We start from the raw sequence: 115,343 nt of genomic DNA, 5'->3' as shown, positions 1-115,343 counted from the left end.
TGCGATCCGGCCGCGGCCAGCGACCGGTGCGCCGTGGCCAACAGGTCCGCTCGTGTCGTGGGCATATGGATGCCTACCACCTCGGGCTGGCGACAGTCGACTAGTTCTGGCGACGCAGGCACACTGGTGGGTATCCGCCGTGCTGCGGGCACGGCCTGAGGAGGTACCACCATGAGCAATTCTTCCGGGCGACCGTTCGGCTTCGACCCCGAGGATCTGGACCGCGTCGTCCGCGAGGCGGGCGAGGGACTGCGTGATGCGCTGGACGGGGTCGGTAGGTTCGTGAACTCCTCGGGCGAGCGCGCGGGCTGGTCGATGCTGTTCGACGAGTTCACCCGCGGCACCCGGCCCCGCACCCAGCCCGAGACCACCGGGGAGACCGGCGACGGCGTGTGGGCCATCTACACGGTCGACGAGGGCGGCGGCGCCCAGATCGATCAGGTGTTTCCCACCGAACTGGATGCGCTGCGGGCGAACAAGACCAACACCGACCCCGCCCGACGGGTCCGGTTCCTGCCCTACGGGATGGCGGTCAGCGTGCTCGATGCGCCGGAGGCGACCGAGGGCACCGGGTCCTAGACCAGGGTCAGCCGACCAGGACCCGCAGATACTCCCAGCCGCGAACCGTCGACGTCGGCGCCAACCGTGCGGTGTCGCGCTCGATGTCCCACTCCGGCCAGCGGGTGAGCAGTTCGTCGAGGGCCACCCGACCCTCGAGGCGTGCCAGATTCGCACCCAGGCAGTAGTGCACGCCCTTGCCGAAGGTGAGGTGGCTGATGTTGTCGCGGTGGATGTCGAACGTGTCGGGTCGCTCGTAGCGGCGCTCGTCTCGGTTGGCCGCGCCGAACAACAGCAGCATCGGCGCGCCGGCCGGGACGGTCGTCCCGTGGCAGTCGAAGTCGCCGGCCATGTATCGGGCCACGTGCGGCCCGGTGGGTTCGAACCGCAGCGTCTCGTCGACGGCCCGCAGCAGTAGCGACCGGTCCTCGACGATCTCGCGGCGCTGGTCCGGATGTTCGGCCAGCACTTTCGCGAGCCATCCGATCAGTCGGCCGGTGGTCTCGTTTCCCGCTCCCGCGACCACCTGGGTGTAGTGCAGCACCTCTTTGCGGGTCAGCTTGCGCACAACACCGTGTTCGTCCTCGAACTCGACGTTGAGCAGCGCAGTCATCAGATCGTCGGACGGGTTGGCCGATCGCCAGTCGACATAGTCGGCATAGATGCTGCCGTCGGCGATCTTGTCGGGGTTCATCACCTTCATCGGAGCGCCCGGCCTGGTCCGCAGGTTGGCATCGTTGGCATCGCGTACCGACACCTGTTCTGACTCCGGGATGCCCAGCAGCATGCCGATGACCCGCATCGGCATCATCGAGGCCAACTCGCCGATGATGTCGAATCCGTCCGAGCCCACCAGCGGATCCAGACAGTTGACGCAGTACCGCCGGATCTGGTCTTCGATCTCGGCCATCCGCCTGGGTGTGAACACCCGCGACATCAGCCCGCGCAACATCGTGTGGACGGGGGGATCGGTGAACATCATCACGCCGCGGGGCATGTCGAAGTCCGAGGTGACCAGTTCCAAGATGTCGCTGCGGCTGTTGGAGAACACTTCCCAGTTCGACAGCGCATTCTCGACGTCCGCGTGCCGCGACAGTGCCCAGAAGCCGTACCGGTCGTTGTAGTACAGCGGCGCTTCGTCGCGAAGTCGCGCGTACGTGGGATACGGATCTGCGGTGATCGTCACGTCGTAGGGGTCGTAGTACACCGACACCGTGTCCGCTCCTCGCCGGCGGCGAGCGCCGCCGGCACTGTGTTGGGCGGTCGCTCAGCATTCACCTGGTGCCATGTCTAGCAGCGGGCTCGATCGACGGTCAAGGGAAGGCCCTCCGGGAGCCCGACAGTGACCTGGCCCGCACTGGCGACAAAGGAGTTAGCAGCGACACAGTTACTTGGCTAATCTGTGGACTGAGTGAGAACTTATACGGGCTAAGTTACGATTCGGCAGTACATCGATACGGAACCAGAGGTTCGACATTGGTCGACAAGAGTCGGGGGCGACACTCGTGATCGGGCTCGCCAAAAAGGTGTGGCTGCCGCTGCTCATCGTATTCGTGGTGGTGGTGGCGGGGATGACGGTGTCGCGGATCCGGACGTTCTTCGGTTCCGAGGGCATCATCGAGACGCCGCGCAATTTCGCCGACCTGCCTGAACCGTACGACCCGAAGGAGGTCCGCTACGAGATCTCCGGCAGTGGGTCCTACGCCGACATCAACTACCTCGACCTGGACGCCAAGCCCCAGCGCGTCGACGGTGCGGCGTTGCCGTGGTCGCTGCTGCTGAGCACCACCGAACCGTCGGCCGCCCCGAACATCGTCGCGCAAGGTGACGGCGGAACCATCACCTGCCGGATCTTCGTCGACGACGAACTGAAGGACGAGAGAACCACCGACGGCTTGAACGCCCAGACCTTCTGTTTTGTGAAGTCCGCATGAGCACACCGGTCAGCGACGCCCCCACAGACGCCTTCCCCCCGGCGCGGAAACCGCACCGCCCATTCATCCCGCGAATGATCCGCACCTTTGCGGTCCCCATCATCCTCGGCTGGGTCGCACTCGTCGTTGTGCTCAACCTCGTTGTGCCGCAACTGGAGACCGTCGGGCAGATGCAGGCCGTCTCGATGAGTCCCGACGATGCGCCGTCGATGATCTCGATGAAGAAGGTCGGTGAGCTTTTCGAGGAAGGCGACTCGGACAGCTCCGTGATGGTCGTGTTCGAGGGCGAAGAACCTCTCGGCGACGAGGCGCACGCCTGGTACGACGACATGGTCGACCGACTCGAGGCCGACACCGCCCACGTCCAGTCGGTGCAGGACTTCTGGAGCGACCCCCTGACTGCGTCGGGCTCGCAGAGCACCGACGGCAAGGCCGCCTACGTCCAGGTCAAGCTGGCCGGTAACCAGGGCGAGGCGCTGGCCAACGAGTCGGTGGAATCAGTGCAGAGCATCGTCGGCAGCCTGGAACCGCCACCCGGGGTGAAGGCGTATGTCACCGGGCCCGCGGCGCTGGCCGCCGACCAGCACATCGCCGGCGACCGCAGCATGCGGACGATCGAAGCGACGACCTTCATCGTCATCATCATCATGCTGCTGCTCGTCTACCGGTCGCTCGTCACGGTGCTCATCACGCTGGTGATGGTCGTGCTGTCGCTGACCACCGCGCGCGGAGTGGTGGCATTCCTCGGCTATCACGAGATCATCGGGCTGTCGACGTTCGCGACGAACCTGCTGGTGACTCTCGCGATAGCCGCGGCGACGGACTACGCCATCTTCCTGACCGGTCGATATCAGGAAGCGCGTGCTGCAGGTGAGGACAAGGAGACGGCGTTCTACACGATGTTCGAGACCACGGCGCACGTGGTGCTCGGCTCGGGGTTGACGATCGCCGGCGCGACGTTCTGCCTGAGCTTCACCCGGCTGCCGTATTTCCAGACCATGGGTGTGCCGCTGGCCATCGGCATGTTCGTCGTGGTGTTGGCCGGCGTCGTCCTGATGGCCGCGATGATCAGCTTCGTCACCCGGTTCGGCAAGATCCTGGAGCCCAAGCGGACGATGCGGGTTCGGGGCTGGCGCAAGATCGGTGCCGCGGTGGTGCGCTGGCCCGGCCCCATCCTCGTCGCGACCATCGCGCTGTCACTGATCGGTTTGCTCGCCCTGCCCGGCTATCAGACCAACTACAACGACCGCAATTACCTGCCGACCGATCTGCCCGCCAATGAGGGGTATGCGGCCGCGGACCGGCACTTCTCGCAGGCGCGGATGAACCCGGAACTTCTGATGGTCGAGAGCGACCACGACATGCGCAACTCGGCGGACTTCCTGGTGATCGACAAAATCGCCAAGGCGCTCTTCCGGGTCGAGGGCATCGCCCGGGTGCAGGCCATCACCCGGCCCGACGGGAAACCCATCAAGCACACGTCGATCCCGTTCCAGATGAGCATGCAGGGCACCACCCAGCGGCTCAACGAGAAGTACATGCAGGACCGGATGGCCGACATGCTCGTTCAGGCTGACGAGATGGCCAACACCATCACCACGATGGAGAAGATGTCGAGTCTGACCGCCCAGATGTCGGAGATCACCTCCAGCATGGTGGCTCAGATGGAGAACATGGTCGTCGACATCGAAGAACTCCGCGACAACATCGCGAACTTCGATGACTTCTTCCGGCCGATCCGCAACTACTTCTACTGGGAACCCAAGTGCTACAACATCCCGGTCTGCTGGGCGATGCGATCGGTGTTCGACACCCTCGACGGCATCAACGTGATGACCGACGACATCAAGGCGATCCTGCCGGACATGCAGCGGTTGGACACGCTGATGCCCCAGATGGTCGCGCTGATGCCCGAGATGATCACGACGATGAAGACCATGCGCACGATGATGCTGACCATGTACCAGAGCCAGAAGGGTCAGCAGGATCAGATGGCCGCGATGTCCGAGGACTCGGACGCAATGGGCGAGGCCTTCGACGACTCGATGAACGACGACTCGTTCTACCTGCCGCCGGAGATCTTCGAGAACAAGGACTTCCAACGCGGCCTGGAACAGTTCCTCTCCCCCGACGGCCATGCGGTGCGATTCATCATCGCCCATGAGGGCGACCCACTCACCCCTGAGGGCATCGAGAAGATCGACGCGATCAAGACCGCTGCGAAGGAGGCCATCAAGGGCACTCCGCTGGAGGGGTCCAAGGTCTACCTCGGCGGAACGGCAGCCACCTTCAAAGACATGCAGGACGGCAACAACTGGGACCTGTTGATCGCCGGCATCTCGGCGCTGTGCCTGATCTTCATCATCATGCTGATCATCACCCGCGCAGTGGTCGCCGCCGCAGTCATCGTCGGCACGGTGGTGATCTCGCTCGGTGCCTCGTTCGGTCTGTCGATTCTGATCTGGCAGCACATCCTCGGCATCGAACTGCACTGGATGGTGTTCGCGATGGCGGTGATCATCCTGCTGGGTGTGGGCGCCGACTACAACCTGCTGCTGGTCTCCCGGCTCAAAGAGGAGATCCATGCCGGGGTCGGCACCGGCATCATCCGCGCGATGGGCGGCAGCGGCACGGTGGTAACCGCCGCCGGGCTGGTCTTCGCCTTTACCATGATGTCGATGGCGGTCAGCGAGCTGACCGTGATCGCACAGGTCGGTACGACGATCGGCCTGGGTCTGTTGTTCGACACGCTCGTGATCCGTGCGTTCATGACCCCGGCCATCGCCGCGCTGATGGGACCGTGGTTCTGGTGGCCGCAACGCGTGCGCACCCGACCCGTCCCCTCACCGTGGCCGAAACCTGACCGGCTGCAAGAAGAACCGTCCGAAGGAGTGCGTCCATGAAACGGGCACTGGTAGGAGTCGCCGCACTGGCGATGGGATTGGCGCTCGCGGCCCCGGCCGCGGCCGACCCCGACACGGCGTTCGCCGAGGAGTTGCACACCTACGGCATCTACGGCCAGAAGGACTACAACGCCTGGATCGGCAAGATCACGTGCAAGCGCCTGACCCGAGGCGTCGACCACAATGCCTTCGACTCGGCTGATTTTGTGCACACCAACCTGCAGAAGGGCAGTACCACCGAACAGGCGTGGCAGTTCCTGGCCGCGGGACTGCGGACGTACTGCCCCGACAAACTGCCGCTGCTGGACGTGGCGCGACAATGAGCACGAGGAGCGAGATGATTTCGGCAATGGTGCGTAAAGCGAGTGCCGCGGTCGCGGTCTTGGGTGCGATCACGATGGCGCTTCCCGCGGTGGCCTCCGCCGACGCGACCGACGACTACCCGATTCCCAATCGGATGTTGAAGACGACCTGTACCGCCGAGCAGATCATGGCGGCAGCAAGGGATGTCGAGCCCGTCTACTACGAGCGCTACATGATCGACTACAACAACAAGTCGCCCGAGGTTCACCGGGCGGTGCAGGACCGGATCCACTGGTTCTACTCGATGGACTACGCCGGCCGCCGCGCATACTCGGAGGAAACGGCGACCAACGCGTTCTACGAGCAGTTGGCGTGGAACTGGCCGAACTGGGCGAAGCTGTTCTTCAACAACAAGGGTGTGGCGGCCCGCACCACCGACATCTGCAACCAGTACCCGCCCGACGACATGTCGGTCTGGGTCTGGTAGCCGTCCTTGGCCATCCGCCGACAGTTCAACGAGGCGATCACCCGTTTCTGGAGCATCGCCGCGCCGGTGTACGACACAGAAATCGTCCAGCAGTGGGTGTACCGGCCGCCGCAGGACGAAATGATCGCACTGCTGACCGCCCACGAATCTCGTCGGGTGGCCGATATCGGTTGTGGCACAGGCATTCTTGCTGACCGCATCACGCGGGAGGCCCAGGCCGATCAGATCTTCGGCATCGACCTGTCCGAGGGCATGCTGGCGCAGGCTGCCGCGCGGTCGGCGACGGTGCAGTGGCGGATCGCACCCGCCGAGCAGTTGCCGTTCGACGACGGCAGCCTCGATGCAGTGGTGTCGACATCGGCCTTCCACTTCTTCAACCAGCCTGCCGCACTGCGTGAGTTCCACCGGGTCCTCGCGCCGGGAGGTTTCGCCGCGGTGGCGACGCTGAGCCCCCGTCAACAACTTCCGTTGCAGTGGCTGACCGCCAACCGCCTCAATCCCGCGCACGCCCCCACTCCGGAGGAGATGCGCGTGCTGTTCACCGACGCCGGCTTCAGCGTCGACGACCAGCACCGGGTGCGTCGCCCGGCGTGGACGTACCTGCTCTCCGACCTGATCACCGTGGGTCGCAGAGACTGAGCGCCGACGTCCGCACCGCCGTCGGCTGAGTAGGGCACCGCGACAGGCGTGTCACTATCCTCGCGGATATTGGCGTCGCCGCCACTGGAGTGTGTGCATCGTGTGCGCAACACTGGGAGTGAACCTGCTGGGGGTGTCGCGCACCCAGAACCACGTCGCGCACCAGAACCACGTCGCGCACCAGAACCAGAATGAGGAACACCGTTATGACTGACGTGATGAAGGCCGTTGTGCTCACCCGTTTCGGAGGGGCCGATGCTTTCGAGTTGCAGGATGTCTCAGTTCCGTACGTCGGACCCCGTCAGGTGCGGGTGCGTGTCCATGCGACCGCTGTCAACCCGCTCGACTATCAGATCCGTCGCGGCGACTACACCGATCTTGTGCCGCTGCCGGCGATCATCGGGCATGACATCTCCGGTGTGATCGAGGAAGTCGGATCGCACGTCAGCGAATTCCGCGCCGGCGACGAGGTGTACTACACGCCAAGGATATTCGGCGGCCCCGGCTCCTATGCCGAGCAGCACGTCGCCGACGTCGAGCTCGTCGGTCGCAAGCCGGCCAACGTCGGTCACCTGGAGGCGGCGAGCCTGACGCTCGTCGGCGGAACGGTGTGGGAGTCCCTGGTGACGCGAGCTCAGCTCACCGTCGGCGAGACGATCCTCATCCATGGCGGTACGGGCGGTGTCGGCACCATCGCGATCCAGGTCGCGAACGCGATCGGCGCACGCGTGATCACCACCGCCAAAGCCGCCGACCATGAGTTCGTGCGATCGCTCGGTGCGGATGCGGCGATCGACTACACCACGACGGACTACGTCGATGCCGTGGCCGAGCTGACCGCAGGCAATGGTGTCGACGTCGTGTTCGACACCATCGGCGGCGACGCGCTCACCCAAAGCCCGATGACCCTCGCCGACTCCGGACGCGTCGTCAGCATCGTCGACATCGCGCAGCCGCAGAACCTCATCGAGGCGTGGGGTAAGAACGCCGCCTATCACTTCGTCTTCACACGACAGAACCGAGGCAAGCTGGACGCGCTCACCACGCTGGTCGAGCGCGGTCTGGTGAAGCCGGTCATCGGCGCGACACTTCCGCTCGCCCGGACGGGCGAGGCTCACGAACTCCTGGAGAACCGGCGGTCGTATGCACTGCGCGGCAAGGTCGCGATCGACGTGGCCGGCGACACCGTTACGCTTCCCTCTCGCGTCTCGTAGGTATCAGCTGCGCCCGGAGAAGGTGGCGCGGTACTCCGAGGGAGACACATCCAGAACCCGGCGGAAATGCAGTCGCAGGTTCGATCCGGTGCCCAGGCCGACCTGTTCCGCGATGCGCTCGACCGACAGCCTGGTGCTCTCCAGCAGCTCGCGGGCGGTGTCGACCCGCGCCTGGAGGATCCACTGCAGCGGGGTGCTGCCCGTCTCTTCGGCGAAGCGGCGCAGGAACGTGCGGGGCGACATCTGCGCGTGTGCGGCCAGTCCGGCGATCGTGAGCTGCTGGTCGAGCCGCGTCAGGGCCCATTCGCGCGTCGCGGCCAGGGTGTCGCCATGGGCTGCCGCGCTGGTCTTCGGTAGGTACTGCGCCTGACCCCCGCGCCGGTAGGGCGCGGTGACGAGTCCTCGTGCGATCTCGCTCGCCGCGCTCACCCCGAGGTCGCGACGAACGATGTGCAGGCACAGGTCCAGACCGGCGGCCGCCCCCGCCGAGGTCAGGATGGATCCCTCGTCGACGAAGAGCACATTCGGCTCGACCGCGATCTGCGGATGCCGCGCCGCGAGCTTCTCGGCCGCATCCCAGTGCGTCGTCGCCCGCAGACCGTCGAGCAGGCCCGCATCCGCGAGAGCGAATGCGCCGTAGCAGATCGACGCGATGCGTGCCCCGCGGGACGCGGCGCCACGGAGCGCTTCGCACACCTCCACCGGTATCGGCCGACCCGCCGGCGCGTACCCCGGAACCACGACCGTGTCCGCGCCGGCCAGCGCGTCCAGGCCACTTGGCACTGCGTAGCCGAAGCCGCCATGCGACGGCACCATTCCGGCGGTGACCCCGCAGGCCGACACCTCGTAGGGAAACCCCGTCTCCGGATGGAACACCTCCGCCGGGATCCCGACGTCCAGCGGGCGTGCCCCATCGAGTACCAGGACCGCCACCTGATGCGTTTGCTGCATCACCCGACTCCGATCCGGTCGCCGCGTGCCGACCGCATCGTCATCCTCGCACGTATGGGCAACACCGCCATCCGTCCGCATCCGCCCCGGGCGAATCCCAAGCCGCACAAGGAGGTTGACCGGTCAGAGACCGAACTGGTCCTCGACGATCCCCAGCCACACCTGTGCCGCATCGATCGCCACCTTCTCGCTGATGAAGGCGTGCTGCGTGCCCGTGTAGACGTCGCGAAACGCCCGCTCGAGGCGAGTGCCCTCGCGAATGGCGCTGGTTCCAGCCACGAGGTGAGCCCATTCGGCGCAGCCCCTGGCGGTGTCGGTGGCGAACACCGCGGCGACCCGCATGTCGGCGCGAAGCGTCGGCGTGAGCTCTCCGCCGTCAGCCACGGCGGCCTCGGCTGTGGTGAACGCATCGAGTACCAGCAGCCGGGCGGCCCGCCAGGCCGCCACGTGGTGGGCCAGGCCCTTCTGGAATGTGGGACGGCTGGCCAGTGCCGCCATGTCGCTCATCCGGAACTTCGTCTCCGCCATCTCCGCGACGTCGTCGAGCATGCTCTTGGCGACCCCGAGCACCCACGCGGCATGGCCTGCTGCGGTCACCGGCATCATGCCCATCCGGGTGGCAGGTGAACTCCCCCGTTTCGGTTCACGGGTGAACAGCGCGAACGTGCGACCGTGCGGGACGAACACGTCGTTGATGGCGTAGTCGTACGACCCGGTGCCCTTGAGTCCCTGCACATGCCAGCCGTCCTTGAACTCCACCTGGTCACGCGGGACCACGGCGACCTGCATGTCGGGCACGCCCTCGCTGACCCACTGCATCTCGCCGTCGACCATCGGCATGAATCCGGCCGCGACGTACTCGGCGTGACCGGTTCCCGACCCGAAGCTCCAGGACCCGGTCAGCCGGTAGCCGCCCTCGACGGCGACACCCTGACCGTTGGGGAAGAACTGACCGCCCATGGTGACGTGGTTGTTGTTGGCGGTGAACACCTCGGCGAAACCATCGTCGGGCAGATACGTCGCCGCGGCGAACGCCGACGGCAGGTTGGCGATCCCGGTCCAGCCGAATGATCCGTCCTGCCAGGCCATTTCGATCCAGGTCTCGATCATCTCGGCGAACGACGGCTCGAAGCCACCCGCGTCGACGGGGTTGAAGGCCGACATCAGACCGGTGGACCACATCGTCTCGACCACGGGCGCTGTCAGCGTGCGGTTCTGCTCGCACGCAGCGGCCTCGGCGGACACCAGATCGCGCATCTCGCGGGCGAGCCCGACGATGTGGTCAGGGGCGTGGGCAACCTCGGATACCTGCGTCACGAGTCGACCGTACGCGTTCAGGGCAAGGCAGTGAACACATTGGTCAATTCTGTCATCTCCGGCGCGGCCGGCGGGTCGGCAACCGGGCCGGGAGCCTCCGGGGCGGGGCCCATCACGTGCTGTGCATCGGAGAGGTGCGGCAGTTCGGTGGGCGCGGCAGCGGGTTCGGTGGCCGGTTCGGGCGCCACCGTAGCGGGTTCGGCGGCCGGTTCGGGCGCGACGGCAACGGGCGCGGTGGCGGGTTCCGGCGCGACGGCAATGGGCGCCTCCGGCACGGAGGTCTGCTCGGGGACGTACGCCTGCTCCGGCACGGAGGTCTGCTCGGGGACGTACGCCTGCTCCGGCACGTAGGTCTGCGCCGGCACGGCGGCCGCTCGCCGGACCGGGGTCGGCGTGGTGACCACTCTGCGCACCGTGTTGGCGGCAGCGTCGGACGGTGCGGGAACCGCCGCCCAGCCGGCATCGGCAGATCCGGGTTGCACGACCGCCGCCGAACCGGGTTCAGCCTGCGGGGCCGCACCGGCGGAGAGGCAGAGCACCCCCAGGACCGCCGCTGCGGCCACGCCGAGCGCCGTCGACACGATGCGCCGCCGACGGATCCGGCGACGTGGCGGGATCTGCTGCACGACAGGGACCGTGATGGCTTCGCCGACGGGGACGACGGCGCGTGCGGCACCGTATGCCGATGCCGACCGAGGCGCGAGCTCGCAGGCGCGCGGATCGACCGAGGCTGCCATCGCACGTGCCATCGGTACGGCTTCGACGTGGTCGAAGCCGTGGGATGCGAGCCGGGTCCGCAATCGAAGGCCGTCATCGACGACGTCGTCGCTCCAGGTCAGACGGACTCGGTCGACCTCGAATCCGCAGGCTCTGGCGATGGCGTGCGCGCCGCGCGCGGCTGCACCGGCGATCTCGGCGTCGTGCTGCAGGTCGAATGCGTCGTGGTCGAGAACGGTGCCGTCACCAGCGTCCACCAGAACCCAGGCGACGTCATCGGAGTTCAGTGACAGTCCCAGCACCGACCGCACGTGATCCCCTTCCCGCCGCCGAACCGGTATGTGAGCGATTTATCGGACACCTCGAGCGCGCTGTTACAGCAGCGCAGGGGTGGACAACGTCCAGACGAGCCAATAGGCTCCTGATCTAAAGGTTGCCAGAACGACCTTTAGACCTCTCGCCCGGATGCTCGGCTGATTCGGCTGGAGCGTAACGCCGGTGCGCGAGGCACGCGCGCCGCCGGGTGCGACGACGTCGTCGCCGTTGGCTGTCCTGCTCGTGTGATCCCAGTTATTTCATTGCCTCCCAACGAAATTCAAGCCAGAATGCAACGCAATTGGAGTCCCGTGGTGCATAGTGTGATGGCTCACACCTTCGAACGGAGTCCCATGTCATGAGTAGCGACAGTCGTCCCAGGCACAACCCACGCGGTGTCGAAGAATATCGGGAGTCGGATGCCTACCTGCAGAAGCGCCAGCTGAAATCGGGCACCGCGGGATGGCTGCTGCTGGCCAGCCTCGGTGTCGGTTACGTCATCTCCGGTGACTATTCGGGCTGGAACTTCGGCTTGGCCGAGGGCGGATTCGGCGGCCTGGCGATCGCTGCGGTCATCATCGCGGGCATGTACCTGGCCCTGGTGCTCGGTATGGCCGAGATGTCGTCCGCACTCCCTGCCGCCGGCGGCGGCTATACCTTCGCGCGTCGAGCACTCGGTCCCTGGGGCGGATTCGCCACCGGCACCGCGATCCTGATCGAGTACGCGATCGCACCCGCCGCCATCGCCACCTTCATCGGTGCGTATGTGGAATCGCTGAACCTGTTCGGCATCACCGACGGGTGGTGGGTCTATCTCGCCGTGTACGCCATCTTCATCGGCATCCACCTGGCCGGCGTGGGTGAGGCGCTCAAGGTGATGTTCGTGATCACCGGCATCGCGCTGGTCGGCCTGGTCGTCTTCGCCGTCTCGGCGATCGGTCAGTTCGACTCAGCGAATCTCACCGACATCGCAGTAGACGCAGGCGCCACCGGGTCTTCTGAGTGGCTGCCGTTCGGCCTGTTGGGCATCTGGGCGGCGATTCCGTTCGCGATCTGGTTCTTCCTGGCTATCGAGGGTGTTCCGCTCGCCGCCGAGGAGGCGGCCAATCCGGAGCGCAACGTGCCGCGGGGCATCATCGCCGCGATGGGCGTCCTGCTCGTCACCTGCGTGACCGTGCTGATCCTCACCACCGGTGCGGGCGGAGCGGCCGCGATGTCGGAATCGGGCAACCCGCTCGTCGAAGCACTGGGCGACGGCACGATGGCCAAGGTCGTGAACTACATCGGTCTGGCAGGTCTGATCGCGAGCTTCTTCTCGATCATCTACGCCTACTCGCGCCAGTTGTTCGCACTGTCGCGGGCCGGTTATCTGCCGAAGGTGCTTTCGGTGACGAACTCCCGCAAGGCACCGACACTGGCGCTCGTGGTGCCCGGCATCATCGGGTTCGTGCTGTCGCTGACCGGCCAGGGTGCCCTTCTGCTGAACATGGCGGTCTTCGGCGCGGCCTTGAGCTACGTGCTGATGATGGTCAGCCACATCGTGCTGCGCAAGCGCGCACCCGAGATGCACCGGCCCTACCGGACCCCCGGCGGTGTCGTCACGACCGGGTTCGCCCTCGTGATCGCCGTCCTGGCAGTCATCGCGACGTTCCTCGTGGACAGCACCGCCGCGTTCGGTTGTGTGATCGTGTTCCTGGCGTTCATGGCCTACTTCGGGTTCTACAGCCGGCACCATCTGGTCGCCAACTCCCCCGACGAGGAGTTCGCGGCGCTGTCAGCCGCCGAGGACGAATTGAAGTGACCTACCGTCAGCAGATCTCAGGCCGCACCTATCAGTTCGACGGACTCGTCGACGTGATGGCCAAGGCCACTCCGCTGCGCTCCGGCGACGAACTCGCCGGTTGCGCAGCGGAGTCGGACGCCGAAAGAGCCGCGGCGGCCTGGGTTCTCGCTGACCTCCCTCTGTCGACCTTCCTCAACGAGCAGGTCGTGCCGTACGAGACCGATGACGTCACCCGGTTGATCATCGACACCCATGACCGTGAGGCGTACTCCCCCGTCTCCCACCTCACGGTCGGCGGGTTCCGCGACTGGCTGCTGCACACCGCTTCGGACCCGCACAGCGCGCAGCAACTCGCTGCTGTCGGCGCGGGCCTGACGCCGGAGATGGTGGCGGCGGTGTCGAAGATCATGCGCAACCAGGACCTGATCGCCGTCGCCGCAGCGTGCACGGTCAGCGCGGCGTTCCGGACCTCGATCGGAGTGCCGGGCACGCTGACCACACGCCTGCAGCCCAATCACCCGACCGACGATCCGCGCGGCATCGCCGCGGCCACCCTCGACGGACTGCTGATGGGCTGTGGGGATGCGGTGATCGGCATCAACCCGGCGACCGACTCGCCGCAGGCGACCTCTGATCTGCTGCATCTCCTCGACGACATCAGGCAGCGCTTCGAGATCCCGATGCAGTCGTGCGTACTCACCCATGTCACCACCACCGTGGAACTCATCGAGCGGGGCGCACCGGTCGATCTGGTATTCCAGTCGATCGCCGGAACCCAGGGCGCCAACACGAGTTTCGGCATCACGCTGCCGATGTTGGCCGAAGCCAACGAGGCCGGGCGTTCGTTGAAGCGCGGCACCGTCGGCGACAACGTGATGTACCTCGAGACCGGGCAGGGCTCGGCCCTGTCGGCGCACGCCCATCTGGGTGTCGGGGGTCATCCGGTGGATCAGCAGACCCTGGAGACCCGCGCCTACGCGGTGGCCCGGGCCCTGGACCCGTTGCTGGTCAACACCGTCGTCGGGTTCATCGGTCCCGAGTACCTCTACGACGGTAAGCAGATCGTGCGCGCGGGTCTGGAAGATCACTTCTGCGGCAAGCTGCTCGGGCTGCCGATGGGGGTCGACGTCTGCTACACCAACCATGCCGAGGCCGATCAGGACGACATGGACACGCTGCTGACACTGCTCGGTGTCGCGGGGGTGGCGTTTGTCATCACGGTGCCCGGCGCCGACGACGTCATGCTCGGCTATCAGAGCCTGTCGTTCCACGACGCGCTGTACGTCCGCAAGGCTCTCGGCCTGAGGCCCGCGCCGGAGTTCGAGGCGTGGTTGGCCCGACTGGGCATGGCCGACAGTGACGGACGGGTGCTGCCGGTCGACCCGGCCGGTTCCCCGCTGCTCGGGTTGGCGGCGGGCTGATGTCCGCCGAGGAGGACCGCTCACCCGCCGAGGACGTGTGGGCACCGCTGCGCCGCACCACCCAGGCGCGCATCGGTTTGGGACGCACCGGCAATTCGCTTCCGTCACACCGGGTCCTGGAGTTCAAGGCCGCCCATTCGGCTGCCCGCGACGCAGTGCACGAGCCGCTGGACGTCCACGGACTCAGTGGCGCTGTCGAATCTCTGGGCATCGGCGCGCCGGTGCATGTGCACAGCCGCGCGTCCAGTCGGGGTGAGTACCTGCGACGGCCCGACCTGGGCCGGGTGCCTGCCGACTGGACCGAACTGCCCGCTCCCGATTCGGGACAGAAGGCCGACGTCGCATTCGTGCTGGCCGACGGGCTGTCGCCACGGGCGCTGACCGATCACGCGACGGGATTGCTGGCTGCTTTGATCGCCGAATTCGACGGCCTTTACCGCCTGGCTCCGCCGGTGATCGCCACTCAGGCGCGGGTGGCGCTCGGGGATCACATCGGCGCAGCGCTCGACGCCTCCAATCTCATCGTGATCATCGGCGAACGGCCGGGGTTGTCGGTAGCCGACAGTCTCGGCATCTATCTGACCCACCTGCCGCGCCCGGGTCGCTCCGACGCCGACCGCAACTGCATCTCCAACATCCACCCACCCGACGGTCTGGGTTACCAGAGCGCCGCGCGGACCACCGCTGCGCTGGTGGCCGGGGCCCGTCGGCTCGGGAGATCCGGCGTCGACCTGAAGGACACCAGCCGCGCGGCGCTGTCCGGCGGGACCGGGCAGGTCACCGCTTAGCGGCCGTTGTCATGTCGTGGTGTTGGCCAGCAGGTCGATCCGGGCCAGCGCATCCTCGGCGAGTGCGACCACGTCGAAACCGCCGGCGGCTCCGCAGGCGGTGATCTCGATCGCCGCGTTGTGTGCGGCGACAAAGGTGTTGTCACAGTTCCAGTCGGCGGCCCGCAGCGCCCACACGACACTGGCCTGCGGGCTTTCGCCCGCATCTCCGACGTCGAAGCGATACGTGCGGTCCTGCATCGTGGTGACGGTCAGCGGTGTGCCGCGGCAGGTATCGATCGTCCGACGGGCATCGGCGAGGGCTGCGGCGGGGTCGAAGTCGAAGCGATACACCGCGACCATCTCCTCGACGAACACCGCACCGTCCTCGGTGGTCCAGTGACCGCCGTCGGTGGCCAGCGGCCGGTGCGCGTCGAGGAACGGCGGGTCCACCTCCTGCGCGAGCCCGCTGCACCGTTCGGGTTCGGCGGTGACGAACAGATTGCCGTCCTCGCCGAGGACTTCGGGGCTGAGCAGATCGACGACCTGCAATGCCGTGATGGGGGCGGCGAGCGCAGCCGGCGTCGGCGTCGCGTCATCGATGTGCCGGGTACAGCCGCCGACCAGTGCGACGGCCAGCACCGCCACGGCCACAGCGGTGACCGGGAGGCGGCGCACAGGGGGATTCACCGCCCGAAACCCGCGTCCCGCAGCGCCTGGGCCATCGAGCCGCTCGACGTAGCCGTCTCCCGGCGACCGGAGTCGTTGGGGCGTTTGGGCTTTCGGCCCTTGCCGAGGGCCTCCCGAGGTGCCGGCGCACGCTTGGGGCGCTCGCCGGTCGCCGCCCGCTGTGGCGGCGCGTCGTTCAGGCGCAGGCTCAGCCCGATCCGTTGCCGCTCGACATCGACGTCGAGCACCTTCACCTTCACGACCTGACCGGAGCGGACCACCTCGTGCGGGTCGGAGACGAAACGATCCGCCATCGCCGAGACATGGACCAGGCCGTCCTGGTGCACGCCGACGTCGACAAACGCCCCGAAGGCCGCGACGTTGGTGACCACACCCTCGAGGACCATGCCCGCCTTGAGGTCGCCGACCTTCTCGACACCGGAAGCGAACGTCGCGGTCGTGAAGGCCGGGCGCGGATCGCGTCCGGGCTTCTCCAGTTCGGCCAGGATGTCGGTGACGGTCGGGATCCCGAAGCGGTCGTCGGCGAACTCGGCCGGTCGCAGAGACCGCAGCGCCCGTTCGTCACCGATGATCTCGGCGAGGGTGACCCCCGAGCGGTCCAGGATCCGGCGCACCACCGGATAGGCCTCGGGGTGCACACCTGACGCGTCGAGCGGATCCTCCCCGTCGCGGATCCGGAGGAACCCGGCGCACTGTTCGAAAGCTTTGGGGCCCAGCCTCGGAACCTTCAGCAACGCGCGCCGATTCTGGAATCGACCGGTCTGGTCGCGGTGCGCGACGATCGCTTCGGCCAGGGTCTCGGTGATCCCCGAGACGCGGGCCAGCAGCGGCGCCGAGGCGGTGTTCAGATCCACACCCACGGCATTGACCGCGTCCTCGACCACTGCGCCCAGACTGCGGGCGAGGATTCCCGGTGTCACGTCGTGCTGGTACTGCCCCACGCCGATCGACTTGGGCTCGATCTTGACCAGCTCGGCCAGCGGATCCTGTAGCCGCCGGGCGATCGACACCGCTCCTCGCAGCGTGACGTCGAGTTCAGGCAGTTCGTGCGCCGCGTAGGCCGAGGCGGAGTACACCGATGCCCCGGCCTCACTCACCATGGCCTTCGCCGGTGCGGACGCTCCGGCGCCGCGGATGTCGTTGATGAGTTCGGCTGCCAGGGCGTCGGTCTCGCGTGAGGCCGTGCCGTTTCCGACCGCGATCAACTCGACCCCGTGCCGGGCGACGAGCGCAGCCAGAGTCGCCTTCGCCGCATCCCACTGCTTCTGCGGCTGGTGCGGGAAGATCGCGCAGGTGTCCACCACCTTGCCGGTGCCGTCGACGACAGCGACCTTGACGCCGGTCCGGAAGCCCGGATCCAGACCGAGGGTGGCACGGTTGCCGGCGGGGGCCGCGAGCAGAAGGTCCTTGAGGTTCTTGGCGAACACCGCCACGGCGTCCTCCTCGGCGCGCAGTCGCAGCCGCACCCGGGCATCCACCGACGCGGAGACGGACAGCCTGGTGCGCCACGCGAAGCCGACGGTGTTCACCAGCCACGGTGTCGCCGCCGCGGCCGCGGTCATGTTGATGCCGAGGGCCCTGGCGATCATCGCCTGGTACACGTCATCGTCATCGCCGCCGTCGAGAGTCAGCCCGAGTACCTGTTCCTTCTCACCACGCAACACCGCGAGCACCCGGTGCGACGGCATCGTCGACAGCGATTCGGAGAACTCGAAGTAGTCCCGGAACTTCTGCGCCTTCTGATCGGCCGCGCTGCCGGTGACCACCTCGGAGGACTGTCGGGACCGCAACGAGCCCTTCTCCCAGAACCGTTCGCGCAGCGCGCCGACGAGCTCGGCATCCTCGGCGGCCCGTTCGACGATGATGTGGCGGGCGCCCTCCAACGCCGCGGCGGTGTCGGCCACGGCCTCGCCGAGGAAACCGCCGGCCGCGACCTCCGGAACCGTCGCCGGGTCGGAGAGCAATTGGTCGGCAAGCGGCTCGAGTCCGGCTTCCCGGGCGATCTGCGCTCTGGTCCGCCGCTTCGGCTTGTAGGGCAGGTAGATGTCCTCCACCCGGGCCTTGGTGTCCGCAGCCATCAGCGAGCGTCTCAGCTCGTCGGTGAGCTTGCCCTGCTCGGTGATCGAGGCCAGCACGGCGTTGCGCCGGTCGTCGAGCTCGCGCAGATACCCGAGCCGCTCCTCGAGCGAACGCAACTGCCCGTCGTCGAGACTGCCGGTGACCTCTTTGCGATACCTCGCGATGAACGGAACCGTCGCACCCTCGTCGAGCAACCGCACCGCGGCGACGACCTGACCCTCCCCGACAGCGAGTTCCTCAGCGAAACGGGCGTTGACCGATTTCACGGGCAGAACCCTACCGAAGGCCACCGACGACGAGGCGGGCGCCGAGGTCGGTCCCGCCTCGTCGTCGTGCAGAAGTGTGCCCGGGGATTCAGCGATCCCGGTTGCGGCTCAACGCAGATCGAAGCGGTCGTTGTTCATCACCTTGGCCCAGGCGGTGACAAAATCCGCGACGAACTTGTCCGTGTTGTCGGCCTGCGCGTAGACCTCGGACAGCGCCCTGAGCACCGAGTTGGATCCGAACACCAGATCGTTGGCGGTCGCTGTCCACTTGGTCTGCCCGGTGGCGCGGTCAAAGCCCTCGTAGACGTTCTCCGACGATTTCGACGGCTTCCACTCCGTGCCCATGTCGAGCAGGTTCACGAAGAAGTCGTTGGTCAGCGTGCCGGGCGCGTCGGTGAACACGCCGTGCTTGGAGCCACCGTGGTTGGCGCCCAGCGCACGCAGGCCGCCGACGAGCACCGTCAACTCCGGTGCGGTGAGGTCGAGCATGTAGGCCTTCTCCACCAGAAGCTGTTCCAGCGGTGCCTTCTCGCCGGGCCGGACGAAGTTGCGGAAACCGTCGGCTCGCGGTTCGAGCACCGCGAACGACTCCGCATCCGTGTCCTCCTGTGAGGTGTCGGTGCGCCCGGGTGCGAAGGGCACCTGGATGTCGTGCCCGGCGTCCTTGGCGGCCTTCTCCACCGCCGCTGATCCGGCCAGGACGATCAGATCGGCCAGAGACACCTTCTTGGCGCCTGCAGAACCATTGAAGTCCTGCTGGATGCGCTCGAGGACCGGCAACACCTCGGACAGCTCGGAGGGTTCGTTGGCCTCCCAGTCACGCTGCGGTTCCAGCCGCAGCCGCGCGCCGTTCGCGCCGCCACGCTTGTCTGTCCCCCGGAAGCTCGACGCTGCCGACCACGCCGTCTTGACCAGTTGAGGTACGGACAGGCCGGCGTCGAGCACTGTGGCCTTCAGCGAGGCGACGTCCGTGTCGTCGACGAGTTCGTGGTCGACGGCGGGAACCGGGTCCTGCCACAGTTGCGGCTCGGGAACCCACGGTCCCAGGTAGCGGCTGACCGGACCCATATCGCGGTGCAGCAGCTTGTACCAGGCCCTGGCGAACGCGTCGTTCATCTCTTCGGGATGGTCGAGCCAGCGTCGGGTGATCTCACCGTAGATCGGGTCGACCCGCATCGAGACGTCGGTGACGAGCATCGTCGGCTTGCGCGGAGGACCGCCGAACGGATCCGGGATGGTCGCCTCCGCATCCTTCGCCTCGAACTGCCAGGCGCCGGCGGGGCTCTTGGTCAGCTCCCACTCGTTGCCGTAGAGGATCTCGAGGTATCCGTTGCTCCACTGCGTCGGCGTCCCGGTCCAGACGACCTCGAGGCCGCTGGTGATGGTGTCGCCGGCGTTGCCCGAACCGAACGGACACTTCCAGCCCAGGCCCTGCTGCTCGATCGGCGCGCCTTCGGGCTCGACACCCACCAGGTCGCCGTCGCCGGCGCCGTGGGTCTTGCCCAGGGTGTGGCCGCCGACGATCAGCGCGGCGGTCTCCTCGTCGTTCATCGCCATCCGACCGAAGGTCTCGCGGATGTCGTGGGCGGCGGCCAGCGGATCCGGTTTGCCCTCGGGGCCTTCGGGATTGACGTAGATCAGTCCCATGGTGGTGGCGCCGTACGGCTCGGCCAGCTCGCGTTCGCCGGAGTAGCGCTTGTCGGTGCCCAGCCAGGTGTCCTCCTGGCCGAACAGGATCTCCTCGGGCTCGTAGATGTCCTCGCGGCCGAACGCGAAGCCGAAGGTCTTGAAGCCCGCGGACTCCAGTGCGGCGTTTCCTGCATACGTGATCAGATCGGCCCAGGAGATCTTGTTGCCGTACTTCTGCTTGATCGGCCACAGCAGCCGGCGGGCCTTGTCCAGGTTCGCATTGTCGGGCCAACTGTTGAGCGGGGCGAAGCGCTGGCTGCCCTGGCCGGCGCCGCCGCGACCGTCGAAGATGCGGTAGGTGCCCGCAGCGTGCCAGCTCATCCGGATGAACAGGCCGGCGTAGCTACCGTAGTCGGCAGGCCACCAGTCCTGCGACACGGTCATCAGCGTGAGCATGTCGGACTTGAACGCCTCGACGTCGAGCTTGGCGAACTCCGCGGGGTAGTCGAAGCTCTCCCCGAACGGGTTGCCCTTCGAGGACTGCCGGTGCAGCACCGAGACATCGACCTGCTCAGGCCACCAGTCTTGATTCCTCAGTGGTGCATGCGATTTCGGCTTCGGCGACTCGATCACCGGGTTCTCGGACTCGCTGTTGCTCGCGGTCTCGCTGTCGGAGTGGGGCGGGCGGGCGTCGGAGGTATCGGATGACACGGTGTTTCCCTTCATTTCCAATTCATCAGGCCAGCAGGGCCCGCGGGTTGAATCCGACGGATCAGTCCGGCGGCGGTGAGCGCGTTCAACGCGTCATAGACGGTTTGGCGGGAAATGTCCGGAATCCGTTGGCGTGCAGCATCGATGATCAGCGCGTGCGCAGAATCCGGGTCATCGGCCATCGCTTGTCATACTGGTCCCTTTTCTGGACGGGATCAAGACTTCTGGCGTGTGGCTTTCCGGCCGCGCCGACGCACCCGCGAAGAACCTCGCGGCGGCCGCAGCGGTGACGAAGCCGGCGAGCGCGGCCCACCCCGAGGGTCCACTCAGCCCGAACTTCGCCATCAGCACCAGCGCGACACCGGCGGTGCAGATCAGCGCGCCGGCGGCAGTGGCGCGGGCGCCGGTGGCCCCGACCGGTGCGTCCCACCAGGGCAGCGGGCGGTGCTCCAGAGGCGAGAGAGCCTGGAACAGCACTGCCATCACCACGGCGAACACCACGGCCCGCAGCGCCAGCAGGGCCCAGAAGTCGGCGGCGTTCACGTCGTAGGCGTCCAGACCGAGTGCGTGCAGGCTGAATGCTGCGATCGCGATGGCCGGGATGTGCCAGAGGTACAGCGTCATCGCTCCCCCGTTGCCGATCGCGACGACGCGCCACACGCGAGGGCGTTCGGCCCAGCGTCGGATCGCGCCGGCGAACAGCACGAAGACACACGACATCCACGTGCAGTGCAACGCCAGCACCAGCGTGGGCGGGGCGGTATTGGAGAACTGCTCGACCCCGGTGACGACGAGCGACGTTTCGTAGGGCCCGGCTGCGACGAGCGCGACCTGGGCGGCGAACGCCGCCACCGCGACCGCGAATGCGACCCGGGTGGTGATCAGATGACGCGCGTAGGCCACGCCGATGGCGACGGGGATGAGCCAGACGATCACGAAGTTGGCGACGCCGGCCGCGGGCGTGCCCGCAGCGGCCCGGATCCCGTCCATTGCGCCGGCGGCTACCAGCAGCGCCGCCAGCATGACCGCGACGGCGCGGCCGGTGGTGACGCGTGTCAGGGCAGGAACGAAGGCCAGCACCACGAGGTAGACGCCGAGGAACCACAGCAGCGCCACGCTCTCGGCACCCAGGTCGGCCGCCGACTCGGCGCCCAGCGTGAACCGGACGACCAGCAGGCCCACCGACCACGCTGCGAGATACCAGAACACGGGCCGGCACAATCGCTGCGCGCGGGCGAACAGCCAGGATCCCCAGGGCGTCCCGGCGTGGTAGCCGTAAGCCCCCGCGGCACCTCCGGCGAGGAAGAACAACGGCATCACCTGCACGATCCAGGTGACCGGAGCGACGGCGGGCACCTCGCCGATCAGGTTCCCGATGCGGACACCATTGCTGTCGATGGTGGCCAGCAGCAACGCGCAGTGGCCGAACATCACGATCACGAGTGCGGCGAGGCGCACGACGTCGACGGCGCGGTCGCGTCCCGGCGGGGTTATAGCCATGCCGCCAGCATGCCCCGTCCCGGGTCGGCACGGATGAGTAGAACTACCACATTCGCCGGGGCCGTTCGGTCAGGGCAGGGCGCTGAAGAGAGTCGACAACACCGGTGGAAGCGGTGGCGGCAGGATGTTCTGGGGAGCGCCCGCCAACGGCTGGGCAGGGACCACGGCCGGCTGAGCCGGTGAGGCGATCGGCGGGGCCGCCGCAGGCAGAACAGGAACCGCGATCGGCGGCACGGGCACCGCGATCGGCGGCACGGCAGCCGGTAGATGCGGTATCTCGACACTGACCGGAATGGCCTCCGACTCGGTCGAGTCGAGCTGGATCTCGGTGACGACTTCGGGTACCGACACGGTCTGCGGCTGCGCCGTTGTCGTGTCCGGTCGCCAGACCGCGATCTGCTCGGGCGCGTCGGCCGGGGTCGGGGCGGCGGCGGGGGCCGCGACCGGCGTGGCGGCCGGTGGTGCGGGCACGGCGGACGGCACCGCGGCGGGTGCCGGACCCACCGCCGGCGCCGACGGTGGCGCGGCGGCCTCGGCGGAGGTGATCGCGGGCGTCTCCGCGGGCGACGGGGCCAGCAGCGCGATCAAGCCGATCCCGAGCACCGCGGCCGCACCTCCGGCCGCAGCGACCCGCATCGGCACGTGTGAGGCCAGGCGCTGGAAAACGTTCCTGCTCTCGTCGGCGTTGACGGCCGAACGCGCCGCACCGTAGGCGAGCGTGAGGTGGGGGGCGAGGTGACGTGCCGTCTTGTTGCGGCCTTCGCGGGCCGCCTCCTGCGTGACGGTCTCCACGGTCTCGAACCCGAACAGCCGCAGTTTGGTCCTCAGCCGGACACCGTGGTGGCGTGCGTCGTCGCTCCACGTGAGCCGAACACCCTCGATATCGTGCTCGGTTTGCACGTCAAAGGCTTGAACGCTGCGCGCCGCCGCCCTGGCAATCTCCTGAAGCGAGTCGAGCGCGACCACCTCGTCGGCCAAGATCTTGCCGTTGACGGTGTCGACGAGCACCCAGACCGCGCTCGAGGCGGTGAGGGACATACCAAGTACCAGACGCATAGCTACTCCCAGACGACGACTGCCGGTGTTTGCTCTGTATCGGCAGGTCTCCGTGAGATGTTACGCACGTCACAGAGCGATTTCGGCCCTGTGTCCCAAACATGGGAATAGCTGGCGAGTGGGGCTCAGCCCTGCGAGCTCGTCAGCGCCTCGTTGAGCGTCTTGCTGGGGCGCATCACCGAGGTGGTCTTCTCACGGTCCGGGTAGTAGTAGCCCCCGATGTCGGCGGGCTTGCCCTGGGCCTCGTTGAGCTCGGTGACGATGGTGTCCTCGTTGTCGGCGAGCGCCTTGGCGAGCGGGGCGAAGTGTTCGGCCAGCTCTTTGTTCTCGGTCTGTTCTGCCAGTTCCTGCGCCCAGTACAGCGCCAGGTAGAACTGGCTGCCCCGGTTGTCGAGCTCTCCGGTCTTCCGCGATGGGTTCTTGTTGTTGTCCAACAGCTTTCCGGTCGCAGCGTCCAGCGTCTTGGCGAGCAGGGTGGCCTTCTCGTTGTCGAACTTGTTGCCCAGATCCTCGAGGCTCGCGCCGAGAGCGAGGAACTCCCCGAGCGAGTCCCACCGCAGGTGGTTCTCCTCCTGCAGCTGGTGAACGTGCTTGGGCGCCGACCCCCCGGCCCCGGTCTCGTAGAGCCCGCCGCCGGCCATCAGCGGCACGATGGACAGCATCTTGGCGCTGGTGCCCAACTCCAGAATCGGGAACAGGTCGGTGAGGTAGTCGCGCAGGATGTTGCCGGTCGCGGCGATGGTGTCCTCGCCCCGCATCACCCGCTCGATCGTGTACCGCATCGCCCACACCTGCGGCATGATCTGAATCGTCAGGCCCTCGGTGTCGTGGTCCTTGAGGTAGGTCTTGACCTTCTTGCGCAGCTCGGCCTCGTGCGGCCGCTCGGTGTCGAGCCAGAACACCACCGGCATGCCCGACAGGCGGGCCCGGGTGACGGCCAGCTTGACCCAGTCCCGGATCGGGGCGTCCTTGACGACGGGCATCCGCCAGATGTCGCCCTCTTCGACGTTCTGCGTCAGCAGCACCTCGTCGGTGTCGACGTCGACGATGTTGGCCACACCCGCTTCGGGGATCTCGAAGGTCTTGTCGTGGGAGCCGTACTCCTCGGCCTTCTGCGCCATCAGTCCGACGTTGGGCACGGTGCCCATCGTCGTCGGGTCGAACTGGCCGTGGGTCTTACAGAAGTTGATGATCTCCTGGTAGATGCGGGAGAACGTGGACTCGGGGTTGACGGCCTTGGTGTCCTTGGTGCGGCCGTCGGCGCCGTACATCTTGCCGCCGAGGCGGATCATCGCGGGCATGGAGGCGTCGACGATGACGTCGCTGGGTGAATGGAAATTCGAGATGCCGCGCGCGGAGTCCACCATGGCCAGTTCAGGCCGGTGCTCGTGGCAGGCGTGCAGGTCGCGGATGATCTCTTCGCGCTGCGAGGCCGGCAGCGTTTCGATCTTGTCGTACAGATCCGACAACCCGTTGTTGACGTTGACGCCGAGTTCGTCGAAGAGCGTCTGATGTTTGGCGAACGCATCCTTGTAGAAGATCTTGACCGCGTGCCCGAACACGATGGGGTGCGACACCTTCATCATCGTCGCTTTGACGTGCAGCGAGAACATCACGCCCGTCTTGTAGGCGTCTTCCATCTCTTCTTCGTAGAACTCGCAGAGCGCCTTCTTGCTCATGAACATGCTGTCGATGACGTCGCCGTCGTCCAGCTTCACCTCGGGCTTGAGCACGAGCGTCTGGCCGCTGTCGGTCTCCAGCACCATCTTCACCGTGCGTGCCTTGTCCAGCGTCATCGACTTCTCGCCGTGGTAGAAGTCGCCGTGCTTCATAGTCGCGACGTGAGTGCGCGACGCCTGGGACCAGGGACTCATGCTGTGCGGGTGCTTGCGGGCGTACTCTTTGACCGCCTTGGGCGCGCGGCGATCTGAATTGCCTTCGCGCAGAACAGGGTTGACAGCGCTGCCCAGGATCTTGGAGTAGCGCTCCTTGACGGCCTTCTCCTCGTCGTTCTTGGGCTCGCCGGGATAGTCCGGCAGGTCGTAGCCCTTGCCCTTGAGCTCTTTGATGGCGGCCAGGAGCTGCGGCACCGACGCGCTGATGTTGGGCAGCTTGATGATGTTCGTGTCCGGCTGCTGCGTCAGCTCACCCAGTACGGAGAGGTTGTCGGGGACCCTCTGTTCTTCTGTCAGGCGGTCGCTGAACTCTGCCAGGATGCGCGCCGCGACCGAGATGTCGCTGGTCTTCACGTCGATACCGGCGGCATCGGCGAACGTCCGGAGGATGGGCAGGAAGCCGTAGGTCGCAAGCAACGGCGCCTCATCGGTCAGCGTGTAGATGATGGTCGGCTGCTCGGCGCTCATGTCTGGTTCTCCCGCGTCAGTTTCGGTCATGTTCGAAGGCGTGTCGCGTCAGTATCGCGCTCCCCGCACCTTCAGGCGCAGCCTACCCAACTACCTGACGCCGTCGAGGGGTCAGTGGGTCACGCTCGTCGCGGCGATGCTCTCAGCCGTCGGCGGGCCTGCGGACCGGCGGGCGCCGAGTCGCGCCCCACAGGCCGACACCGATCCCGACCACGGCGCCGCCGAGGCCGATGATCTGCTGAGGCCGGGTCAAGCCGTCGTGGACCCGCGATCCGCCGAGCAGGTCTGCAGCGTCGGCGCCACCGGAGGCCAGGAACCAGCCGCGGGTGTCCTTGCCGCGCAAGGCCGCCGCGGTGAGCAAGCCACCGATGAGAGCATCGCGGTATCCCATCGAATGCAGCAGGAGATGGCCTGACGGTGACGGTTCCCGCGAATCGCCCCAGAGTTTGTTCGCGCGCAACGGATCGACGAGAAACGACACGCCCGAGGCAAGACGGATACTGCCCGCAACGAGTGCGGCACGGTCGATCGGCATGAATGCCAGCCTAGATTTCCGCGGGCTCCAGAGGGTCGGAATCGGTTGATGTGCACCTGCTCGACACGACGTCAGTCGTTCGGTGTGATGACGGCCCGCCCCTGGATCCTGCCGTCGTGCAGCAGCTCGTAGGCGTGTGCCGCGTCATCGAGGGTGAAGTGCTCGACCAGCATCTTGATCTTTCCGGCTCGGGCGAGGCTGATCACCTCGATCAGCTCGGGAATGGTGCCCCAGAAGGGCGCTGCGACGGAGCACTCCTGGGCGGGGTTGTGGAAGTTCACCGGGAGTGCGGCGTCGCCGAGGCCGACGATGGTGAGGTGACCGAGCACCCGTGAGACCGCTGCCGCCATGCTGAGTGTCGGATGGACACCCACCAGGTCGAGGACCAGCTCGGCGCCCTGCCCTGCGGTGATGTCCTTGATGCGCGTCACGGCGTCGTCGCCGGAGATCAGTGCCTCGTCGGCGCCCATCGTCGTGGCAATCTTCAGCTTGTCAGGCGACGCATCCACCGCCACAACGGTTGTCGCCGAGTTGAGCGCTTTGAGCATCTGAATTGCCATCTGCCCCAGACCGCCTGCGCCGATGACGACCGCGGTGGAGCCGGGTCCCAGTAGATGTGCTGAGCGCTTCACCGCGTGATAGCTGGTGAGCCCGGCGTCGGTGAGCGGCGCCGCCTCACGTGGGTCCAGGTCACCGAGCGGGATCAGGTAGCGGGTGGCCGGGACGAGGAGAAATTCGGCCATTCCACCATCGGTGCCACCGAGTCCGCCCGGGCTGGGCTTCCCGGGCGTCTGGCAATAGTTCTCCATGCCCTGGCGGCAGTTCATGCACAGCCCGCACCCCCACGGGCCGTAGACGACCACCGGGTCGCCGGGCGCGAAGCCCGTCGCTCCAGGGCCCAGCGTCTCCACCCAGCCGGCGTTCTCATGGCCGAGCGTGAACGGCAGCGTCATCGACGTCGAGCCTGCCGGAGCCTCCAGCAGGTGAAGATCCGAATGGCAGGCGCCGGCACCGCCCACCTTGACCAGGACCTCCCCGGGGCCCGGTTCGGGTACCGGCACGTCGCGCAATTGCCCCGGCCGCTGCCATTCGACGAACTGAAATGCCTTGATGGCGCGCCTCAATCCGTGATCTGGTCGAACTCGATCTCGAGGTGCAGCGGACCGCGGAACACCTGGTTCACCCGGTACGGCGGCGGGTCGACGACCAGGCGCGGGTTCTCGACCCGCCGCAGGAAGGTCTCCAACGCGATGTTGACCTCCAAACGAGCCAGGGGACCGCCCACACAACTGTGAACTCCCCGCCCCCAGCCCACGTGCTGGTTGTCCGGTCGCCGGATGTCGAACTTGTCGGGTTCGGGGAACCGCTTCGGGTCGCGGTTGGCCGCGCCGTAGAGCAGGTGCACCGCCGACCCGGCCGGGATGACGGTTCCTCCGACCTCGATGTCGGCGGTCACGCTGCGGCTGGGGAAGAACTGCACGGCCGACTGCAACCGCAGCACTTCTTCGATCGCCTTGGGGATCAGTTCCGGTTTGTCATGGAGCAGGTCGATCGATTCGGGATGGCGGAGCAGCGTCAGCACGCAGTGCGCGATGGTGTTGACCGTGGAGTCGTGGCCTGCGATCAGCAGCAGCATCGCGTTGGCCGCAGCCTCCTGCGGTGTCATCGGCCCGTCCGGGCCGTCCTTGTCGTTGACCAACTTGGACAGCACGTTGTCCTGCGGTTCGGTGAGGAATCCCTGGATCAGGTCGGCCATGTACGCGGTCAGCGCGGCGGTGCTCTGCTGCCCCTTCTGCTTGCGGGCCTGCCCTTCCTCGGTGGCGGCGTCCGGGCCCATGTCGGCACCGGCCATGAAGTCGAAGATCCAGCCGTGGAAAGTGGGTTCGTCTTTGAGTGGTACCCCCAGAATCTGACAGATCACGGCGACGGGAACTGGATAGGCATAGTCGTCGACGACGTCAAACGTGGTGCCGCCCTGGGCTTTTATCCTGCTCAGCGAGTCGTCGCAGAGCGTCTGGATGCCTGCCGCCATGTTGGGGATGACGTCAGGCGAATGTGGTGGTGCGAAGTGCCGCATCACCTGGCGGCGTTGCCTGTCGTGCTTGGCGGGGTCGGACACGATCAGACTCGCTTCGCGGCCGTAGGCCTGCATGTGTTCGGCCCCGACATCGGGTGCGGTGTCGCCGGCGGGCTGGGCCGAGATGGGACTTGGCGAGATGTCGGAGCTGACGTGTGGGTCGTGCGCGAGTTGCAGCAGCTCGCGGTAGCCGCTGACGACGTAGACCCTGTCGGACACCTGGACGACCGGGGTCTTGCGGAGTTCGTCGAAGAAGCGGTAGGGATCGTGGCGGTTCTCGTAGCGCATCGCCTCGGTCCAGGCGGTTTCTGCGGTGGTCATCGGCGCTCTTTCCTCGGGTGCGGCTGGCTAGCGGCTCTTGGCGCGGAACTCGGCGCCTCGGGATGTCGGGTCGTGGCCGGTGAGTACCACGTCGGGGATTCCGGTGGGGGCACGCGGATCGCCGAAACGTGCGGACATCACTTCCGAGTTCGCGGGTACGTCGTAGCCGGGCGGCGGGGGCGGGAACGGCGCCGACTTTTCGATGAGCCTGGCGTAGTACTCCAGCCACTTGCCGTGGTTGAAGGTGATCGCGCCGACGATGCGGCCGTTCTTGCCGAAGGCCGCGGCGAAGCGCAGGTCCTCGACCGAGCCCTGGGTGAAGACGATCTCGTCGCCGAAGGAGCAGACGCCGACGCCTTTGATGTTGACGCCGAACTGACCGGACCAGAACTGCGGCAACGGCAGGTGCGGACGCCGGCCTTTCTCGAGGTGGACCATGTTGTGCGCCGCGGTCTGGGCGCCCAACACCGCGGCGTCGACGTGCTCGATCGCCATGAACTGGTACTCGTAGAGCACATGCGGCGCGCGGGCGATGTCGCCGGCGACGAAGATGTTGTCGGTGACCACGCCGTTGATGTCGAAGGCCCGGCACCCGGCATCACAGGCCACTCCCCAGAAACCCGAGGCCAGTTCAGCGCCTTCGAGCCATTCGATGTTGCGGACCGACCCCAGCGATGCCACCACCACATCGACATCGAGGGTGGTGCCGTCGGAGAGCTTGGCGCGCCGGACATGTCCGTCGGCGTCGCCCTCGAGAGCTTCGACGGCGACACCGGTGCGCAGGTCGACCCCGGCGTCGCGCTGCATCTTGGCCGCGATGTCGCCGATGACCCCGCCGAGCGGACCGACGAGGGGCGCACTGGAGCGCTCGGCGACGGTGACGTCGAGTCCGAGATCGCGGCAGACCGAGGCCATTTCAGAGCCGATGAAACCCGCGCCGACGATCAGCACCCGTTTCGGGCGGGCCCTGAACGCTTCCTGGATCTTCGCGGCGTCATCACTGGTGCGCAGCGTGAAAAGGCCCTTCAGCTTGGCCTCTTCGGGGTTGAACCACGCGCGGGACCGGACACCGGTCGCGATCAGCAGCCGGTCGTAGGGCACCTTGTCGCCGTTGGCCAGCAACACTTCCCGGTTGTCACGATCGAGTCCGGTGGCTGCCACTCCCAGTCGCCAGTCGGCGTCGACCGCCCGCAGCCGAGGCAACTTGGTGTTACCGGCGGGCACCCACCCTTTGAGCACCTGCTTGGACAGCGGCGGACGGTCGTACGGCTCGTGGACCTCGTCGCCGATGATGGTCAGCGAACCGGCGAAACCCTCATCCCGCAACGCCTCTGCGGCACGCAGACCGGCCAGCGAAGCGCCGACGATCACGATCCGACCTTCGGCCTTGAACGCGCGGACGATCTCGTCGATCATCGGGTAGGTCGTCACTTCGTCGTCCTGTCCGACGGCGGGTCCATCTCGGCGATGATGGCCTGCACCGGGCAGGACGCGACGGCACGCGCCACCTGTTGCCGCTGCGAGTCGTCGGGGTTGGGGTCGTAGGCGAGGGCCTCCTCGCCGTTGAGCTGGAGCACCTCCGGCGCGAGCGGCACGCACTGGGCGTAACCCAGACAGCGGTTGAGATCGACGACGATACGCATGCTGATCCGGCTCCTTGTCAACCGACGCTGAGGGCTGGTCAGCGCGAAACCCGATTCGGGAGGAGCCTTACGCTACGGTAAATGCGGCCCGTTGGCCCGACTATCGACGGACCTTCGCAGGCTTCTGAATTCCGGGTGAACCCGGTGCGAAATCGGCTGATCGGTCACTGAATCGGGGGAAAAGTCCAGCATGGTCGATCGGCTTCGGATTCTGCCCGCCGCCCCGCGCCGCGATCGACTCGAGAGGGGACCACGATCCCGGTGACCGGCGTGATAGCAGCGCGTCTCGAAAAGGCGGACCCCGGCTTCGTCCGGACCCGGCGCGGTGTACGAGCGGTGTTCGCCACCGTCTTCGCGTGGGCCACGATGGTCACGGTCATGGCGGCGTTCGATGTCGACGAGCGGCTGCGAATCACGCTGTTCGCCGCCGGTGCCGCGTTCGAAGGAGCCCTGCTGGCGCCCGACCCGCAACCCAGGGATCGACTGCGCACCATCGGCTGGGCGGCGATCGTCTGTGCCGTCGCGGTTGTCGCCACAGTGCACCTGACCCTGCTGGCACCCTTGCTCGCCGCGGGACTGCTTGTGCTGCTGATGTTTTTGTCGTTCGCACTTCGATCCTGGAATCTGCGGGTGGCGAGTCTGGCCCTGATCGGTGCGATCACGGTGTACATCACCGGCGGCGGGCACATCACGACGGATCGGCTCGGGTGGTTCGCCGTCTCCGCCGCCGTCGGCTTCGGGTGGCTCGCTCTCTGGGAACACCTGATCCTGCCCGACGATCCGATTGGCTCGCTACAACTTTCGATTCAGGCGTTCGCGCGACGCAGCGCGGACACGGTCGCCGGTGTCGTCGATCTGACCGACGCTGCCCGGGACGGCACACCGTCACCTGGAAAGATGTTACGCGCCCGCCTCGAACAGGTGCGGAACTGCCGCAGCGCCATCGAGCGGCAGATACCCGGCGCGGTCGTCCACGGCCTCAGCGAAGTCGACGCGCAGCAGTTGAAGGTGGCGGTGCACTCGGCACACAAGGCGCTCGAAGACATGATCACCCTTGTCGACCAACCAGATTGGATGCGATCTCTACCCGAGGCGTTTGCCGGATCGATCATCACCAGCCTGGAGGCGCTGGTGGTTGCGCTGCGCGGCGACCTCGACGACGAGTCCAGAGACATCGCCGCCCAGGAGGCGCAGACACTGCGCGGTCATATCCATGACGCATTGGCGCAGACCGAGGAAACCGGCGCCGCCCCCTTCGAACCCACCACGCTCCTGGCGGCGGCGACACTCCTCGGCGACGGGGAAACGGTCGCCGAATCGATCACGCGGACAATGGCATTGGCGTCTAGCCTAGCCAAGAACGGTGGTCGTCCGCAGGCGAAATCGGCCGATGCGACACCGGCAGCACCAGATGCCCACGCCGTCCGACGCCACCTGTCCCCCACCATGGCGCTTGCGATCCAAGGAGTCGTGGCAGCGGTGGCCGCCGGCGGGGTTGCTGCCCTGGTAGGCAACGATCAGCGCCTGGTGGTGGCGTGGACGGCCTTCGTCATCATCGCCGGTTCCGCAGGGATGTCGACACGGCGGGCGATGGTGCGGATACCGGCGACCGTCCTGGGGGCGGTCAGCGGTGTGCTGATCGCTGCGACCGTCCCGGAAACGGTTGGCTGGACCGTCGCCGTTGTCGCTGTGGGTGTCTTCTTCACGATCGTCACCGCGCCCGTCTCATACCCGGCAATGGTGTTCTGGATGGGCATCGCGTTCGTTCCACTGTTCGCGACCGAAGGCCGCTACCTCGACCTTGTCATCGACAAAGGGGTAGCGGCGCTCATCGGCGGGTGCGTGGCCGCGGTCGTGGCGCTCACTGTCGCGCCGATACGCGCGTCTCACGAAGTTCGCCCCGCCGTCGTCGAGTACCTCAGCGCACTCGATGCCGCGCTCGCCTCACACCTTCCCGGTGACGACCACGGCACAGCCCCGGCCGAAGCGCGACTTGATTCCACCCATACCGCTCTGACCGCGGAGGCCGCCGCTGCTGCGAGCGAGATCAACGTCTTCTCTCAGCCCGAGAATGTCGCCAACGACGTGGCCGACCGCGTGAGTGCCGTGCACGACGCCTACCTGCGACTGTCACCGCTGCTGTCCGCCCCGTCGCGGTTGCTGCACGGCTGGTCGGACGAACAGGTTCTCAGGGGCCTTCGGCGACTCCGCGCAGCCATCGAGCGCACGCAGTCGACCGCCCGCGGGGAAGCGGTGGGCACCCCGGAGTCACCCGAGCGAAACGGTCCGGCCGCGAGGGCGGCGGAAAGCCTGGGTTTGTCTGACTCGGTTCGTCGGGTGGAGAACCTGCACGCCCGATTGACCGACCTCGCATCGGTACTCGACTCACCTGGGTCTTCGCCCGCGACCCCTTCGGGCGTGCGCTCCCGCATCAGCTGAAATCTTTGGATTGCAACCACTTCGGGTGCGGGTGTTCGCCACCGACGTTTCGGATCGAGTCGAGCGGGGTAAACAGCCGTGTTGGTTCAGTTCCGAGCCGAGGTCATCAGCACAGCGGACTACGGATAAAAGAGGTGGACCTATGTCCAAACCAGCATCAGATTACTCGGATGTGACGGAAATGATCCGTCATCTCCGATCCCTGAACGAAGAATCCGCAGCATACCGGCGTCAGCGCGACGCCGTCATCGAGCGTTGCCTGCCACTTGCCGACCACATCGCGCGACGGTACGGCGGCCGGGGTGAGCCGTTTGACGACCTCGTCCAGGCTGCGCGGGTGGGACTGGTCAACGCCGTCAACCGCTTCGACACCGACAACGGCGCCGACTTCCTGTCCTTCGCAGTGCCCACCATGATGGGCGAGGTGCGCCGCCACTTCCGCGACCACGGCTGGGCCGTCAAGGTGCCGCGCCGCGTCAAAGAGCTTCAACCGCAACTGATCAGGGCCCGCGCGGAGTTGTCGCAGACGCTCAGCCGAGCGCCGAACGCGACGGAGATCGCCGAACACCTCGGCGTCGACCGGCAACTCGTCGTCGAGGCCACCATCGGCGGCGGCAACTATTCGACTGTCTCCACCGACCGATTCGTCGGCACCGGCGACGACGACAGGCCGTTCGGCGACACCCACGGCGATATCGATCGCAACCTCGACAAAGTGCTCGACGTCGAAACGGTGCGCCCGCTGATCGCCGCGCTTCCGGAGCGTCAGCGAACGGTGCTGACCCTGCGGTTCTTCGAGAACATGACGCAGACGCAGATCGCCCAGAACGTCGGTTGCTCGCAGATGCACGTGTCGCGCCTGCTGGCCAAGGCACTCGAAACGCTGCGCAGCCATGCCAGCGAACCGGAGTACGCGGTCACCGCCTAGGTCGCGGCGGCTATGTCGATCCCGTGACATCGACATGGCGAAGATTGCCCCATGCGTCGCACGCGCCACTAAGGTGCAGTCCGTGGGCAGAAACGTGTTAGCCAACGGCCGTGGCCGCTGGCTGGCGGTCGTGGTTTCGCTCGTTGTCTCAGGCGCGATGCTGCACGCCCAGGGTGCCGAGCCGGCACGCGTCGCCGACACGCCCGCAGAGGCGCCCGTGAGTCAGGATCCGGTGCCTGCCGGGACGCCGAATGCGGCCACGCCCTCGCAGGCCGAACTGCTGGCGGCGAGTGCGCCCGTGGATGCCCGGGTGTTCGACCTGGCGCTGCCCGAAGGCGTCGCGCCGGAGTCGGGTCTGCAGGTCAGGACAATCTGGGCGGCGCGGGCGATCAGCATGATGTTTCCCGAGATCACCACTATCGGTGGCTACCGGCAAGACGCCTTGCGATGGCACCCCAACGGTTTGGCGATCGACGTGATGATCCCGAACTACGGCACCGAAGAAGGAATCGAGCTGGGCAACCAGATCGCCGGTTTGGCGCTGGCCAATGCGCGGCGCTGGGGTGTACTCCACGTGATCTGGCGCCAGGGCTACTACCCCGGTATCGGCGCGCCGAGTTGGACGGCCGACTACGGCTCGGAGACCCTCAACCACTTCGACCACGTGCACATCGCCACCAACGGCGGCGGATACCCGACCGGCAGCGAAAAGTACTACATCGGGTCGATGCAGCCCTAGGGGTCTCAGACCGCGATGTCGCCGTCGCCGCAGAACATCGCCGCACCCACGCCGCGCGTGTCTCCACAGGCCAGCAGGGCTTCCAGCGTCGTCGCCTCTTCGGGTGTGGTCGGGAACGACGGAGCAGCCGGGGGCCACAACGGGAAGATGCTGGCACCGGTCACGCCGGTCAGTCCGGCGACGATCTGGGCCGCGAAGTTCGTCGCCACGTACGCGAGATCGCCGATGAACTGGACCGGCAGAATGGCCAGCCGCGCCAGGAAGCTGATCAGGAAGATGTCCTGCTCAGCGATCCCCTGCAGTGCCGAGGTGAGCTCATTGGTGATGCCGAAGACGAAGTACGGCACCGACGTGACGATCGTGCGCAGCCCCAACGCGAGCTGGGTGCCGATATCGGGATAGCCGTACATGCCGATCGCGTCTTGAAGCGCGACGCGCAGCGCCTCGTCGTCGTTGATCGGGAAGACGGTGCTGTCACCGAGTTCGGTCAGGGACACACCGTCGGCATCAACAGGAGGCGGGCCGCCGAAAATGTCGAGCACGGTCGGGGTGACGTCGACGATCTGGTACTGCAGGTTGATTCCGCCCTCGGCGAAGATCAGCGGGTTGTTGGCGATGACAAAAGTTGATGTCTCATCTGGTGACTGGAATCCGTGGCCGAGACCCTGCTGGGGCTGATGGCCGTGGTCGGTGACCATGATGATGGTCCACTGCTCCCCGGTCAGCGTTTCCCATGCGTTCACCGCGTCCAGGATCTCCCCGAGATTCCTGTCGAAGTTGTTCAGCGCCGCCGCGTACTCCTCCGATGCGCCGCCGTACATGTGCCCGTTCTCGTCGACGCCGACGAAGTAGCTGAAGACGAAGTTCGGGACCGCGGCGCTGGCTGCCGCGATCGCGGCCTCCGTCGCGTCACCGACCGCGTCGTCGGTGAGCAACCAGTTGGTGTCACCCTCGATCTGGTAGATGTTCCGCACGATGTCGGCGGGATCGGCGCCGGCGGCCGCGATCGCCGAGATGACGTCCCAGTTGGCAATCGATGTCGTCTGGATATCCGAATTGGCGGCCTCGAGTTGGTTGAACACGGTGGGCCAGTTGTCGTAGGTCCACGGCGTGAAGACGTTGTTGATCACGCCCGTCGTCTCGCCCCACGCGCCGGTGAGGATGGAAGACCACGACGGGTTGGAGATCGTGGTGTGGCCGGCGATGCTGGCCGCGGCAGTGGTTCCGCCCTGCATCAACTCGAAGAAATTGACATTGGCTGGATCTGCCAGCACCCTGCTGAGGTTCGTTCCGTCGACACCGATCACCAGCACGTTCGGTGAGGGATCCGCAGGCAGCGCTGCGGCTTGCGGAACGGCGGTCGCGTTGCGGCGCAGGGTGTTCCGCTCGAGTTCATCTCGCACTGCGGCCAGTGCCGCCAACATCACCGGCGCCTGGATCGGAGGTGTCTGCGGAGCCGGATCCGCCAGCGGCGGCAGCACTGCGGACTCGGCGATGGGAACCACGCTCACTACCGTGGGGCGCTTCGCGGACACCGGAGGCGTCAGTGCCGAGACGGCAGGAATGGTGGGCGCGTCGGCGGTGTCCACCGCGGTCGTCGTCAGCGCGGTGGTCGTGGCTTCGGCGGAGTCGGGGGTATCGACGGTCACCGGGGCGTCCGCCGCACCAAAGTCATCGTGGGCATCGGAGTCATCCGGCGCATCCGCGTCCAGCGTGACCGTGGACCGCTTTGTTGTCCGTCGACCGTCTCCGCGGTCCGCCTCGTCCTCCGCCGCCGACAGGTTCTCGTCGTCCTCGCTCCCGGTGTCGGTCGTGGCGCCGTCGTCGGAGTCGCTATCGTCACCGCCGTCTGTGGTGGTATCCCGCGGTTTCGACGAATCCCGTTTCTCGGTGCGCTCTTTCGCTGCCGAATCGCGGCTCGGAGAGGTCGACGAGGTCGAGGCGCTCGACGTCGATGTGTCGCTGGTCGACGATGTGCTCGACGGTTCGGCGGACGCGACGCCCGGTGCGGACGCCAGGGCCACTCCCACCCCCAGCGTCACTGCTAGCGCTCCGACGCGACCGATGTGCCTGGCGTACCCCATGGATGTTCCTTTCGATGCCACGCGCACAGCAGCGAGGCGTGTGGGAGTGAACTTAGGTGTCTCCGGATGCGGTGAGCGGGATGTCGTCACCGAACCGTGCAGAGGGGTCGGACACAACGGAGACACGAGATCGTCGTATGACCGTCGGTGGCCGCATAGCTGTCTCACTTCTCGGTGAACTGGCTGCACCGTAAATTACGCCCTCAACGCACTCCGGCCACCAGGAATCGCCGAGTTGCCCGACTGCTGTCGCCGCCGCACTGCCGGGAGGAAGTCGCGCCGTGTGAGCGCCGCCGTGACAGGCGCCACAAAGTTAGCCGTAGTAGGTAGCTCTTGTGGGGTAGGTAAGCCTCAACTAACCTGCGCTTGGCCCGTAGTGGCCACCCGTCCCCACTGTGACTACAGGAGAACCATGCAGTTAGCTCTAAGCGGCGGTGCAGACCGCAGTTTTTGGTCTATCCCCGGACCTTCCGCCCCTCGTGACAAGAAATTGCTGATTGCTGGTGTCGCGCTCGCGGGCGCCTCCGTCATCGCGATTAATCCCGTCGCCCCGGCCGTGCCTGCCCTGCAGGACCGCGCTGTCGAGCTCTCGGCGTGGGTCGATCCGTTCGCCACATGGGGCGAAACGATCACCGGCACGGTCGCGAACCTGGGCACCCAGGGCAATGCCATCGTGACCGAGGGCCTGCCCGCTGCGTGGGAGGTCATCACCACCGGTTCGCTCTACTCCGAGATCGCCCAAGCGGTGTTCAACCCGGCTCCCGGCCTCGAGCAGTTCTTCAACAATCTGCCGACGTACCTGGAGACCCTCAACGCCGGGTTCGCCGAGTCCAACGCCGGATTGACCGAGCACTTCGCCGAACTCCCGGTCGCGCTGGAAGAAGCGTGGGACTTCGTCATGCAGGGCCAGTTCACCCAGGCGTTCGCCAACGTTGTCAGCTGGGGGCTCTTCGGTCTGGGCGAAGCGGGCTGGCCGCTGTACCCCTCCTTCGAGATTCCCGGGCAGATCGCGCGGGACTTCGGCGCACCGACCATCGGTGCGGTCCTCGACGCGCTGTTCGTCGGCGACACCACCACCACCGGCTACGCCTACTCACTGCTCGGCCCGCCGATCACCGCGATCTACCAGCTCACCGATATCCTCAACGTGGTGTCGGGCTCGCTGTACGAGGGTGACTGGGTGACCGCCGTCAGCGAAGTCATCAATGCGCCGGCCAAGGTCCTCAACGCCTTCTTCAACGGCTACCAGGCCAGCATCTCCCCCGAGTGGGAGACGTTCCCGGGCATCTTCACCGAGGGTGGCCCGATCGATGCGTTCTTCGTCCAGCTCCCCAAGACGATCGCCGCGGCCATCGCAGCGCTGTCCGAGGAGTCGGAGGGTGACGGCGCCGAGACGGCCGATGCGCTGCTGGCGAAGGTGTCGTCGACCGATCTCGCCTCGGACGCAGATCTGGTGGCGCTCAACGTCAGTGCTGAAACCACCGACGAGGAGACGGCAACGGCCGTCGACGGCGAGGCCGAGTCGACCGAACCGGCCCCCGCCGGTGAGGACGTGGCGCCAGTAGCCGACGAGGTCGAGGAGGAAACCACGACCGAGGAGGAGACCGCGACCGACGAGGAGACCGCGACCGACGAGGAGACCGCGACCGACGAGGAGACGGCGACCGATGAGGATGCCGTCACCGAGGAGGATGCCGACAACACCGAGACGGTTGCCGACGAGGACGCCGACGATGCGGATTCATCGGCAGGCGAAGCTGAGTCGGACAGTGACACCGGCAAGGATGCCGACGCTGAGAAGCCGAAGCGTGGCGCCGACAGCAGCAAGTCGGACAGTGAAAAGTCCGAGAGCAGCAAGTCGGACAGCAGCAGTTCGGGCAGCGACGACTGACTCGCAGTTGCATTGAAAGGCGGCCCCCTCGGCGACGAGGGGGCCGTCCGTCATCCGGGCGAATGAAACAGCCGTCGACTCGGCTCTAGTCCTTGGCCAGGAACGAGTGGAGCTTCTCAACCGCCTGATCGACGCTGAAACTGGCTGGAGCGTGCCGCGGTTGGAAGTCCTTGAACGTCTCCAAGAATTTCGTCGCCATCGCGGTGGCGTAGAAGACGAAATAGTCGTGGCGCAACAGCCACTCGTAGTAGGTGTTCGAGGTGATATCGGCGTACTCATAGGGATCGGTGCGCAGGTTGAACAGCTTGGGCACCCGAAGTGGTGTGAACGGCTCCGCCCAGATGCGCAGCGTGCCCTGGCAGCGCTGCTCCATGAACACGATCTTCCAGTTCTCGAAGCGCATCGCGACCAGGTCGCCGTCGTCGGAGAAATAGAAGAAGCCGCGCCGGGGGCTCTCCTCAACCTCGCCTGTCAGATACGGCAGCAGGTTGTAACCATCGATATGCACCTTGTAGTCGGCATCACCGACGGTGTGCCCCGTGCGCAGTTTGTCGCTGATCTCAGGTTCACCCGCGGCGGCGAGGAGGGTCGGCAGCCAGTCGTGGTGCTGGATGATCTCATTGGAAACCGCACCGGCCTCGATCTTGCCCGGCCACCGGACGAGTTCCGGAACCCGGAACGCCCCTTCCCAGTTGGTGTCCTTCTCGCTGCGGAACGGTGTGGTGCCCGCGTCCGGCCACGTGTTGCGGTGCGGTCCGTTGTCCGTGGAGTAGATGACGATGGTGTCGTCGGCGATGCCGAGTTCGTCGAGGACATCGAGGACCGTCCCGACGTTGCGGTCGTGGTCGATCATCGCATCGTGGTACTCGGACTGCCACAGTCCCGCCTGCCCCCGACTCTCCGGCTTGAGATGGGTGTACAGGTGCATATGCGTGAAGTTGCACCAGACGAAGAACGGGTTGGCGGCATCATGCTGGCGTTTGATGTAGTCGACCGTCGCGTCGGCGATGTCGTCGTCGATGGTCTCCATCCGCTTCGTGGTCAGTGGGCCGGTGTCCTCGATGATCTGCTTGCCGACCGGGCCGTACTTCGGATCGTCGGCCTCGGTCGATACCTCGTCGATGGCCTTGCACTTCATCACGCCACGGGGCTTGGCGAGGTTGTACAGCCTCGGGTAGCGGTCCTCGTGGGGGTAGTCGTAACTCTCCGGCTCCTCCTCGGCGTTGAGGTGGTAGAGGTTGCCGTAGAACTCGTCGAAGCCATGCACCGTCGGGAGGTACTTGTTCAAGTCTCCGAAGTGGTTCTTGCCGAACTGGCCCGTCGCGTAGCCGAGCGGCTTCAGCAACTCGGCAATCGTGGGATCCTCAGCGGCCCAGCCGATGTCGGCACCGGGTATGCCCACCTTGCTCATTCCGGTCCGGTACACGCTTTGTCCACTGATGAAGGCCGCCCTGCCTGCAGTGCAGCTTTGCTCACCGTACGAATCGGTGAACCGCATACCCTCCTTGGCGATCCGATCGATGTTCGGGGTCCGGTAACCCATCACGCCGTCGCTGTAACAGCTCAGATTCGAGATGCCGATGTCGTCTCCCCAGATGACCACGATATTCGGCTTTCCGTTGGGCATCGCGCCCTCACTTTCGTTTATGGCACTGCATATGTGCTTCACACAGTAGGACTGTGATCTTGTTCGGGTACCGGGTTTCTCATCGAGAATTCGCCAGGGGCTCGCGGTTTCAAGATCGCGGCCGCGCAGCATGATCCGCATCCGATCCTCGCGGCGCCAGGGCGCGAGGCATCACCCGAAACAGATGAGGCGCCCGGCACCGTGGTTGTGAATCTGTTGCGCTGCAACGCTATCGGTGAGCGTCGATGGTGCCGACCAGGATCCGTAGACCGTGTCGGGCTTCGTGCCGCGCTGCGGCGGTTGCGTTGTGGAGATCGGGAACAACGAACACGTGATGCCGAAGACCGATTGGTGGCAGGGTGGACGTCGTGAGCCTGTCGGCGCGCGTCCTCCATTTGTCGGCAGCACACACGCTGGCCACGCGCTTTGTATTATCTGGCCGGGTATTCGCAACAAGCTCTGTGCGGAGGAACGGAAAACTATGAACGCGCATGTCGAACAGATGGAGTTTCAGGCCGAGGCGCGCCAACTGCTCGATCTGATGGTCCATTCGATCTACTCCAACAAGGACTCGTTCCTGCGGGAGCTGATCTCCAACGCGTCCGACGCCCTGGACAAGTTGCGCATCGAAGCGTTCCGGAACAAGGACCTCGAGGTCGACACGTCCGACCTACACATCGAGATCGAGGTGGACAAGGCTGCACGCACGCTGACTGTTCGCGACAACGGAATCGGCATGACGCGGGACGAGGTTGTGGGGCTCATCGGCACGCTGGCCAAATCGGGCACCGCTGAACTGCGCGAACAGTTGCGCGAGGCACAGAACGCGGACGCGTCCCAGGAACTGATCGGCCAATTCGGCATCGGCTTCTACTCGACGTTCATGGCGGCCGACACCGTCGAATTGCTCACCCGAAAAGCCGGCGAGAGCGAGGCGACGCGCTGGGAATCCAGCGGACAGGGCACCTACACGATCGAAACCGTCGATTCGACCGTTGGTGAATCCCCGCAAGGCACAGCGGTCACGCTGCACCTCAAGCCTGAAGACGCCGAGGACGAGCTACACGACTACACCTCGGAGGCGAAGATCAGGGAGCTGGTCAAGAAGTACTCCGACTTCATCGCCTGGCCTATCCGGATGAACGTCGAGCGACGCACACCGCCCGAAGAGGACGGCGGTGAGGTGGTCGTGACCACCGAAACCGAGACGCTGAATTCGATGAAGGCGCTGTGGGCCAGATCCCGAGACGACGTCTCCGACGAGGAATACCACGAGTTCTACAAGCACATCGCCCATGCGTGGGACGAGCCGCTCGAGATCATCCCGATGAAGGCCGAGGGAACCTTCGAATACCAGGCCCTGCTCTTCATCCCGTCGCACGCCCCGTTCGACCTGTTCAACCGCGACAGCATCGGGATTCAGCTGTACGTCAAACGCGTCTTCATCATGGACGACTGCGACCAGTTGATGCCCGAGTACCTGCGTTTCGTCAAGGGTGTGGTCGACGCGCAGGACATGTCACTCAACGTTTCCCGCGAAATCCTGCAACAAGACCGGCAGGTCAAGGCGATCCGTCGTCGTCTCACCAAGAAGGTGCTTTCCACGATCAAGGATCTGCAGTCCGAGCGCCCGGAGGACTACCTGACCTTCTGGACCCAGTTCGGACGGGTGCTCAAAGAGGGTCTGCTGTCGGACCTCGACAACCAGGACACCCTGCTGCACATCTCGTCGTTCGCCTCGACACACAGCGAGGACGAACCCACCACCCTCGCCGACTACGTCTCCCGAATGAAGGACGGACAGGCGCAGATCTACTACGCAACTGGGGAAACGCGTCAGCAACTGCTGAAATCACCGCACCTGGAGGCGTTCAAGGCAAAGGGCTACGAAGTGCTACTGCTCACCGACCCCGTCGACGAGGTCTGGGTGGAAACGATCACCGAATTCGACGGCAAGCCGCTTCAGTCGGTAGCCCGCGGGGAAGTCGACCTCGATTCCGACGGGGACACCACCAACGCCGAACGCGAGGAGCAGGAGAAAGAGTTCGCTGATCTGCTGAACTGGTTGCAACAGAGCTTGGCTGATCACGTCAAAGAAGTGCGACTGTCCACCCGACTGACCGAGTCGCCGGCATGTCTGATCACCGATACCTTCGGCATCACGCCGGCACTCGCGCGGATCTACCAAGCCTCCGGACAGGAGGTTCCGGTCGGGAAGCGCATTCTGGAACTCAATGCGAATCACCCTCTGGTCACCGGATTGCGGGAAGCCGTCAAAGACCGCGGTGACGACCAATCTTTGGGGGAAACCGCAGAATTGCTCTACGGCACAGCCCTTCTCGCCGAAGGAGGCACTCCCGACGATCCAGCAAAGTTCGCCGCCCTGCTCGCAGACCGGCTGGCCCGCACAGTCTGAGAACCAGATCAGCCGGTAGCCGGTCCAGTACGGTCCGCAGAACTAGGCTGAGGTGATGACCGATCAGGATCAGACGGCGGCCCGTCGTGAAATCGCCGATGCTCTGCTGTCCGCGCTGAATCGTCGCCATGAGGTTCTCGACCTGATCGTGGAATCCGACGACAGGACCACCGCGGTCGCGGCTATCGCTGCACTGTTGAATACCTCGACGCGAGGTGCGGAGGCGGTGATGAGCATGGCGTTCGATCAGCTGACCAAGGACTCGCGCCGCAGGATCGCCGCAGAGCTCGACGACCTCAACAGTCAGCTGACATTCACACTGAACGAGCGCCCGGCGAGTTCGGATGACAGCGTGACTCTGCGCCCGTTCGCCGGTGATCCAGACCGGGACATCTTTGCCGCCAGGTTGGAAGAAGTGGGTGCCGCCGGCGATGGATCCGGTCAGCCCGCGCAACCGATCGACGACGAAATGCGATTCGCGCAGCGCCGCATCAGCCAGGAGGATGCCGCGTGGTTCGTCGCGGTGGTGGAGACGGTGAAGGTCGGGATGGTGTTCGGCGAACTCGAGCGCGGCGAGGTGAACGTCAGGGTGTGGATCCACCCCGAACACCGGAAGAAGGGCTACGGAACGGCCGCGCTCCGGCGGTCGCGCTCAGAGATGGCGAGGTATTTTCCCGCCGTGCCGATGGTCGTCCGGGCGCCTGGGTCCGAGCTGACGTAGCGCCCGCTATCCCTCTCACGACTCGACTGAGGCTGACATGACCGACGTGCAGAATTTTCTCCACCGGTTCGCCGATTTCGGTGCTGCACCGGATCCGGACAAGTACGAAGATCTCTTCGATCCCGTCGACGGCACCGTGCTGCACCCCGGCATGACGGCGCCGCTAGGGCACAACCAGGTCCGGGCCTATATGGCCACCTACCTTGCCGGGGTGCCGGAGTTCCGCTTCGAGATCGCCGAGTGGGCCGAACGTGACGGCACGGTGTTCGTCGAAGCGCGCAACAGCGGCCGACCCGGCGGCGGCGAGCGACTCGAGTGGGGCACGGTCTACTGCGTCACCCTGCGCGGCGACCGCGTCCTACGTGGCCGCGCATATGGCGATCGGGTGCCCCTGCTGGCCCGGTTGATGCCGGACGTAACACTGGCCCAGGCGGCGGCACTCGGTGCGCCGGCGCCGGGTCTGGATGTGGGCGACGAACGATGAAGAGGTCGGTGACCGAGGCATCCACTCCGGCGGTGGTCACCGAGGTTTGATGAAGCGTCCCAACCGTTTTGAGCGTGCCGAAGCCCCGATAAGGTGTCCCTTCACGAACCACGAACGCGGCCGGGGCAGATCGACCGTATTCCGCTCGTTAGCGTGGCTTCGGTGTCAACCCGTAGACGTAATAGCACGGCCACGATTGTTGCCCCGGAGGGGTTGATAATCCCGGTGACCACATGGTCGGAACGCCGTTGACGACCCAGCAATCCGTATCTGCGAGGTCGACGCCGTTGGGGTTGTTGCTTTCGGGCGGCGCCGGCGGAGCCTGTTGCGGATTGTTGTCAGGAAGGTCAGGAAGCTCGGGCATACCGGGCTGCTGCTGTTGCTGATCGCAAGCCTGCTGGTGTTCGGCGGTCCGCGGCAGGTCTTCCGGCGCCAGCGGCCCACAATTCCAGAAAGGCTGCGCGCTCGCCGTCGGCACGTACGCCAGGATGGCGCCTGCGATGGTTACCCCCACTGTGAAACAGTGCGCTGATCGTCGTGACATTGCTGGCATGCGGCCCCCGTTTCAGAAATCCCTGCTCCCCCGAACGGCGCAAACATAACACCGTTCGCCAACTCTGACACTGCCCCGCACTTCGCTATCCACCACAGCAGCACCCGAACATGGGAATTACGTGACGGTCACCTCTGAGGAATTACGTGACGGTCACCTCTGAGGAATTACGTGACGGCGCATACCTGCCGGGGATACTGGCCGCGAACGCGACATGCGGCCGGAGAATTCTGGACCCGGGTCACCGGCTCGGAGGGTTGAGGTCAAGGGAATTCCCTGATTGCTCCGGGTTGTGTCCGCCGGTACTTTCCAGTGGTCGGGACGCGTCGCTGTGGCGCCGCCGAGAGGAGGGTCGCGTGTTCACAGGTGTACGACCGTGTCTGAGCGCGGGTGTCGCACTGGTGGGGGCAAGCGTCATCGCCGTCACACCCATCAGCCCCCCGCCCGCGGTGTCGGTGGTGGCGAGCCCAGCGGTGCAGCTCGCCGCGATCCCGAGCCCGCTACAGCTCTACCCGCAGGTTCTTGTGAAATCGCTGACGAACGTGGGCGGCTTGTTTGAGCAATACTTCGCCGATCCCTTCCCGATCATCAGAGCGACCCTCGCCAACCAGGCGGTGGCGTTCGAGGACGCACTCACCTCATTGCAGTTCGGCAGGTTGGACGAATTTTTCGTCGCCGTGGCCGATTTCGTCCTGCAACCGTTGAAGAGCATCGGGCAGGGCATCGGAACGGTCTTTTCATATTTTGATCTTCTCGTTAGCCAGCCGGGCGGCCGCGAGTATCTGTTCAACGTCGCATTCAGCCCACTGTTGAACGGCATCGCCGCAACGGGTCTCGCGATCGCCGACGTATTCGAGGCGATCACCACCTTCGACGTGATCGGGCTCGTCAACGCCGTCATCAACATCCCGGCCCGCATCATCGACGGCGTACTCAACGGTGTGCCGGGGGCTGAGTTCGACCATTACCCCATACCCGGGCTGTTGACTACGGAGGAGACTTCCCCTGCCCCCGGGCTCATTTCCTTCGCGATTTTTCTGGACCAGTCTGCGGGCGAGGCGATCGCGCCAGAAGCTCCGGCGGCGATCGACGAGTGGCCCGGTCCCGAGGTGCAAGCCACGATGCTCACCACCGAGCCGGAGACGGAACCTGTTGCGGTGCAAGAGCAGTTGCCAACTGAGGACGAGGCCGTGCTGGAGGAGCAGGACCCACTGACGGAGGAACTCGACCTGCCGACGTCCGATGTGCTCGGGCAGGACGTGCCCGAAGAAGAAGTGCTCGGAGAAGACGTCCCCGGGGACGAACTGCCCGGGGAAGAAGTCGACGATCTCGTCGAGGAAGAAGAACCCGCACCCGCGCAGGAACAGAGTCCTCCGGATCCGGACCTCGCAGACGACGACGAACAGTCGTCACCCGCTCCGACCGATGAGGCGAACGATCCCGGCACCGAGGCCAACGACTAGAGGGTTGGCGTCAGCTCGACGAGCCCTCCGTGTCGCCGAAGAACGCCCAGTCGCCGTCGTCGTGGCTGAATGTTCCCTTCTATCGATCCGGCCAATTTCTTCGCTCCACAGTCTGCTGGTGGGACCGTAATCGACTGTCTTGGAACGACTTGCGCCCGCGCAGGCGGTCGGGACTCGTCGCGTAGCGGAGCCCACCGCCCAGTCGCAAAGGTCAGGGCTGATTGTTCGTCGACCGGCTGGACCGAACACAGGGGCGAAACCCTCGCCGGCGATCAGTGGACGGACACCGGGATGATGTTCTGCACGGAGCTGGGGATAACTGGCTGACCCCCGCAACGTGCTGCGTGCCGTCGAGCTGGCTGCGAAGAAGTCTGGCCTGGATAAGGTGGGCGCCCACACCAAGCGACATTCAGAGGCGGTGGCCTGGCTGGAATCGGGCGTCCACATCAAGGCCGCTGCCGACCTTCTGGGCCACTCGTCGATCAGCGTTACCGGCGACCCGTACGGCCACACCTCCGACGACACCGCACGAGCGGCGATCGATGGTCTGGGTACGGTGCTTGGCTTGTGCGCCGGTTTGGGTATGCCGTTTAAGTACGAGCAAGAAAAAGGCACCTTCTCGGAACGAGAAAGTGCCTTTGACCTGTGTCGGGCTGACAGGATTTGAACCTGCGACCACTTGACCCCCAGTCAAGTGCGCTACCAAGCTGCGCCACAGCCCGCGGTGCCGCCGGGATCGCCGGCGGGCGGTCGAAAGCCTACCTCAGGGCGACCCTCCAATCCCAACCGCCAGGAGCCGTGTCAGGCCGCGCGCCTACTGTCGATCTCATGAGCGGCGCTCGCGATGAGACTCCCCTGTGGCTGTTCGCCGACCAACTCGGTCCGGCCGTCTACGGCGGCGAGCACGCTCACCGCGAGGTGCTGCTCGTCGAGGCGACCTCAGCGCTGTCGAAACGTCGCTACCACCGGCAGAAACTGCACCTGGTGCTCTCCGCGCTCCGGCACGCCGAGCAGGATCTGGGTGAGCGTGCGACCTTGCTGAAGGCCGACACCTACACCGACGCGCTGCGACGTTTCAAGCGTCCCGTCCTGGTCCACGAACCGACGTCGCACGCCGCCGAGAAGTTCGTCCACCGCCTCCGCAAGGACGGCCTCGTCGCCGACGTGCTGCCCACCCCGACATTCGCGCTACCCCGCAAGGACTTCCAGGAGTGGGCCGGTGAGCGAACCCGGTTCCGGATGGAGGATTTCTACCGCGGCCAGCGCCGCCGGTTCGATGTGCTGATGAACGGGGCGGACCCCGTCGGCAACCGGTGGAACTACGACGAGGACAACCGCGAGCCTCCGCCGAAGAAGCAGTCGACACTCGAGCTCCCGGCGCCCTACCGGCCGCGCGAAGACGACATCGACGAGCAGGTCCGCCGCGACCTGGACCGGATGAAACTCGACACCGTCGGTGTCGACGGTCCACGCCTGTTCGCCGTCACGCCCACCGAGGCCACACGCGCACTGACCCGCTTCATCGAGCAGCGACTGCCCAGCTTCGGGCTCTACGAGGACGCCATCATGAGCGACGACTGGGCGATGTCGCACTCACTGCTGTCGGTCCCTCTCAACCTCGGGGTGCTGCATCCCCTCGACGCGGTGGAGGCCGCAGAGAAGGCCTACCGCGACGGCAACGCCCCGCTGGCCGCCGTCGAGGGCTTCATCCGGCAGATCCTCGGATGGCGCGAGTACATGTGGCACCTGTATTGGCACTTCGGCCCGGACTACACCAAGAAGAACGAACTCGCGGCCCGCACCCGGCTACCGGACTGGTGGGCTGACCTCGACGCTGACGCGGTGACGGCCCAGTGCCTGCACCACGCTATGGCCGGTGTCCGGGACCGCGGCTGGACCCACCACATCCAACGCCTGATGGTCCTGGGTAGCCACGCGCTGCAGCGCGGCTACCGTCCCGACGAGCTCACCGAATGGTTCGCCACGACGTTCGTCGACGGATTCCGCTGGGTGATGCCCACAAACGTCGTCGGCATGAGCCAGCACGCCGATGGCGGTCTGCTCGCCACCAAGCCGTACACCTCCGGCGGCGCCTACATCAACAAGATGAGCGACCACTGCAAGGACTGCGCGTTCGACCCGAAGAAGCGCCTCGGCGACGACGCCTGCCCGTTCACGGCGGGCTACTGGGCCTTCACCCACCGCCATCGCGAGATGCTGGCCAAGAACAACCGCACCCGCCGGACGGTGTCGTCAATGGAACGGCTCAACGACCTGGATGCGGTGTTGGAGCAGGAATCAGCGCGTGATCGATTTTGATTCGGTCTCGTCTTCGCCCGCGGCGACGGCGCCCGTCTCCGGCGCGAAGCGCGGCGCGCGCGACACCCGCCACGCATAGATCACCAACGACACCCAAACCACAACGATCAGCGAGTAGATCGCCGTCGACCACGGCCACTGGACGTCGAAGAAATGCACCAGCTTCTGACTGTTGGTCAGCACGATCACACCGCCGACCGCGGTGCCCAGCAGTGCCGGACTGATCCGGGTCACCAACCAGGCGGCGAACGGCGCCGCGATCACGCCGCCGACCATCAGGCCCACGACCACCGGCCAGTTCTGCAGGAACTCCTCGCGCAACCCGATCAGGAACCCGACCGACGCCGACACCGACACCAGGAACTCCGACGCGCTCACCGATCCGATGACGGTGCGCGGCGCCGTCTTGCCCTGCGACAGCAGCGTGCTCGTCGTCACCGGTCCCCAGCCGCCACCCCCGGAGGCATCGATGAAACCGCCGAACAGGCCCAGCGGGGCCAGGAACTTGGTGCTGTGGCTGGTTCCGCGGGTGCCGAACGTCAGCGGGGTTCGCAGCGAGAACCGCAGCAGCACATAAAGACCGATGGCCATCAGGATCGCGGCCATCAGTGGCGCGGCGTGCTCGGTGGACAGCGATGACAGGACGGTGGCTCCGAGGAAGGCGCCGATCGCTCCCGGTACGCCCAACTTGGCGACCAGCCGCCAGTCGATGTTCTTGAACTTCCAGTGCGACAACCCTGACGCGAAGGTGGTGCCGACCTCGGCGAGGTGTACCGCGGCGCTGGCCTGGGCGGCGCCGACGCTGGAGAGCACCAGCAGCGTCGTCGCGGTGATGCCGAAGGCCATGCCGAGGGCGCCGTCGACGAGCTGGGCACCCGCTCCGACGAGCGTGAAGATGATGAGCGAACGCATGGCTGCCTTCGGAGAATGTGATCACCGCATGGTGATCGCAATGGACGGGTGGGTGCGCGTCAGGGACGCGGACAACACCACTCGTCGAAGGCCATCAACCGACGTGACGGCCAGAACGGCTCGAGCGCGGACACGTCAGACGGCGACGGCGTGATCTGCACGCATATCGCCATCAACATTCCTCACTACTGAGCGCAACTAAAAACCTTCGCAAGACTACACGGTCAACAACCGATAGAGCCCAATCAGTCCCACTACGACGATCACAGCTCGCAGCACATTGGGCGAAAGCCGCCGGCCGTAGTGCGCGCCGAGGAATCCGCCGATGAGCGACCCGGCCGCGATCAGCCCCGCCGCGAGCCAACTGATCCGGTCGAACGCCACCACCGTGTAGGCCACCGCGGCCACCACGTTGACGACCAGCGACAGCAGGTTCTTGGCTGCGTTCATCCGCTGCATGTCCTCGGGCAGCAGCGCCCCCATCGCGGCGATCAGCATGATCCCCTGCGCGGCGGTGAAGTATCCGCCGTACACCCCGACGGCGAACGTCGCGGCCACGAGCGCAGTCATCCGGCCCGCCGACACATGGTCGACCGATCGTCCGGAGGCTTCGGCCCGGTTGCGCGCCCAGGTCTGGATCCGGGGGCCGACGACCACCAAGGCCAGTGCGAGCACCAGAAGCACCGGCACCACCTGGGTGAAGACCTTCTCCGGCAGATGCAGCAGCAGCCAGGCACCCGTGCCCGCCCCGAGGAACGACGCCGGGATCTGCCATTTCAGCCGGTGCCACTGTCCGCGCAGTTCGCGACGGTAACCCCACGTCCCTGCGCTGCTACCGGCCACCAGGCCCACCGCGTTGGACATCGTCGCGGTCACCGGCGGGAAGCCGAGCGCCACCAGGGTCGGAAAGGTGATCAGGGTGCCGGAGCCGACGACGGCGTTGATGGCACCGGCTCCGACGCCCGCCAGGGCGATCAGGATCATGTCGACGACGGGCACTCAGAACACCCTAGATGTTGGGTTCAGCGGGTACGGGACTGCGCGCCCCTCTTCTCACGGACCCTGACGTTGATGCGGATCGGGCTGCCTTCGAAGCCGAACGTCTCGCGCAGCTTGCGCTCCAGGAACCGCCGGTAACCGGCCTCCAGGAAACCCGAGGTGAACAGCACGAAGGTCGGCGGTCGCGCGGTGGCCTGGGTGGCGAACAGGATGCGCGGCTGCTTGCCCCCGCGCACCGGCGGAGGCGTCGCGGCCACGATCTCCTTGAAGAAGGTGTTCAGTCTGCCGGTGGACACCCGGGTGTCCCACGACGCCAACGAGGTTTCCAGCGCGGGCACCAGCTTCTGCACCGCACGCCCGGTCTTGGCCGAGATGTTCACTCTCGGCGCCCACTGCAGTTGCTGCAGTTGCAGATCGATCTCGCGGTCGAGCAGGAAGCGGCGGTCCTCGTCGACCAGATCCCACTTGTTGAACGCCAACACCAGCGCCCGACCCGCCTCGATGACCATCGTCAGGATCCGTTGGTCCTGCTCGGTCAGCGGCTGCGACGCGTCGATGAGCACGACCGCCACTTCGGCGGTGTCGATCGCGCCGTGGGTGCGCACCGACGCGTAGAACTCATGGCCGCTGGCCTGCCCGACCTTGCGGCGCAACCCCGCCGTGTCGACGAATCGCCAGATCTTGCCGTCCATTTCGATCAGCGAGTCGACGGGGTCGACCGTGGTGCCCGCGACATCGTGCACCACCGACCGCTCATCGCCGGACAGCCGATTCAGCAGCGAGGACTTGCCGACATTGGGCTTACCGACCAGGGCCACCCGGCGGGGACCGCCGCCGCCGCTGCCGACCTCGGAAATCGTCGGCAACGCCTCGACGACGTAGTCGAGCAGATCGGCGACACCCCGCCCGTGCATCGCGCTGACCGAATGCGGCTGCCCCAACCCCAGTGACCACAGCGCGGCGGCATCGGCTTCACCCCGCTCGGTGTCGACCTTGTTGGCCGCCAGGAACACCGGCTTGCCGGAGCGCTGCAGCAGCTTGGCCGCGGCCTCGTCGGCGGAGGTCGCCCCGACGATGGAGTCGACGACGAAGATCACCGCATCCGCTGTGCGCATCGCCACCGATGCCTGATCGGCGACGAGCTGCTGCAGTCCCTTCGCGTCGGGCTCCCAGCCCCCGGTGTCCTGCACGACGAACCGCTGGCCCGACCACAGCGCGTCGTAGGACACCCGATCCCGGGTCACCCCCGGAACGTCCTGCACCACGGCCTCGCGGCGCCCCAGAATGCGGTTGACCAGCGTGGACTTCCCGACATTGGGCCGGCCGACAACGGCGACCACGGGCGGCGGGGCGGTCGCCTCCTCGAGCGCTTCGGCGAGCTCTTCGGCGCCGACCTCCCAATCGCGTTCGTCGACCCAACTGCCGTCGGATTCGTCGGTCATCGGGAGACCCCGGCTTTCTGCTCGACCAACTCCACGAGGTGAGCGATCACCTGGGACTGGTTCATGTCACTGGTGTCCACGACGATGGCGTCCTCGGCTGCCCGCAGCGGCGACACCGCCCGGGTGGAGTCCAGGTGATCGCGGCGTTTGACGTCGGCGAGCACCCGGGCGTAGTCATCGGCTGCCCCCGCGGCGACATTCTGGTCGTTGCGCCGCCGGGCGCGTTCCTCAGCCGAGGCGGTCAGGAAGATCTTGACGTCGGCATCGGGCAGCACGACGGTGCCGATGTCACGGCCCTCGACCACCACGTTTCCCGGCCCCGCCGCCAGCGCGCGCTGCAGATCGACCAGCCGAGTCCGCACCGCGGGAACCGCCGACACCGCCGATACCGCCTTGGTGACTGCGTCACCGCGGATCTCGGCCGAGACATCTTCGCCCGCCAGATACGACCGGTCCTCGCCGGGGTCGTGGCCCACCGCCAGCTCGATGTCTCCGGCGATGCCCGCGATCGCCGCGGCGTCACCGAGATCGATACCGCTGCGCAGCACACTGAGCGTGACGATGCGGTACATCGCGCCGGTATCTAGGTATCGCGCACTCAGGGAGGTTGCGAGACCTCTTGCGACAGAGGACTTTCCGGTTCCCGCCGGTCCGTCGATCGATATCACCAACGACCGGTTCACATGCCCACCGCCTTGTACAGTTCGCCGATCTCCTTCTGGGTCAGCACCCGGATGCTTCCCGGCCGCTGATCGCCGAGGGTCAACGTGCCGATGTCGGTGCGGACCAGTTCCTGCACGGGATAACCCACTTCGGCCAGCAGCCGACGCACGATGCGCTTACGGCCCTCGTGCAGCGTCACCCGGAGCAGCGACTTGCCGGGCACCGCATCCACCACGGCGAAATCGTCGAGGCGCACCGGTCCGTCGCTCAGTTCGACCCCGTCTCGCAGCTTGCGTCCCAACCCACGGGGCACCGTGCCGACGACCGTCGCCAGATAGGTCTTGGGCACCTCGTAGGACGGGTGCATCAACCGGTGTGCCAGCTCGCCGTCATTGGTCAGCAGCAGCAGGCCTTCGGTGTCGGCATCCAGACGTCCGACGTGGAACAGCTTCTTGTTGCCGCGGACCCGGTGCTCCACCAGATCGCCGACACAGGGCCGGCCGCGGTCGTCGGACATCGTGGAGTGCATCCCCACCGGCTTGTTGATCGCCAGATGTACCAGCGTGTCGTCGTGGGCGACCCTGACGCCGTCGACGCGGATCACCGACACTGACGGATCCACCCGGGTGCCCATCTCCGTGACGATCATGTCGTCCACCTCGACCCGGCCGTCGCGAATCATCTTCTCCGCGACACGTCGAGAGGCAATTCCGGCCTGCGACAACACCTTCTGCAGCCGCACACCCTCGTCGTCAGTCATTTTCACTCCGGTCCACATCGAAGGACACCGCCGCCTGTGGGTTGGGAGCGCCATTGAGCTTCATGAAACGCGGCTCTTCGCTGAGGGTTTCACTGAGGTCGTCGATCACGTCGATATCGGGCAGCAGGGGCGCGATGTCGGGCAGATCGGTCAGAGATGTCAGGCCGAGTCGCTCCAGGAACAACTCCGTGGTCGCGAACGCGACCGCCCCCGAGTCGCTGTCGGTTCCGGCCTCGGTGATCAGCCCGCGGGCCAGCAGCGTACGCATCACCGCGTCGACGTTGACACCGCGGACGGCGCTGACGCGTGCCCGGGTCACCGGCTGCCGGTAGGCGACCACGGCGAGCGTCTCCAGCGCCGCCCGGGTCAGCTTCGAGCGCGCACCGTCGAGCAGAAGCTTCTCCACGTACGGCGCGAACTTCGCGCGGGTGTACATCCGCCACCCGCCGCCCGCTTCACGAAGGTCGATGCCGCTGTCCCTGGCGGCGAACTCGGCGGCCATCGAGCGCAGTGTCTCTTCCACCCGAACGACCGCCTGGTCGGTGGCGTTGGCCAGGGCGTCGACGGTCACCGGGGTGTCGACGACGAGCAGCAGCGCCTCGAGCGCGGCGCGCAGTTCGGCATCGTCCAGTTCGACGGCGTCCAGTTCGGCGGCGTCTAGTTCCGAAGCGTCCAGATCGGCGGCGTCCAACCCGGCCGCAGGAGCGTTCTCGGTGTCGGGGTTGATCCCCGACCCGAGGTCGATGGAGTTCTCCGTCACATCGTGTGAAATGTCGTCAGTCATCTGTCTTGTCTATTCCGCGTCGGCGGTCGCCAGTTGTTGGCTGTTCGGCCGCTCTCCGGTCCACGAAATCTGGAGCACACCAAGCGGTTCTGATTGCTCGAATGCTACCGCCCGGGATCGGTACAGTTCGAGCAGCGCCAGGAACCGTCCCACGATCTCCATGGGCAGCGTGCAGTCGGCGACCAGGTCGGAGAACGATGCCCACTCCCCGACTCCGCGGCCTTCGAGCAACGACATCAGGTTGGCGGCCTGCTCGGGCACCGACACCGACACCTGGTGCAGATGGTCGGTACCCACCCTCGGCACCGGCCGGGGCGTGAACGTCGCCGCCGCGATCTGCGCGAACCGTTCGGCGTCCACGCCGAGCATCACCTCGGGCAGCAGATCCTCGTAGCGGTCCTCCAGCGCCACCGCCCGGGGGTAGCTGCGCAGCGCCGCGGACTCCAACTCGGCGAACATCCCGGCGACATGCTTGAACGCCCGGTACTGCAGCAACCGGGCGAACAACAGGTCCCGCACCTCGAGCAGCGCGAGGTCCTCTTCGTCGTGCACCTCGCCGGCGGGCAGCAGGCGAGCAGCTTTGAGGTCCAGCAGCGTCGCGGCGACCACGAGGAAGGACGTGGTCTCGTCGAGCCCGAGCTGTGGGCCGATCGCCTTGGTGTAGGCGATGAACTCGTCGGTGACCTGGTGCAGCGCTACCTCGGTGACGTCGAGTCGGTGCCCGAAGATCAGCTGCAGCAGCAGATCGAACGGGCCCTCGAAATTGCTCAGTCGAACCTGGAAGCCTGCCTTGGGCGCGTCTTCCTCTTCCGTCGACGGCGTCCCGCTCACGCGCCGAACCGGTCGATGACCTCACGTGCCAACGCCCGATACGCTTCGGCACCAGCCGATTTCGGCGCCCAGGTGGTGATCGGTTCACCGGCGACGCTGGTCTCGGGGAACCGCACGGTGCGGGTGATGACGGTGTCGAACACCAGATCGCCGAACCGCTCGACCACCCGGGCCATCACCTCGCGGGAGTTCACGGTGCGGGGGTCGTAGCGGGTGATCAGGATCCCGCTGATCGACAGTTTCGGGTTCAGGCGGTCGTGCACTTTTTCGACGGTGTCGGTCAGCAGTGCCAGCCCGCGCAGCGAGAAGTACTCGCACTCGGTCGGGATGATGACCCCGTCACTGCAGGCCAACCCGTTCACGGTGAGCAGACCCAGCGACGGTTGGCAGTCGATGAGCACGTAGTCGTACCGGTCCAGAACCGGATAGAGCGCGCGCGCCAGCGACTGCTCGCGGCCGACCTCGTTGACAAGCTGGATCTCGGCGGCGGACAGGTCGATGTTGCTGGGCACCAGGTCCAGCCCAGGGACCCGGGTGCTCATCAGCACCTGGTCGATCGAGACCCGCGGCTCCACCAGCAGGTTGTGCACGGTGTTGTCGAGCTCGTAGTGCGGCACGCCGAGCCCGGCGGACAGCGCACCCTGCGGGTCGAGGTCCACCAGCAGCACCCGTCGCCCGTACTCGGCGAGAGCGGCGCCCAGATTGATCGTCGAGGTCGTCTTGCCGACCCCGCCCTTCTGGTTGCACATCGCCACGACCTTGGCCGGACCGTGCGACGTGCGCGGGGCGGGCTCGGGAATCGACCGCGGCAGCCGACCGGTCAAACCGGGTGTCACCTCGGGATCCGGGGCCTCTGTGCCGTCGGTCATGCCGGACCTTCGCTGGTCAGGCAACCCATAGGCGTGGCGGACATCCGGCCAAGCTTAACGGGGAGCGTCGTGCTGGTGAGGCAGACCCGCAGGCGCGATCTCAGACTGGTGAGGCCGAGCGTGCATTCTGAGCTCAAAGCGGCCGATATCTACCCTGGAGAACATGAACCTCAAACGGCGGTTGCCGTTCCTGCGGTGGTCGACGCTGCGCCTCGCACTGGGCATGCCGTCGTTCCTGCGCACCGGTCAGATCGGCGACGGCCGGGAGGCCGCCTGCGCCCGGTATGTGGAGTCCAACGCCCGTCGCGGCGATATCGACGACGTGCTCGCCGCCATCGACACATTCGCCTACGAGAAGGCGATGCTGGTCAACGTCGGCGACGAGAAAGGCCGACTGCTCGACGCCGCAGTGCGCCGGGCAGCGCCGAAATCGGCATTGGAGCTCGGTACTTACTGCGGCTACAGCGCATTACGGATCGCCCGCGCCGCACCCTCGGCGCGAATCTTTTCGATCGAGTTCTCTGCCGCCAATGCCGAAGTGGCACAGCGCATCTGGGCGCACGCCGACGTTGCCGACCGGATCACCTGCGTGGTCGGCACCCTCGGCGACGGAGGCCATACGCTCGACCGTCTGGCCGCGGAGCACGGCTTCTCCCCCGCCGGTCTTGATCTGCTGTTCATCGACCACGACAAGCGCGCCTATCTGTCGGACCTGCAGAGCGTGCTCGATCGGGGTTGGCTGCATCCCGGTTCGATCGTGGTCGCCGACAACGTCCGACTGCCTGGCGCACCGAAGTACCGCGCCTACATGCGCGAACAGCAGGGCACCCGGTTCGACACGATCGAGCACAAGACCCACCTCGAGTACCAGTCGCTGATGTCGGACCTGGTGCTCGAGTCGGAGTACCTCGGCGGCTAGCGGGCCCGCGGGTGCGCGCCCGCCCACACTTCGCGCAGCGCGTTCACGGTGACCATGGTGTAGATCTGCGTCGTGGTCACCGATGCGTGCCCGAGCAGTTCCTGCACGACGCGCACGTCGGCACCGCCGTCGAGCAGATGGGTCGCAAACGAGTGCCGCAGCACGTGCGGGGACACCGTGGCTGTGACGCCGGCGCGTTCGGCGGAGTCCTGCAGCACCTGCCAGGCACTCTGCCGCGACAGCCGCCCGCCGCGGGCGTTCAGGAAGATCGCGGGTGTGCCTCTGCCGCGCCGGGCCAGCTCAGGGCGCCCGCGCACCAGGTAGGCGTCGAGCGCGGTCACCGCCGGACGGCCGATCGGGATGAGACGCTGTTTGCCGCCCTTGCCGCGCAGCAGTACCGATCGCGCCTGGGTGTCGACGTCGTCGAGGTCCAGACCGACGGCCTCGGAGATTCGGGCGCCCGTCGAGTAGAGGAGTTCCAGCAGCGCCCGGTTGCGCAGCGTCAGCGGACCGTCGGCCTCGCTGTCACCCCCGGCGCCGTCGAGCAGTGCGAGCACCTCGTCGATGCTCAGACTCTTGGGCAGCCGGCGGCTGGGTGTCGGCGGCTTCACCTCGCGCGCGACGTCGATTGTGGTGATGCCCTCCGCCGCGGCGAATCGATGCAGGCCCCGCACGGCGATCAAGGCCCGGGCAGCCGAGACCGCCGACAGCGGCACCACCCCGTTTTCGGGGTCGCCGCGGCGCAACGCCACCAGGAACTCGCTGACGTCGGTCTCGGCCACCCCGGCCAGGTCGTCGATGCCCCGCGCGTGCAGGTGTTCGGCGTAGCGCCGCAGGTCACGACGGTAGGAGCTCAGCGTGTTGGCGGCCACCCCGCGTTCGATCGCGAGGTGGTCGAGGTAGCCCTGGAACTGGTCGTCGAGGGCGGACCCGAAGGACAGCGACGTGTCGGTCATGGATGTCCCCGCCGGCGCGCGAACGCGGTCGGTCTGTCGATCCAGGGGGCGTCGACGGGGCGAAGAGTGGTCACGTCGGGCATCGCGTGCACAGCGAGGATGCCGGCGACGGCGATGGAGTTGACGATCTCACCGGAGTAGACCTTGGCGACAGCGTCGTCGACGGTGAACCGTTGCACCGTGAGGTCGGCCTCTTCGTCGTGCATCTCGGAGCGGTCGACGTCGCTGAGCCCGGTCGCCAGGAAGACCCGCACGCTCTCGTCGCTGAATCCCGGCGCGGTGTCCAGGTCGATCAGCGTGTGCCATGACTCGGCGGCCAGACCCGCCTCTTCGGCCAGCTCGCGCGCCGCTGACACGTGCGGCGCTTCGCCGCCGAGGTCGAGCAATCCGGCGGGCAGCTCCCACAGCCTTCTGCCGAACGCATGCCGGTACTGGTACACGAGCACGATGTGGCCGGCGTCGTCAATCGCGACCACGGCGACCGCGCCATAGTGTTCGACGATCTCCCGGCGGGCTGTGCTCCCGCCGGGCATCTGCACCTCGTCGGCGCGGAGTGCGAATATGTTTCCGATGTAGAGGGTTTCCGAGGCAGCGACGGAGAACTCGTGGTTCGAGCCGTCTTCAGCCACGGGCCGGGGTGCCTTCGAGAGCGTGCTCGGCGCCGTTGGGCTTCGGCTCGGCAGGCTCCGGCATTTCCACGGGCAACCGCTCCTCGTTCTTGTAGTCCACCGATGCGCCGATGAACGCCACGAACAGCGGATGAGGGCGCGTGGGGCGACTCTTGAGCTCCGGATGCGCCTGAGTGCCGACCAGGAACGGGTGGACATCGGCGGGGTACTCCACGAACTCCACCAGGTGCCCGTCGGGCGAGGTGCCCGAGAACTGCAACCCGCTTTCGGAGATCCGGTCCCGGTAGGAGTTGTTCACCTCGTAGCGGTGCCGGTGCCGCTCGGACACCTCGTTCGCCTCATATGCCTGCGCCACAATCGATCCCGGCTCCAACACCGCCGGGTACGCGCCAAGCCGCATGGTGCCACCCAGGTCGGCTTCCCCGGCGACCACCTCGCGCTGGTCGGCCATCGTGGAGATCACCGGGTCCGGCGTCGCCTCGTCGAATTCAGCCGAGTTCGCCTCCGACAGCCCCACCGACCGTGCCGCCTCGATCACGATGCACTGCAGGCCCAGGCACAGGCCGAGCACCGGCAGGCCACGCTTGCGGGCGTAACGGATTGCGCCGATCTTGCCTTCGATGCCGCGGATACCGAATCCCCCCGGGATGAGCACGCCGTCGACATCGGCCAGTGCCGCCGCCGCACCGGTGTCGGTGTCGCAGTCGTCGGAGGCCACCCAGCGCATCTCCACCTTGGCGTGGTGGGCGAAGCCGCCGGCCCGCAGCGCCTCGGCCACCGACAGATAGGCATCGGAGAGATCGATGTACTTGCCCACCAGCGCGATCCGCACTGTCTCGCGCGGCTCGTGCACGCGGTGCAGGAGATCGTTCCACTGCGTCCAGTCCACGTCGCGGAACGGCAGACTCAGCCGCCGGACCACATAGGCGTCGAGTTCCTCGCGGTGCAGCACCTTGGGGATGTCGTAGATGGACGGGGCATCCGGGGTCGAGATGACGCCGTCGATGTCGACGTCACACATCAGCGCGATCTTGATCTTCAGCGGTTCGGGGACATCACGATCACAGCGCAGGATCAACGCGTCGGGCGAGATGCCGATGCTGCGCAACGCCGCAACCGAGTGCTGCGTCGGCTTGGTCTTGAGCTCACCCGAGGGCGCCATGTAGGGCACCAGCGAGCAGTGCAGAAAGAAGCAGTTCTCCCTACCCACCTCGTGACGGACCTGCCGGGCGGCCTCGAGGAACGGCAGCGACTCGATGTCGCCGACCGTGCCGCCGATCTCGGTGATCACCACGTCGGGCCGGTTGCCCTCGCTGTCGGTCTCGGCCATCGCCACGATGCGCCGCTTGATCTCATCGGTGATGTGCGGAATCACCTGGACGGTGTCGCCGAGGTACTCGCCGCGGCGCTCCTTGGCGATCACCGACGAATACACCTGGCCCGTGGTCACATTGGCGAAGCCGGACAGGTTGCGGTCGAGGAACCGCTCATAGTGCCCCACGTCGAGGTCGGTCTCCGCCCCGTCCTCGGTGACGAACACCTCCCCGTGCTGGAACGGGTTCATCGTTCCCGGGTCGACGTTGAGATAGGGGTCGAGTTTCTGCATCGTCACCTGCAGGCCCCGCGCGGTGAGTAGCTGCCCGAGGCTGGAGGCCGTGAGGCCCTTGCCGAGCGACGACACCACACCACCGGTCACAAAAAGGTGTTTGGTGGCGGTCTGCGGGTGCTTGCGTAGCTGGTTCATTCGGCCGGGCAACACAAACCTCCGTGACGATGGGCAGGGCTTGGTTCTCGGTGGAATCGATGGGGATCGAGTCCGGTTTGGGGCCTGCCGACCCACGGAATCTCACCCTAACACCGTCACCGACAAGCCGTCGCTGACACGCGGGCGCGGCCGTCGGGGCTACTGCGGAACGGTGACCGCGGTGGCGCCCTGGCCGGTGCCGAACTGGCCGGGTCGGCCACCGCTGAGCAGCTCGCTCAGCGCGAGCACCGATGTGATGCGTCCCGATTCGCGATCGACGTCGTCGACGGTGCTGACCACGCTGTTCAGCGCGGCATCCGACCTGATCACCGCCACCGCGGAGGTCCCGGACGCCGATCCGTCCCGGCCGACGACAACCGTGCCCGACCCGTGCGGCGCCAGGCCGGCCGCGAACCTGGCCACGGTGGCGCCCTGGTTTCCGGCGTCATCGCCCAGTGCCCCCCCGGTGACGACGAGGGCGGTGTCGGCGGCCCCGATGCGCTGGGTGCCGTAGGTCACGAAGCCGGTGTCACGCAGCGCGGCCAGCACGGTGTCGCGCTGGCTGTCGTCCACCCGGGTCACCTCGGGGTCGCGGTTGATCAGCAGTGCGATGCCCAGCAGGTCGCCCGCCTGGGAGCCCTGATCCACCGAACCGGTGCTCAGTTGCGCCCCGGCGGGCACGATCGGCGAGTTGACCACCGACAGGAGTTTCTCCGCGGAGTTCGCGTCGACGAATTCCTGCGTCAGCCCCACGGTGCCTGCGACTCGCCCGCCGCCCTGCTCGACGACCCGGGTCAGTGCCTCGACATCACCGTCGGCGGCGTCCGGGGTGCGAAACAGCATCACCGACTTCTCGGCGAGGGTGTCACGCAGAATCCGCGGCGCCATCTGGGCGTTGAAATCGCCTGCAGCACTGAGTTTTTCGTTGAGCGCGTTACGATCGTCGGTCAGCGTGTCGATCTGGGTCTGCATCTCGTTCTTGTCGTCCCGCAAACCCGACAGCACGGTGTTGGACAGCAGGCCGGAGCCCAGGGCCACACCGATGGCCAGCGCGAGGAAGACCGCGGCGAGCGAGATGGCGTGCGAACGCAGCGAGATCACGGCATCACCTTCAGGCGACCAGGCCCTGGATCCAGAGTGTGAACTGGTTCCAGTAGTTGGCCACCCACTCGAGCACCGCGGCATCGGCGCGCGACACCCACAGCGCTGCGATCACCGCGATCAGCATCGCCAGCACCAGCAGCGCGATCGCGCCGCCGGAGACCCGGCTGCGGTACAACGTGGCAACAGCTTTGGCGTCGACGAGCTTTTCGCCGACCTTGAGCCGGGTCAGGAACGTCGACGGGTTGCTGCGCTGGCGGGTGCGGTCGAAGAACTCCTCGATGCTCGCGGTGTGGCCCACGGTGACGATCAGCGACGCGCCGTGGTGGTCGCACAGCAGCAGCGCCAGGTCGGCGGCCGAACCGGCGGCCGGGAAGGTCATCGCCCCGACCCCGAGGTCTTGGATGCGTTCGAGCCCCGCAGCGTGTCCGTCGGCGTCGGCGGGCAGCACGACCTGGGCCCCGCAGCGCAGTACCTCGGTGCTGATCTTGTCGGGGTCCCCGACGATCAGCGCGGGCCGGTAGCCGGCCTTGCGCAGGATGTCGGCGCCGGAGCCGACTCCCACCAGAACCGGCTGATACTCCTTGATGAACGGCTTGAGCGCCTTCAGGTCGGCCGCGGCGTGCGACTCTTCGGCCACGATGACGACGTGACGTCGGTTCATGTCGACGTCGATGTCGGGGATGCCGATTCCGTCGATCAGCAGCGGGCTCTCGCTGCGGATGAACTCGATGGTGTTGCCGGCGAATGCTTCCAGGTGCGCGACCAGCCCGCCCTTGGCCTCCTGCATCAACTCGTGGATCTCGGCGTCGGTGCGCTCGGTGCCGAGGATCAGTCGGCGGTCACCGGAGTACACGCCGCCCTCGTTGATCCGGACACGGGCGCCGTCCTTGACCTTCTTGAAGACCTCGGGGCCGGTGTCATCGACCAACATGATGCCGTTGGCAACCAGCACCTCGGGCCCGAGGTTGGGATAGCGCCCCGAGATCGATGTCGAGGCGTTGACCACTGCGGCGACGTCGGCTTCCACGAGCGCGTCGGCGGTGATCCGATCCAGATCCTGGGCGTCGATGACGACGATGTCGCCGGGGGCGATCCGCCGCAGCAGGCGGTCAACGTCGCGGTCAACCCGGGCGGTGCCGGTGACACCCGGCCGTGAGCTGGCATTACGGGACAGCAACGCTGACATCTTCATGGGCCGATTCTGTCCAGCATCCGCCATTCTGCGTCGGAGGCGCGCCGTAACACCAGCCTCATTAGTTACTTCTTTAACATCTGTCACAGGCTCAGGAGGCCTGTTCGCGGTCCCCCCGGGCAGCATCGAGGAGTTCGCGGGCGTGTGCCCGGCCGCTGTCGGACTCCCCCAGCCCCGCCAGCATCCGCGCCAACTCGGCAACCCGGCTGTCGTCGTCGAGACGGTGCACACCGCTGGATTTCATCCGTCCACCACGGTTGTCGGCTCCGCTGTCGACCATCAGGTGCACGTCGGCGTACGCCGCCACCTGGGGCAGGTGCGTGACGACGATGACCTGGTGAGTACGGGCCAGGCGTGCCAGTCGCCTACCGATCTGGACGGCCGCGCGGCCACCCACGCCGGCATCGACCTCGTCGAACACCATCGTGGTGCCTTCGGTCGACGCGGCGAGCACCACCTCGAGCGCCAACATCACCCGTGAGAGTTCACCACCGGAGGCGCTCTTGTTCAGCGGCAGGATGTCGGTGCCACGATGTGCCGCGAATCCGAAGTCGACCGCGTCCACTCCGTCGCGACCGGCGTGCACCACGGTCCCCGACGGCAGTGTCAGCGGGGCATTGTCGTCGGCGCGCGCCTCCAGTGGGCCCACCGCGATGGTGAACTCCGCCCCGGCCATCGCCAGCCCGGACAGTTCGGCGGTCACCGCTTTGGCCAATCCCTTGGCCGCCTTGACCCGGACCTTGGTCAGCGCCTGCGCGGCGTCGACGACGTCGGCCTGCAGCGCGTCGACGCGTCGCTCCAACTCGGCCAGGGTGCCTTCGGAGACGTCGAGCTGAGCCAGCCGCTCCCGTGACTCGCGCGCCCACTCCAGCACTCCGTCGATGTCGGCGGCGTACTTGCGGGTCAACGTCCGCAGCTCGGCCTGGCGGGCCAGCTTCGTCTCCAAAGCACTTGTGTCACTCGGTAGTTCGGAAAGAAAATGGGTCAGCTCGCCGGAGACGTCGACCAGCACCGCCAGCGCCCCACCCAGCTGCTCTGCCAGCGACTTGAGGCCGACGTCGTCGGTGCCCTCCAGTGCCGAGCGCGCCTGGCTGAGGGCATTCGCGGCGGAGAACTCGTCTGCCGAGCTGCCGTCGTCCAGGGCACCGGACAGGGAGGCGCGCGCCGACTGCACCGCCTCGCGCAACGAGTCGAGTTCTGACATTCGCCGGATGTCGTCGACGAGGCTGTCGTCCTCGCCGGGCTGCGGGGCCACCGCATCGATCTCATCGAGGGCGAAGTTGAGCCGGTCGGCCTCCTGGGTCAGCTCGCGGGCGCGGCGGCGCCGGTCCTCGAGGTCGCCTCTGGCTTCCAGCCACTCGTCACGAAGCGTGCGGTACCGCCGCAGTTGCTTGGCGACATCGGCGAAGCGGTCCAGTGCGATGCGCTGCTGGTCGGGTCGCATCAGCCGCAGTTGGTCGTTCTGTCCGTGCAGCGTCAGCAGCTCGTTGGTGAACCCGCTGAGCGACTTGGCCGGTACGCTGCGGCCGCCCAGGTACGCCCTCGACGGTCCGTCGCGGCTGACCGAGCGCGCTGCGATGACGCTGTCGTCGTCGTCGCGTTCGGCACCCGACGAATCCAGGATCTCGTCGACCCTGGTGGCCACCGAGTCGCCGAGCTCGGCAGTCACGAAACGGCCTTCGACGACGGCCCGATCGGCTCCGGTGCGCACCTTCGTCGGGTCCGCCCGGGCGCCCCCGAGAAGGTGCAGGCCGGTGACGACCATCGTCTTCCCCGCGCCGGTCTCACCGGTGAGCACGGTCAGGCCACCGTCGAACTCGGCCGTCGCGGCGCTGATGGCACCCAGCGACTCGATACGAATCTCAGCTAGCACTACTGCCCGCGCCACCCCGTGACCGGCAACCGGAACTTGCGCACCAACCGATCGGTGAACGGCGCACTGTCCAGACGCGCCCACTTCAAGGGCGTACCGCAGCGAGTCACCTCGAGCCGGCCACCGGCGGGCAGCACCATCTCGCGCCGTCCGTCACAGAACACCAGGGCGTCGTGGCCGCCCGCCTCGATCTCGATCGCGATCGACGCCGCGGGACTGGTCACCATGGGACGGGCGAAGAGCGCATGGGCATTGTTGGGCACCACCAGGATCGCTTCCAGGTCCGGCCACAACACCGGTCCACCCGCGGAGAACGCATAGGCCGTCGACCCTGTCGGAGTCGACACCAACACGCCGTCGCATCCGAAAGCCGACACCGGCCGTCCGTCGACTTCGAGGACGACACCCAGCACCCCCAGTCGCGGGCCCTTCTCCAGGCTGGCCTCGTTGAGCGCCCACCCGCGGTCCAGGAGTTCTCCGCCGGCGCGGACCGCCACGTCCAGCGTCATCCGTTCCTCGACGACGTAGGTGCGCTTGATGACGTGCTCGAGCACCGTGTCGATCGAGTCCGCTTCGGCCTCGGCAAGAAACCCGATCCGGCCCAGATTGACACCGAGAACCGGGATCTCGACGTTGCGGGCGAGGTCGGCAGCCCGCAGAAAGGTCCCATCGCCCCCGAGGACCAGCACGAGCTCACATCCCTGCGCGGCGAGCGGGTCGGCGTCGACGACTTCGATCTCCACACCGAGCGCCCGCATGTCGTCGGGAGCCAGATGGACCGGCCCGCGGTCGACAGCTTCGGCGGAGAGCACCCGCAGCGCAATCCCGTTGTCACCGAGCACTTTCTCGACCCGGCGTGCGACTTCGGTGGCCTCCTCGCGTCCGGTGTGCACGACAAGCAGGATGGTGCGTTCGTCGGTCACTGCGGACCTTCCTCGACGGCCCGCCGAACTGCGTCGTCGAGCGCATCCGCCACCAGTGGGCGGTCGGTGTCGGCGCGCAGATGCAGGAAGTACTCGACGTTGCCGGCCGGGCCGGGCAGCGGGCTCGCGGTGACCGCAACGGTCTGCCAGCGCAGGGTGGCCGCCCGACGCGCCACCGAGAGCACCGCATCAGCGCGCAGTGCCGGGTCCGACACGACGCCGCCTGCGCCCACACGGTCCTTGCCGACCTCGAACTGTGGCTTCACCATGGGAACGATATCGGCGCCCTGCGAGGCGCACGCAGTCAGCGCGGGTAACACCGTCGCCAACGAGATGAACGACAGGTCGGCGACGACGAGGTCCACCGGTCCGCCGATGGTGTCGGCCGTGAGGTCGCGAACGTTGGTGCGCTCCATGACCGTCACTCTCTGGTCATTGCGCAGCGGCCAGGCGAGCTGCCCGTATCCGACGTCGACGGCGACGACCTGGCGGGCCTTGCGGTGCAGCAGCACCTCGGTGAACCCCCCCGTCGAGGCCCCCGCGTCCAGGCAGCGCCGCCCCTCGACAGCGACATCCAAGGCGTCGAGGGCGCCGATCAGTTTGTGCGCCCCTCGCGACACCCAGGAGTGCTCACCGACGTCGACGACAGTGACATTGGCCCCCACGGAAATGGCGGTCGCCGGCTTGGCCGCGGGCATTCCGTCGACGCTGACACGCCCGGCACCGATCAGCTCAGCAGCCTGTTGCCGGGACCGGGCGAGCCCCCGTCGCACCAGCTCGGCGTCCACACGAGCGCGCCGCGTCACGCGGATCAGCCCTTCTCGACCGATTCCAGCGCGCGCACCAGCAGTTCGTGGGCCTCTTCGAGCCGCACCGCCAGCGCGTCGAGATCGGATTCATCGGGGTCGGCGTATTCGCCCAGCAGTTCAGCGACCTGGGCGCGAATCTCGTCGGGGTCGTTGGTCATATCGGTATTCACGCTAGTCGATGCGCACCGCGGCCAGCGACCAGCGCTCGAGGGCCAGCCGGGCCGTGTCGTCACCCGCCCTGATACGTGAGGGCCGTTTCCCGGAGTCAGCCGACCACACCGCTGCGGCGATCGCCCGCACCACCGACAGGTCGTCACCGGGGTCTGCTCCGGTGGCCCACACCGTCACGTCGGTCCCGTCGATGTCGGCACGCCACCCGGCCTGCGGTCCGATCCTCAGCCTGTCCGCGTCGTCAGTGAGGCCGCGGAGGTCTTCGGCGAGATAGACAGGTCGCTGCTGCGGGACCGCCCAGATCGCGTCCTCAGCGGAGTTCACCCCGCACAGCACCATCAGGCTCGGCAGCCCGGCGGCGATCGCTCCCTCGATGTCGGTGTCCAGGCGATCGCCGACGACCAGCGGCGTGTGAAAATCACCCCGCGCCAACGCGTCCACCATCAAAACCGGCGACGGCTTGCCCGCGACCTGCGGTTCGGTGTCGGTGGCGGTTTGCAGCGCCGCGACCATCGAGCCGTTGCCGGGCAGCAGACCCCGCTCCGAGGGAAGCGTCTTGTCCACGTTGGCGGCGACCCACAGGGACCCCGACCGGATGGCCAGCGCCGCCTCGGCCAGTTCGTTCCAACCGGTCTGTGGCGAGTGACCCTGCACCACGGCGACGGGAGTATCGGACCACTGCCTGACAGGGGTCAGACCGACACTGGTGACCTCGGCGGCCAGCGCCTCGGTCCCGACGATGAGAACCTTCGCGCCCCGGGGCAGCTGCTCGGCGAGAAGTCGGGCGGCGCTCTGCGCGCTGGTGACGACATCGTCGGGGGCGGCGGTGAACCCCAGTTCGCACAGATGCTCAGCGACCTGCACGGCACCGCGGGACGCGTTGTTGGTGACGAACAGGATCCGAGGGTCGACAGATGCGAGTGTGTCGACGGCGCCCGGTGTCGGCTCATGCCCACGAAACACCGTGCCATCGAGGTCAAGCAGCAGGCAATCATGCTGCTGTGCAAGGGTTTTCACGTCAGGACAGCTCCGTGATCCGCTCTTCGGCATCGGTGACACCCTCGACGTCGGCACGCGCGGCGTTGAGGAACCATTTCAACGCCTCCGGGCCTCGGTCCAGAGCCAGCAGCGTCTCGGCGTACACATAGAAGAGCCGCGCCGCAGTCTGGCCGGTCCGTTCCGGATCGAGTTGAGGTGCGGACAGGACTGCCAGGGCCTGCTCATGCTGGCCGAGATCGCTGCGGGCGCCCGCGACGACGATGCGAAGTTCGTCGGCGTCGTCGCCGCTGAGCTGGGCGGCATCTGGACCGCGGGCAAGTTCGATGGCCCGCTCGGGACGACCTATGCCCCGCTCACAGTCGGCGATCAGGGCAAGCAGAGGTGAGCGACTCCCCATCCTGCGTGCGGCACGCAATTCGGCCAGCGCCTGGGCCCAGTCGCCGCACTGATACGCCGCGATGCCGACGGCTTCGCGGACCGCGGCAATCCTGCTGGCCCGGGCTCGAGCGGCGCGGGCATGAGCGAGCGCGGCTTCGGGGTCGTCGTCGAGCAGCTCACCGGCGGCGACCAGATGGCGAGCGACAGTGTCAGCGGTGCTGCGATCCAGCGTGGTGAGCTCGCCACGGATCTCCGGTGCAAGCTGCTTGGCTTCGATGCTGGAAGGTATCGACGGGCCGGCGTCGCGCCCATCGTCGGCGTCCGGCCTCGGCTGAGCGCGACGCGCTCGCTGTGGTCCGGAGGTGCGCGGCGCTTGGCGTTGATCCCGGCCGGGCCGCTGACCGCCGGCGGACGAACCTCGCCGCGGATGGCGTTCGCCGCGGCCGCCCTGAGTATCCTGCGGCACGTGGGCCTTCCTTCTCGCATGGTCTTCTTGTTGCAAAGGATACGGCCAAAGTGCACTGACGTCGCAATTGGCCAATTCTTTTGGCAAGCGATTGTGTTTTGACAACTGATTATGAAATGGAAAACGCCCCCCACAATTAAGTGGGGGGCGATTCCAATATGTGTTCGGCGGTGTCCTACTTTTCCACCCGTGTGGGTAGTATCATCGGCGCTGGCAGGCTTAGCTTCCGGGTTCGGGATGGGTCCGGGCGTTTCCCTGCCGCTATGTACCGCCGTAACTTTATTTTCACTCGTTTTTGAGTGCCGCCCCCGTGTGTTGTGGGGGTGGAAGTGTTTTTGGTGGTGGGGTGTGAATCGTGGTTGATTCTGGTGTGGATTGTGTGGTTGCGAGGTTTTGTTATTGTTGTAAGTTTTCGGCCGGTTAGTGCCAGTTCCCTGCGCCCATTACTGGGTTTCTAGGTCTGGTCTATCGATCCCGTGGTCTGCGGGGGGCCTTATCCCACTTAATGGGTGAGAAGCCTGGTCTTGGAGGGGGTTTCCCGCTTAGATGCTTTCAGCGGTTATCCTGTCCGAACGTGGCTATCCAGCGGTGCCCCTGGTGGGACAACTGGTGTACCAGAGGTTCGTCCGTCCCGGTCCTCTCGTACTAGGGACAGGTTTCCTCAAGCTTCTGACGCGCGCGGCGGATAGAGACCGAACTGTCTCACGACGTTCTAAACCCAGCTCGCGTGCCGCTTTAATGGGCGAACAGCCCAACCCTTGGGACCTGCTCCAGCCCCAGGATGCGACGAGCCGACATCGAGGTGCCAAACCATCCCGTCGATATGGACTCTTGGGGAAGATCAGCCTGTTATCCCCGGGGTACCTTTTATCCGTTGAGCGACACCCCTTCCACTCGGGGGTGCCGGATCACTAGTCCCGACTTTCGTCCCTGCTCGACATGTACGTCTCGCAGTCAAGCTCCCTTGTGCACTTACACTCAACACCTGATTGCCGTCCAGGTTGAGGGAACCTTTGGGCGCCTCCGTTACTTTTTAGGAGGCAACCGCCCCAGTTAAACTACCCGCCAGGCACTGTCCCTGAACCGGATATACGGTTCGAGGTTAGAGGCCCAATACGATCAGAGTGGTATTTCAACAACGACTCCACAATCACTGGCGTGACCGCTTCACAGTCTCCCACCTATCCTACACAAACCGTATCGAGCACCAATACCAAGTTGTAGTGAAGGTCCCGGGGTCTTTTCGTCCTGCCGCGCGTAACGAGCATCTTTACTCGTAATGCAATTTCGCCGAGTCTATGGTTGAGACAGTTGAGAAGTCGTTACGCCATTCGTGCAGGTCGGAACTTACCCGACAAGGAATTTCGCTACCTTAGGATGGTTATAGTTACCACCGCCGTTTACTGGGGCTTAAATTCTCAGCTTCACCCCGAAGGGTTAACCGGTCCTCTTAACCTTCCAGCACCGGGCAGGCGTCAGTCCGTATACATCGTCTTGCGACTTCGCACGGACCTGTGTTTTTAGTAAACAGTCGCTTCTCACTGGTTTGTGCCACCCCCTTCCGCTGCCGGCCGCGAGGGCCATGACGGTGTGGGGGTCCCCCTTCTCCCGAAGTTACGGGGGCATTTTGCCGAGTTCCTTAACCATAGTTCACTCGTACGCCTTGGTATTCTCTACCTGACCACCTGTGTTGGTTTGGGGTACGGGCCGTGTGTGTGCTCGCTAGAGGCTTTTCTCGACAGCTTAGGATCACCGAATTCGCCTCAATCGGCTATGCATCACCTCTCAGGATATGCGAAACCCGGATTTACCTAGGTTTCTCCCTACAGGTTTACCCCAGTATTACCACTGACTGGTACGGCTACCTTCCTGTGTCACCCCATCGCTTGACTACTACCAGCGAAGGTTCCGCGCAGCCCCACAACCCCATTGACCCGAAGGTCGCCGGTGGTCGTGGTTTTGGGCGGTTAGTACCGCTGATTCATCAGGGACGCCTACACACGGGTACGGGAATATCAACCCGTTGTCCATCGACTACGCCTGTCGGCCTCGCCTTAGGTCCCGACTCACCCTGGGCGGACTGGCCTGCCCCAGGAACCCTTGGTCTTTCGGCGGGCAAGGTTCTCACTTGCCTTATCGCTACTCATGCCTGCATTCTCACTCCCACACCCTCCACCACTAGATCACTCTGCGGCTTCACCGGATGCAGGACGCTCCCCTACCCAGCACACACAACGTGTGTGCTGCCGCGGCTTCGGCGGTGTGCTTGAGCCCCGCTACATTATCGGCGCACAATCACTTGACCAGTGAGCTATTACGCACTCTTTCAAGGGTGGCTGCTTCTAAGCCAACCTCCTGGTTGTCTTCGCGACTGCACATCCTTTTCCACTTAGCACACGCTTAGGGGCCTTAGCCGGCGATCTGGGCTGTTTCCCTCTCGACGCACGGAGCTTATCCCCCGCCGTCTCACTGCCGCATTACACCGTGTCGGCATTCGGAGTTTGGCTGACGTCAGTAACCTTGTGAGGCCCATCGGCCATCCAGTAGCTCTACCTCCGACACGAACACTGCGACGCTGCACCTAAATGCATTTCGGGGAGAACCAGCTATCACGGAGTTTGATTGGCCTTTCACCCCTACCCACAGCTCATCCCCTCAGTCTTCAACCTAAGTGGGTTCGGGCCTCCACAACATCTTACTGCTGCTTCACCCTGGCCATGGGTAGATCACTCCGCTTCGGGTCCAGAACACACCACTACACCAACCCCTGCGGATTGGATACGCCCTATTCAGACTCGCTTTCGCTGCGGCTACCCCACACGGGTTAACCTCGCGACATGTCCCTGACTCGCAGGCTCATTCTTCAAAAGGCACGCCATCACCCCACAACAAAGTCGAGGGCTCTGACGGATTGTAAGCGCACGGTTTCAGGTACTATTTCACTCCCCTCCCGGGGTACTTTTCACCATTCCCTCACGGTACTAATCCGCTATCGGTCACTGAGAAGTATTCAGGCTTACCGGGTGGTCCCGGCAGATTCACAGCAGATTCCACGGGCCCGCTGCTACTCGGGGAAACATTCCACAGGAGCTGTCAAGTTTTCGTCTACGGGGCTCTCACCCACTACGGCAGACCATCCCAGGCCACTTCAACTAACCCAACAGTTTCTTACTCCTGCCCATCACGGCGGTGATGAGAAGAAACGCCCCACAACACCGCACACACAACCCCCGCCGGGTATCACATGCACACGGTTTAGCCATCCTCCGCTTTCGCTCGCCACTACTCACGGAATCACAATTGTTTTCTCTTCCTACGGGTACTGAGATGTTTCACTTCCCCGCGTTCCCCCCTGCACCCTATGTATTCAGATGCAGGTGACACAACATCACTCGTGCCGGGTTTCCCCATTCGGACATCCTCGGATCCACGCTCGGTTGGCAGCTCCCCGAGGCATATCGCAGCCTCCCACGTCCTTCATCGGCTCTCAGTGCCAAGGCATCCACCATGCGCCCTTAAACACTTACAACACAAAACCAAAAAAATGAGTCATCACCCACACACCACACCCACCCCGAAGGGCAGACATCATGCGCGGGTATCAGAAAAATTTGCATTACAACAAAAACACACAACACACAGCTGTGCATTTTCGATGCTCGCAACCACTATCCACAAATCAAACACCACACCCCACCACCAAAGCCGGGGCAACAACAAGACCCCCACCCCCGAAACAAATCACAAACCTCCGGACGTGAAGGCCGGCACACGAACCCCCAACGGGGCCCGGGCCGCGGGCTTGTTGTCTCAAAGCCCAATAGTGTGTCTGATGATCCTCGGCACCGGTATTTCCCTACCGGCACCCTAAGTTTGTTGTCGTGCACCAGACCCTGAAACCCACTACAGGCCAGGGCCATCCAACGAATCGCTGCGCTTCCCCGAACCCCCACACGATGTGGGCGGGCCGCAGTCTCGTGGTGCTCCTTAGAAAGGAGGTGATCCAGCCGCACCTTCCGGTACGGCTACCTTGTTACGACTTCGTCCCAATCGCCGATCCCACCTTCGACGGCTCCCTCCCACAAGGGGTTAGGCCACCGGCTTCGGGTGTTACCGACTTTCATGACGTGACGGGCGGTGTGTACAAGGCCCGGGAACGTATTCACCGCAGCGTTGCTGATCTGCGATTACTAGCGACTCCGACTTCACGGGGTCGAGTTGCAGACCCCGATCCGAACTGAGACCGGCTTTCAAGGGATTCGCTCCACCTCACGGATTCGCAGCCCTTTGTACCGGCCATTGTAGCATGTGTGAAGCCCTGGACATAAGGGGCATGATGACTTGACGTCATCCCCACCTTCCTCCGAGTTGACCCCGGCAGTCTCTTACGAGTCCCCACCATAACGTGCTGGCAACATAAGATAGGGGTTGCGCTCGTTGCGGGACTTAACCCAACATCTCACGACACGAGCTGACGACAGCCATGCACCACCTGCACACAGGCCACAAGGGAACTGATATCTCTACCAGCGTCCTGTGCATGTCAAACCCAGGTAAGGTTCTTCGCGTTGCATCGAATTAATCCACATGCTCCGCCGCTTGTGCGGGCCCCCGTCAATTTCTTTGAGTTTTAGCCTTGCGGCCGTACTCCCCAGGCGGGGTACTTAATGCGTTAGCTACGGCACGGATCCCAAGGAAGGAAACCCACACCTAGTACCCACCGTTTACGGCGTGGACTACCAGGGTATCTAATCCTGTTCGCTCCCCACGCTTTCGCTCCTCAGCGTCAGTTACTGCCCAGAGACCCGCCTTCGCCACCGGTGTTCCTCCTGATATCTGCGCATTCCACCGCTACACCAGGAATTCCAGTCTCCCCTGCAGTACTCCAGTCTGCCCGTATCGCCCGCACGCCCACAGTTAAGCTGTGAGTTTTCACGAACAACGCGACAAACCACCTACGAGCTCTTTACGCCCAGTAATTCCGGACAACGCTCGCACCCTACGTATTACCGCGGCTGCTGGCACGTAGTTGGCCGGTGCTTCTTCTCCAGGTACCGTCACTTGCGCTTCGTCCCTGGCGAAAGAGGTTTACAACCCGAAGGCCGTCATCCCTCACGCGGCGTCGCTGCATCAGGCTTGCGCCCATTGTGCAATATTCCCCACTGCTGCCTCCCGTAGGAGTCTGGGCCGTATCTCAGTCCCAGTGTGGCCGGACACCCTCTCAGGCCGGCTACCCGTCGTCGCCTTGGTGAGCCGTAACCTCACCAACAAGCTGATAGGCCGCGGGCCCATCCCACACCGCAAAAGCTTTCCCCCACCAGACATGCATCCAGCAAGGTGTATTCGGTATTAGACCCAGTTTCCCAGGCTTATCCCAAAGTGCAGGGCAGATCACCCACGTGTTACTCACCCGTTCGCCACTCGAGTACCCCGAAGGGCCTTTCCGTTCGACTTGCATGTGTTAAGCACGCCGCCAGCGTTCGTCCTGAGCCAGAATCAAACTCTCCAAACAAAAACAACCCAACCCAAAGATCAGGTGCATTCGAATCAGAACAAGCCTGAAACCAACAAACAGACACCAAAACCGGCATCCAAAAAAACAACGTCATGCCCCCAAACGGGAAAATGCGGACACAACAAAAAACAACAAACAAAAACCACCAAACACACTATTGAGTTCTCAAACAACACACCCAGGTGGCCGCACAACCAACCCGCGGCTAAAAGCCGCTAGCTCGTAGTGCGGACGATCAGGAACTCACCGAAGTGACACTTCCTGCTGGAGGCCGCCGCGCGCTCCGGGTTGTGGGCCCGTCTCGCGGCGACTCCGATAAGTTACGCCAGGGATAACTCTGAGTCAAATGGCCTGCTGGGGCGTGTCTTTCGACCTGCTCCCAGCGTGCGCACCGAAGCGGTGCGTTGACTGCTGAAAGACCTAACGACGGCGTCGGCAGGTTTGTTCCCGACCGACGGTATAGGTCTGTGACCAGAGCCAACAGCTCCGGCAGATCATCCAACGAGCTCGACGCCGGCGATATTCCGCTTCCCGCGGCGAAGCACCAGCCACTTACCGTGGAAGAAGTCCGACGGCTGCGGGACCCACTCATCTGTGGTGATCTTCACGTTGTTGACCGACACCCCACCCTCGGCGATCGTTCGACGTGCGGCGCCCTTGCTGGCGGACAGTCCGGTGGCGACCAGTAGGTCGGTGATCGAGTCCGCTCCCCCGGGCGCCAACTCGGCCACGGCTGCCTCGCGCAACGCCGCGGAGAGTGTTGCTTCGTCGAGTGCCGCCAGCTCGCCGCGCCCGAACAACGCCTGACTGGCGTGTTCGACGGCAGCGGTCGCGGCTTCACCGTGGACGAGATCGGTGAGCTCTCGGGCGAGGCGTCGCTGTGCAGCCCGCTCGTGCGGGCGATCGGCGGTGGCAGCGTCGAGTTCTGCCAGCTCTTCGGCCGACAGGAAGGTGAACCAGCGCAGGTAGGAGACCACGTCCGCGTCCGCCGTGTTGATGAAGTACTGGTACCAGGCGTAGGGACTGGTCATCGCGGGGTCCAGCCACAGGCTGCCGCCGCCGGTGGACTTTCCGAATTTCTTGCCTTCGGAGTCGGTGACCAACGGCGTGGTCAGCGCGTGCACGGTGGCGCCTGCCTTCTGCCGCACCAAACGGACACCGGCGATGATGTTGCCCCACTGATCGGAGCCGCCGATCTGCAAGCTGCACCCGTACCGCTGGTGCAGCTCCACAAAATCGTTGGCCTGGAGCAACATGTAGCTGAACTCGGTGTAGGAGATCCCCTCTCCTTCGAGCCTGCGCCGCACGGTGTCGCGGTCGAGCATGACGTTGACCGAAAAGTGCTTTCCGACGTCGCGCAGGAACTCGATCGCCGACAGTTCACTCGTCCACGACAGGTTGTCGGCGACCACGGCTCCGGTCGGCGAGTCGTCGAATTCCACGAAGCGTTCGAGTTGACCTCGGATGCGGCCGGCCCACTCGGCGATGGTGTCGGCGGTGTGCAGGGAGCGTTCGCCGACGTCGCGCGGATCCCCGATCATTCCGGTCGCCCCACCGGCGAGAACGATGGGCCGGTGCCCGGCCTGCTGGAAACGCCGCAATGTGAGCAGGGGTATCAGATGTCCGGCGTGCAGACTCGGTGCCGTCGGGTCGAATCCCGAGTAGACGGTCAGCGGGCCGTCGGCCAGCGCTTCGACCAATCCGTCCCGGTCGGTGGACTGCGCGATGAGGCCGCGCCATTCCAGCTCGTCGAGGATGGATGGTGCCGACGACGCAGAAGCTTCAGAGGACGCGGAAGTCACAGGTTCTGATCTTTCCGTACTAGTCGCTGTCGCCGGGAGCCGGTGCCCGCGGGCTCCGTCGGTAGGACGACACCTCGGGGTGGCCGGGCAGCCACATCCGCCAGGGACGATCGGCGGCCTTGCTGACACCCACTCTCGGTCCGGTCACGCCGACCTGGCCGGCTCCCAGGGCAAGCCGCACCGGAGAGTCCGGGGCGAAGAGATCGATTCCGTTATCGCTCATGGTGATCCCCAGCGCCGAGCAGAGATTTCCGGGCCCGCGCGCCAACGCCTGCTGTCTGACCAGCTCACCTCGCCGGGCGCGGGCCCTCTCGGAACCGCCCTCGATCACCGCAGCCCGGAGCAGCACCGCGCCGGCCACCCCGTCTGTCGCGCACACGACGTTCGCGCAGACGTGAATACCGTGGCTGCGGTAGGTGTAGAGCAGCCCGGCCGGCCCGAACATCACCGAGTTCCGCGAACCCGGGCCGCGGAAGGAATGGGATGCGGTGTCGGGCCACGGCCCGTCGGCGGGCCCGCCGTAAGCCTCCACCTCGACGATCAGCGCACTGACTTCGCGACCTGTCAGCACGGAACCCAGCAGCAACTGAGCGCAGGCCAGCGGGTCGGTCGCCAGCCGCTCGGCTTCTCGGAGCATCGGCCACATCGTAAGGCCGGGTATTGACAGCTCCTGCGAGCAGGAGCATATTCATCGCATGATGACTTCATCGCCCGATGAATTATCGCCGACGGCGCCTTCGGCCATCGACATCAGGGATCTACGGGTAATGCGCGGCGGCCGTCTCGCCCTTGATGACATCACCGTGCAGGTTCCGCGTGGTGTCATCACCGGACTGCTCGGTCCGTCGGGTTGCGGCAAGACCACGCTGATGCGAAGCATCGTCGGCACCCAGATCGTGAGCCGCGGATCGGTGACGGTGCTGGGCCGGCCCGCCGGATCGTCGGCGCTGCGGTCCCGCGTGGGTTACGTGACCCAGCAGCCCACCATCTACCCGGACTTGAGGGTCGTCGACAACGTGCGTTACTTTGCCGCGCTGGTCGGCGGCGACAAAGAGGATGTCGACGACGCGATCGCCGCCGTCGGACTCGAAGACCATCACACGGCCCTGGCCGACAACTTGTCCGGTGGACAGCGCACCAGGGTTTCGCTGGCATGCGCTCTGGTCGCCCACCCCGAACTGCTGGTTCTCGATGAACCCACCGTCGGACTCGATCCCGTGCTGCGCGCCGACCTGTGGGACCGGTTCGATCGGCTGGCCCGCAACGGCACCACCCTGCTGGTGTCCAGCCACGTGATGGATGAAGCGGAACACTGCGCAGACCTGCTGCTCATGCGCGACGGACAGATCCTCGCCCACAGCACACCGTCCCGACTGAGAGAGGACACCGGATGTCAGTCATTGGAGAAGGCGTTTCTGTCCATCATCCGGCGAGACACCGAAGCAAGAACGGCCTGAGCCCTCTCAGCCCCCGGGGCTACCTGGCCACGACCACCCGGATTCTGCGCCAGCTCGCCGGCGATCACCGAAGTGTCGCGATGATCCTGGTGGTTCCCAGTCTGATCATCACGTTGATGTACTTCATGTTTGTCGATGTGCCGCAACGCCCCGGGGCTCCGTCGCCGTTCAACAACGCCTGCCTGATCATGCTCGGTGTCTTTCCGTTGATCGTGATGTTCCTGATCACGTCGATCACCATGCAACGCGAACGAGTCTCCGGAACCCTCGAGCGAATTCTGACGACGCCACTGCGTCGGTTCGACCTGCTGGCCGCCTACGGCACCGCCTTCTCGATCGCCGCCGCCGCGCAGGCCACTCTCGCGTGTGTGGTGGCGTTCTGGTTTCTCGGGCTCGACACCGCGGGCAGTCCGGTGTGGGTGTTCCTCATCGCGATCGTCAACGCCGTCCTCGGTGTCGGACTCGGCCTGTTGTGCAGTGCATTCGCGCGCACCGAGTTCCAGGCGGTGCAGTTCATGCCGCTGGTCATCGCACCCCAGTTGCTGCTGTGCGGCATCATCGTTCCCCGCGCGCTGCTCCCCGACTGGCTGCAGTGGATCAGCAACGCACTGCCTGCCAGCTACGCTCTCGAAGCGCTGCAAGAGGTGGCGGCACACCCCGAGCTGACGCCGACCGCAGTGCGCGACATCGTGGTGGTCATCGGGTTCGCCGTGCTGGCGCTCGGCCTGGCCGCGGCGACCCTGAGGCGAAGGACACCCTAGACACAGTGACGACCAAGCCGGACCGCAAGCGCCCCGGGCGGCCTCCCGGACCGTCGGACACCCGGGACCGAATCCTGGCGAGCGCCCGGGAACTGTTCGCGCGCAACGGAATCGGCAACACCTCGATCCGGTCGATCGCCGCCGACGCGGGTGTCGACCCCGCCCTGGTGCACCACTACTTCGGAACCAAGACCCAGTTGTTCGCGGCGGCGATTCACATCCCCGTCGACCCCATGGCGATCATCGGCCCGCTGCGCGAGGTCCCGGTCGACCAGATCGGCCGCGTGCTGCCGTCGCTGCTGTTGCCGCTGTGGGATTCCGAGGCGGGAAAGGGATTCATCGCCACGCTTCGGTCGATCCTGGCCGGCGGCACCGAGGTGTCGCTGTTCCGGTCGTTCCTGCAGGATGTGATCGTCGCCGAGGTCGGGAGTCGCGTCGATGATCCCCCAGGGAGCGGACGGATCCGGGTGCAGTACGTGGCGTCACAGTTGATCGGCGTCGTGATGGCCCGCTACATCCTCGAGCTCGAGCCGTTCCACTCGCTGCCGGTAGAGCAGATCGTCGACACGGTGGCGCCCAATCTGCAGCGTTACCTGACAGGCGACCTACCGCACCTGGCCTAGGACTGACTCGCGGCCAACAGCCGCTCATGTTCGTCGTCATCGACCGAAACCGCCTCGTCGATGAGCAGGACCGGGATGCCGTCGTCGATACGGTACTTGCGGCGCAGGCGCGGGTTGTAGAGATGACCGTCAACGAGGAGCAGCGGACCCCGATCCTCGGGACAGACCAGGATGGCGAGCAGCGTGCCGTCCAATGCCATCGTGCTCAGCGGCCGGGCATCTGGAAAATCGGGGTGTCCTGTTGCATCGGGTTGCCCGGGCCCCAGTTCGGTCCCATCGTCGAATGCGGACTACCCGGGGTGGCCGGAGCCGGAGCGCCCGGCGCGGCCGCCTGGACACCCTGCCGCGAGAACTGCGTGCGCTGATCGACCAGCGTCGCCTGGAGAGCCTCGATCAGTGGCCCTTGATTCGGCCGCGCCTCGAGGCCCGCTGCCAACGCTCGGGTGCTGGCGACCGACGGCCGGATCCCCCGCGAGCGCAGCGTGATCACCTGGTCGATCAGCTTGGACACCTGACCACCCCCGGATCCGGTCTGGTACTCCTGCGAGATCATCATCAGGATCTGGTCAGGCGACACCGGAGCCCGGTTCTCTGTCGTCGGCTCGGCCGGCTGCGCCGATGCGGTCGGCGCGGCGACCGCCACCAGGCCGGTGACCACTGCTGCGCCGGCCAACGTGGCGGCTGCGGAGCGGCGCCAGATTCGTGATGACATGAGTACTCCTCGTGGACGGCGATTCAGCGCGAGCCTAACAGCGCGGCCCCCGCCGGGCATCACTGCTGACTGCCGACGATCTCGCTGCGCACGGCAGCTGTCAACCGCTTGTACCGATGGGTATCGGGGTCGCGATACCAGGCGTTACGCGACGGCTTCGGAATGCCCTGCTGCTGCAACGGGCCGGCCAGCGGGCGGTAGGTCGCGGTGAGCGTCATCTCGGCCACGACGTGGACGATGTCAGGTGCATTCCCCACCGCCAGGTCGGCGAGCGCCTCGGACAGGTCAGCGGAGGGAACGCTGCCACCGGGCCGCAACGCCAGTGCCGTCACCGCCACCGCCTCGCCACCGGACTCCACGGGGTAGGTGACGGCCATGTCCACAGACCCGAGCCGTCCGACCGCGTCGTTCACCGTTGCGGCGAAGACCGGTCCGCGCGCTGTGTGGATCACGCCGTCGCGGTTGTCGACCAGCCAGTAGTCGCCGTCATCGTCGCGGCGAAACAGGTACTCGGTGGACACCCAGGTGTCGGCCGGGGCGAAGACGCCCCGTTTGACCGAGGCCAGCGGGTCGACCGGACCCCGGGGATGCGCCAGCAGCACACCGACCTCGTTGGTCTCGGCGAGGCGCACGAACCCCCGGTCGTCCTCGAGGATCAGGTTGTCCTCCGGGTCGTAGGCGGCGAGTGCGACCTCACCACCGCCGGGCAACGGCCTGCCCTTGCTGCCGATCTTGGCGCCGGAGACATTGGCCAGCACGGCCTGCCCGTCCGTCGTCGCGAAGAACTCGACCACATGCGCGGGTCCGAACAACTCGACAACCCGCTTCCACAGGCCTACGGGCATGCCGGAGCCGATGAACAACCGGACCGAATGGGTGCCCGTCAACGAGAACGCGGGATCGTCGATGACCTCCCGCAGCATCGACCAGGTGTAGGACACCACGGTGACGCCGTACTGACGGATCTCCTGCAGGAAGCGGTCCGGGCGCGGGCCCCTCGACAGCGCGACGCGTGCACCGCCGACAACCGCTCCGCCGAGACTGACCAGCAGCCCCGACTGATGATGCAGCGGGGTGAGGCAGTAGACCGTGTCGTTGCGGCCGAGGTTGGCGGCTGACGCCGTGCCGAACGCCGACAGCGCCCACCGGTAGTTGGTGATCTGGCGGGCGATGAGTTCCCCGCTGATCGTGCTGAACGCGATGAAGGCCAGATCGCGTGCCAACCCGGGGTTGGGCCGATACCAGCCGGGAAGGTCGACGAGGTCGGGGTCGATCTTCTCCATGTCGATGACCTCGGCGTTCTGGGCCGGGTGCAGATCGCGGGCTTCGCCGCCACCGAGGACCAGGACGCGCATGTCCAGCGCACCAGCCGCATCCAGATTGCTCGGATCGGCGATGATCTCCGACACCGCCCCGAGTCGTACCGCCTCTGCCAGGTCCGCGTCGGGCGGCATCAGCACGGCGACGGCGCCGAGTCTGGACAGTGCCGCGATGGCGACCAGGGCGCTGGGACGGGTCTCCATCAACACACCGACGCGGGCGCCCTGCCGGACACCGACACCGATGAGGCCGCGCACCACATTGTTGATGCGCCGGTCGACCGCCTCGTAGGTGTGTACCCGACCGTCGAAGAGCAGCGCCTCCCCGTGCGGTGCGTCCCGCGCCTGCTCGGACATGATCCGGCCCAGCGAGATCCTGGTGTGGTCGTTGACCTGACCCAGGCGGGCGAGCCTCGGCAGCGTGCGCGCGGTCTCGACCGCGAGGGAGCGTGCCGACTTGTTTGCGGCGACCACCGCTCCGGCGGCCGATCGCGCCAGGCTGAACGCCATCTCGGTGGCGGCCGCAGTGCTGTGCGCCAGCCGCGAGGTCAGCGAGACGCCGCTCTCGGTGGTCGCCGCGGGCTGCAGCGCCATCGGGGTCACGCCGTCCGGCATCTCACCGCCGCTGTCGAGCCAACGCACCCACGCGGCGACGGTGGGCCATGTCTGGGTGGCCGCCTTGCCTCCGACAACGAGGCCGAAATGGCCTGCGCGAATGAGGAATTCGTACACATCGGCTTGGGGCGCCGCCCGCTTGATGCCGCGCACCGACGCCGGCTGGCCGATGTCGTCGACCTCGCCGACGACGGCGAGCACGGGGCAGTCGATGTCGGACAGCGTCACCAGGTCGCCATGGATGGCAAACCCACCGGTCATCATCCGGTTGTGTGCGATGAACTGCTTGAGCAGTTCGGCGATGGCCGGGCCCGACCACGCGATGTAACCGTCCGAGGTCAGAAAGCGACGCTGCTGCTCGCGTGGCAGCAGCGCTTCCCGGTCGTGCAGCTGACGGATGAAGTCCAGCCGCGACTGCGCGGTCTTGATCGGGTCGAGCAGCTGGAATCCGGTCCGAGCCAGCCAGCCCGGGATGTCGATCCGGCTGAACACGTGATCGGCCATGAAGTCGGCGGCAGCGGGAGCCAGGCTTGCGGGCAGGTTCATCGGCAGCGCCGCGAGGGTGTCGACGGGCGAGCCGAACGCGACGATGCTCGCCAGATCCTTGGACCGGCGGTAGGCGGCTGTCTGGTAGGCGAACATGCCGCCCTGCGAGTACCCCGCGACGTGGACGTCACGACCGGTCACCGTCTTGACCGTGTCGATGGCCTCACTCAACGCGACGATGTGGTCGGACAGGTTGCGCTGCATCCCGCCCTCGACCTGGTCGGGTGAGCCGAAGTCGATGACCCACGGATCGATGCCGGCCCGGTGCAGGATCCCGACCGCACCCTCGTCCCGGGTGACGTCCCACATGTCAGCCGACATCATCATGGGGTGCACCATCAGAACGGGAGGACCCGCGGGCTTGGCGCCGGGACGGCTGTCGGGTGGGAAGTAGCGCCGCAGGCGGTACATCGGGACGCTGTCGATGATCTGGAACGGCGAGGGTACGGCGCCTGTCTCCAAACCGCCGTAACGAAGCACTTCCAGGCCGTTCTGCGCGGTGGCGACCAGTCGCCCCACGGGCCGGGTGATCGCCGAGAGGTCCACCACCGTGCTCCCCTATCGCCAGACTTGCCTCTTCGGTATCCCGCCGCCTGCGACGTCATCATGGCACAGGCCCCGCCTATCATCGGCGCCTGATGGCAAACCTGATCAACCTCGAACGAGCCACGGTCGGCTACGGAACCCGCACACTTCTCGACGCCGTCAGCCTGGGCGTCGAAGAGGGTGATGCGATCGGCGTGGTGGGCCGAAACGGCGACGGCAAGACGACGCTGCTCAAGGTGCTGACCGGCGTAGGGGATCCCGACTCGGGCCGCGCCACCCACACCTCCGGCCTGTCGGTCGGCTACCTGCGCCAGGCCGACGACTTCCCCGTGGGCGCCACCGTGCGCGGGGTGGTGACCGGCGGCCGGCCCGACCATGTCTGGGCCGCCGAGGCCGACACCCGCGCCGTCGTGGAGCACCTGCTGTCCGGGGTCCACCTCGACGCCGATGTGACCGGCCTGTCCGGAGGTGAGCGCCGTCGGGTCGCACTGGCGGAAGTGCTGCTGGCCGGCCACGACGTACTGGTGCTCGACGAGCCCACCAACCACCTCGACGTCGAGGTGATCGGCTGGCTGGCCGAGCACCTGCGCTCGCGACCCGCGCGGGCACTCGTCGTCGTCAGCCACGACCGGTGGTTCCTCGACGCGGTCTGCACCAAGACCTGGGAGGTGCACGACGGCGTCGTCGATGCCTACGAAGGCGGGTACGCCGCCTACGTGCTGGCCCGCTCCGAGCGGATGCGGGTGGCGGCGGGCACCGAAGCTCGGCGCCAGAATCTGATGCGCAAGGAGTTGGCGTGGCTGCGGCGTGGGCCGCCTGCGCGGACGTCGAAGCCGAAGTTCCGTATCCAGGCGGCCAACGACCTGATCGCCAACGAACCGCCGCCCAGGGATTCGCTTGTGCTGCAACGCTTCGCCACCGCGCGGCTGGGTAAGGACGTCTTCGACCTGCACCGCGTCCGTCTCGATGTCGGCGACCCGCCGCGCACGCTGCTCGACGGTATCGACTGGTCGATAGGTCCCGGGATGCGTATCGGGCTGGTCGGCGTCAACGGCACCGGCAAGACCTCGGTGCTGCGACTGCTCGCGGGCGAATTGAGCCCCTCGGCGGGCACCGTGAAGCGGGGTTTGACGTTGCGGATCGGCTATCTGAGCCAGGCGCTCAACGAGGTCGACGGCGCACAGCGGGTCATCGACGCCGTCGAGAATCGCCGACGGGTCACCGAGTTGGCCGGCGGGCGCGAGATCACCGCGGACACGTTGTTGAAGGACTTCGGGTTCATCGGCGACAAGCTGACCGCCCGGGTCGGTGAGCTGTCCGGCGGCGAGCGACGCAGGCTGCAGTTCCTGCAGTTGTTGCTCGACGAACCCAACGTCCTGCTGCTCGACGAACCCACCAACGACCTCGACATCGACACCCTCACCGTCATCGAGGACTACCTCGACGGCTGGCCCGGCACACTGATCGTCGTGACCCACGACCGGTACTTCCTGGAACGGGTCAGTGACGTGACCTACGCGCTGACCGGGGGTGGCCGGTGTGATCTGCTGCCGGGAGGCATCGACCAGTACCTGCTGGACCGTGCCGCAACCGATTCCGGCGCGTCGGCAGCTCCGACGGCCGCGCGTGGGGAGACCTCGGCGGCGCGGGAACGGCGGACCGGCAAGGAGATGGCGCGCATCGAGAGCCAGCTGACGAAGCTGGACCAGCGGATCGCGTCACTGCACGAGTCGATGGCACACGCAGCCGCAGACCACGTCCGCGCCGGCGAACTCAACTCCGAGCTCAGTGAATTGCTCGCGCGCAAGGACAGCTTGGAGGAGGACTGGTTGGCGGCTGCCGAGGACAGCGGATGACCTATCTCGTGCAGCCGGTTGTGCTGTGTCTGCGCTATTGGCCGCAACTCGCTGCCTGCTACCTGCTCGGGTTCCTCGGGCGCCACGGTGTGATCGAGCTGGCGGCCTGGGCAGGGCACGACAACAAGCTCTGGGCGTCGCTGATCATGCCGCTCGCCGGTATGGCGCGACTGGGTTCCTACGTCGCGATGTTCCTGGTGCTGCGATCCGGTATCCCGGTGCTGGCGGCACAACCGCGCCGGTCATCGCGCCAGATCGATGTGTTCGCAACGATCATCGTGCCGTTCTTCGCGATCTACCTGGCATGGCAGATGTTTCGCGAGGACTGGCTGGCCTTCGAGGCCCGCAGGCTGGACTACCGCATCGGCGAGGCCATGATGACGCCGGGATTGACCGAGATTCATCCCGAATCGCTTCCGGTCAGCACCGCCACCTGGCTGGTGATCGCCGCGGCCCTGATGTCGCGCTACCTGTTGACGTGGTTCAAGGACAAGCTGCCGGACTGGTTCATCGGGGTGCGGATCTACGTCGATGCGCTGTGGGTGTTCCTGGTGTTGACGTTGTCGGTGAACCAGGGTCTGACGATTCTGCTGAACCCCGCGGGCTGGCTTGCGCAGCGTCGGATCGTGGTGTGGTTCAACAACACCAGGGAAGCGGCGTTCTCCCATTTTCAGCTGTTCGAAACTGTGTGGGATGCCTCGATGTGGGCGCTGCGCACGGTGCTGGGTGGCGCCGCGGTCCCGCTGATCTGGCTGGCCGTGGCGGGCATCGTGTACGGCGTCTCTGCGACGGCGGACTGGCGGTCGACGGTCCGTGACGTGGCGGGCAAGCGCGTGCAGACGCGATGGCAGCGCGTCCCGGGCAAGCTGCGCACGGAGGTCGGCGACTACACGGAAACACAGTTGGGGAAGTTCAAGCCGATCGCCGATTCCGCGAAGCTCCTGCTGCACGCCGGCCTGCTGGCGCTGTCGCTGTATGTGCTGGCCTATCTCGCCCTGGCGTGGCTGGACATGTCGGGCAGTTTCTACCGCCCGCAATTGGGGTCGGGATACCTGTACCGCGGCATGGCCTCGCTGATCGGTCCACATCCGTTCCTGTTCTGGAACGGTGCCATCAACACGCTGGCGCTGATCTCGCAGCTCATCATCGAGCCGCTGCGGATCTGCCTGATCGCCACGATGCTCGCCTACTGCGTGCAACGCGCCCCTACAGTTGCAGCCGCACCAGAATCACCCCGTCCGGCGCCGTGACGTCGACGGCGGTCGGCACGGTGTCGGTGGGGTGCAGGAAAGCCCACTGCAGCGGCCCGGGCTTCGTGCAGTTGAACCATGCGTCCGGCGCCATCGGTATCGAGTAGGTGCTGAGTGTCTGTCCGCGCCAACGATGTTCGCCGTCGGTGAGCACGCCGTCGCAGGCCTGGCCGGGGGGCGTCACCCCCGGACGTTCCACCGTCACCACGGTCAGCACGGTGCCCTCCGGCAGAGGTTGTGCGTAGGGCGCCGGGCTCTGACCGAAATGCCTCACCTCGCCGATCGACCAGGTCTGCCCGTCGATGGTGTGCGCCTGCCCTGCGGCCACCACATGTTCGGGACGGATCGTGTCGCGATAGTGTGCCCACGGCGGCCACAGGTCGGTGACGGTGTAGACGGTCAGTGCCGCGGCGGCCACGATGGCCCCGATCATGTTGCGCTGCCACAGCGGCAGCGGGCGACGGATCACGATCCCATCCGGACCGGTTCCAATGCCACCGGATCCTCGTGGCGGGCATCGGTGATCGGGATCGACACCACGAGGCGGGAGTCGAGGCGACCGTCTCCCTGAGAGACCCGCAGTGTCACCGGAAGCGATCCGTCGAGCAGATCCGGCGCGACGTCGAACACCCAGGAGCCGCGTTGCTCGATTCCCGGCGCCAGCGCGGTGCCCAGCGGTGTGGGCAGGAACCGATCGGACGGGATGTAGGTGTTCGGGCCGACACGAAGGTCGGCGTTCGGCTTGACGGGCTCCGACGTCGCGGACAGTTCGGCGTCGACGACCACCCATTCACCGACCGCAGGCACCGGCGGCTTCGACGGCCGTTGCGCCTGCGGACCGATGCGCACCCCGGTCACGGTCATCTCGATGGCGCGCCCGCCGACAGGTTGCCCCAGTGTGCCGGTGACGTCGAGAGGTCCGTACACATCGAGAGGTTCGGGGAGGTGGTGCCACACCAGCGCAGCGGCGGCGACCGCGGCGGCCGTCACCAGCGTGGGCACCGCCTTGCGCAGTCGCGTCCCCGCCGTCACTGCGCACCGCCGACAGGGACCACGACCTCGCCGTACTCGGTGACACTGTCCACCCACAGCTCGCCGTACACCACGAACCCCTGCTTGAACGTCTTCTGCCACACCCGCAGGGTCACGAAATCGCCAGCGGCCAAAGCAGCTTCAGGCAGTTCCCAGACGAACGCAACCTGTTCCTCCAGCTTCGGCCCCAGCGTGATGATGTGCGAGCTGTCCGCGAGACGCATCACCCCGACGAACCGACTGTCGGGCTGGCCACGCAGATTCAGCTCCCCCTCGAGTCGGCCGGGAATGGTGCCGTCGTTGCGCAGGGTCGCCACCACGCCCAGGTAGGCCCTGCCAGGTTTCGCGGGCGCCACCACCAGTGTCCCGGCACGCACCTCGGGGACGACTCTGGCCCGGTCGACCGTCACGGTGAACGCTCCGTCGCTGAACTTCTCCCCCGGCTTGAACGACGTCACCGACGTGTTGACGGTGTCGAGACCACCGAAGAGCGCCGCGATCGCCAGAATCGCCGCGACGCCGGCCTTCCACCATTGGCGCAACCCACGCTGTGCGAGCCATCGCCGCGCGCGCTGACGAGGGCCGAGATCGGCCACCGCTTCGCCGGTGTTGGCGTCCATACCGGTGGATGTTATCGACCGTCAGCGCCGGAGCCGGATCCGCAACCTGTCGCTGACGTCGCGCACCGTGTTGAGCTGCTTGGCGACCTGAACGGGTGCGGTGCCGCCGCGGGCGTCGCGGGAGTTCACCGACCCCTCGATCGTCAGCACGTCGCGCACCTCGGGAGTCAGGTCGGCGTGGATGCCGGCCAACTCGGCATCCTCGAGCTCCTCGAGGCCGACGCCCCGAGCCTCGGCCGCACGAACCGCGGCGCCGGCTGCCTCGTGCGCCACCCGAAACGGCACCCCGCGCCGGACCAGCCACTCGGCGACATCGGTTGCCAGGGTGTACCCGAGCGGCGCGAGTTCGGCCATCCGGTCGGTGTCGAAGCGCAAGGTGGCGACCAGGCCGGCCATCGCAGGCAGCAGGAGCTCCAGTTGAGTCACCGAGTCGAAGACCGGTTCCTTGTCCTCCTGCAGATCGCGGTTGTAGGCCAGGGGCTGCGCCTTGAGCATCGCCAGCAGCCCGGTGAGGTTGCCGATCAACCGGCCTGATTTACCCCGGGCCAGCTCGGCGATGTCGGGGTTCTTCTTCTGCGGCATGATCGAGCTGCCTGTCGACCACGAGTCGTGCAGCGTCGCATATCCGAATTCCGTTGTGCTCCAGAGAATGATGTCCTCGGCCAGCCGAGACAGGTCGACGCCGATCATCGTCAGCACGAAGGCCGCCTCGGCGGCGAAGTCTCTCGACGCCGTGGCGTCGACCGAGTTGTCCGCGGCGGCGTCGAAACCCAGTTCCTCGGCGATCGCATCGGGGTCGAGTCCGAGCGAGGAGCCTGCCAACGCACCTGACCCGTACGGCGAGACCGCGGCGCGTTTGTCGAAGTCGACGAGGCGGTCGACGTCACGCAGCAGTGGGTGGGCGTGCGCCAGCAGATGATGGGCCAGCAGGATCGGCTGCGCGGATTGCAGATGGGTCTTGCCGGGCAGGATCGCGGTGGGATGCGCCGCGGCCTGGGTCGCCAGCGCCGAGACCACCTCCAGCACGCCCTCGGCGACACGACGGACGGCGTCACGCAGCCAGAGCCGGAACAGCGTGGCCACCTGGTCATTTCGGGAACGGCCGGCGCGGAGTCTGCCGCCCAGTTCGGCGCCGACACGGTCGATCAGCCCGCGTTCGAGCGCTCCGTGCACGTCCTCGTCGCTGACCAGCGGCCCGAAGCTGCCGTCCTCGACGTCGGATCCCAGGCTGTCCAGTCCGACCAGCAGGGCGTCGCGCTGCTCCTCGGTGAGCAATCCGGCCCGGAACAGCACGCGCGCATGGGCTTTGGAGGCGACGACGTCGTACGGAGCGAGCACCCAGTCGAAGTGTGTCGACTTGCTCAGTGCCGCCAAGGCGTCCGACGGACCGTCTGCGAACCGGCCGCCCCACAGCGAGCCTTCGTTGGTACTCATGAGCACGTCCTCACGGCCCCGCGAGCGCGCAGTTTTGTACGCCGTCTGCGGCGTGTTGCTGTGCAAACACGCGCGCTCGCGGTCACTGGGCCAGGTCCCGGCGGGCCGACAGACTCGACGACAGCCCGTGCACGTGGACGAACCCCTTGGCAGCCGACTGGTCGAACGTGTCGCCCTCGTCGTAGGTGGCCAAATTGAAGTCGTAGAGCGACTCGGCACTTCTGCGCCCATTCACCGCGATGTGCCCACCGTGCAGGACCAGCCGGATCTCCCCGGTGACGTGCTCCTGGGTTGTGGCGACGAACGACTCGAGCGCGGTCTTCAGCGGTGAGTACCAGAGGCCGTCGTAGACCAGCTCGCCCCACTTCTGGTCGGTGTTGCGCTTGAACCGGCCCAGTTCGCGTTCCAGAGTGACGTGCTCGAGTTCGGTGTGCGCGGTGATCAGCACCATCGCGCCGGGCGCTTCGTAGATCTCGCGGCTCTTGATGCCGACGAGCCGGTCCTCCACCACGTCGAGGCGTCCCACGCCCTGCGCGCCGCCGCGACGGTTGAGTTCCTCGATGGCCTGCAGCACGGACACCGCGCGGCCGTCCACGGACACCGGGACACCCTTGTCGAAGCCGACGACCACCTCGTCGGGACTACTCCAGTTGATGGTCGGATCCTCGGTGTAGTCGTACACGTCCTTGGTCGGTGCGTTCCACAGATGCTCGAGGAAGCCGGTTTCCACCGCGCGACCCCAGACGTTCTGGTCGATCGAGAACGGGGACCGCTTGCTGACGTTGATCGGAATGGCGTTCTCCTCGGCGAACGCGATCGCCTTCTCCCGGGTCCAGGCGTAATCGCGCACGGGGGCAAGCACCTCGAGATCGGGTGCCAGCGAGGCGAACCCGACCTCGAAGCGGACCTGGTCGTTGCCCTTACCGGTGCAACCGTGCGCCACGATGCCGCCACCGTGCTCGCGGGCGGCGTCGACCAGGTGCTTGACGATCAGTGGCCTGCTCAGGGCGGACACCAACGGGTACCGATCCATGTAGAGCGCGTTGGACTGGATCGCCGGTAGGCAGTACTGCTCGGCGAATTCGTCTCGGGCGTCGACGACGACCGCTTCGACGGCACCGCAGTCCAGCGCGCGTTGGCGCACCACCTCCATGTCCTCGCCGCCCTGGCCGAGGTCGATGGCGACGGCCACCACCTCTCGACCGGTCTCCTTGCCGATCCAGCTGATCGCCACCGAGGTGTCCAGACCGCCGGAATACGCCAGGATGACGCGCTCGGACATAAAAACTCCTTCGTGTATGTGTGATTCAGGCTCTAGCGAGCATGGGACAGGCTCTCGACCGTCACCGCGAGTTCGGCGCCGGTCATCGGTTCCCGGGCGACCACCAGGATCGTGTCGTCGCCGGCGACGGTGCCGACCACGTACGGCAACGCCGCGCGGTCGATGGCGCTGGCCAGATAGTGCGCCGCACCCGGGGGGGTACGCAAGACGGCGAGATTGCCGCTGGCGTCGGTGGACACCAACAGGTCGACCAGCAGACGCGAGACGCGCTCGGTACCCCCGGTGACGCCACGCACCGGGCTGCCGTCCTCGGGAACCACGTACACGCCGACGCCGCCGTCGGCGCCCCGCAGCTTGACGGCGCCGAGCTCTTCGAGGTCACGGGACAACGTCGCCTGGGTGACGTCGATGCCCTCGTCGGCCAGCAGTCCCGCCAGTTCGGTCTGACTGTGCACCGACTGTGTGGACAGCAGGGCGAGGATCCTGGCCTGCCGTCCGGCGCGGGTCGCCGCGCTGGTCATGGCGATCCCTGGGCGAGCAACCACACCAGCAGCGCCTTCTGGGCGTGCAGGCGATTCTCCGCCTCGTCCCACACCGCGCTTTGTGGTCCGTCGATGACCTCGTCGGTGATCTCGTGACCGCGATGCGCCGGGAGGCAGTGCAGCACAATCGCTTCCGAATCCGCGTGAGCCATCAGTGCGGCGTTGAGCTGAAAGGGCCGGAATGGGCGCACCCGGTCGAGGCCGTCGTTCTCCTGCCCCATCGACGTCCATGTGTCGGTCACCAGAACATCGGTGCCGGCCGCCGCCGCGATCGGGTCATGGGTGAGCGTCACGGTGGCGCCGGTCTGCATCGCGCGGGTCTCGGCCGCGGCGACGAACATCGGGTGAGGCTCGAAGCCGCGCGGGGAGGCGATCGTGACATCGACACCGGCGGTGACGCCGCCCAGCATCAGCGAGTGGGCCATGTTGTTGGCGCCGTCGCCGAAGTAGCTGAGCCGCAACCCTTTCAGAGCACCCTTGCGCTCGGCGAGGGTCTGCAGATCCGCCAGCACCTGACAGGGGTGGAACTCGTCGGACAGGGCGTTGACAATCGGCACGGTAGCGCCCGAGGCCATGGCCGCGAGTCGTTCCTGGGCGAAGGTGCGCCATACGATGGCATCGACGTAGCGCGACAACACCTGGCCGGTGTCCTCGAGGGTCTCCTCCCGACCGAGTTGGGTGCTGCGGCCGTCCACCACCACCGCGTGCCCGCCGAGTTGAGCGATACCCATCTCGAATGAGAACCGGGTGCGGGTGGAGTTCTTCTCGAAGATCACCGCGACACCACGCGGGCCCTCCAACGGCCGACGACTGAACGGCGCCAGCTTCAGTTCCGCCGCCAGGGCCAGGACCTCGCCCTGTTCTTCGGGGCTCAGGTCGTCATCACGCATGAAGTGTCGTGTCATGACTCCCCCGCCCGGTCCAGGATCGCGGGAAGCGCGGTCAGGAAGCCGTTCACCTCGGCCTCGGTGATCACCAGAGGTGGTGCCAACCGGACGACGTCGGGTGCAGCCGCATTGACCAGGAATCCTGCGTCGCGCGCGGCGACCTCGACGGGCTTGGCCATCTCGGCGGTCAGCACGATGCCGAGCAACAGTCCGCGGCCACGGACGTGGTCGACCAGCGGATGGCCCAGCGCTTCGGTCCGGTGGCTGAGCGTCTTGCCCAGCACCTCGGCGCGTTCGATCAGGTGCTCGTCAGCGAGCACGCCCAGAACGGCCAGTGCGGCGGCGGTGCAGACCGGGTTGCCCCCGAAGGTGCTGCCGTGCAGTCCGGGGGTGAGCAGGTCGGCCGTCGCCCCGACGGCCAGGCACGCACCGATCGGCAGCCCGCCGCCGAGCCCCTTGGCGAGCGTGACGACGTCGGGGGTGATCCCGTCATGCTGATGGGCGAAGAACGCACCTGTACGCCCGACCCCGGTCTGCACTTCGTCGAGGACCAGCAGCGCGCCGTGCGACGCGGTGATCTCACGTGCGGCCGCCAGGTAACCGGCAGGCGGGACGACCACGCCACCCTCGCCCATGATCGGCTCGAGGAAGACTGCGGCGGTGTCGGAATCGACAGCGCCCGCAAGCGCTTCGATGTCCCCGTACGGCACGTGACTCACATCGCCGGGCAGCGGAGCGAAGGGCGCCTGCTTGGACGGCTGGCCGGTGAGCGCGAGCGACCCCATCGTGCGGCCGTGGAAAGCGCCCTGCGCGGCGACAAGTTTGGTACGCCCGGTCAGCCGCGTGATCTTGAAGGCGACCTCATTGGCTTCGGTGCCCGAGTTGCAGAAGAACACCCTGGCCGGAGCACCGAGAAGCCCGACCAGGGCTTCGGCCAGTGCCACTCCCGGTTCGGTGGCGTACAGATTGGAGGTGTGCCCCAGCGTGTTCATCTGGCGTACCACCGCATCGATGACCGCGGGATGACGGTGCCCGAGCACGTTGACCGCGATGCCGCCCAGAAGGTCCACGTAGGACCTGCCGTCGACGTCGGTGACCGTAGCGCCGTCACCGCTGCTCAGTGCCAGCGGCGGGGTGCCGTAGTTGTTCATCATCACCGCCGACCATCGGTCGAGCAGCGGCGCGTTCTCGGTCTTCTGGGTCATACGCCAACCACCTTCGTGCCTGCGCCCTCGTCGGTGAACAGTTCGACCAGCACGCAGTGTTCCACGCGGCCATCGATGACGTGTGCGCTCGGCACGCCGCCGTTGACGGCGCGCAGGCAGGCTTCGATCTTGGGCACCATGCCCTCCTCCAGGGTGGGAAGCAGCTGCGTCAGTGCAGCGACGTCGATCTGGCTGACCAACGAGCCGCGATCGGGCCAGTTGGTGAAGAGGCCCTCGACGTCGGTGAGCATGAGCAGCTTCTCGGCGCCGAGCGCCTCCGCCAGAGCCGCCGCGGCGGTGTCGGCGTTGATGTTGTAGACCAGACCGTCGGTGTCGGGCGCGATCGTCGACACCACCGGGATCCGGCCCGCTTCGATGAGGTCGAGCACGGCGTCGGTGTTGACTCTCGCGACATCGCCCACCAGTCCGATGTCGGTGGCGACGCCGTCCACAAGCACGGTGCGGCGTACCGCGGTGAACAGTTGCGCGTCCTCGCCGGTGATGCCGACCGCGTAGGGGCCGTGGGCGTTGACGAGGTTCACAAGTTCCCTGCCGACCTGCCCGAAGAGCACCATCCGTGCGACATCGAGCACCTCGGGTGTGGTGACCCGGAAGCCACCCTTGAAGTCACCGGCGATGCCCAGCTTCCTGAGCATGGCGCTGATCTGCGGGCCGCCGCCGTGGACCACGACCGGGTGGATGCCACAGTTCCGCAGGAAGACCATGTCGGCGGCAAAAGCCTTCTTCAGCGCGTCGTCGGTCATCGCGTTGCCGCCGTACTTGACCACGACGATCTTGTCGTGGAGAGCTTTGAGCCACGGCAGCGCCTGGGCGAGCACCTGCGCCTTGTCCGATGTCGTGGTCATGAGCTGTAGGCCGAGTTCTCTTCGACGTAGGCGTGCGACAGATCAGTGGTGCGGATCTCGGCCGAAGCCGTCCCGACCCCCAGATCGACGGTGACCGAGACGTCCTCCGCCGACAGGTCGACGTCCCGCGCGCCCGGCGCCCCGACGCTGTCGATGCACACCGGGAAACCGTTGAAGGACACCGTGATCCGGTCGGCATCGAGGACGACCGGCGCCATGCCGACGGCGGCCAGCACCCGGCCCCAGTTGGGGTCGGAGCCGAACAGCGCGGTTTTGACCAGACTGTCCCGGGCCACCACCCGCGCAGCGGTGAGCGCATCATCCTCGGTCGCGGCGCCGGTCACGGTGACGATGATCCGTTTGGTGACCCCCTCGGCGTCGGCCTGCAGTTGGGCGCACAGGTCGTCGCAGACCTTCAGTACGGCGTCGTCGAGTTCGTCCTGGGTGGGCGTGATCTCGCTGGCCCCAGAGGACAGCAACAGAACCGTGTCGTTGGTCGAACAGCTCCCGTCGATGTCGAGCCGATCGAAGGTGCGCGCGGCGGCACGCCGTAGCGCCTGGTCCAACGCAGCCGCGTCGGCGACGGCGTCGGTGGTGATGACGCACAGCATGGTGGCCAGCGAGGGGGCCAGCATCCCTGCTCCTTTGGCCATCCCGCCGACCGTCCACCGGTCCTGATGATGCAGCGCAGCCTGTTTGGGCACGGTGTCGGTGGTCATGATGGCCCGTGCGGCCTCCTCGCCCCCGGTCAGGCCACCGGCCATCTCATGCACGATCTCCTGCACGCCGGCGTGCACCTTGGCCATCGGCAGCCGGTCTCCGATCAGCCCCGTGGAACACACCGCAACCTCGATCGCACCGGTCTCGGTGCCCCAGTCCGACAGCGCGGCGGCGACCGCCTCGGCGGTGGCGTGGGTGTCCTGGAAGCCTGCCGGCCCGGTGCAGGCGTTGGCGCCGCCGGAGTTCAGGATCACCGCGCGCAGTCGTCCCGTCGTCAGGACCTGCTGCGACCACAGCACCGGGGCGGCTTTGACCTTGTTGCGGGTGAACACGCCCGCAGCGGAGTAATCAGGGCCTTCGTTGAACACCAGGGCCAGATCCAGTGCGCCGGACGCTTTGATGCCCGCTGCGATGCCGGTGGCCCGGAATCCCGCCGGGGCGGTCACACCCTGGGTGCGGAGCATCCGGGTCACGGGGCCACCCCGACCGTCGAGAGACCCTCGGTCTCAGGCCAACCCAGCGCGAGGTTCATCGACTGCACCGCCGCTCCTCCGGTGCCCTTGACGAGATTGTCGATCGCCGCGATCGCGATGAACGTCTGGGCGTCCTCGTCGACCGCGATGGCGAGCTGGGCAGCATTACTCCCGATCACCGACCCTGTTTTCGGTAACTGGCCTTCAGGCAGCAGGTACACGAAAGGCTCTTCGGCATAGGCTTTTTCGTAAGCAGACCGCAGCTCGGACACCGACGCAGCGGTGCGCGCGGTGCAGGTGGCCAGGATGCCGCGTGAGGTGGGGATCAGCACCGGGGTGAACGACACCGTGACGTCGCTCGCGGTGACGGCACGAAGACCCTGCGCGATCTCAGGGGTGTGGCGGTGGGTGCCCCCGATGTTGTAAGCCCGTGCCGAACCGATGACCTCGGAGCCGAGCAGATCCACCTTGGCGGCGCGGCCGGCCCCGGAGGTGCCGCTGACGGCGACGACGGTGACCGCGGGCTCGATGAGACCTTCGGCCAGCGCAGGCCACAGTGCGAGCAGTGCGGCTGTCGGATAGCAGCCGGGGACGGCGATCCGCTTGGTGCCTTGCAGTCTGTCGCGGCCGCCGGGGAGTTCGGGGAGTCCGTACGGCCAGCTGCCGGCATGCTCGGAGCCGTAGAAACGCACCCAGTCGGCGGAATCGGTGAGCCGGAAGTCCGCACCGCAGTCGACGATGAGCGTGTCCGGTCCGAGCTGATCGGCCAGCGCCGCCGAATGCCCGTGCGGCAGCCCCAGGAATACGACGTCGTGCCCGGCGAGTGTCTCGACCTCGGTAGGCTCCAGCGTCCGATCCGCGAGCGGGAGCAGATGCGGGTGGTGCTCGGCCAGGGTCGTGCCCGCGCTGGCCGCTGCGGTCAACGCGCCGATGGTGAGCCTGCCCGCTGCATAGGCGGGGTGGCCGAGGAGTAGCCGCAGGATCTCTCCCCCGGCGTAACCGCTGGCACCGGCAACCGCGACGGATGTCATGCAGCGATGATGCATGGTTATGCAGAAAGTTGCAAACTCATTACCGGCGTATCGTCGAGGAGATGGCGGACAGCGCTCTGGCCTGGGATTTGCTCGGAATCCCGGTCGTCATCATCGGTGGAACGCTACTGCATTTCTGTTTCGAGTGGAGCGGCCGGCGTCGGGTGCTGGCGGTGCTCTGCCCGATCAACGAGAGCGTCTGGGAACACCTGAAGATGGCCTACTGGCCGCTGCTGGTGATGACCGCGGTCCAGATGGCGGCCTCAGAGCACCCGCCGGCCCTCGCCGCCGCACGCGCGGTCGGCTTCTACACGATGTGCGCTCTTATTCTCGGTCTCTACGTGTTGACGGCCGCTCTGCTGCCTCACGCCGACATGCGCACACGGTTGTTGGTGGACGGATCGATATTCATCGTCGCCGTGGTGGTGGGGCTGTGCGTGTCCTATGCCGGGTCGGCCTTCAGCGGCAGCCCGGTCGTCGTGTGGACCGGGTGGGTCGCGCTGCTGGCGCCTATGGTGGTCTTCGCCTGGACCACCTACGCGCCGCCGCATGTCGCTCTGTTCAGGGACCAGATCACCGGTGGGTACGGGCTCGATCAGCGTCGCTGAACCGCACCCACGCGCTCGGCGGCGGCAGCCACCGCGGCATCGCGTGCGGCGCTGGCCTCCTCCTCGGTGAGGGTGCGATCGCCTGCGCGGAACCTCAGTGCCAACGCCAGCGACTTGCGCCCCTCGCCGACCTGCGGGCCGGTGTACACGTCGAACAGTCGGACGTCCTCGAGAAGCTCACCGGCACCGGCACGCACCGCCTCGACCACACTCTGCGCCGCCACCTCGTCGGCGACCACGAGTGCGACGTCCTGGAAGACAGCCGGGAAGGGCGAGACTGCAGGTACCGGCAGCGTCTCGGTGATCGGAATGGCATCAAGGTCCAACTCGAGCGCGCACGCACCCTTGGGAAGCCCGCACCGCTCGACCACCGCGGGGTGAAGCTGGCCGGCGTACCCCACGACCACCTCGCCGACCAGAACTTCGGCGCAGCGGCCCGGGTGCCACGGCAGCCGCTTGGCCGAGCGAAGGGTCAACTCGACACCGCACGCCCTACCGATGATGCGCGCCGCCTCGAAGGCGTCGGTGGGATGCACCGGCCGGCCCGGGCCCCATGGTCCCGCGGGTTCACGAAGTCCGGCCAGCACTGCTCCGACATGCTGCGGCTGGCGGGGCAGCGACGCATCGAGCACCGCGATCTCGTCGTCGGTGGGCCTGCGGTCATTCGGAATGCGCTCCACGGCGCGGGTTTCCGACGTGGGCTCGACGACCTGGGCGACACCGAACAGCGCGACGTCGACCGCACCCCGGGACACGTTGCGCACCAACGCCTCCAGCAGACCCGGCAGTAGCGTGGTGGCGAGTTCGGGTCGATCGGCCTCCAGCGGGTTGAGCACCCGGGTGGTCCGCCTGCGATCGTCGTCGTCGGGCAGGCCCCACTGGTCAAAAATGTCACCGGCGAGGAACGGGGTGGGCAGGACCTCCACATAACCGTTGAGCGCCAACGATTTTCCGACTGCCCTGCGCCGCTTCTGGGACGGCGAGAGCCCCCGTCCGGCCGGGGCGGGCGGAAGCACCGACGGAATGGCTTCGAGACCTTCCAGTCGCATCACTTCCTCGACCAGATCCGCGGGTTGACGGATGTCGGGACGCCAACTCGGCGGGGTGGCGGTGACACGGTCGCCCTCGACGACGACGTCGGCACCGATCTGGGTGAGGCGTTTCTGGGCGGCACCCGGCGGATAGGCGACACCCGCGGTGCGATCGGGCAGGTCGATGGGCATGCTCACCGGCGGATGCGACCAATCGTCGACAGGCGGATCGCCCCGCCAATCGGTGAGCGTGGGATCGACGGTGCCACCGGCGATCTCGGCCAGTAGCACAGCGCAGCGATCGAGTGCGGCGACGGATACCGCGGGATCGACGGTGCGTTCGTATCGACGGCCGGCCTCGCTGTGCAGACGCAGGCGCCGCTGGGTTCGGGACACCGAGGCGGGATCCCACACCGCGGCTTCCAGGAGCACGTCGGTGGTGCTGGCACGGACCTCGGTGGTGCCGGCACCCATCACGCCACCGATCGCGGCGGTGGCCACGTCGTCGACGATCAGCACATCGGCGGGATCCAGACGACGCTCGACGTCGTCGAGAGTGACAACGGTCTCCCCCGGGTCGGCGAAGCGCACCCGGAAGCCGCCGGTGATCAGGCTGCGGTCGTGGGCGTGCATCGGGTGGCCCAACTCGAGCATCACGTAGTTGGTGACATCCACCGCCGGCGAGATGGCGCGGATGCCGCTGAGCAGCAGTCGTCGCTGAAGCCACCACGGTGACACAGCCTGCGGGTCGATCCCGGTGACCGGCCGCAATCCGAAACGCAACACACCCGTGCCGGGGTCGATCACCACCGGCAGCGCCTCGCCCTGGACGGGCAGCGCCGGGACATCGGCCGGATCGACGTAGTCGAGATCGAAGGCGTTGGCGATCTCGCGCGCCAACCCGCGCACCGACAGGCAGTAGCCCCGGTCGGGGGTGATCGCGAGATGGAACACCACGTCGTCGAGACCCAGCACCTCGGCCGCGGGTGCGCCCGGGTCGGCGGTCCCCGGCGGCAGCACCAGGATCCCGGAGTGATCAGCGCCCAGGTTGAGTTCCGATGTCGAGCAGATCATCCCGTCGGAGGTACGGCCATAGGTCTTGCGCGCGGCGATGGCGAAGTCCCCGGGCAGGGTACTGCCCGGCAGCGCCACGACGACAAGATCGTCGACGGCGAAGTTTGTTGCGCCGCAGACGATGTCACGCAAATCGTCTTCGCCGACGTCGACCTTTACGGCCCTGATCGGCTTCTTGAACTCGGTGAGCTCTTCGATCTGCGCCACCCTGCCGACCACCAGCGGGCCGGTGACCGGACCGACCGGGATGATCTCCTCGACCTCGTGACCGATGCGGATCAGCGCGTGCTCGAGCTCCGCGGGTGACACGTCCCAGCCCGGGGTGCCGGCCTGGACGACGTCGCGCAGCCAGCTGTACGGAAGTCGCATCAGGCGCCCACCCCGAACGGCAGCGAGAAACGCACGTCGCCCTCGACCATGTCGCGCATGTCGGGGATACGGTTGCGGAACTGCAGGGTGCGCTCCAGTCCCATGCCGAACGCGAAGCCCGAATAGACCTCAGGATCGATTCCACAGGCACGCAGAACGTTCGGGTTGACCATGCCGCAACCGCCCCATTCCACCCAGCCCGGCCCGCCCTTCTTGTTCGGGAACCAGATGTCGACCTCGGCCGATGGTTCGGTGAAGGGGAAGAAGTGCGGCCGGAACCGGGTGCGGCCCTCAGGCCCGAACTCGGCCCGCGCGAACGCGTCGAGGGTGCCGCGCAGATTGGCCATCGTGAGGTTCTTGTCGACGGCGAGTCCCTCGACCTGATGGAAGACCGGGGTGTGGGTCGCGTCGAGTTCGTCCGTGCGGAACGTGCGGCCGATCGAGATGATGTAGACCGGTAGGTCCCGCTCGAGGAGCGCGCGGATCTGTACGGGCGAGGTGTGCGTACGCAGCACCTGCCGAGACCCGTCAGGCGCGATGTGGAATGTGTCCTGTTCGCTGCGCGCCGGGTGATCCGGCGGGAAGTTCAGGGCGTCGAAGTTGAACTGCTCGGTTTCGACCTCCGGGCCTTCGGCCAGCTCCCAGCCCATCGCAACGAAGGTGTCGGCGACGTGCTCGGCCAGGATCGTGATGGGGTGCCGGGCGCCGATCGGCTGCCGGGTGGAGGGCAACGTGACGTCGATGCGCTCGGCGACCAGGACCGAGGCGTCACGCTCGGCGCGCAGCACCGCCAGTCGTGCGTCGTAGCCGCTCTGGACCTCGGTCCGCGCGACGTTGACCCGTTTGCCTGCATCGGCGCGTTCGGCCTTGGGTAGCGACCCGAGGCTCTGCCGGGCCAGCGCGACCGGCGAGCGGTCGCCTAGGTGCTCGGTCTTGGCACGGGCGAGGTCGTCGAGGCTCGCTGCCTGGTCGAAGGCATGCCTGGCTGCGCTGACCGCGTCGGCCAGCGCATTCTCTGAAAGGTCCACTGGCTGCTCAGCCACCCGGCGATCATAGGCGATGCGCTGGGCGCACTTCGCATGCGTTTGTCGCGCGGCGCGATACCCTCACGCGGTGCTGATCCGGCCCCTCATCGTCGGCGGAGTATGGGTACTGGGCTTTGCGGCCACCACGCTGTCGGTGTTCCACCGCAGCTGGTGGGTGCTGCCCGCGGTGCTTCTGATCGCCCTGGCGGCGCTGGGAACGTGGGACCTGCTGCAGACCCGGCACACCGTCTACCGGCTCTACCCGATCGTCGGACGCGCCCGCCCGCTGATGGAATCGATTCGGCCGCAGATCCGCCAGTACTTCATCGAGGCCAACACCGAAGCGTCACCGTTCGACCGCGAGACGCGCGACATGGTCTACGAACGCGCCGCGGGGACCAAAGGCGACGAGCCCTTCGGCACCGAGCGCGACGTCAACGCCGTGGGGTACGAGTTCCTGCGCCATTCGCTGCGGGCACGGTTCGCCGACGACCTGGATCCGCGGGTCCGACTTGGCGGCCCCGACTGCAGTCGCCCCTACGACATCGCGCTGCTGAACGTGTCCGCGATGAGTTTCGGGGCGCTGTCGGCCAACGCCATCGAGGCGCTCAACGCCGGAGCGGCGCGCGGCGGGTTCGCCCACGACACCGGGGAGGGCGGGATCAGCCCGTATCACCTGCGCGGTGGCGGGGATCTGATCTGGGAGATCGGTTCGGGCTACTTCGGATGCCGTGACGCCGAGGGGCGGTTCGACCCCGCGGCCTTCGCGGAGAAGGCGACGCTGCCTTCGGTCAAAGCCGTGTCCGTGAAGCTGTCCCAAGGAGCCAAGCCGGGCCTGGGCGGGGTGCTTCCCGGCTCCAAGGTCAGCGCCGAGATCGCCGCCACCCGCGGGGTGCCGGTGGGACACACGGTGGTCTCACCGCCGGCGCACAGCGCCTTCCGGAATCCGATCGAACTGGCAGAGTTCATAGCGACACTGCGCGCCCTCTCCGGCGGCAAGCCGGTGGGTTTCAAGCTCTGCGTCGGTGCACGCTCGGAGTTTCTGTCGATCTGCAAGGGCATTCTCGCCACGGGGATCGCGCCGGACTTCGTGATCGTCGACGGATCTGAAGGCGGAACCGGCTCGGCACCACAGGAATTCGAGGATCACGTCGGCATGCCCCTGACCGAGGGGCTGATGCTGGTGCACAACAGCCTGGTGGGCACGGGATTGCGGGACCGGATCAAGATCGGAGCGTCGGGCAAGGTCGCCAGTGGCGTCGACATCGTCAGCAGGATCTGCCAGGGCGCGGATTTCACGTTGGCCGCCAGGGCGATGATGTTCGCGGTGGGCTGCATCCAAGCGCTCGAGTGCAACACCAATCACTGCCCGACCGGAGTGGCGACCCAGGATCCCGCCCGCACCCGCGCTCTCGATGTGCCCGACAAGACCGCGCGGGTGTTCAACTTCCAGCGCGCGACAGTGGCCAGTGCCGCTCAGATCGTGGCATCGATGGGCCTGGCCGGATTCCATGAGTTGTCCCCCGCGATGCTCAACCGTCGCGTCGAAAGCCAGCGCTCCCGCACCTACGCCGAGATCTACAACTGGCTGATGCCGGGTGAACTGCTCGAGGATCCGCCGGAATCGTGGCGGTCCGATTGGATCGAGGCCTCCGCCGACGAGTTCCGCTGACGGGCCCCGTCCCGAGCTCGCCGAGATTGTGTTGCACGCGGTCCTTTGGCGGTTTTTCGCGCGTGGAATGCAGTTTCGGCGGTGGATGGCGCAAGGATCCTGCCACCGGGCCGATCAATTACTGCCACCGGAATTAAACCCGTGACCTGCCGGTTTAGGCCATCAGAACACCAAGAAAACGTCAGAACCGCGAGATTCGCTCCACGGCTCCGACCTACACAGGGAAGGGCAACAATCATGAAGAACCTCACCGCCGCCACCGCCATCACCGCCGCTGTCGCAGGATTCGCCACCGCCTTCATCGGGCTGGCGAGCCCCGCCGCCGCCGGACCGTGGCCCCCGAAGGCGGCCCCCGCCGGAGGCAGCGCCGCCGACACCATCAGCTCGCTGGAAGCCGACGGCAACCGCGTCATCGTGAACCGCCAGGGCTCGGCCGGACTGGACGACGCCGGCGTGACCTCGGTGCGGCAGGGTCCGGCCATCAACGAATACGTCTGGGACGCCCAGGGCGACGACCGGGTCCTCGAGACCACCGGCCACGTCTACTTCGTCGACGTCAAGTAACACCTCACCGACCACGCGGGGCGCCCTCACGAGGGGCGCCCCGCGTCGCGCGAACCCCCGATCGTCGTCGTTGCGAGAACACCTCGTGGACAAGCAATCCCACCAGCGCCGACACAGCGCCACAAACCATGGTGACGACGTCGTCGGCCAGAACCAGGAATCCGAACACGGCGGCGACGGTCAACAGAACCGCCATCGGTGGACTCCACCGGGAGGGCACCCCGAACCGCGTCGATACCGCCATCCCCAGCACCATCGCCACCGCATGTCCGACATCGGTGAAATCGCGACCCGGCGAGGCGACGACGACGGCCGCAACGGCCAGCCACCACCCCGTCCATACGACACGCCATCGCGACGGCATCGCCGAGACGAGCGAACCCACAACGGCCATCGCGCCGTAACTCATCCCGACGTCAGGTGCGTGGGCAACCGATGCGGACATCCAGCCGAGTCGCACCGCGCCAACCAGACCTGCCGCCACCGCCAGCGTCGCACCGATGTGCCCCACCGCGAAGGCCACCACCAACCGGCCACTGCCCCAGAGCAATTCGGCTAGCGCCAGCAGACAGACCAAGCCGGGCAGCCACAGGTAGATCGGGCCGGAGTCGACGACGAGCGCACTGCCCACCAGTGTTCCGAACCGTCCGTGGCTCAGATTGTGGAGGTTGGTGCTGGCGTGACGAATCAGCGCATCGTGGCTGTCGGGGTCCATGGTCGACATCACGGCGGCGACCGATGTGACGGTCACGGCGTAGCAGGCGGTCACCTTCACCCGTGCCAGACACGCGAGCAATCCAGACAGCACCGTGTCCACTATCCGCCGTCGACTAGCTAGTCTTCGTGCTCGTCTCCTGGCAACTGCCTGCGAATTCTCAACCTGTACATGGCGAAGTCGGGGGGCACCCCCTCCTGCTTGGGGGCGAAGACCTGCTTGCGCAGTTTTTTCGCCGTCACCCCGAGGGTGTCGAGAACCTCCGGCGGGATCCGCTCCAGCGTGTCCTGCGACACGATGAGCTCCCCCCGGGTGGCCCGTTCCATCACCCGCGCGGCCAGGTTCACGTCGATTCCCAGCCAGTCCGAGCCGAGGCGCTGCGGACGGCCCGTGTGGATGCCGACTCGCATCCGAGGTGTATAACCCTCTACTTCAACGGATTTCAGGTCTTCGCGTGCAGTGATCACTGCACGTACCGCGGTTTCGGGATCTGTGAAGACCGCCATGATCCCGTCGCCCATGCGCTTGACGATGTGACCGCCGGATTCGAGTAGCGGCGGCTCGACGACCTGGGAGACCCGACGAAGTAGTTTCAGCGTGGCGCCGTCACCGGCGCCGAGTGAGAAGGCCGAGAAGCCAACCAGGTCGGTGAACACCAACGTCACCTCGGCATTGGCGGGGCGACCGGACACCCGCTCCGTCAGCGCCTGCCATACCTGCAGCGCCCCGAGGCTGACCTCCCGGGACACCGCTTCGCGCTCCAGGATGCGGTCGGCGGCACGTGCGGCAGCCCGGGGTCCTCCGACCCCGTCGACGGACAACGGATCGCCGAACTCAGGGTCACCAGGCAGAGCGCGGCGCGCCCGCCTGAGAAAGGAGATGAGGTTGGGACTGTGGTTGGCCTGTTTGAGCCAACCCACCGGCCCTGACGAACGTCCGCCTATCCGTCCACCCGGCGGGTCGTCGTCCACGTCGCCCAGCCTAATCGAGCCCGAACGCGGCAATAAACCGGCAGGTCACAACCGTGTGGCTCCGCGGCAGCGGCTCCGTAACACTGCGCCCGACGCCGTCGGATTCCGTAGACAACGAATGTTGTCAGCAGTATCGTGAAGCGGTGCGATCAGTGGCGATGGCAACGTCGGCCAACGGGACTCCCCTTGGCCCTGATTCGTTGACGTGGAAGTACTTCGGCGACGTGCGCACCGGGATGCTGGGAGTCTGGATCGGCGCGATCCAGAACATGTACCCGGAACTCGGTGCCGGCGTCGAGGACCATTCGATCCTGTTGCGCGAGCCACTGCAGCGGGTAGCGCGTTCGGTGTATCCGATCATGGGAGTGGTCTACGACGGCGACCGGGCAGAGCAGACCGGCGCCAAGATCCGCAGCTACCACGAAACCATCAAGGGCGTGGATGCCGACGGCAGGCGTTACCACGCACTGAATCCCGAGACGTTCTACTGGGCTCATGCCACGTTCTTCATGCTGATCATCAAGACCGCGGAGTACTTCTGCGGCGGGCTGACCGAGGCGGAGAAACATCAACTCTTCGACGAGCATGTGCAGTGGTATCGGATGTACGGGATGAGCATGCGGCCGGTGCCCGAGTCCTGGGAAGAGTTCCAGCAGTACTGGGACCGCAAGTGCAGCGACGAACTCGAGATCAACCAGGCGACCAGGGACATCTTCTCCATACGTATCCCGAAGCCCTGGTTCGTGTTGATGCCCACCCCGGTGTGGGACCAGATGTTCAAACCGATGGTCGGCGCTCAACGATGGATCGCCGCAGGACTTTTCGACCCTGTGCTCCGCGAGCGCGCGGGGATGCGGTGGACGGCCGGAGACGAGGTTCTGTTGCGTCTTTTCGGCAAGGCGGTCGAGCTTGCTTTTGTCGCCGTGCCGGACGAGGTCAGATTGCATCCGCGGGCGGTGGCCGCGTACCGCCGCGCGAAGGGCAGCCTTCCCGCGGACGCCCCACTGGTGGAGGCGCCGGCATTCACCGCACCCCCTCGTGACCGCCGGGACGAACCCGTGCATTACGTGCCGCCGCACAAGTCGCTTCTCGATCGGGTGGGTTCGCTGGTGCACACGACTTTCTCGCTGGCGGGTATCCGACCCGCACGCAATAGCGGTAAGGCAGCCTGAACACATGCTCGATTGGTCTGACGTCGATATCGCCGTGCGTGACGCCGTTCGGGAGTTCGTCGACAAGGAGGTACGGCCTCATGTCGACGCACTCGAAAGCGGCGAGATGGAGCCCTACCCCATCATCCGCAATCTCTTTACGACCTTCGGCATCGCCGATATGGCGCGCGACTCGCTCGACAAGCGACTGACCCGGCTGCGCGAGGGCGGCGATTCCGCTCGGGACAAGCCGTCTTCCGGAGGGATGTTCGGCGGCGACGGCGGATCGGCCGGCATGGGATTTGTGGTGATCAGCGAGCTGTGCCGGGTTTCGATGGGCGTGGTCACCGGGATGGGGGTCAGCCTCGGGCTGACCGTGCCGACCATCATGGGCCGTGGCACCCTCGCCCAGCAGGAACGCTGGCTCCCCGATCTGGTGACCTACGACAAGGTGGGGGCTTGGGCGATCACCGAGCCCGATTCAGGTTCGGACGCGTTCGGCGGGATGAAGTCCTATGTGGTGCGCGACGGTGATGACTACATTCTCAACGGCCAGAAGACGTTCATCACCAACGGTCCGGATGCCGACGTCGTCGTGGTCTACGCCAAGCTCGAGGAAAGGGACTCCGGTGTTGACAAGCGCGACCGCAAAGTCCTCACCTTCGTGCTGGACCGCGGGATGGACGGCTTCGTCCAGTCGAAGCCTTTCCGCAAGATGGGTATTCACTCGTCACGCACTGGAGAGTTGTTCTTCAACGACGTCCGGCTCGGCCGGGATCGCCTGCTGGGTGAGACCGAGGGCGACGGAGCCAGCGACACCGGCCGAGACAGCGCCCGCTCCAACTTCTCGGCCGAACGCATCGGTGTGGCCGCGATGGCGCTCGGCGTCATCGAGGAATGCCTCCGACTCTGTGTCGACTACGCCAAGGCCCGGACGCTGTGGGGCAAGGAGATCGGCCAGTTCCAGCTGATCCAGCTCAAGCTCGCCTCCATGGAGGTCGCACGAATGAACGTGCGCAACATGCTGTTCCGGGTGATCGAGGCGGCCCAGACCGGTACCACCATCTCCCTCGCGGAGGCCTCGGCGATCAAGTGGTACTGCTCCCAGGCCGCGACCGACGTCGCGATGGAGGCTGTCCAGGTGTTCGGCGGCAACGGATACATGACCGAATACCGGGTGGAACAGCTCGCCCGCGACGCCAAATCACTGATGATCTACGCCGGCAGTAACGAAGTCCAGATCACGCACGTAGCCAGGGGTCTGCTGAGCGACTAGCCTCGAGTTCGCCGACTACCGCAGGAGCGTCAGGTGGACTTCAGCAACAGCACTGCATTGATCACCGGGGCGAGCGGCGGGATCGGTGAGGAGTTCGCCGTCCAGCTCGCGCAGCGCGGCGCCAATCTTGTGCTGGTCGCGCGGCGGGCCGACAAACTCGAAGGCTTGCGCGCGGTCCTCGTCGCCAAGCACCCCGGGATCGTGATCGATGTGGTCACCGCAGATCTCGCGGCGCCCGGTGCTGGCGCCGAAGTCGAAAGCAAGGTACGTGAGCTCGGACGGACCATCGATGTGTTGGTCAACAACGCCGGCGTCGGATTGCACTCGAAGTTCATCGATCAGGATCCTGAGGCCAACGCTGCACAGATCCAGTTGAATTGCGGGACACTGGTTGACCTCACGGCACGCTTCCTGCCGTCGATGACACACCGGCGGTTCGGTGCCGTGATCAACGTCGCGTCGACCGCGGCTTTCCAGCCGACACCGGGCATGGCCGTCTACGGCGCCACCAAGGCGTTTGTGCTGTCCTACACCGAAGCCGTCTGGCAGGAGTGCCGTGGCACCAAGGTGAAGGTGCTCGCCCTGTGTCCCGGGGCGACGGAGACCGAGTTCTTCGCCCGCACCGGAGACGAGTTCCTCACCGACGGCCGCCAGACACCCAAGCAGGTCGTCGACACCGCATTGGCCGCGCTCGACAAATGCTCCCCGACCGTGGTGTCCGGATTGCGTAACACTCTCCTGGCCGCGGGATACCGGTTCACGCCGAGGAAACTGATGCTCACGGTGTCAGAACGGATCCTCAAGTCCACCTAGACAGTCGCCGACGGCCCTGCGTCGCGCCGGCGGCGCGCGGTTTCGTACAGGCAGATGGCCGCGGCCGCAGCGACATTGAGGCTTTCGGCGGCGCCCGCCATCGGAATTCGCACCTTGGCCGTCGCCAGGGCCACGATTTCGGCGGGCAGTCCGTGGGCCTCGGGACCGAACAGCCACGCGGTCGGGTCCGTCAACTCGGCTTCGTCGAGGTTGACGTTGCCATCGAGCGTGGTCGCCAGCACCTGCAGGCCCGCTTGCCGAATACAGCTCGCCGCACCCTCCGCGTCGGGTTCGCTGACGACTGGAATCGAGAAGATGCTTCCCGCCGAGGCGCGAAGGCATTTGCCGTTGTACGGGTCGACGCTGTGCCCGGCGAACACCACCGCATCGGCACCCATCGCGTCGGCGAGGCGGATCAGGGTGCCGGCGTTTCCTGGCTCAGAAACACCCACAGGTACCGCCAGCAGCGACGGCGCACCGGCCAGAACACCGTCGAGACTCACCTCGGGCATCGAGCACACCGCAATGAGGCCCACGGGAGTCACCGTGTCCGACAACACCTTTGCGGCACGCTCGGTGACCAGTTGCACCGGGGTATGGGCCAACAGTCCGGCGAACCGCTGCGCTGCGCTCTCGGTGGCGAACAGCTCAGAAACGACTCCGCGCCGCAACGCGGCCTCGACGAGGTTGGGCCCCTCGGCGAGAAAGCGTGCGGCGCGACGACGTCCGATGTGACGGTGCAGCTTGACTGCGGCCGCCACCCGGGCAGATCGCTCGGTGAGCGGCGACATTTCCCGGGTCGCTTCGCTCCTGTCCTCCGTCAGGCAGCCTCGCCCGACGGTGCATTCACATCAGCCGGCAACGCGGCCTTGGCGACATCCGCCAGTGCGGTGAAGGCAGCCGGGTCGCTGACGGCGAGCTCGGCGAGGTTCTTGCGGTCGACCTCGACGCCTGCGGCCTTGAGGCCCTGGATCAACCGGTTGTAGGTGATGCCGTTGGCGCGAGCGGCCGCATTGATGCGGGTGATCCACAGCTTGCGGAAATCGCCCTTGCGCGCCTTGCGGTCGCGGTAGGCGTAGGTCAGCGAATGCAGCTGCTGCTCTTTGGCCTTGCGGTAGAGCCGCGACCGCTGGCCGCGGTAGCCCTTGGAGGCCTTGAGGATTGTGCGCCGCTTCTTCTGCGCGTTGACTGCGCGCTTCACGCGTGCCATGGGGTCTTCCTATCTCATTCGGGTCAGGTTCGGGCTTGGGGCCGAAAGGTCAGCCGTTCAGCAGTTTTGCGATGCGCTTCTTGTCGTTGGCGGCCACTTCGGTGCGACCGTCGAGCCGCCGGGTGCGCTTGCTCGCCTTGTGCTCGAGCAGGTGCCTACGGCCGGCCTTCTGGCGCACGATCTTGCCTGTTCCAGTACGGCGGAAACGCTTGGAAGCGCCGCTGTGGGTTTTCGCCTTAGGCATGGTTCCTCAGTTCTGCTGGGTGGTGTCTGGGTTGTCGGTGGGCTTCGCCTCGTCGGGCCGCTGAGCGGCCGGCGCGTCGGCATCGTGCGCCGCCTTGGCGCGAGTCTTCGCGCCGCGGTGCGGTGCCAGCACCATCGTCATGTTGCGGCCGTCCTGCTTTGCGGACGTCTCGACGAAGCCGTAGTCGGCGACGTCGGCGCCCAGGCGCTGCAGGAGTCGGTAACCGAGTTCGGGTCGCGACTGCTCGCGTCCGCGGAACATGATCGTCACCTTGACCTTCGACCCGGCTTCGAGGAAGCGGATCACGTGACCGCGCTTGGTCGCGTAGTCGTGCGGGTCGATCTTCGGTCGCAGCTTCTGTTCCTTGACGACGGTCTGCTGCTGGTTCTTGCGAGACTCGCGCGCCTTCTGGGCCGTCTCGTACTTGAACTTGCCGTAGTCCATGATCTTGCAGACTGGCGGCTTGGCGTCCGGTGCTACTTCGACGAGATCGAGATCGGCATCCGCGGCGACGCGGAGTGCATCTTCGATGCGCACGATGCCTACCTGTTCACCGCCCGGTCCGATCAGGCGAACTTCAGGTACGCGGATGCGCTCGTTGACGCGGGTCTCAGTGCTGATGGGGCCTCCTATGTTGTCGTCAGGAGTCCCCCACGCCGTCGGCCTCTGCTCGGAAACGAACAGAAAAGCCCTGCTCATAGCAGGGCCCAAAGCCGACCAGGACAGACATCAGAGATGTCTGTGACCGGACCGCTGTACCTTCGAATGAATCGGTGGCCAACGGTGGGAGTGGGACTCCACTTGCTGTCCTGGCGTTCGCCGGGACGGTCGCGCATGCCAGTCTAGCAGCCATGACCGATGATCCAACACGCGCTGCAGAGCCGTCCCCGCAGGCACGCGAGCTCGCCGACGTCCCCGCGGTGGAGGTGATCTCCCGAGCCGCGGTGATGCTGATGAGCGCGGCCGCCGAAAAGCTCGGGTTGTCCGACCCGGACCCCGACGAGAGTCCGTACCGTGATCTCGACGAGGCCCGACGCCTGATCACCGCGCTGGCCGGGCTGGTGACCGCCTCGGCCGAATACCTCGGACCGCACGCCGGACCGGTGCGAGACGGACTCAAATCGCTGCAGTTGGCGTTCCGCGAGTCCAGCGCCGCACCCGAGGAGCCAGGTCACGGTCCAGGAGAGAAGTACACCGGCCCGGTCTGGTGACACCACATTCCGAGGATGAGCGAATATCCTCGCGGTCTATGACCCTGACGACGGCCGCGAAGGTGCGTCCGACATCCAGTTTCCGGTGGGTACCCGCAACGGCGGGGTGGGTCGTGGGCGTCATCGCGACCCTGTCGCTGCTGGCCAGCATCTCGCCGCTGGTCCGGTCGACGATCCGGATTCCGCGCGAGTTCGTCAACGACTACATCTTCAACTTCCCCGATACCAGCTTCGCCTGGGCCTTCGTGTTGGCCCTGCTGGCCGCCGCGCTGGCGGCACGCAAGCGCATCGCCTGGCTGATCCTGGTGCTCTACATGGTCGCGGCGGCCGGCTGGAACATCGTCGACCTCGTCGAGGGTGGCGAACGGTGGTTCCAGGAGGTCGGTGAGCTCATCGGGCTGGCCTTCCATGTGGCTGCGGTCGTGTTCCTGCTGTCCGCCCGCAAGGAGTTCTGGGCGAGGGTGCGCCGCGGCGCGCTGCTCAAGGCGGCCGGCGTGCTCGTCGCCGCCATGGGCGTGGGGACGCTGATCGGTTGGGCGCTGCTGGAGTTCTTCCCCGGCACCCTGGCCCGTCCCGACCGGTTCTGGTACGCGCTGAACCGGGTCAGCGCGTTCGCCGGCGCCGACGCCGACACGTTCACCGGTCATCCGCACGTGTTCGTCAACGCGCTGCTCGGGCTTTTCGGTGCGCTGGCGCTGATGGCCGCAGCCATCGTGCTGTTCCAGTCACAGCGCGCCGACAACGCGCTCACCGGCGAGGACGAGTCCGCCATCCGCGGCCTGCTCGAGCTCTACGGCAAGAACGACTCGCTGGGGTACTTCGCCACCCGCCGGGACAAGGCCGTGGTGTTCGCGCCGAACGGACGCGCGGCGATCACCTACCGGGTCGAGGTCGGGGTGTGTCTGGCCAGCGGCGATCCGGTCGGTGACGAGAAGTCCTGGCCGCAGGCCATCGAGGCGTGGCTCGGGTTGTGCCAGAGCTACGGGTGGGCACCCGGGGTGATGGGCGCGAGCTCCACGGGTGCGCAGGCGTTCCGCGCGGCCGGGCTCAACGCCTTGCAGCTGGGCGATGAGGCGATCCTGCACCCCGACAGCTTCCGGCTGACCGGACCCGACATGCGGGCGGTACGTCAAGCGGTGACCAGGGCCCGCAGGGCCGGGGGCAGCGTGCGGATCCGCAGACACCGCGACATCGCTGCCGACGAGATGGCCCAGGTGATCACGCGCGCGGATGCCTGGCGCGACACCGATGACGAACGCGGCTTCTCGATGGCTCTGGGCCGCCTCGGCGACCCCGCTGACGGCGACTGCCTGCTGGTCGAGGCCGTCCAGAACGATCAGGTGGTCGCGATGCTGTCGCTGGTGCCGTGGGGCACCAACGGTGCTTCGCTGGACCTGATGCGCCGATCGCCCCAATCCCCCAACGGCACAATCGAATTGATGGTCAGCGAACTGTGCATGCAGTCCGAGGACATCGGCGTCACCCGGGTCTCGCTGAACTTCGCGATGTTCCGCTCGGCGTTCGAACAGGGTGCCCAGCTCGGCGCCGGACCGGTGGCCCGACTGTGGCGCTGGCTGCTGGTGTTCTTCTCGCGCTGGTGGCAGCTGGAGACGCTGTACCGGTCGAACATGAAGTACCAGCCCGACTGGGTGCCGCGCTTCGCCTGCTACGAGGACGCCCGACTGGTCCCGCGCGTCGGCGTGGCCTCGGTGATCGCCGAAGGCTTTCTGGTGCTTCCGTTTTCGCGCCGCCACGAACAACCGCACACCGGCCACCACATCGCCGCGCCGGGGACGCTGGTGGCGACGGGACTACTGCACAGCGACGGAACCACCCCTGACGTCAGCGGCCTTGCCGTCGACCTGCCCGACGACGATCAGCCCCGCCTGCCCGAGCAGGTCCGGGTGCGGATGGCCAAGCTCAGGGCGCTTCAGGACGACGGCGTCGACGCCTACCCGGTGGGCAGCCCACCCAGTCACACCGTCACCCAGGCGCTGACCGCCGCCGACGGCGCAGAGGTCACGGTGGCGGGGCGGGTGCTGCGGCTTCGTGACTACGGAGGTGTGCTGTTCGCCCAGTTGCGGGATTGGTCGGGCGAGGCTCAGCTGCTACTCGAGAACTCCGCTCTCAGCGACGGGGGCGCCGCTGACTTCACCCGGGCGATCGACCTCGGAGACCTGATCGAGGTGACGGGCACGGTGGGGCGGAGCCGGTCCGGTGCCTGGTCGATACTGGTCACCAACTGGCGGCTGATCGGAAAATGTCTGCGGCCGTTGCCCGACAAGTGGAAGGGCCTGACCGATCAGGAGGCGCGCGTGCGCGCCCGCTACGTCGACCTGGCGATCAACACCGAGGCCCGCGATCTGATCAGGGCGCGCAGCGGGGTCCTGCACGCGATCCGCGAAACCCTTGTCGGCAAGGGGTTTCTGGAGGTCGAGACGCCGATCCTGCAGCAGATCCACGGCGGCGCGAACGCCCGCCCCTTCCTCACCCACATCAACGCCTACGACCTGGACCTGTATCTGCGGATCGCCCCCGAGTTGTATCTGAAGCGGTTGTGCGTCGGGGGTGTCGAGCGCGTTTTCGAACTCGGCCGGGCGTTCCGCAACGAGGGCGTCGATTTCAGCCACAACCCCGAGTTCACTCTGCTGGAGGCATATCAGGCGCACGCCGACTACCACGTGTGGATCGACGGATGCCGTGAGCTGATCCAGAACGCCGCCCAGGCCGCCAACGGAGCGCACGTGTTCCTGCGTCCCCGTGAGGACGGGACGCTTGAACCGGTCGACATTTCCGGTCGGTGGACCGTCAAGACCGTCCACGATGCGGTGTCCGAGGCGCTCGGCGAGCACATCGACGTCGGGACCGAGTTGCCGGCACTGCGCCGACTGTGCGACAAGGCCGGCATCCCCTACCTGACCCACTGGGATACCGGAGCGGTGGTGCTCGAGATGTACGAGCACCTCGTCGAGGACCGCACCACCGAACCCACGTTCTACAAGGACTTCCCGACGTCGGTATCGCCATTGACCCGGCCGCACCGCAGTACGCCCGGGCTCGCCGAACGCTGGGATCTCGTCGCCTGGGGCGTCGAACTCGGCACCGCCTACAGCGAACTCACCGACCCCGTCGAGCAGCGCAGGCGACTGCAGGAGCAGTCGCTGCTGGCCTCCGGCGGGGATCCCGAGGCGATGGAGCTCGACGAGGACTTCCTGCAGGCCATGGAGTACGCGATGCCCCCCACGGGTGGACTCGGGATGGGCGTGGACCGCGTGGTCATGCTGATCACCGGGCGCAGCATCCGCGAAACCCTGCCCTTCCCGCTGGCCAAACCGCGTTAGCAGGTAAGTCCCAGCCGGCTCCAAGGATTCGCGGCCACGCTGGGATTCGTGACTGTGCCGGATGCTCTGCGCCACCACCTGTCGCTCATGCACGGGTGGCTTCCCACCGCGGTGCAGATCCTCGCCGCCGTCGCTCTGCTCACCGCCATCGGGTGGCGGACCCGCCGCTGGCGTTCGGTCTGGCTGCCATGGTCGGTGCTCCTCGGCGGCGGCCTCGCCGTGGCCGCCTACTGCTACGTCCAGTCGGCGGGCGTGGCCGACGACACCAATCCGGCGCCGGCCACGCTGTGGATCTGGATAGCGCTCTGCGGGGTGGCCTTCGGCGTGCTGGTCTCGGGTTGGAGTGGCGCGCAGTGGTGGCGGCGGACGGCGTCGATACTGGCGCTGCCACTCGCGGCACTGGCCGCCGCACTGGCGCTGAACCTCTGGGTCGGATACTTCCCCACCGTGCAGACCGCATGGAGTCAGCTCACCGCGGGACCACTGCCCGACCAGACGGATCAGGTCACCCTCGCCGCGATGCAGCGGCAACACCGGGTGCCGATCAAAGGCAGCCTGGTGGCCGTCGACATCCCCGCCACCGCCTCGGGCTTCACCCATCGTCAGGAGTTCGTCTACCTGCCGCCCGCATGGTTCGCGAGCGATCCCCCGCCCGCACTGCCGACGGTGATGATGATCGGCGGCGAGTTCAACACCCCCGAAGACTGGCTGCGCGCCGGCGGAGCCGTAAAAGCGATCGACGACTTCGCGGCGGCGCACGACGGCAACGCTCCGGTGTTCGTGTTCGCCGATCCCGGTGGAACATTCGACAACGACACCGAGTGCGTGAACGGACCGCGCGGCAACTCCGCCGATCACCTCACCAAAGACGTTGTGCCGTTCGTCGAGTCGACGTTCGGGGTCAGCACGGACAGCGCCCACTGGGGTGTGGTCGGCTGGTCGATGGGCGGCACCTGCGCTGTGGATCTGACCGTCATGCATCCCGAGATGTTCGGCGCGTTCGAGGACATCGCCGGGGATGCCGCGCCGAACTCGGGCACCAAGCAGGAGACCATCAGCCGGCTGTTCGGAGGCAGCACCGCTGCTTACGACTCGTTCGACCCCGCGACCGTCATCAGCCGGCACGGGCAGTACCGAGGGGTGGCGGGGTGGTTCGATGCGAACGAGTCGTCGGCCCCCGACGCGAAACCCAACGACCAGGCACGGGCAGCCAGTGCGTTGTGCGGACTGGGGAGCAGATCGGGAATCGACTGCGCGGTCGTGACCCAGCCCGGAAACCACGACTGGCCCTTCGCTTCCAACGCGTTCGCCACCGCACTACCGTGGCTCGCCAGCGCCGTCGGGACGCCGGGGGTGCCGCACGTCGACCTGCCCGCGGCGAACAACCCCTCGGAGTAGCGTGATTCCCATGCCGGACGAATCCAGCACCGAACCCGAACTCGCTCCTGCCGAACCCGTGGACACCGGCTACTCCGCCAGCGGTGTGCCGACGTTCGACTCGGTGCGCGAGAAGATCGAGACGCGAATCGCGACCTCGATCGGATCTGCGGAGCTCGCCGCGGAGTCACCGGAGGGTCGCAGCGTGGAGGAGCAGTACGACGCCCGCCAGAAGGCGGCGGCCGAGCGACTCGCGCAGATTCGCGAGTCCATGCGAACCCACCACGACGACGCTCAGTAGTTCGGTCGGCGCTGTCGGTGGCTGCCGGTACGGTTTGCCGCGATGAGGTCATTCACTGTCGAAGAGCGGCGGTCCCGTCTGGCCAGGCGCCACCAGTTGGCGGACGGGTTGACGACGGTGGCGGCCGACGCATTGGCCGGCAGGTTGGTCGGGATGCACGCCACGGACCCGGCGACGCCGTACCTGTCGCTGTGGGCGCGGATCCCGGGGTGTTCGGTGGCAGCGGTTCACGCGGCACTGTACGAGGACCGGACGTTGGTCAAGCACCTGGCGATGCGGCGCACCCTGTGGGTGGTGCGCCCGTCTGATCTCCCGTCGATCCAATCGGCTGCCAGCGATCGGGTGGCCGCCACCGAGCACCGTCGATTGGTCGCCGATGCCGAGCGCGCGGGTGTGGCCGCCGACGGGACGGCCTGGGTGCAGACCGCGTGCCGCGCGGTGATCGACCACCTGGGTCGGACCGGGCCATGCTCCGCCAGGCAGTTGCGCGAGGCGCTGTCTGAGCTGACCGGGACCTACGACGCCGCTCCAGGAAAGAGTTGGGGCGGCGAAAGCCATTTGGCACCAAGGGTGTTGACGCTGCTCTCGGCCCGCGGCGAGATCGTCCGCGGGCCGAACGACGGCGGGTGGAACACATCGCGGCCCCGTTGGGTGACCGCCGGCAACTGGCTTGCCCCCGCGGACTCGATCGCACCGGAGACGGCTCGCGCCGAGCTCGTGCGCCGGTGGCTCCATGCGTTCGGTCCTGCCACGGTCACCGACATCAAATGGTGGTTCGGCAACACCCTGGGCTGGGCGCGTCAGGCGTTGCAGGACATCGACGCTGTCGAGGTGGACATGCACGGAACGCCCGGCTACGTCCTGCCGGGCGACGAGGAACCCGAGCCTGCGGCGTCTGCGTGGTGCGCGCTGTTACCTGGGCTGGACGTCACGACCATGGGTTGGTACGACCGCGACTGGTATGTCGGCCCGCACCGAGACCAGGTCTTCGATCGCAACGGCAATGCCGGTCCGACGGTGTGGGTCGACGGTCGGGTGGTCGGCGCCTGGAGCCAGGATGCCGAGGGCCGTGTGCAGCTTGTGCTACTCGAAGACGTCGGCCGCCGGGCCGAGAAGGCGCTGTCGGCGCGCGCCGACGAGCTGACCGGGTGGCTCGACGGTGTGCGCGTCAGCCCGCGGTTTCCGTCGCCGGCGACAAGGCGGACGTAGTCAGGCTTCGTTGCAGCAGGATCGTGTCCAGCCATCGGCCGTGCTTGAACCCGACCGCAGTGAGGCGGCCGGCGTCGACGAAGCCGCGACGGCGATGAAGCGTGAGCGACGCCTCCGCCTCCGCGTCCACGATGACGGCGATCACCTGCCTGATCCCCACCCGCAGGCACGCGCTCAGCACGGCGTCCAGGAGCCGGCCACCGATACCTTGGCCGACGGCGTGAGGTGCGACGTAGATCGAGTTCTCCACGGTGTGCCGATAGGCCGGCCGCGTCTTCCACGGCGCGCAGTAGGCGTACCCGACCACCTCGCCATCGAGAACCGCTGTCAGATAGGGCAATCCGACAGACATGATCGTGTCGAACCTACGCAGCAACTCGTCCCGGTCCGGGGCGACGAGCTCGAACGTCGCGACGCCGGTCTGCACGTACCGGGCGTAGATCGCGCCGATCGCGTCGAGGTCGTCCGGTGTGGTCGGCCGTACCGTCACGGCGCCGGGCACTGTCGAAGCCGCTCAGGCGCTGACCTTGCGGCGGGCTTTGCGCGGTTTCGGCCGCGCCACACCCAATGCCTCCGCGAGGAAGTGGCCCGTGTAGCTGTCGACGTTGTCCGCGACGTCCTCCGGGGTGCCCGAGGCGACCAACGTGCCGCCGCCCGAGCCTCCGTCGGGACCCATGTCGATGATCCAGTCCGAGGTCTTGATCACGTCCAGGTTGTGCTCGATCACGATGACGGTATTGCCTTTGTCCACAAGGCCGTTGATCACCATCAACAGTTTGCGGATGTCTTCGAAATGCAATCCGGTGGTCGGCTCGTCGAGG

The 115,343-nt window shown here is 66.4% G+C and carries 101 protein-coding genes, 1 tRNA gene, 3 rRNA genes and 1 pseudogene (2 of these 106 cut by a window edge); 37 read left to right on the top strand and 69 right to left on the bottom strand.

The window, feature by feature from the left end; all coding sequences use genetic code 11:
- Nucleotides 1-65: the start of a nuclear transport factor 2 family protein gene (locus tag ABDC78_RS14485; RefSeq protein ID WP_178357334.1), read on the bottom strand. The gene continues 733 nt to the left of window position 1, outside the view; 65 of the gene's 798 nt are visible here — the first part of the coding sequence; the start codon lies at nucleotides 63-65; its stop codon lies off the left edge, out of view.
- 106 nt (nucleotides 66-171) lie between these two features.
- Between ABDC78_RS14485 and ABDC78_RS14480 the strand changes: the two genes are divergently transcribed.
- Nucleotides 172-579, top strand: a complete 408-nt coding sequence (locus ABDC78_RS14480; protein ID WP_178357335.1) for a hypothetical protein — start codon at nucleotides 172-174, stop codon at nucleotides 577-579.
- 7 nt (nucleotides 580-586) lie between these two features.
- Here the strand turns inward: ABDC78_RS14480 and ABDC78_RS14475 are convergent, their stop codons facing one another.
- Nucleotides 587-1,771, bottom strand: coding sequence for a cytochrome P450 (locus ABDC78_RS14475; RefSeq protein WP_178357336.1), 1,185 nt, complete (start codon nucleotides 1,769-1,771; stop codon nucleotides 587-589).
- Nucleotides 1,772-2,063: 292 nt separating this feature from the next.
- Between ABDC78_RS14475 and ABDC78_RS14470 the strand changes: the two genes are divergently transcribed.
- The 6 genes from ABDC78_RS14470 (at nucleotide 2,064) to ABDC78_RS14445 (ending at nucleotide 8,038) form a co-directional block, all read left to right on the top strand.
- Entirely contained in the window at nucleotides 2,064-2,492 is a 429-nt protein-coding gene (locus ABDC78_RS14470; RefSeq protein WP_178357337.1) for an MmpS family protein, read from the top strand.
- On the top strand, nucleotides 2,489-5,395 hold the full coding sequence (locus ABDC78_RS14465) for an MMPL family transporter (protein ID WP_178357338.1): 2,907 nt from the start codon (nucleotides 2,489-2,491) through the stop codon (nucleotides 5,393-5,395). The genes ABDC78_RS14470 and ABDC78_RS14465 overlap by 4 nt, the downstream gene beginning before the upstream one ends.
- The gene (locus ABDC78_RS14460; protein ID WP_178357339.1) at nucleotides 5,392-5,718 is read left to right on the top strand and encodes a DUF732 domain-containing protein; all 327 of its coding nucleotides are present in this window, start codon (nucleotides 5,392-5,394) and stop codon (nucleotides 5,716-5,718) included. The genes ABDC78_RS14465 and ABDC78_RS14460 overlap by 4 nt, the downstream gene beginning before the upstream one ends.
- Before the next feature lie 14 nt (nucleotides 5,719-5,732).
- A complete protein-coding gene (locus tag ABDC78_RS14455; RefSeq protein WP_256735867.1) occupies nucleotides 5,733-6,185 on the top strand; it encodes a DUF5078 domain-containing protein in 453 nt (150 codons plus the stop codon).
- A 6-nt stretch (nucleotides 6,186-6,191) separates the two neighbouring features.
- Entirely contained in the window at nucleotides 6,192-6,824 is a 633-nt protein-coding gene (locus tag ABDC78_RS14450) for a class I SAM-dependent methyltransferase (protein ID WP_178357340.1), read from the top strand.
- Nucleotides 6,825-7,030: 206 nt separating this feature from the next.
- Nucleotides 7,031-8,038 (top strand): zinc-dependent alcohol dehydrogenase family protein, encoded by a 1,008-nt coding sequence (locus ABDC78_RS14445; RefSeq protein ID WP_178357341.1) that lies wholly within the window; start codon nucleotides 7,031-7,033, stop codon nucleotides 8,036-8,038.
- Nucleotides 8,039-8,041: 3 nt separating this feature from the next.
- Here ABDC78_RS14445 and ABDC78_RS14440 read toward each other — a convergent pair whose 3' ends face one another.
- From ABDC78_RS14440 to ABDC78_RS14430, 3 genes are all read right to left on the bottom strand, one after another.
- A complete protein-coding gene (locus tag ABDC78_RS14440; RefSeq protein ID WP_178357342.1) occupies nucleotides 8,042-8,989 on the bottom strand; it encodes a helix-turn-helix domain-containing protein in 948 nt (315 codons plus the stop codon).
- 123 nt (nucleotides 8,990-9,112) lie between these two features.
- A complete protein-coding gene (locus ABDC78_RS14435; protein ID WP_178357392.1) occupies nucleotides 9,113-10,246 on the bottom strand; it encodes an acyl-CoA dehydrogenase family protein in 1,134 nt (377 codons plus the stop codon).
- Nucleotides 10,247-10,323: 77 nt separating this feature from the next.
- Nucleotides 10,324-11,334, bottom strand: a complete 1,011-nt coding sequence (locus ABDC78_RS14430; RefSeq protein WP_178357343.1) for a hypothetical protein — start codon at nucleotides 11,332-11,334, stop codon at nucleotides 10,324-10,326.
- A 362-nt stretch (nucleotides 11,335-11,696) separates the two neighbouring features.
- Between ABDC78_RS14430 and eat the strand changes: the two genes are divergently transcribed.
- The 3 genes from eat to eutC are packed head-to-tail and all read left to right on the top strand — an operon-like array spanning nucleotide 11,697 to nucleotide 15,330.
- Nucleotides 11,697-13,139 (top strand): ethanolamine permease, encoded by a 1,443-nt coding sequence (gene eat / locus ABDC78_RS14425; RefSeq protein ID WP_178357344.1) that lies wholly within the window; start codon nucleotides 11,697-11,699, stop codon nucleotides 13,137-13,139.
- Nucleotides 13,136-14,542, top strand: a complete 1,407-nt coding sequence (locus ABDC78_RS14420) for an ethanolamine ammonia-lyase subunit EutB (RefSeq protein ID WP_178357345.1) — start codon at nucleotides 13,136-13,138, stop codon at nucleotides 14,540-14,542. The genes eat and ABDC78_RS14420 overlap by 4 nt, the downstream gene beginning before the upstream one ends.
- Nucleotides 14,542-15,330, top strand: a complete 789-nt coding sequence (eutC, locus tag ABDC78_RS14415) for an ethanolamine ammonia-lyase subunit EutC (protein ID WP_178357346.1) — start codon at nucleotides 14,542-14,544, stop codon at nucleotides 15,328-15,330. Before ABDC78_RS14420 ends, eutC begins: the two co-directional genes overlap by 1 nt.
- Nucleotides 15,331-15,339: 9 nt before the next feature.
- Here the strand turns inward: eutC and ABDC78_RS14410 are convergent, their stop codons facing one another.
- The 12 genes and pseudogenes from ABDC78_RS14410 to ABDC78_RS14355 form a co-directional block, all read right to left on the bottom strand.
- On the bottom strand, nucleotides 15,340-15,999 hold the full coding sequence (locus ABDC78_RS14410) for a sensor domain-containing protein (protein ID WP_347133466.1): 660 nt from the start codon (nucleotides 15,997-15,999) through the stop codon (nucleotides 15,340-15,342).
- The gene (locus ABDC78_RS14405; RefSeq protein WP_347133465.1) at nucleotides 15,996-18,344 is read right to left on the bottom strand and encodes a Tex family protein; all 2,349 of its coding nucleotides are present in this window, start codon (nucleotides 18,342-18,344) and stop codon (nucleotides 15,996-15,998) included. The genes ABDC78_RS14410 and ABDC78_RS14405 overlap by 4 nt, the downstream gene beginning before the upstream one ends.
- Before the next feature lie 108 nt (nucleotides 18,345-18,452).
- A complete protein-coding gene (katG, locus tag ABDC78_RS14400; protein WP_178357348.1) occupies nucleotides 18,453-20,684 on the bottom strand; it encodes a catalase/peroxidase HPI in 2,232 nt (743 codons plus the stop codon).
- A 38-nt stretch (nucleotides 20,685-20,722) separates the two neighbouring features.
- A pseudogene (locus ABDC78_RS14395) lies at nucleotides 20,723-20,824 on the bottom strand (transcriptional repressor); the annotation flags it as partial.
- A 31-nt stretch (nucleotides 20,825-20,855) separates the two neighbouring features.
- Nucleotides 20,856-22,184, bottom strand: a complete 1,329-nt coding sequence (locus ABDC78_RS14390; RefSeq protein WP_178357349.1) for an acyltransferase — start codon at nucleotides 22,182-22,184, stop codon at nucleotides 20,856-20,858.
- 69 nt (nucleotides 22,185-22,253) lie between these two features.
- Entirely contained in the window at nucleotides 22,254-23,240 is a 987-nt protein-coding gene (locus ABDC78_RS14385; RefSeq protein ID WP_178357350.1) for a hypothetical protein, read from the bottom strand.
- Nucleotides 23,241-23,365: 125 nt separating this feature from the next.
- The gene (locus ABDC78_RS14380; protein WP_178357351.1) at nucleotides 23,366-25,603 is read right to left on the bottom strand and encodes an NADP-dependent isocitrate dehydrogenase; all 2,238 of its coding nucleotides are present in this window, start codon (nucleotides 25,601-25,603) and stop codon (nucleotides 23,366-23,368) included.
- A 142-nt stretch (nucleotides 25,604-25,745) separates the two neighbouring features.
- The gene (locus tag ABDC78_RS14375; protein ID WP_178357352.1) at nucleotides 25,746-26,138 is read right to left on the bottom strand and encodes a DUF4267 domain-containing protein; all 393 of its coding nucleotides are present in this window, start codon (nucleotides 26,136-26,138) and stop codon (nucleotides 25,746-25,748) included.
- 71 nt (nucleotides 26,139-26,209) lie between these two features.
- On the bottom strand, nucleotides 26,210-27,250 hold the full coding sequence (locus tag ABDC78_RS14370) for an NAD(P)-dependent alcohol dehydrogenase (protein ID WP_178357394.1): 1,041 nt from the start codon (nucleotides 27,248-27,250) through the stop codon (nucleotides 26,210-26,212).
- An 8-nt stretch (nucleotides 27,251-27,258) separates the two neighbouring features.
- Nucleotides 27,259-28,536 carry a cytochrome P450 gene (locus tag ABDC78_RS14365; protein WP_178357353.1) on the bottom strand — a complete coding sequence of 426 codons (1,278 nt, stop codon included), beginning with the start codon at nucleotides 28,534-28,536 and terminating at the stop codon, nucleotides 27,259-27,261.
- A gap of 27 nt (nucleotides 28,537-28,563) precedes the next feature.
- Complete coding sequence (locus ABDC78_RS14360; RefSeq protein WP_178357395.1) at nucleotides 28,564-29,952, bottom strand: FAD-dependent oxidoreductase; 1,389 nt, start codon at nucleotides 29,950-29,952, stop codon at nucleotides 28,564-28,566.
- Between the two features lie 11 nt (nucleotides 29,953-29,963).
- On the bottom strand, nucleotides 29,964-30,179 hold the full coding sequence (locus ABDC78_RS14355; RefSeq protein ID WP_178357354.1) for a ferredoxin: 216 nt from the start codon (nucleotides 30,177-30,179) through the stop codon (nucleotides 29,964-29,966).
- Between the two features lie 270 nt (nucleotides 30,180-30,449).
- On the opposite strand from ABDC78_RS14355, the gene ABDC78_RS14350 reads away from it, so the two are divergent.
- The 3 genes from ABDC78_RS14350 to ABDC78_RS14340 all read left to right on the top strand — a co-directional run bounded on the left by ABDC78_RS14350 (nucleotide 30,450) and on the right by ABDC78_RS14340 (nucleotide 34,285).
- Nucleotides 30,450-32,618, top strand: a complete 2,169-nt coding sequence (locus ABDC78_RS14350; RefSeq protein WP_178357355.1) for an FUSC family protein — start codon at nucleotides 30,450-30,452, stop codon at nucleotides 32,616-32,618.
- A gap of 142 nt (nucleotides 32,619-32,760) precedes the next feature.
- Nucleotides 32,761-33,546: a SigB/SigF/SigG family RNA polymerase sigma factor gene (locus ABDC78_RS14345; protein WP_178357356.1), complete on the top strand. Its 786-nt coding sequence runs from the start codon at nucleotides 32,761-32,763 to the stop codon at nucleotides 33,544-33,546.
- A 34-nt stretch (nucleotides 33,547-33,580) separates the two neighbouring features.
- Nucleotides 33,581-34,285 carry a glycoside hydrolase gene (locus tag ABDC78_RS14340; protein ID WP_218620309.1) on the top strand — a complete coding sequence of 235 codons (705 nt, stop codon included), beginning with the start codon at nucleotides 33,581-33,583 and terminating at the stop codon, nucleotides 34,283-34,285.
- A gap of 5 nt (nucleotides 34,286-34,290) precedes the next feature.
- Here ABDC78_RS14340 and ABDC78_RS14335 read toward each other — a convergent pair whose 3' ends face one another.
- Nucleotides 34,291-36,369 (bottom strand): alkaline phosphatase family protein, encoded by a 2,079-nt coding sequence (locus tag ABDC78_RS14335; protein ID WP_178357358.1) that lies wholly within the window; start codon nucleotides 36,367-36,369, stop codon nucleotides 34,291-34,293.
- A 556-nt stretch (nucleotides 36,370-36,925) separates the two neighbouring features.
- On the opposite strand from ABDC78_RS14335, the gene ABDC78_RS14330 reads away from it, so the two are divergent.
- Entirely contained in the window at nucleotides 36,926-38,260 is a 1,335-nt protein-coding gene (locus ABDC78_RS14330; RefSeq protein ID WP_347133464.1) for a hypothetical protein, read from the top strand.
- An 85-nt stretch (nucleotides 38,261-38,345) separates the two neighbouring features.
- Here ABDC78_RS14330 and ABDC78_RS14325 read toward each other — a convergent pair whose 3' ends face one another.
- Entirely contained in the window at nucleotides 38,346-39,887 is a 1,542-nt protein-coding gene (locus ABDC78_RS14325; RefSeq protein WP_178357360.1) for an arylsulfatase, read from the bottom strand.
- A 481-nt stretch (nucleotides 39,888-40,368) separates the two neighbouring features.
- On the opposite strand from ABDC78_RS14325, the gene htpG reads away from it, so the two are divergent.
- From htpG to ABDC78_RS14310, 3 genes are read left to right on the top strand one after another with little or no spacing between them, the layout of a single operon-like run.
- Nucleotides 40,369-42,303: a molecular chaperone HtpG gene (htpG, locus tag ABDC78_RS14320; RefSeq protein ID WP_178357361.1), complete on the top strand. Its 1,935-nt coding sequence runs from the start codon at nucleotides 40,369-40,371 to the stop codon at nucleotides 42,301-42,303.
- Nucleotides 42,304-42,358: 55 nt separating this feature from the next.
- On the top strand, nucleotides 42,359-43,024 hold the full coding sequence (locus ABDC78_RS14315; RefSeq protein ID WP_178357362.1) for a GNAT family N-acetyltransferase: 666 nt from the start codon (nucleotides 42,359-42,361) through the stop codon (nucleotides 43,022-43,024).
- A 37-nt stretch (nucleotides 43,025-43,061) separates the two neighbouring features.
- Entirely contained in the window at nucleotides 43,062-43,508 is a 447-nt protein-coding gene (locus ABDC78_RS14310) for a nuclear transport factor 2 family protein (protein WP_178357363.1), read from the top strand.
- 148 nt (nucleotides 43,509-43,656) lie between these two features.
- On the opposite strand, the gene ABDC78_RS14305 is transcribed toward ABDC78_RS14310, so the two are convergent.
- Complete coding sequence (locus tag ABDC78_RS14305) at nucleotides 43,657-44,022, bottom strand: hypothetical protein (RefSeq protein WP_178357364.1); 366 nt, start codon at nucleotides 44,020-44,022, stop codon at nucleotides 43,657-43,659.
- A 497-nt stretch (nucleotides 44,023-44,519) separates the two neighbouring features.
- On the opposite strand from ABDC78_RS14305, the gene ABDC78_RS14300 reads away from it, so the two are divergent.
- The gene (locus ABDC78_RS14300) at nucleotides 44,520-45,524 is read left to right on the top strand and encodes a hypothetical protein (protein WP_178357365.1); all 1,005 of its coding nucleotides are present in this window, start codon (nucleotides 44,520-44,522) and stop codon (nucleotides 45,522-45,524) included.
- A gap of 337 nt (nucleotides 45,525-45,861) precedes the next feature.
- Entirely contained in the window at nucleotides 45,862-46,191 is a 330-nt protein-coding gene (locus ABDC78_RS14295) for a tyrosine-type recombinase/integrase (protein ID WP_347133463.1), read from the top strand.
- Here the strand turns inward: ABDC78_RS14295 and ABDC78_RS14290 are convergent.
- Nucleotides 46,173-46,246 (bottom strand) — tRNA-Pro (locus tag ABDC78_RS14290). The two genes, ABDC78_RS14295 and ABDC78_RS14290, sit on opposite strands and share 19 nt — an antisense overlap.
- A 106-nt stretch (nucleotides 46,247-46,352) precedes the next feature.
- Between ABDC78_RS14290 and ABDC78_RS14285 the strand changes: the two genes are divergently transcribed.
- Complete coding sequence (locus ABDC78_RS14285) at nucleotides 46,353-47,843, top strand: cryptochrome/photolyase family protein (RefSeq protein ID WP_178357366.1); 1,491 nt, start codon at nucleotides 46,353-46,355, stop codon at nucleotides 47,841-47,843.
- On the opposite strand, the gene ABDC78_RS14280 is transcribed toward ABDC78_RS14285, so the two are convergent.
- The 8 genes from ABDC78_RS14280 to ABDC78_RS14245 all read right to left on the bottom strand — a co-directional run bounded on the left by ABDC78_RS14280 (nucleotide 47,823) and on the right by ABDC78_RS14245 (nucleotide 55,103).
- Nucleotides 47,823-48,755 (bottom strand): sulfite exporter TauE/SafE family protein, encoded by a 933-nt coding sequence (locus tag ABDC78_RS14280; RefSeq protein WP_178357367.1) that lies wholly within the window; start codon nucleotides 48,753-48,755, stop codon nucleotides 47,823-47,825. The genes ABDC78_RS14285 and ABDC78_RS14280 overlap by 21 nt on opposite strands.
- A 216-nt stretch (nucleotides 48,756-48,971) precedes the next feature.
- Complete coding sequence (locus ABDC78_RS14275; protein WP_178357396.1) at nucleotides 48,972-49,739, bottom strand: sulfite exporter TauE/SafE family protein; 768 nt, start codon at nucleotides 49,737-49,739, stop codon at nucleotides 48,972-48,974.
- 38 nt (nucleotides 49,740-49,777) lie between these two features.
- Nucleotides 49,778-51,196, bottom strand: coding sequence for a ribosome biogenesis GTPase Der (gene der, locus ABDC78_RS14270; RefSeq protein ID WP_178357368.1), 1,419 nt, complete (start codon nucleotides 51,194-51,196; stop codon nucleotides 49,778-49,780).
- Entirely contained in the window at nucleotides 51,193-51,879 is a 687-nt protein-coding gene (gene cmk / locus ABDC78_RS14265; RefSeq protein WP_178357369.1) for a (d)CMP kinase, read from the bottom strand. The genes der and cmk overlap by 4 nt, the downstream gene beginning before the upstream one ends.
- A complete protein-coding gene (locus ABDC78_RS14260; RefSeq protein WP_178357370.1) occupies nucleotides 51,876-52,619 on the bottom strand; it encodes a pseudouridine synthase in 744 nt (247 codons plus the stop codon). The genes cmk and ABDC78_RS14260 overlap by 4 nt, the downstream gene beginning before the upstream one ends.
- The gene (gene scpB / locus ABDC78_RS14255; RefSeq protein ID WP_178357371.1) at nucleotides 52,612-53,403 is read right to left on the bottom strand and encodes an SMC-Scp complex subunit ScpB; all 792 of its coding nucleotides are present in this window, start codon (nucleotides 53,401-53,403) and stop codon (nucleotides 52,612-52,614) included. Before scpB ends, ABDC78_RS14260 begins: the two co-directional genes overlap by 8 nt.
- Nucleotides 53,404-53,412: 9 nt before the next feature.
- Entirely contained in the window at nucleotides 53,413-54,234 is an 822-nt protein-coding gene (locus tag ABDC78_RS14250; RefSeq protein WP_178357372.1) for a segregation/condensation protein A, read from the bottom strand.
- Nucleotides 54,231-55,103, bottom strand: coding sequence for a ParA family protein (locus ABDC78_RS14245; RefSeq protein WP_178357373.1), 873 nt, complete (start codon nucleotides 55,101-55,103; stop codon nucleotides 54,231-54,233). The genes ABDC78_RS14250 and ABDC78_RS14245 overlap by 4 nt, the downstream gene beginning before the upstream one ends.
- Nucleotides 55,104-55,266: 163 nt before the next feature.
- Between ABDC78_RS14245 and ABDC78_RS14240 the strand changes: the two genes are divergently transcribed.
- Nucleotides 55,267-56,022: an O-methyltransferase gene (locus ABDC78_RS14240; RefSeq protein WP_178357374.1), complete on the top strand. Its 756-nt coding sequence runs from the start codon at nucleotides 55,267-55,269 to the stop codon at nucleotides 56,020-56,022.
- Here ABDC78_RS14240 and xerD read toward each other — a convergent pair.
- The 16 genes from xerD to ABDC78_RS14160 form a co-directional block, all read right to left on the bottom strand.
- Nucleotides 56,019-56,978 carry a site-specific tyrosine recombinase XerD gene (gene xerD, locus ABDC78_RS14235; protein WP_178357375.1) on the bottom strand — a complete coding sequence of 320 codons (960 nt, stop codon included), beginning with the start codon at nucleotides 56,976-56,978 and terminating at the stop codon, nucleotides 56,019-56,021. The two genes, ABDC78_RS14240 and xerD, sit on opposite strands and share 4 nt — an antisense overlap.
- Entirely contained in the window at nucleotides 56,975-57,607 is a 633-nt protein-coding gene (locus tag ABDC78_RS14230; protein ID WP_347133462.1) for an NUDIX hydrolase, read from the bottom strand. The genes xerD and ABDC78_RS14230 overlap by 4 nt, the downstream gene beginning before the upstream one ends.
- On the bottom strand, nucleotides 57,600-59,351 hold the full coding sequence (locus tag ABDC78_RS14225; protein WP_178357397.1) for a CTP synthase: 1,752 nt from the start codon (nucleotides 59,349-59,351) through the stop codon (nucleotides 57,600-57,602). Before ABDC78_RS14225 ends, ABDC78_RS14230 begins: the two co-directional genes overlap by 8 nt.
- Before the next feature lie 159 nt (nucleotides 59,352-59,510).
- On the bottom strand, nucleotides 59,511-60,452 hold the full coding sequence (locus ABDC78_RS14220; RefSeq protein WP_178357376.1) for a copper transporter: 942 nt from the start codon (nucleotides 60,450-60,452) through the stop codon (nucleotides 59,511-59,513).
- A gap of 10 nt (nucleotides 60,453-60,462) precedes the next feature.
- On the bottom strand, nucleotides 60,463-61,647 hold the full coding sequence (gene steA / locus ABDC78_RS14215; RefSeq protein ID WP_178357377.1) for a putative cytokinetic ring protein SteA: 1,185 nt from the start codon (nucleotides 61,645-61,647) through the stop codon (nucleotides 60,463-60,465).
- Between the two features lie 91 nt (nucleotides 61,648-61,738).
- The gene (gene recN / locus ABDC78_RS14210) at nucleotides 61,739-63,520 is read right to left on the bottom strand and encodes a DNA repair protein RecN (protein WP_178357378.1); all 1,782 of its coding nucleotides are present in this window, start codon (nucleotides 63,518-63,520) and stop codon (nucleotides 61,739-61,741) included.
- The gene (locus ABDC78_RS14205; protein WP_178357379.1) at nucleotides 63,520-64,443 is read right to left on the bottom strand and encodes an NAD kinase; all 924 of its coding nucleotides are present in this window, start codon (nucleotides 64,441-64,443) and stop codon (nucleotides 63,520-63,522) included. Before ABDC78_RS14205 ends, recN begins: the two co-directional genes overlap by 1 nt.
- Complete coding sequence (locus tag ABDC78_RS14200; protein ID WP_178357380.1) at nucleotides 64,440-65,249, bottom strand: TlyA family RNA methyltransferase; 810 nt, start codon at nucleotides 65,247-65,249, stop codon at nucleotides 64,440-64,442. The genes ABDC78_RS14205 and ABDC78_RS14200 overlap by 4 nt, the downstream gene beginning before the upstream one ends.
- Before the next feature lie 5 nt (nucleotides 65,250-65,254).
- Complete coding sequence (locus ABDC78_RS14195) at nucleotides 65,255-65,410, bottom strand: hypothetical protein (protein ID WP_178357381.1); 156 nt, start codon at nucleotides 65,408-65,410, stop codon at nucleotides 65,255-65,257.
- 13 nt (nucleotides 65,411-65,423) lie between these two features.
- Complete coding sequence (locus ABDC78_RS14190) at nucleotides 65,424-66,440, bottom strand: HAD-IIA family hydrolase (RefSeq protein ID WP_178357382.1); 1,017 nt, start codon at nucleotides 66,438-66,440, stop codon at nucleotides 65,424-65,426.
- Nucleotide 66,441: 1 nt separating this feature from the next.
- A complete protein-coding gene (locus tag ABDC78_RS14185; protein ID WP_178357383.1) occupies nucleotides 66,442-67,266 on the bottom strand; it encodes a tetratricopeptide repeat protein in 825 nt (274 codons plus the stop codon).
- A gap of 162 nt (nucleotides 67,267-67,428) precedes the next feature.
- Nucleotides 67,429-67,542 (bottom strand): 5S ribosomal RNA (rrf, locus tag ABDC78_RS14180).
- Between the two features lie 124 nt (nucleotides 67,543-67,666).
- A 23S ribosomal RNA gene (locus ABDC78_RS14175) occupies nucleotides 67,667-70,795 on the bottom strand.
- Between the two features lie 462 nt (nucleotides 70,796-71,257).
- Nucleotides 71,258-72,778: ribosomal RNA gene (locus ABDC78_RS14170) — 16S ribosomal RNA — on the bottom strand.
- The 16S, 23S and 5S rRNA genes sit together here, the layout of an rRNA operon.
- 497 nt (nucleotides 72,779-73,275) lie before the next feature.
- Entirely contained in the window at nucleotides 73,276-74,538 is a 1,263-nt protein-coding gene (tyrS, locus tag ABDC78_RS14165) for a tyrosine--tRNA ligase (RefSeq protein ID WP_347133511.1), read from the bottom strand.
- Between the two features lie 64 nt (nucleotides 74,539-74,602).
- Nucleotides 74,603-75,220, bottom strand: coding sequence for a DNA-3-methyladenine glycosylase (locus ABDC78_RS14160; RefSeq protein ID WP_178359313.1), 618 nt, complete (start codon nucleotides 75,218-75,220; stop codon nucleotides 74,603-74,605).
- A 58-nt stretch (nucleotides 75,221-75,278) separates the two neighbouring features.
- Here ABDC78_RS14160 and ABDC78_RS14155 point away from each other — a divergent pair, with 58 nt between their 5' ends.
- Genes ABDC78_RS14155 through ABDC78_RS14145 form a run of 3 tightly spaced genes read left to right on the top strand, consistent with a single transcriptional unit; the run spans nucleotide 75,279 to nucleotide 77,424 of the window.
- Complete coding sequence (locus ABDC78_RS14155) at nucleotides 75,279-76,040, top strand: ABC transporter ATP-binding protein (RefSeq protein WP_178359312.1); 762 nt, start codon at nucleotides 75,279-75,281, stop codon at nucleotides 76,038-76,040.
- The gene (locus ABDC78_RS14150; RefSeq protein ID WP_256736107.1) at nucleotides 75,974-76,801 is read left to right on the top strand and encodes an ABC transporter permease; all 828 of its coding nucleotides are present in this window, start codon (nucleotides 75,974-75,976) and stop codon (nucleotides 76,799-76,801) included. Before ABDC78_RS14155 ends, ABDC78_RS14150 begins: the two co-directional genes overlap by 67 nt.
- Before the next feature lie 5 nt (nucleotides 76,802-76,806).
- Nucleotides 76,807-77,424: a TetR family transcriptional regulator gene (locus tag ABDC78_RS14145; RefSeq protein WP_178359311.1), complete on the top strand. Its 618-nt coding sequence runs from the start codon at nucleotides 76,807-76,809 to the stop codon at nucleotides 77,422-77,424.
- On the opposite strand, the gene ABDC78_RS14140 is transcribed toward ABDC78_RS14145, so the two are convergent.
- From ABDC78_RS14140 to ABDC78_RS14130, 3 genes are read right to left on the bottom strand one after another with little or no spacing between them, the layout of a single operon-like run.
- Nucleotides 77,421-77,624, bottom strand: coding sequence for a Trm112 family protein (locus ABDC78_RS14140; protein WP_178359310.1), 204 nt, complete (start codon nucleotides 77,622-77,624; stop codon nucleotides 77,421-77,423). The genes ABDC78_RS14145 and ABDC78_RS14140 overlap by 4 nt on opposite strands.
- 5 nt (nucleotides 77,625-77,629) lie before the next feature.
- Nucleotides 77,630-78,136, bottom strand: a complete 507-nt coding sequence (locus tag ABDC78_RS14135) for a hypothetical protein (RefSeq protein ID WP_178359309.1) — start codon at nucleotides 78,134-78,136, stop codon at nucleotides 77,630-77,632.
- 59 nt (nucleotides 78,137-78,195) lie between these two features.
- A complete protein-coding gene (locus ABDC78_RS14130) occupies nucleotides 78,196-81,162 on the bottom strand; it encodes an acyl-CoA synthetase (RefSeq protein WP_178359308.1) in 2,967 nt (988 codons plus the stop codon).
- Between the two features lie 92 nt (nucleotides 81,163-81,254).
- On the opposite strand from ABDC78_RS14130, the gene ABDC78_RS14125 reads away from it, so the two are divergent.
- Nucleotides 81,255-83,018 (top strand): ABC-F family ATP-binding cassette domain-containing protein, encoded by a 1,764-nt coding sequence (locus tag ABDC78_RS14125; RefSeq protein WP_178359307.1) that lies wholly within the window; start codon nucleotides 81,255-81,257, stop codon nucleotides 83,016-83,018.
- Nucleotides 83,015-84,268, top strand: a complete 1,254-nt coding sequence (locus tag ABDC78_RS14120) for a hypothetical protein (RefSeq protein WP_178359306.1) — start codon at nucleotides 83,015-83,017, stop codon at nucleotides 84,266-84,268. The genes ABDC78_RS14125 and ABDC78_RS14120 overlap by 4 nt, the downstream gene beginning before the upstream one ends.
- Here ABDC78_RS14120 and ABDC78_RS14115 read toward each other — a convergent pair.
- The 11 genes from ABDC78_RS14115 to argC form a co-directional block, all read right to left on the bottom strand.
- Nucleotides 84,225-84,737 (bottom strand): hypothetical protein, encoded by a 513-nt coding sequence (locus ABDC78_RS14115; RefSeq protein ID WP_178359305.1) that lies wholly within the window; start codon nucleotides 84,735-84,737, stop codon nucleotides 84,225-84,227. The two genes, ABDC78_RS14120 and ABDC78_RS14115, sit on opposite strands and share 44 nt — an antisense overlap.
- Entirely contained in the window at nucleotides 84,734-85,300 is a 567-nt protein-coding gene (locus ABDC78_RS14110; RefSeq protein ID WP_347133461.1) for a hypothetical protein, read from the bottom strand. Before ABDC78_RS14110 ends, ABDC78_RS14115 begins: the two co-directional genes overlap by 4 nt.
- The gene (locus ABDC78_RS14105; protein ID WP_178359304.1) at nucleotides 85,297-85,920 is read right to left on the bottom strand and encodes a hypothetical protein; all 624 of its coding nucleotides are present in this window, start codon (nucleotides 85,918-85,920) and stop codon (nucleotides 85,297-85,299) included. Before ABDC78_RS14105 ends, ABDC78_RS14110 begins: the two co-directional genes overlap by 4 nt.
- A gap of 21 nt (nucleotides 85,921-85,941) precedes the next feature.
- Entirely contained in the window at nucleotides 85,942-87,354 is a 1,413-nt protein-coding gene (argH, locus tag ABDC78_RS14100) for an argininosuccinate lyase (RefSeq protein WP_178359303.1), read from the bottom strand.
- Nucleotides 87,355-87,436: 82 nt separating this feature from the next.
- Nucleotides 87,437-88,636, bottom strand: coding sequence for an argininosuccinate synthase (locus ABDC78_RS14095; protein ID WP_178359302.1), 1,200 nt, complete (start codon nucleotides 88,634-88,636; stop codon nucleotides 87,437-87,439).
- A 32-nt stretch (nucleotides 88,637-88,668) separates the two neighbouring features.
- Nucleotides 88,669-89,157 carry an arginine repressor gene (locus ABDC78_RS14090; protein WP_178359301.1) on the bottom strand — a complete coding sequence of 163 codons (489 nt, stop codon included), beginning with the start codon at nucleotides 89,155-89,157 and terminating at the stop codon, nucleotides 88,669-88,671.
- Nucleotides 89,154-90,083: an ornithine carbamoyltransferase gene (argF, locus tag ABDC78_RS14085; RefSeq protein WP_178359300.1), complete on the bottom strand. Its 930-nt coding sequence runs from the start codon at nucleotides 90,081-90,083 to the stop codon at nucleotides 89,154-89,156. The genes ABDC78_RS14090 and argF overlap by 4 nt, the downstream gene beginning before the upstream one ends.
- Nucleotides 90,080-91,270: an acetylornithine transaminase gene (locus tag ABDC78_RS14080; protein WP_178359299.1), complete on the bottom strand. Its 1,191-nt coding sequence runs from the start codon at nucleotides 91,268-91,270 to the stop codon at nucleotides 90,080-90,082. Before ABDC78_RS14080 ends, argF begins: the two co-directional genes overlap by 4 nt.
- Nucleotides 91,267-92,136: an acetylglutamate kinase gene (argB, locus tag ABDC78_RS14075; RefSeq protein ID WP_178359298.1), complete on the bottom strand. Its 870-nt coding sequence runs from the start codon at nucleotides 92,134-92,136 to the stop codon at nucleotides 91,267-91,269. The genes ABDC78_RS14080 and argB overlap by 4 nt, the downstream gene beginning before the upstream one ends.
- Entirely contained in the window at nucleotides 92,133-93,320 is a 1,188-nt protein-coding gene (gene argJ / locus ABDC78_RS14070) for a bifunctional glutamate N-acetyltransferase/amino-acid acetyltransferase ArgJ (RefSeq protein WP_178359340.1), read from the bottom strand. The genes argB and argJ overlap by 4 nt, the downstream gene beginning before the upstream one ends.
- 5 nt (nucleotides 93,321-93,325) lie before the next feature.
- Nucleotides 93,326-94,375 (bottom strand): N-acetyl-gamma-glutamyl-phosphate reductase, encoded by a 1,050-nt coding sequence (gene argC / locus ABDC78_RS14065; protein WP_178359297.1) that lies wholly within the window; start codon nucleotides 94,373-94,375, stop codon nucleotides 93,326-93,328.
- Nucleotides 94,376-94,422: 47 nt separating this feature from the next.
- Here argC and ABDC78_RS14060 point away from each other — a divergent pair, with 47 nt between their 5' ends.
- On the top strand, nucleotides 94,423-94,968 hold the full coding sequence (locus ABDC78_RS14060) for a DUF6512 family protein (RefSeq protein ID WP_178359296.1): 546 nt from the start codon (nucleotides 94,423-94,425) through the stop codon (nucleotides 94,966-94,968).
- Here the strand turns inward: ABDC78_RS14060 and pheT are convergent.
- Together pheT and pheS are read right to left on the bottom strand one after the other, a co-directional pair.
- Nucleotides 94,956-97,442: a phenylalanine--tRNA ligase subunit beta gene (pheT, locus tag ABDC78_RS14055; protein WP_178359295.1), complete on the bottom strand. Its 2,487-nt coding sequence runs from the start codon at nucleotides 97,440-97,442 to the stop codon at nucleotides 94,956-94,958. The genes ABDC78_RS14060 and pheT overlap by 13 nt on opposite strands.
- Nucleotides 97,442-98,485 carry a phenylalanine--tRNA ligase subunit alpha gene (pheS, locus tag ABDC78_RS14050; protein ID WP_178359294.1) on the bottom strand — a complete coding sequence of 348 codons (1,044 nt, stop codon included), beginning with the start codon at nucleotides 98,483-98,485 and terminating at the stop codon, nucleotides 97,442-97,444. Before pheS ends, pheT begins: the two co-directional genes overlap by 1 nt.
- A gap of 73 nt (nucleotides 98,486-98,558) precedes the next feature.
- On the opposite strand from pheS, the gene ABDC78_RS14045 reads away from it, so the two are divergent.
- Together ABDC78_RS14045 and ABDC78_RS14040 are read left to right on the top strand one after the other, a co-directional pair.
- Complete coding sequence (locus ABDC78_RS14045; protein ID WP_178359339.1) at nucleotides 98,559-100,139, top strand: FMN-binding glutamate synthase family protein; 1,581 nt, start codon at nucleotides 98,559-98,561, stop codon at nucleotides 100,137-100,139.
- A gap of 237 nt (nucleotides 100,140-100,376) precedes the next feature.
- Nucleotides 100,377-100,703, top strand: a complete 327-nt coding sequence (locus ABDC78_RS14040) for a hypothetical protein (RefSeq protein ID WP_178359293.1) — start codon at nucleotides 100,377-100,379, stop codon at nucleotides 100,701-100,703.
- Nucleotides 100,704-100,707: 4 nt separating this feature from the next.
- Here the strand turns inward: ABDC78_RS14040 and ABDC78_RS14035 are convergent, their stop codons facing one another.
- On the bottom strand, nucleotides 100,708-101,511 hold the full coding sequence (locus ABDC78_RS14035; RefSeq protein ID WP_178359292.1) for a rhomboid-like protein: 804 nt from the start codon (nucleotides 101,509-101,511) through the stop codon (nucleotides 100,708-100,710).
- A gap of 26 nt (nucleotides 101,512-101,537) precedes the next feature.
- Nucleotides 101,538-102,389, bottom strand: coding sequence for an adenylate/guanylate cyclase domain-containing protein (locus ABDC78_RS14030; RefSeq protein WP_347133460.1), 852 nt, complete (start codon nucleotides 102,387-102,389; stop codon nucleotides 101,538-101,540).
- A 158-nt stretch (nucleotides 102,390-102,547) separates the two neighbouring features.
- On the opposite strand from ABDC78_RS14030, the gene ABDC78_RS14025 reads away from it, so the two are divergent.
- The 3 genes from ABDC78_RS14025 to ABDC78_RS14015 are packed head-to-tail and all read left to right on the top strand — an operon-like array spanning nucleotide 102,548 to nucleotide 105,629.
- Nucleotides 102,548-103,561, top strand: coding sequence for an oxygenase MpaB family protein (locus ABDC78_RS14025; RefSeq protein WP_178359338.1), 1,014 nt, complete (start codon nucleotides 102,548-102,550; stop codon nucleotides 103,559-103,561).
- 4 nt (nucleotides 103,562-103,565) lie between these two features.
- Nucleotides 103,566-104,816 carry an acyl-CoA dehydrogenase family protein gene (locus ABDC78_RS14020; protein WP_178359290.1) on the top strand — a complete coding sequence of 417 codons (1,251 nt, stop codon included), beginning with the start codon at nucleotides 103,566-103,568 and terminating at the stop codon, nucleotides 104,814-104,816.
- A 33-nt stretch (nucleotides 104,817-104,849) separates the two neighbouring features.
- Nucleotides 104,850-105,629, top strand: coding sequence for an SDR family oxidoreductase (locus ABDC78_RS14015; RefSeq protein WP_178359289.1), 780 nt, complete (start codon nucleotides 104,850-104,852; stop codon nucleotides 105,627-105,629).
- On the opposite strand, the gene ABDC78_RS14010 is transcribed toward ABDC78_RS14015, so the two are convergent.
- The 4 genes from ABDC78_RS14010 to infC are packed head-to-tail and all read right to left on the bottom strand — an operon-like array spanning nucleotide 105,626 to nucleotide 107,704.
- Complete coding sequence (locus ABDC78_RS14010) at nucleotides 105,626-106,390, bottom strand: RNA methyltransferase (RefSeq protein WP_178359337.1); 765 nt, start codon at nucleotides 106,388-106,390, stop codon at nucleotides 105,626-105,628. The two genes, ABDC78_RS14015 and ABDC78_RS14010, sit on opposite strands and share 4 nt — an antisense overlap.
- Before the next feature lie 59 nt (nucleotides 106,391-106,449).
- Entirely contained in the window at nucleotides 106,450-106,839 is a 390-nt protein-coding gene (gene rplT, locus ABDC78_RS14005) for a 50S ribosomal protein L20 (protein ID WP_178359288.1), read from the bottom strand.
- A 49-nt stretch (nucleotides 106,840-106,888) separates the two neighbouring features.
- A complete protein-coding gene (rpmI, locus tag ABDC78_RS14000; protein WP_137145251.1) occupies nucleotides 106,889-107,083 on the bottom strand; it encodes a 50S ribosomal protein L35 in 195 nt (64 codons plus the stop codon).
- Nucleotides 107,084-107,089: 6 nt separating this feature from the next.
- Complete coding sequence (gene infC, locus ABDC78_RS13995; RefSeq protein WP_347133510.1) at nucleotides 107,090-107,704, bottom strand: translation initiation factor IF-3; 615 nt, start codon at nucleotides 107,702-107,704, stop codon at nucleotides 107,090-107,092.
- A gap of 230 nt (nucleotides 107,705-107,934) precedes the next feature.
- On the opposite strand from infC, the gene ABDC78_RS13990 reads away from it, so the two are divergent.
- The 5 genes from ABDC78_RS13990 (at nucleotide 107,935) to ABDC78_RS13970 (ending at nucleotide 114,522) form a co-directional block, all read left to right on the top strand.
- Complete coding sequence (locus ABDC78_RS13990; RefSeq protein ID WP_178359286.1) at nucleotides 107,935-108,294, top strand: DUF1844 domain-containing protein; 360 nt, start codon at nucleotides 107,935-107,937, stop codon at nucleotides 108,292-108,294.
- Nucleotides 108,295-108,332: 38 nt separating this feature from the next.
- A complete protein-coding gene (lysX, locus tag ABDC78_RS13985) occupies nucleotides 108,333-111,635 on the top strand; it encodes a bifunctional lysylphosphatidylglycerol synthetase/lysine--tRNA ligase LysX (RefSeq protein WP_178359285.1) in 3,303 nt (1,100 codons plus the stop codon).
- A gap of 87 nt (nucleotides 111,636-111,722) precedes the next feature.
- Complete coding sequence (locus tag ABDC78_RS13980) at nucleotides 111,723-113,033, top strand: alpha/beta hydrolase-fold protein (RefSeq protein WP_178359336.1); 1,311 nt, start codon at nucleotides 111,723-111,725, stop codon at nucleotides 113,031-113,033.
- A gap of 10 nt (nucleotides 113,034-113,043) precedes the next feature.
- Nucleotides 113,044-113,313, top strand: coding sequence for a hypothetical protein (locus ABDC78_RS13975; RefSeq protein ID WP_178359284.1), 270 nt, complete (start codon nucleotides 113,044-113,046; stop codon nucleotides 113,311-113,313).
- A gap of 42 nt (nucleotides 113,314-113,355) precedes the next feature.
- Nucleotides 113,356-114,522: a winged helix DNA-binding domain-containing protein gene (locus ABDC78_RS13970; protein ID WP_178359283.1), complete on the top strand. Its 1,167-nt coding sequence runs from the start codon at nucleotides 113,356-113,358 to the stop codon at nucleotides 114,520-114,522.
- Here ABDC78_RS13970 and ABDC78_RS13965 read toward each other — a convergent pair.
- Both ABDC78_RS13965 and uvrA read right to left on the bottom strand, forming a co-directional pair.
- Nucleotides 114,482-115,012 carry an N-acetyltransferase family protein gene (locus ABDC78_RS13965; protein WP_347133459.1) on the bottom strand — a complete coding sequence of 177 codons (531 nt, stop codon included), beginning with the start codon at nucleotides 115,010-115,012 and terminating at the stop codon, nucleotides 114,482-114,484. The genes ABDC78_RS13970 and ABDC78_RS13965 overlap by 41 nt on opposite strands.
- Nucleotides 115,013-115,036: 24 nt before the next feature.
- Nucleotides 115,037-115,343 carry the 3' end of an excinuclease ABC subunit UvrA gene (uvrA, locus tag ABDC78_RS13960; RefSeq protein ID WP_178359335.1) on the bottom strand. It continues 2,594 nt past the right edge of the window, so the window shows 307 of its 2,901 coding nt (coding positions 2,595-2,901); the start codon falls outside the window, past its right edge; it ends in the stop codon at nucleotides 115,037-115,039.

Origin of the sequence: Mycobacterium sp. DL (assembly GCF_039729195.1) — a bacterium.
Taxonomy (GTDB): domain Bacteria; phylum Actinomycetota; class Actinomycetes; order Mycobacteriales; family Mycobacteriaceae; genus Mycobacterium; species Mycobacterium hippocampi_A.
This window is presented reverse-complemented; position numbering and strand designations above follow the sequence as displayed.

Bases quoted from the DNA above. Each gene is read 5' to 3' on its own strand.
- ABDC78_RS14480 (WP_178357335.1), top strand. From the start codon at position 172: ATGAGCAATTCTTCCGGGCGACCGTTCGGCTTCGACCCCGAGGATCTG.
- ABDC78_RS14465 (WP_178357338.1), top strand. From the start codon at position 2,489: ATGAGCACACCGGTCAGCGACGCCCCCACAGACGCCTTCCCCCCGGCG.
- ABDC78_RS14460 (WP_178357339.1), top strand. From the start codon at position 5,392: ATGAAACGGGCACTGGTAGGAGTCGCCGCACTGGCGATGGGATTGGCG.
- ABDC78_RS14455 (WP_256735867.1), top strand. From the start codon at position 5,733: ATGATTTCGGCAATGGTGCGTAAAGCGAGTGCCGCGGTCGCGGTCTTG.
- ABDC78_RS14445 (WP_178357341.1), top strand. From the start codon at position 7,031: ATGACTGACGTGATGAAGGCCGTTGTGCTCACCCGTTTCGGAGGGGCC.
- ABDC78_RS14440 (WP_178357342.1), bottom strand. From the start codon at position 8,989: ATGCAGCAAACGCATCAGGTGGCGGTCCTGGTACTCGATGGGGCACGC.
- ABDC78_RS14435 (WP_178357392.1), bottom strand. From the start codon at position 10,246: ATGCGCGATCTGGTGTCCGCCGAGGCCGCTGCGTGCGAGCAGAACCGC.
- eat (WP_178357344.1), top strand. From the start codon at position 11,697: ATGAGTAGCGACAGTCGTCCCAGGCACAACCCACGCGGTGTCGAAGAA.
- eutC (WP_178357346.1), top strand. From the start codon at position 14,542: ATGTCCGCCGAGGAGGACCGCTCACCCGCCGAGGACGTGTGGGCACCG.
- ABDC78_RS14390 (WP_178357349.1), bottom strand. From the start codon at position 22,184: ATGGCTATAACCCCGCCGGGACGCGACCGCGCCGTCGACGTCGTGCGC.
- ABDC78_RS14385 (WP_178357350.1), bottom strand. From the start codon at position 23,240: ATGCGTCTGGTACTTGGTATGTCCCTCACCGCCTCGAGCGCGGTCTGG.
- ABDC78_RS14380 (WP_178357351.1), bottom strand. From the start codon at position 25,603: ATGAGCGCCGAGCAGCCGACCATCATCTACACGCTGACCGATGAGGCG.
- ABDC78_RS14375 (WP_178357352.1), bottom strand. From the start codon at position 26,138: ATGCCGATCGACCGTGCCGCACTCGTTGCGGGCAGTATCCGTCTTGCC.
- ABDC78_RS14365 (WP_178357353.1), bottom strand. From the start codon at position 28,536: ATGACCACCGCAGAAACCGCCTGGACCGAGGCGATGCGCTACGAGAAC.
- ABDC78_RS14360 (WP_178357395.1), bottom strand. From the start codon at position 29,952: ATGATCGACGAGATCGTCCGCGCGTTCAAGGCCGAAGGTCGGATCGTG.
- ABDC78_RS14355 (WP_178357354.1), bottom strand. From the start codon at position 30,179: ATGCGTATCGTCGTCGATCTCAACCGCTGTCTGGGTTACGCCCAGTGC.
- ABDC78_RS14345 (WP_178357356.1), top strand. From the start codon at position 32,761: ATGTCCAAACCAGCATCAGATTACTCGGATGTGACGGAAATGATCCGT.
- ABDC78_RS14340 (WP_218620309.1), top strand. From the start codon at position 33,581: ATGGCGAAGATTGCCCCATGCGTCGCACGCGCCACTAAGGTGCAGTCC.
- ABDC78_RS14335 (WP_178357358.1), bottom strand. From the start codon at position 36,369: ATGGGGTACGCCAGGCACATCGGTCGCGTCGGAGCGCTAGCAGTGACG.
- ABDC78_RS14325 (WP_178357360.1), bottom strand. From the start codon at position 39,887: ATGCCCAACGGAAAGCCGAATATCGTGGTCATCTGGGGAGACGACATC.
- htpG (WP_178357361.1), top strand. From the start codon at position 40,369: ATGAACGCGCATGTCGAACAGATGGAGTTTCAGGCCGAGGCGCGCCAA.
- ABDC78_RS14315 (WP_178357362.1), top strand. From the start codon at position 42,359: ATGACCGATCAGGATCAGACGGCGGCCCGTCGTGAAATCGCCGATGCT.
- ABDC78_RS14310 (WP_178357363.1), top strand. From the start codon at position 43,062: ATGACCGACGTGCAGAATTTTCTCCACCGGTTCGCCGATTTCGGTGCT.
- ABDC78_RS14285 (WP_178357366.1), top strand. From the start codon at position 46,353: ATGAGCGGCGCTCGCGATGAGACTCCCCTGTGGCTGTTCGCCGACCAA.
- ABDC78_RS14280 (WP_178357367.1), bottom strand. From the start codon at position 48,755: ATGCGTTCGCTCATCATCTTCACGCTCGTCGGAGCGGGTGCCCAGCTC.
- ABDC78_RS14275 (WP_178357396.1), bottom strand. From the start codon at position 49,739: ATGATCCTGATCGCCCTGGCGGGCGTCGGAGCCGGTGCCATCAACGCC.
- der (WP_178357368.1), bottom strand. From the start codon at position 51,196: ATGACCGACGAATCCGACGGCAGTTGGGTCGACGAACGCGATTGGGAG.
- ABDC78_RS14260 (WP_178357370.1), bottom strand. From the start codon at position 52,619: ATGACTGACGACGAGGGTGTGCGGCTGCAGAAGGTGTTGTCGCAGGCC.
- scpB (WP_178357371.1), bottom strand. From the start codon at position 53,403: ATGACTGACGACATTTCACACGATGTGACGGAGAACTCCATCGACCTC.
- ABDC78_RS14245 (WP_178357373.1), bottom strand. From the start codon at position 55,103: ATGACCGACGGCACAGAGGCCCCGGATCCCGAGGTGACACCCGGTTTG.
- ABDC78_RS14240 (WP_178357374.1), top strand. From the start codon at position 55,267: ATGAACCTCAAACGGCGGTTGCCGTTCCTGCGGTGGTCGACGCTGCGC.
- xerD (WP_178357375.1), bottom strand. From the start codon at position 56,978: ATGACCGACACGTCGCTGTCCTTCGGGTCCGCCCTCGACGACCAGTTC.
- ABDC78_RS14225 (WP_178357397.1), bottom strand. From the start codon at position 59,351: ATGAACCAGCTACGCAAGCACCCGCAGACCGCCACCAAACACCTTTTT.
- steA (WP_178357377.1), bottom strand. From the start codon at position 61,647: ATGAAGATGTCAGCGTTGCTGTCCCGTAATGCCAGCTCACGGCCGGGT.
- ABDC78_RS14195 (WP_178357381.1), bottom strand. From the start codon at position 65,410: ATGACCAACGACCCCGACGAGATTCGCGCCCAGGTCGCTGAACTGCTG.
- ABDC78_RS14160 (WP_178359313.1), bottom strand. From the start codon at position 75,220: ATGCTCCGAGAAGCCGAGCGGCTGGCGACCGACCCGCTGGCCTGCGCT.
- ABDC78_RS14155 (WP_178359312.1), top strand. From the start codon at position 75,279: ATGATGACTTCATCGCCCGATGAATTATCGCCGACGGCGCCTTCGGCC.
- ABDC78_RS14150 (WP_256736107.1), top strand. From the start codon at position 75,974: ATGTCAGTCATTGGAGAAGGCGTTTCTGTCCATCATCCGGCGAGACAC.
- ABDC78_RS14140 (WP_178359310.1), bottom strand. From the start codon at position 77,624: ATGGCATTGGACGGCACGCTGCTCGCCATCCTGGTCTGTCCCGAGGAT.
- ABDC78_RS14135 (WP_178359309.1), bottom strand. From the start codon at position 78,136: ATGTCATCACGAATCTGGCGCCGCTCCGCAGCCGCCACGTTGGCCGGC.
- ABDC78_RS14125 (WP_178359307.1), top strand. From the start codon at position 81,255: ATGGCAAACCTGATCAACCTCGAACGAGCCACGGTCGGCTACGGAACC.
- ABDC78_RS14120 (WP_178359306.1), top strand. From the start codon at position 83,015: ATGACCTATCTCGTGCAGCCGGTTGTGCTGTGTCTGCGCTATTGGCCG.
- ABDC78_RS14105 (WP_178359304.1), bottom strand. From the start codon at position 85,920: ATGGACGCCAACACCGGCGAAGCGGTGGCCGATCTCGGCCCTCGTCAG.
- argH (WP_178359303.1), bottom strand. From the start codon at position 87,354: ATGAGTACCAACGAAGGCTCGCTGTGGGGCGGCCGGTTCGCAGACGGT.
- ABDC78_RS14095 (WP_178359302.1), bottom strand. From the start codon at position 88,636: ATGTCCGAGCGCGTCATCCTGGCGTATTCCGGCGGTCTGGACACCTCG.
- ABDC78_RS14090 (WP_178359301.1), bottom strand. From the start codon at position 89,157: ATGACCAGCGCGGCGACCCGCGCCGGACGGCAGGCCAGGATCCTCGCC.
- argF (WP_178359300.1), bottom strand. From the start codon at position 90,083: ATGACACGACACTTCATGCGTGATGACGACCTGAGCCCCGAAGAACAG.
- ABDC78_RS14080 (WP_178359299.1), bottom strand. From the start codon at position 91,270: ATGACCCAGAAGACCGAGAACGCGCCGCTGCTCGACCGATGGTCGGCG.
- argB (WP_178359298.1), bottom strand. From the start codon at position 92,136: ATGACCACGACATCGGACAAGGCGCAGGTGCTCGCCCAGGCGCTGCCG.
- argJ (WP_178359340.1), bottom strand. From the start codon at position 93,320: ATGCTCCGCACCCAGGGTGTGACCGCCCCGGCGGGATTCCGGGCCACC.
- argC (WP_178359297.1), bottom strand. From the start codon at position 94,375: ATGCATCATCGCTGCATGACATCCGTCGCGGTTGCCGGTGCCAGCGGT.
- ABDC78_RS14060 (WP_178359296.1), top strand. From the start codon at position 94,423: ATGGCGGACAGCGCTCTGGCCTGGGATTTGCTCGGAATCCCGGTCGTC.
- pheT (WP_178359295.1), bottom strand. From the start codon at position 97,442: ATGCGACTTCCGTACAGCTGGCTGCGCGACGTCGTCCAGGCCGGCACC.
- ABDC78_RS14040 (WP_178359293.1), top strand. From the start codon at position 100,377: ATGAAGAACCTCACCGCCGCCACCGCCATCACCGCCGCTGTCGCAGGA.
- ABDC78_RS14025 (WP_178359338.1), top strand. From the start codon at position 102,548: ATGGCAACGTCGGCCAACGGGACTCCCCTTGGCCCTGATTCGTTGACG.
- ABDC78_RS14020 (WP_178359290.1), top strand. From the start codon at position 103,566: ATGCTCGATTGGTCTGACGTCGATATCGCCGTGCGTGACGCCGTTCGG.
- rplT (WP_178359288.1), bottom strand. From the start codon at position 106,839: ATGGCACGCGTGAAGCGCGCAGTCAACGCGCAGAAGAAGCGGCGCACA.
- rpmI (WP_137145251.1), bottom strand. From the start codon at position 107,083: ATGCCTAAGGCGAAAACCCACAGCGGCGCTTCCAAGCGTTTCCGCCGT.
- ABDC78_RS13990 (WP_178359286.1), top strand. From the start codon at position 107,935: ATGACCGATGATCCAACACGCGCTGCAGAGCCGTCCCCGCAGGCACGC.
- lysX (WP_178359285.1), top strand. From the start codon at position 108,333: ATGACCCTGACGACGGCCGCGAAGGTGCGTCCGACATCCAGTTTCCGG.
- ABDC78_RS13980 (WP_178359336.1), top strand. From the start codon at position 111,723: ATGCACGGGTGGCTTCCCACCGCGGTGCAGATCCTCGCCGCCGTCGCT.
- ABDC78_RS13975 (WP_178359284.1), top strand. From the start codon at position 113,044: ATGCCGGACGAATCCAGCACCGAACCCGAACTCGCTCCTGCCGAACCC.
- ABDC78_RS13970 (WP_178359283.1), top strand. From the start codon at position 113,356: ATGAGGTCATTCACTGTCGAAGAGCGGCGGTCCCGTCTGGCCAGGCGC.